General features: G+C 54.9%; 107 protein-coding genes and 2 pseudogenes (1 of these 109 running past the window's edge). 39 read left to right on the top strand and 70 right to left on the bottom strand.

Annotated features, from left to right (window positions below):
- A protein-coding gene (locus tag HH216_RS23925; protein ID WP_169553150.1) for a S41 family peptidase crosses the window boundary here: on the top strand, window positions 1-281 show its 3' end. It extends 1,474 nt beyond the left edge of the window; the window shows 281 of its 1,755 coding nt (coding positions 1,475-1,755); its start codon lies beyond the left edge, outside the window; it ends in the stop codon at window positions 279-281.
- 1 nt (window position 282) lies between these two features.
- Here HH216_RS23925 and HH216_RS23920 read toward each other — a convergent pair whose 3' ends face one another.
- The 5 genes from HH216_RS23920 to HH216_RS23900 all read right to left on the bottom strand — a co-directional run bounded on the left by HH216_RS23920 (window position 283) and on the right by HH216_RS23900 (window position 6,138).
- Window positions 283-1,830, bottom strand: coding sequence for a serine hydrolase domain-containing protein (locus HH216_RS23920; RefSeq protein WP_169553149.1), 1,548 nt, complete (start codon window positions 1,828-1,830; stop codon window positions 283-285).
- Window positions 1,831-1,898: 68 nt separating this feature from the next.
- Window positions 1,899-2,420 carry a hypothetical protein gene (locus tag HH216_RS23915; RefSeq protein WP_169553148.1) on the bottom strand — a complete coding sequence of 174 codons (522 nt, stop codon included), beginning with the start codon at window positions 2,418-2,420 and terminating at the stop codon, window positions 1,899-1,901.
- A 92-nt stretch (window positions 2,421-2,512) separates the two neighbouring features.
- The gene (locus HH216_RS23910) at window positions 2,513-3,763 is read right to left on the bottom strand and encodes an MFS transporter (protein ID WP_169553147.1); all 1,251 of its coding nucleotides are present in this window, start codon (window positions 3,761-3,763) and stop codon (window positions 2,513-2,515) included.
- A 65-nt stretch (window positions 3,764-3,828) separates the two neighbouring features.
- Window positions 3,829-4,320 carry a GNAT family N-acetyltransferase gene (locus HH216_RS23905; RefSeq protein WP_169553146.1) on the bottom strand — a complete coding sequence of 164 codons (492 nt, stop codon included), beginning with the start codon at window positions 4,318-4,320 and terminating at the stop codon, window positions 3,829-3,831.
- Window positions 4,321-4,365: 45 nt separating this feature from the next.
- Window positions 4,366-6,138, bottom strand: a complete 1,773-nt coding sequence (locus HH216_RS23900) for a family 43 glycosylhydrolase (RefSeq protein ID WP_169553145.1) — start codon at window positions 6,136-6,138, stop codon at window positions 4,366-4,368.
- Window positions 6,139-6,264: 126 nt separating this feature from the next.
- Here HH216_RS23900 and HH216_RS26350 point away from each other — a divergent pair, with 126 nt between their 5' ends.
- Together HH216_RS26350 and HH216_RS23895 are read left to right on the top strand one after the other, a co-directional pair.
- The gene (locus HH216_RS26350; protein ID WP_254448600.1) at window positions 6,265-6,900 is read left to right on the top strand and encodes a gluzincin family metallopeptidase; all 636 of its coding nucleotides are present in this window, start codon (window positions 6,265-6,267) and stop codon (window positions 6,898-6,900) included.
- Window positions 6,816-8,132: a M1 family aminopeptidase gene (locus tag HH216_RS23895; protein ID WP_254448599.1), complete on the top strand. Its 1,317-nt coding sequence runs from the start codon at window positions 6,816-6,818 to the stop codon at window positions 8,130-8,132. Before HH216_RS26350 ends, HH216_RS23895 begins: the two co-directional genes overlap by 85 nt.
- 99 nt (window positions 8,133-8,231) lie before the next feature.
- Here HH216_RS23895 and HH216_RS23890 read toward each other — a convergent pair whose 3' ends face one another.
- From HH216_RS23890 to HH216_RS26340, 3 genes are all read right to left on the bottom strand, one after another.
- Entirely contained in the window at window positions 8,232-8,918 is a 687-nt protein-coding gene (locus HH216_RS23890; protein ID WP_169553144.1) for a pirin family protein, read from the bottom strand.
- Window positions 8,918-9,079: a hypothetical protein gene (locus HH216_RS26345; RefSeq protein WP_254448596.1), complete on the bottom strand. Its 162-nt coding sequence runs from the start codon at window positions 9,077-9,079 to the stop codon at window positions 8,918-8,920. Before HH216_RS26345 ends, HH216_RS23890 begins: the two co-directional genes overlap by 1 nt.
- Window positions 9,080-9,157: 78 nt before the next feature.
- The gene (locus HH216_RS26340) at window positions 9,158-9,448 is read right to left on the bottom strand and encodes a hypothetical protein (protein WP_254448594.1); all 291 of its coding nucleotides are present in this window, start codon (window positions 9,446-9,448) and stop codon (window positions 9,158-9,160) included.
- A 332-nt stretch (window positions 9,449-9,780) separates the two neighbouring features.
- Between HH216_RS26340 and tal the strand changes: the two genes are divergently transcribed.
- Complete coding sequence (gene tal, locus HH216_RS23880; protein WP_169553143.1) at window positions 9,781-10,887, top strand: transaldolase; 1,107 nt, start codon at window positions 9,781-9,783, stop codon at window positions 10,885-10,887.
- Window positions 10,888-11,041: 154 nt separating this feature from the next.
- Window positions 11,042-11,239, top strand: coding sequence for a hypothetical protein (locus tag HH216_RS23875; protein ID WP_169553142.1), 198 nt, complete (start codon window positions 11,042-11,044; stop codon window positions 11,237-11,239).
- Window positions 11,240-11,257: 18 nt separating this feature from the next.
- Here the strand turns inward: HH216_RS23875 and HH216_RS23870 are convergent, their stop codons facing one another.
- The 4 genes from HH216_RS23870 to aspS form a co-directional block, all read right to left on the bottom strand.
- Entirely contained in the window at window positions 11,258-13,642 is a 2,385-nt protein-coding gene (locus HH216_RS23870) for a sialate O-acetylesterase (protein WP_254448593.1), read from the bottom strand.
- Window positions 13,643-14,482: 840 nt separating this feature from the next.
- The gene (locus HH216_RS23865) at window positions 14,483-14,905 is read right to left on the bottom strand and encodes a putative toxin-antitoxin system toxin component, PIN family (RefSeq protein WP_169553141.1); all 423 of its coding nucleotides are present in this window, start codon (window positions 14,903-14,905) and stop codon (window positions 14,483-14,485) included.
- Window positions 14,898-15,101 (bottom strand): hypothetical protein, encoded by a 204-nt coding sequence (locus HH216_RS23860; RefSeq protein WP_169553140.1) that lies wholly within the window; start codon window positions 15,099-15,101, stop codon window positions 14,898-14,900. The genes HH216_RS23865 and HH216_RS23860 overlap by 8 nt, the downstream gene beginning before the upstream one ends.
- Window positions 15,102-15,144: 43 nt before the next feature.
- The gene (aspS, locus tag HH216_RS23855) at window positions 15,145-16,920 is read right to left on the bottom strand and encodes an aspartate--tRNA ligase (RefSeq protein WP_169553139.1); all 1,776 of its coding nucleotides are present in this window, start codon (window positions 16,918-16,920) and stop codon (window positions 15,145-15,147) included.
- A gap of 275 nt (window positions 16,921-17,195) precedes the next feature.
- Between aspS and HH216_RS23850 the strand changes: the two genes are divergently transcribed.
- On the top strand, window positions 17,196-18,107 hold the full coding sequence (locus HH216_RS23850) for a zeta toxin family protein (protein WP_169553138.1): 912 nt from the start codon (window positions 17,196-17,198) through the stop codon (window positions 18,105-18,107).
- Window positions 18,108-18,387: 280 nt separating this feature from the next.
- Here HH216_RS23850 and HH216_RS23845 read toward each other — a convergent pair whose 3' ends face one another.
- From HH216_RS23845 to HH216_RS23835, 3 genes are all read right to left on the bottom strand, one after another.
- Window positions 18,388-19,860 carry an amidohydrolase gene (locus HH216_RS23845; protein ID WP_169553137.1) on the bottom strand — a complete coding sequence of 491 codons (1,473 nt, stop codon included), beginning with the start codon at window positions 19,858-19,860 and terminating at the stop codon, window positions 18,388-18,390.
- A gap of 273 nt (window positions 19,861-20,133) precedes the next feature.
- The gene (locus HH216_RS23840) at window positions 20,134-21,078 is read right to left on the bottom strand and encodes a glycoside hydrolase family 43 protein (RefSeq protein ID WP_254448592.1); all 945 of its coding nucleotides are present in this window, start codon (window positions 21,076-21,078) and stop codon (window positions 20,134-20,136) included.
- Between the two features lie 283 nt (window positions 21,079-21,361).
- On the bottom strand, window positions 21,362-21,610 hold the full coding sequence (locus HH216_RS23835; protein WP_169553136.1) for a hypothetical protein: 249 nt from the start codon (window positions 21,608-21,610) through the stop codon (window positions 21,362-21,364).
- 159 nt (window positions 21,611-21,769) lie between these two features.
- Between HH216_RS23835 and HH216_RS23830 the strand changes: the two genes are divergently transcribed.
- A complete protein-coding gene (locus HH216_RS23830; RefSeq protein WP_254448591.1) occupies window positions 21,770-22,741 on the top strand; it encodes an HNH endonuclease in 972 nt (323 codons plus the stop codon).
- Between the two features lie 49 nt (window positions 22,742-22,790).
- Here HH216_RS23830 and HH216_RS23825 read toward each other — a convergent pair whose 3' ends face one another.
- Both HH216_RS23825 and HH216_RS23820 read right to left on the bottom strand, forming a co-directional pair.
- Entirely contained in the window at window positions 22,791-23,054 is a 264-nt protein-coding gene (locus tag HH216_RS23825) for a DUF2442 domain-containing protein (protein WP_169553134.1), read from the bottom strand.
- Window positions 23,051-23,353, bottom strand: a complete 303-nt coding sequence (locus HH216_RS23820) for a DUF4160 domain-containing protein (protein WP_169553133.1) — start codon at window positions 23,351-23,353, stop codon at window positions 23,051-23,053. Before HH216_RS23820 ends, HH216_RS23825 begins: the two co-directional genes overlap by 4 nt.
- A gap of 264 nt (window positions 23,354-23,617) precedes the next feature.
- Here HH216_RS23820 and HH216_RS23815 point away from each other — a divergent pair, with 264 nt between their 5' ends.
- Both HH216_RS23815 and HH216_RS23810 read left to right on the top strand, forming a co-directional pair.
- A complete protein-coding gene (locus tag HH216_RS23815; protein ID WP_169553132.1) occupies window positions 23,618-24,811 on the top strand; it encodes a DUF1624 domain-containing protein in 1,194 nt (397 codons plus the stop codon).
- Between the two features lie 93 nt (window positions 24,812-24,904).
- Window positions 24,905-25,183: a hypothetical protein gene (locus HH216_RS23810; protein ID WP_169553131.1), complete on the top strand. Its 279-nt coding sequence runs from the start codon at window positions 24,905-24,907 to the stop codon at window positions 25,181-25,183.
- A gap of 28 nt (window positions 25,184-25,211) precedes the next feature.
- On the opposite strand, the gene HH216_RS23805 is transcribed toward HH216_RS23810, so the two are convergent.
- Window positions 25,212-25,814 (bottom strand): isochorismatase family protein, encoded by a 603-nt coding sequence (locus HH216_RS23805; RefSeq protein ID WP_169553130.1) that lies wholly within the window; start codon window positions 25,812-25,814, stop codon window positions 25,212-25,214.
- A 132-nt stretch (window positions 25,815-25,946) separates the two neighbouring features.
- On the opposite strand from HH216_RS23805, the gene HH216_RS23800 reads away from it, so the two are divergent.
- The gene (locus HH216_RS23800; protein WP_254448590.1) at window positions 25,947-27,401 is read left to right on the top strand and encodes an MFS transporter; all 1,455 of its coding nucleotides are present in this window, start codon (window positions 25,947-25,949) and stop codon (window positions 27,399-27,401) included.
- Between the two features lie 329 nt (window positions 27,402-27,730).
- On the opposite strand, the gene HH216_RS23795 is transcribed toward HH216_RS23800, so the two are convergent.
- A complete protein-coding gene (locus HH216_RS23795) occupies window positions 27,731-30,229 on the bottom strand; it encodes a S9 family peptidase (protein WP_169553129.1) in 2,499 nt (832 codons plus the stop codon).
- 259 nt (window positions 30,230-30,488) lie between these two features.
- On the opposite strand from HH216_RS23795, the gene HH216_RS23790 reads away from it, so the two are divergent.
- The 3 genes from HH216_RS23790 to HH216_RS23780 all read left to right on the top strand — a co-directional run bounded on the left by HH216_RS23790 (window position 30,489) and on the right by HH216_RS23780 (window position 32,623).
- Complete coding sequence (locus tag HH216_RS23790) at window positions 30,489-31,643, top strand: DEAD/DEAH box helicase (protein WP_169553128.1); 1,155 nt, start codon at window positions 30,489-30,491, stop codon at window positions 31,641-31,643.
- A 13-nt stretch (window positions 31,644-31,656) separates the two neighbouring features.
- Window positions 31,657-32,166, top strand: a complete 510-nt coding sequence (locus tag HH216_RS23785; RefSeq protein ID WP_169553127.1) for a thioredoxin family protein — start codon at window positions 31,657-31,659, stop codon at window positions 32,164-32,166.
- A gap of 64 nt (window positions 32,167-32,230) precedes the next feature.
- Window positions 32,231-32,623, top strand: coding sequence for a hypothetical protein (locus HH216_RS23780; protein WP_169553126.1), 393 nt, complete (start codon window positions 32,231-32,233; stop codon window positions 32,621-32,623).
- A 117-nt stretch (window positions 32,624-32,740) separates the two neighbouring features.
- Here HH216_RS23780 and HH216_RS23775 read toward each other — a convergent pair whose 3' ends face one another.
- Entirely contained in the window at window positions 32,741-34,432 is a 1,692-nt protein-coding gene (locus HH216_RS23775; RefSeq protein WP_169553125.1) for a VRR-NUC domain-containing protein, read from the bottom strand.
- 108 nt (window positions 34,433-34,540) lie between these two features.
- Between HH216_RS23775 and HH216_RS23770 the strand changes: the two genes are divergently transcribed.
- The 5 genes from HH216_RS23770 to HH216_RS23750 all read left to right on the top strand — a co-directional run bounded on the left by HH216_RS23770 (window position 34,541) and on the right by HH216_RS23750 (window position 39,408).
- Window positions 34,541-35,542 carry a DUF2157 domain-containing protein gene (locus tag HH216_RS23770; protein WP_169553124.1) on the top strand — a complete coding sequence of 334 codons (1,002 nt, stop codon included), beginning with the start codon at window positions 34,541-34,543 and terminating at the stop codon, window positions 35,540-35,542.
- Between the two features lie 278 nt (window positions 35,543-35,820).
- Window positions 35,821-36,297: a Panacea domain-containing protein gene (locus HH216_RS23765; protein WP_169553123.1), complete on the top strand. Its 477-nt coding sequence runs from the start codon at window positions 35,821-35,823 to the stop codon at window positions 36,295-36,297.
- An 18-nt stretch (window positions 36,298-36,315) separates the two neighbouring features.
- Window positions 36,316-36,687 carry a hypothetical protein gene (locus tag HH216_RS23760; RefSeq protein WP_169553122.1) on the top strand — a complete coding sequence of 124 codons (372 nt, stop codon included), beginning with the start codon at window positions 36,316-36,318 and terminating at the stop codon, window positions 36,685-36,687.
- Window positions 36,684-37,874 (top strand): hypothetical protein, encoded by a 1,191-nt coding sequence (locus HH216_RS23755; RefSeq protein WP_169553121.1) that lies wholly within the window; start codon window positions 36,684-36,686, stop codon window positions 37,872-37,874. The genes HH216_RS23760 and HH216_RS23755 overlap by 4 nt, the downstream gene beginning before the upstream one ends.
- A gap of 277 nt (window positions 37,875-38,151) precedes the next feature.
- The gene (locus HH216_RS23750; protein ID WP_254448588.1) at window positions 38,152-39,408 is read left to right on the top strand and encodes a hypothetical protein; all 1,257 of its coding nucleotides are present in this window, start codon (window positions 38,152-38,154) and stop codon (window positions 39,406-39,408) included.
- Between the two features lie 246 nt (window positions 39,409-39,654).
- On the opposite strand, the gene HH216_RS23745 is transcribed toward HH216_RS23750, so the two are convergent.
- Window positions 39,655-40,383, bottom strand: coding sequence for an esterase family protein (locus HH216_RS23745; RefSeq protein WP_169553120.1), 729 nt, complete (start codon window positions 40,381-40,383; stop codon window positions 39,655-39,657).
- 81 nt (window positions 40,384-40,464) lie between these two features.
- Entirely contained in the window at window positions 40,465-41,058 is a 594-nt protein-coding gene (locus HH216_RS23740) for a GDSL-type esterase/lipase family protein (RefSeq protein ID WP_169553119.1), read from the bottom strand.
- 224 nt (window positions 41,059-41,282) lie between these two features.
- Between HH216_RS23740 and HH216_RS23735 the strand changes: the two genes are divergently transcribed.
- Together HH216_RS23735 and HH216_RS23730 are read left to right on the top strand one after the other, a co-directional pair.
- Complete coding sequence (locus tag HH216_RS23735; RefSeq protein ID WP_169553118.1) at window positions 41,283-42,473, top strand: phosphoglycerate kinase; 1,191 nt, start codon at window positions 41,283-41,285, stop codon at window positions 42,471-42,473.
- Window positions 42,474-42,580: 107 nt separating this feature from the next.
- Window positions 42,581-43,132, top strand: coding sequence for a hypothetical protein (locus HH216_RS23730; protein WP_169553117.1), 552 nt, complete (start codon window positions 42,581-42,583; stop codon window positions 43,130-43,132).
- A 411-nt stretch (window positions 43,133-43,543) separates the two neighbouring features.
- On the opposite strand, the gene HH216_RS23725 is transcribed toward HH216_RS23730, so the two are convergent.
- The 4 genes from HH216_RS23725 to HH216_RS23710 form a co-directional block, all read right to left on the bottom strand.
- A complete protein-coding gene (locus tag HH216_RS23725; protein ID WP_169553116.1) occupies window positions 43,544-45,019 on the bottom strand; it encodes a tetratricopeptide repeat protein in 1,476 nt (491 codons plus the stop codon).
- A gap of 71 nt (window positions 45,020-45,090) precedes the next feature.
- Complete coding sequence (locus HH216_RS23720; protein ID WP_169553115.1) at window positions 45,091-45,846, bottom strand: zinc ribbon domain-containing protein; 756 nt, start codon at window positions 45,844-45,846, stop codon at window positions 45,091-45,093.
- A gap of 38 nt (window positions 45,847-45,884) precedes the next feature.
- A complete protein-coding gene (locus HH216_RS23715; RefSeq protein WP_169553114.1) occupies window positions 45,885-46,985 on the bottom strand; it encodes a Nif3-like dinuclear metal center hexameric protein in 1,101 nt (366 codons plus the stop codon).
- Window positions 46,986-47,032: 47 nt separating this feature from the next.
- On the bottom strand, window positions 47,033-47,851 hold the full coding sequence (locus HH216_RS23710) for a fumarylacetoacetate hydrolase family protein (protein ID WP_169553113.1): 819 nt from the start codon (window positions 47,849-47,851) through the stop codon (window positions 47,033-47,035).
- Between the two features lie 148 nt (window positions 47,852-47,999).
- Between HH216_RS23710 and HH216_RS23705 the strand changes: the two genes are divergently transcribed.
- From HH216_RS23705 to HH216_RS23695, 3 genes are all read left to right on the top strand, one after another.
- Window positions 48,000-48,368: an arsenate reductase ArsC gene (locus tag HH216_RS23705; protein WP_254448586.1), complete on the top strand. Its 369-nt coding sequence runs from the start codon at window positions 48,000-48,002 to the stop codon at window positions 48,366-48,368.
- Between the two features lie 167 nt (window positions 48,369-48,535).
- Window positions 48,536-49,228: a DNA repair protein RecO gene (gene recO / locus HH216_RS23700; RefSeq protein ID WP_169553112.1), complete on the top strand. Its 693-nt coding sequence runs from the start codon at window positions 48,536-48,538 to the stop codon at window positions 49,226-49,228.
- A 113-nt stretch (window positions 49,229-49,341) separates the two neighbouring features.
- Window positions 49,342-49,518 carry a hypothetical protein gene (locus tag HH216_RS23695; RefSeq protein WP_169553111.1) on the top strand — a complete coding sequence of 59 codons (177 nt, stop codon included), beginning with the start codon at window positions 49,342-49,344 and terminating at the stop codon, window positions 49,516-49,518.
- A 48-nt stretch (window positions 49,519-49,566) separates the two neighbouring features.
- Here HH216_RS23695 and lptB read toward each other — a convergent pair whose 3' ends face one another.
- Complete coding sequence (lptB, locus tag HH216_RS23690) at window positions 49,567-50,298, bottom strand: LPS export ABC transporter ATP-binding protein (protein WP_169553110.1); 732 nt, start codon at window positions 50,296-50,298, stop codon at window positions 49,567-49,569.
- A gap of 138 nt (window positions 50,299-50,436) precedes the next feature.
- On the opposite strand from lptB, the gene HH216_RS23685 reads away from it, so the two are divergent.
- Window positions 50,437-51,672 (top strand): DUF2252 domain-containing protein, encoded by a 1,236-nt coding sequence (locus HH216_RS23685; protein WP_169553109.1) that lies wholly within the window; start codon window positions 50,437-50,439, stop codon window positions 51,670-51,672.
- On the opposite strand, the gene recJ is transcribed toward HH216_RS23685, so the two are convergent.
- Window positions 51,669-53,420, bottom strand: a complete 1,752-nt coding sequence (gene recJ, locus HH216_RS23680; RefSeq protein ID WP_169553108.1) for a single-stranded-DNA-specific exonuclease RecJ — start codon at window positions 53,418-53,420, stop codon at window positions 51,669-51,671. The genes HH216_RS23685 and recJ overlap by 4 nt on opposite strands.
- Window positions 53,421-53,461: 41 nt before the next feature.
- Between recJ and HH216_RS23675 the strand changes: the two genes are divergently transcribed.
- On the top strand, window positions 53,462-53,884 hold the full coding sequence (locus tag HH216_RS23675; RefSeq protein ID WP_169553107.1) for a DUF2141 domain-containing protein: 423 nt from the start codon (window positions 53,462-53,464) through the stop codon (window positions 53,882-53,884).
- Between the two features lie 63 nt (window positions 53,885-53,947).
- Here HH216_RS23675 and HH216_RS23670 read toward each other — a convergent pair whose 3' ends face one another.
- The 5 genes from HH216_RS23670 to HH216_RS23650 all read right to left on the bottom strand — a co-directional run bounded on the left by HH216_RS23670 (window position 53,948) and on the right by HH216_RS23650 (window position 62,191).
- Window positions 53,948-56,023, bottom strand: a complete 2,076-nt coding sequence (locus tag HH216_RS23670) for a BatA domain-containing protein (protein WP_169553106.1) — start codon at window positions 56,021-56,023, stop codon at window positions 53,948-53,950.
- Between the two features lie 71 nt (window positions 56,024-56,094).
- Window positions 56,095-56,757 (bottom strand): metallophosphoesterase, encoded by a 663-nt coding sequence (locus tag HH216_RS23665; protein ID WP_254448585.1) that lies wholly within the window; start codon window positions 56,755-56,757, stop codon window positions 56,095-56,097.
- Between the two features lie 206 nt (window positions 56,758-56,963).
- On the bottom strand, window positions 56,964-60,230 hold the full coding sequence (gene infB / locus HH216_RS23660) for a translation initiation factor IF-2 (protein ID WP_169553104.1): 3,267 nt from the start codon (window positions 60,228-60,230) through the stop codon (window positions 56,964-56,966).
- Window positions 60,231-60,382: 152 nt separating this feature from the next.
- Window positions 60,383-61,627 (bottom strand): transcription termination factor NusA, encoded by a 1,245-nt coding sequence (nusA, locus tag HH216_RS23655; RefSeq protein WP_169553103.1) that lies wholly within the window; start codon window positions 61,625-61,627, stop codon window positions 60,383-60,385.
- Between the two features lie 54 nt (window positions 61,628-61,681).
- Window positions 61,682-62,191, bottom strand: coding sequence for a ribosome maturation factor RimP (locus HH216_RS23650; protein WP_169553102.1), 510 nt, complete (start codon window positions 62,189-62,191; stop codon window positions 61,682-61,684).
- A 193-nt stretch (window positions 62,192-62,384) separates the two neighbouring features.
- Here HH216_RS23650 and HH216_RS23645 point away from each other — a divergent pair, with 193 nt between their 5' ends.
- Window positions 62,385-63,506 carry an endonuclease/exonuclease/phosphatase family protein gene (locus HH216_RS23645; protein WP_169553101.1) on the top strand — a complete coding sequence of 374 codons (1,122 nt, stop codon included), beginning with the start codon at window positions 62,385-62,387 and terminating at the stop codon, window positions 63,504-63,506.
- A 10-nt stretch (window positions 63,507-63,516) separates the two neighbouring features.
- On the opposite strand, the gene HH216_RS23640 is transcribed toward HH216_RS23645, so the two are convergent.
- The 5 genes from HH216_RS23640 to HH216_RS23620 all read right to left on the bottom strand — a co-directional run bounded on the left by HH216_RS23640 (window position 63,517) and on the right by HH216_RS23620 (window position 66,482).
- Window positions 63,517-63,927, bottom strand: a complete 411-nt coding sequence (locus tag HH216_RS23640; protein ID WP_169553100.1) for a molybdenum cofactor biosynthesis protein MoaE — start codon at window positions 63,925-63,927, stop codon at window positions 63,517-63,519.
- 41 nt (window positions 63,928-63,968) lie between these two features.
- Complete coding sequence (locus tag HH216_RS23635) at window positions 63,969-64,217, bottom strand: MoaD/ThiS family protein (protein WP_169553099.1); 249 nt, start codon at window positions 64,215-64,217, stop codon at window positions 63,969-63,971.
- Between the two features lie 126 nt (window positions 64,218-64,343).
- The gene (locus HH216_RS23630) at window positions 64,344-64,691 is read right to left on the bottom strand and encodes a hypothetical protein (RefSeq protein WP_169553098.1); all 348 of its coding nucleotides are present in this window, start codon (window positions 64,689-64,691) and stop codon (window positions 64,344-64,346) included.
- 68 nt (window positions 64,692-64,759) lie between these two features.
- Entirely contained in the window at window positions 64,760-65,773 is a 1,014-nt protein-coding gene (locus tag HH216_RS23625) for a S1C family serine protease (protein WP_169553097.1), read from the bottom strand.
- Window positions 65,774-65,915: 142 nt separating this feature from the next.
- Window positions 65,916-66,482, bottom strand: a complete 567-nt coding sequence (locus tag HH216_RS23620) for an RNA polymerase sigma factor (RefSeq protein WP_169553096.1) — start codon at window positions 66,480-66,482, stop codon at window positions 65,916-65,918.
- A 142-nt stretch (window positions 66,483-66,624) separates the two neighbouring features.
- Between HH216_RS23620 and HH216_RS25510 the strand changes: the two genes are divergently transcribed.
- Window positions 66,625-66,840: a hypothetical protein gene (locus HH216_RS25510; protein ID WP_174842729.1), complete on the top strand. Its 216-nt coding sequence runs from the start codon at window positions 66,625-66,627 to the stop codon at window positions 66,838-66,840.
- Window positions 66,841-66,967: 127 nt separating this feature from the next.
- On the opposite strand, the gene HH216_RS23610 is transcribed toward HH216_RS25510, so the two are convergent.
- From HH216_RS23610 to HH216_RS23600, 3 genes are all read right to left on the bottom strand, one after another.
- Window positions 66,968-67,150: a hypothetical protein gene (locus HH216_RS23610; RefSeq protein ID WP_169553095.1), complete on the bottom strand. Its 183-nt coding sequence runs from the start codon at window positions 67,148-67,150 to the stop codon at window positions 66,968-66,970.
- A 119-nt stretch (window positions 67,151-67,269) separates the two neighbouring features.
- Window positions 67,270-69,009: a RagB/SusD family nutrient uptake outer membrane protein gene (locus tag HH216_RS23605; protein WP_169553094.1), complete on the bottom strand. Its 1,740-nt coding sequence runs from the start codon at window positions 69,007-69,009 to the stop codon at window positions 67,270-67,272.
- Between the two features lie 70 nt (window positions 69,010-69,079).
- Entirely contained in the window at window positions 69,080-72,379 is a 3,300-nt protein-coding gene (locus HH216_RS23600; RefSeq protein WP_169553093.1) for a SusC/RagA family TonB-linked outer membrane protein, read from the bottom strand.
- A gap of 497 nt (window positions 72,380-72,876) precedes the next feature.
- On the opposite strand from HH216_RS23600, the gene HH216_RS23595 reads away from it, so the two are divergent.
- Window positions 72,877-74,520, top strand: a complete 1,644-nt coding sequence (locus tag HH216_RS23595) for an NFACT RNA binding domain-containing protein (protein ID WP_169553092.1) — start codon at window positions 72,877-72,879, stop codon at window positions 74,518-74,520.
- A 71-nt stretch (window positions 74,521-74,591) separates the two neighbouring features.
- Here the strand turns inward: HH216_RS23595 and HH216_RS23590 are convergent, their stop codons facing one another.
- From HH216_RS23590 to HH216_RS23535, 12 genes and pseudogenes are all read right to left on the bottom strand, one after another.
- Window positions 74,592-75,785: a glycosyltransferase family 1 protein gene (locus HH216_RS23590; protein ID WP_169553091.1), complete on the bottom strand. Its 1,194-nt coding sequence runs from the start codon at window positions 75,783-75,785 to the stop codon at window positions 74,592-74,594.
- 151 nt (window positions 75,786-75,936) lie between these two features.
- Window positions 75,937-77,538 (bottom strand): sensor histidine kinase, encoded by a 1,602-nt coding sequence (locus HH216_RS23585; RefSeq protein ID WP_169553090.1) that lies wholly within the window; start codon window positions 77,536-77,538, stop codon window positions 75,937-75,939.
- A 145-nt stretch (window positions 77,539-77,683) separates the two neighbouring features.
- Entirely contained in the window at window positions 77,684-78,130 is a 447-nt protein-coding gene (locus tag HH216_RS23580) for a VOC family protein (RefSeq protein ID WP_169553089.1), read from the bottom strand.
- A 14-nt stretch (window positions 78,131-78,144) separates the two neighbouring features.
- Entirely contained in the window at window positions 78,145-80,172 is a 2,028-nt protein-coding gene (locus HH216_RS23575) for a M1 family aminopeptidase (RefSeq protein WP_169553088.1), read from the bottom strand.
- A gap of 25 nt (window positions 80,173-80,197) precedes the next feature.
- Window positions 80,198-80,875, bottom strand: coding sequence for a DUF4230 domain-containing protein (locus HH216_RS23570; protein ID WP_169553087.1), 678 nt, complete (start codon window positions 80,873-80,875; stop codon window positions 80,198-80,200).
- A gap of 101 nt (window positions 80,876-80,976) precedes the next feature.
- Window positions 80,977-82,587 (bottom strand): ribonuclease Y, encoded by a 1,611-nt coding sequence (rny, locus tag HH216_RS23565; protein WP_169553086.1) that lies wholly within the window; start codon window positions 82,585-82,587, stop codon window positions 80,977-80,979.
- Between the two features lie 212 nt (window positions 82,588-82,799).
- Complete coding sequence (locus tag HH216_RS23560) at window positions 82,800-83,093, bottom strand: cell division protein ZapA (protein WP_169553085.1); 294 nt, start codon at window positions 83,091-83,093, stop codon at window positions 82,800-82,802.
- A gap of 29 nt (window positions 83,094-83,122) precedes the next feature.
- Window positions 83,123-83,473, bottom strand: a complete 351-nt coding sequence (locus HH216_RS23555; RefSeq protein WP_169553084.1) for a hypothetical protein — start codon at window positions 83,471-83,473, stop codon at window positions 83,123-83,125.
- Window positions 83,474-83,533: 60 nt separating this feature from the next.
- A pseudogene (pheT, locus tag HH216_RS23550) lies at window positions 83,534-85,977 on the bottom strand (phenylalanine--tRNA ligase subunit beta).
- A gap of 87 nt (window positions 85,978-86,064) precedes the next feature.
- Window positions 86,065-86,625 (bottom strand): SprB repeat-containing protein, encoded by a 561-nt coding sequence (locus HH216_RS23545; RefSeq protein ID WP_169553083.1) that lies wholly within the window; start codon window positions 86,623-86,625, stop codon window positions 86,065-86,067.
- Window positions 86,626-86,672: 47 nt separating this feature from the next.
- Window positions 86,673-88,601, bottom strand: coding sequence for an IgGFc-binding protein (locus tag HH216_RS23540; RefSeq protein WP_169553082.1), 1,929 nt, complete (start codon window positions 88,599-88,601; stop codon window positions 86,673-86,675).
- 118 nt (window positions 88,602-88,719) lie between these two features.
- On the bottom strand, window positions 88,720-89,310 hold the full coding sequence (locus HH216_RS23535) for a DUF1684 domain-containing protein (protein WP_332871437.1): 591 nt from the start codon (window positions 89,308-89,310) through the stop codon (window positions 88,720-88,722).
- 213 nt (window positions 89,311-89,523) lie between these two features.
- Between HH216_RS23535 and HH216_RS23530 the strand changes: the two genes are divergently transcribed.
- The 3 genes from HH216_RS23530 (at window position 89,524) to HH216_RS23520 (ending at window position 92,333) form a co-directional block, all read left to right on the top strand.
- Complete coding sequence (locus HH216_RS23530) at window positions 89,524-89,931, top strand: sugar 3,4-ketoisomerase (RefSeq protein ID WP_169553081.1); 408 nt, start codon at window positions 89,524-89,526, stop codon at window positions 89,929-89,931.
- Window positions 89,928-91,016: a DegT/DnrJ/EryC1/StrS family aminotransferase gene (locus HH216_RS23525; protein WP_169553080.1), complete on the top strand. Its 1,089-nt coding sequence runs from the start codon at window positions 89,928-89,930 to the stop codon at window positions 91,014-91,016. Before HH216_RS23530 ends, HH216_RS23525 begins: the two co-directional genes overlap by 4 nt.
- Window positions 91,017-91,151: 135 nt before the next feature.
- Window positions 91,152-92,333, top strand: a complete 1,182-nt coding sequence (locus tag HH216_RS23520; RefSeq protein ID WP_254448583.1) for an alpha/beta hydrolase — start codon at window positions 91,152-91,154, stop codon at window positions 92,331-92,333.
- A gap of 108 nt (window positions 92,334-92,441) precedes the next feature.
- On the opposite strand, the gene HH216_RS23515 is transcribed toward HH216_RS23520, so the two are convergent.
- A complete protein-coding gene (locus HH216_RS23515; protein ID WP_408641755.1) occupies window positions 92,442-94,853 on the bottom strand; it encodes an alpha/beta fold hydrolase in 2,412 nt (803 codons plus the stop codon).
- A gap of 197 nt (window positions 94,854-95,050) precedes the next feature.
- Between HH216_RS23515 and HH216_RS23510 the strand changes: the two genes are divergently transcribed.
- The 8 genes from HH216_RS23510 to HH216_RS23475 all read left to right on the top strand — a co-directional run bounded on the left by HH216_RS23510 (window position 95,051) and on the right by HH216_RS23475 (window position 101,375).
- Window positions 95,051-95,338 carry a YciI family protein gene (locus HH216_RS23510; RefSeq protein ID WP_169553079.1) on the top strand — a complete coding sequence of 96 codons (288 nt, stop codon included), beginning with the start codon at window positions 95,051-95,053 and terminating at the stop codon, window positions 95,336-95,338.
- A gap of 109 nt (window positions 95,339-95,447) precedes the next feature.
- Window positions 95,448-96,113: an HAD-IA family hydrolase gene (locus HH216_RS23505; protein WP_254448582.1), complete on the top strand. Its 666-nt coding sequence runs from the start codon at window positions 95,448-95,450 to the stop codon at window positions 96,111-96,113.
- Between the two features lie 24 nt (window positions 96,114-96,137).
- Window positions 96,138-96,938 carry a PhzF family phenazine biosynthesis protein gene (locus HH216_RS23500; protein ID WP_169553077.1) on the top strand — a complete coding sequence of 267 codons (801 nt, stop codon included), beginning with the start codon at window positions 96,138-96,140 and terminating at the stop codon, window positions 96,936-96,938.
- 234 nt (window positions 96,939-97,172) lie between these two features.
- On the top strand, window positions 97,173-97,328 hold the full coding sequence (locus HH216_RS23495) for a hypothetical protein (RefSeq protein ID WP_169553076.1): 156 nt from the start codon (window positions 97,173-97,175) through the stop codon (window positions 97,326-97,328).
- A 49-nt stretch (window positions 97,329-97,377) separates the two neighbouring features.
- A complete protein-coding gene (locus tag HH216_RS23490; RefSeq protein ID WP_169553075.1) occupies window positions 97,378-97,827 on the top strand; it encodes a GNAT family N-acetyltransferase in 450 nt (149 codons plus the stop codon).
- A 42-nt stretch (window positions 97,828-97,869) separates the two neighbouring features.
- Window positions 97,870-98,994 (top strand): radical SAM family heme chaperone HemW, encoded by a 1,125-nt coding sequence (gene hemW, locus HH216_RS23485; RefSeq protein ID WP_169553074.1) that lies wholly within the window; start codon window positions 97,870-97,872, stop codon window positions 98,992-98,994.
- A gap of 68 nt (window positions 98,995-99,062) precedes the next feature.
- Entirely contained in the window at window positions 99,063-99,863 is an 801-nt protein-coding gene (gene mtgA / locus HH216_RS23480) for a monofunctional biosynthetic peptidoglycan transglycosylase (RefSeq protein ID WP_174842728.1), read from the top strand.
- A 90-nt stretch (window positions 99,864-99,953) separates the two neighbouring features.
- The gene (locus tag HH216_RS23475; protein WP_169553073.1) at window positions 99,954-101,375 is read left to right on the top strand and encodes a glycoside hydrolase family 125 protein; all 1,422 of its coding nucleotides are present in this window, start codon (window positions 99,954-99,956) and stop codon (window positions 101,373-101,375) included.
- Window positions 101,376-101,497: 122 nt separating this feature from the next.
- Here HH216_RS23475 and HH216_RS23470 read toward each other — a convergent pair whose 3' ends face one another.
- From HH216_RS23470 to HH216_RS23400, 16 genes and pseudogenes are all read right to left on the bottom strand, one after another.
- Window positions 101,498-101,830: an MGMT family protein gene (locus HH216_RS23470; RefSeq protein ID WP_169553072.1), complete on the bottom strand. Its 333-nt coding sequence runs from the start codon at window positions 101,828-101,830 to the stop codon at window positions 101,498-101,500.
- A gap of 204 nt (window positions 101,831-102,034) precedes the next feature.
- Window positions 102,035-103,483, bottom strand: a complete 1,449-nt coding sequence (locus HH216_RS23465) for a TolC family protein (protein WP_169553071.1) — start codon at window positions 103,481-103,483, stop codon at window positions 102,035-102,037.
- Window positions 103,480-105,731 (bottom strand): annotated as a pseudogene (locus HH216_RS23460) (peptidase domain-containing ABC transporter). The gene HH216_RS23465 and the pseudogene HH216_RS23460 overlap by 4 nt, the downstream one beginning before the upstream one ends.
- A 96-nt stretch (window positions 105,732-105,827) precedes the next feature.
- Window positions 105,828-106,994: an HlyD family secretion protein gene (locus HH216_RS23455; RefSeq protein WP_169553070.1), complete on the bottom strand. Its 1,167-nt coding sequence runs from the start codon at window positions 106,992-106,994 to the stop codon at window positions 105,828-105,830.
- A gap of 644 nt (window positions 106,995-107,638) precedes the next feature.
- Window positions 107,639-107,797 (bottom strand): hypothetical protein, encoded by a 159-nt coding sequence (locus tag HH216_RS23450; protein ID WP_169553069.1) that lies wholly within the window; start codon window positions 107,795-107,797, stop codon window positions 107,639-107,641.
- Window positions 107,798-108,006: 209 nt separating this feature from the next.
- Window positions 108,007-108,150, bottom strand: coding sequence for a hypothetical protein (locus tag HH216_RS23445; RefSeq protein ID WP_169553068.1), 144 nt, complete (start codon window positions 108,148-108,150; stop codon window positions 108,007-108,009).
- 267 nt (window positions 108,151-108,417) lie between these two features.
- Window positions 108,418-108,555 (bottom strand): hypothetical protein, encoded by a 138-nt coding sequence (locus tag HH216_RS23440; protein ID WP_169553067.1) that lies wholly within the window; start codon window positions 108,553-108,555, stop codon window positions 108,418-108,420.
- 34 nt (window positions 108,556-108,589) lie between these two features.
- Complete coding sequence (locus HH216_RS23435; protein ID WP_169553066.1) at window positions 108,590-108,751, bottom strand: hypothetical protein; 162 nt, start codon at window positions 108,749-108,751, stop codon at window positions 108,590-108,592.
- Between the two features lie 30 nt (window positions 108,752-108,781).
- Entirely contained in the window at window positions 108,782-109,015 is a 234-nt protein-coding gene (locus HH216_RS23430; RefSeq protein WP_169553065.1) for a hypothetical protein, read from the bottom strand.
- A 290-nt stretch (window positions 109,016-109,305) separates the two neighbouring features.
- Complete coding sequence (locus tag HH216_RS23425; RefSeq protein ID WP_169553064.1) at window positions 109,306-109,521, bottom strand: hypothetical protein; 216 nt, start codon at window positions 109,519-109,521, stop codon at window positions 109,306-109,308.
- A 324-nt stretch (window positions 109,522-109,845) separates the two neighbouring features.
- The gene (locus HH216_RS23420) at window positions 109,846-110,055 is read right to left on the bottom strand and encodes a hypothetical protein (protein WP_169553063.1); all 210 of its coding nucleotides are present in this window, start codon (window positions 110,053-110,055) and stop codon (window positions 109,846-109,848) included.
- 308 nt (window positions 110,056-110,363) lie between these two features.
- The gene (locus tag HH216_RS26335) at window positions 110,364-112,265 is read right to left on the bottom strand and encodes a lantibiotic dehydratase (RefSeq protein WP_254448861.1); all 1,902 of its coding nucleotides are present in this window, start codon (window positions 112,263-112,265) and stop codon (window positions 110,364-110,366) included.
- A gap of 71 nt (window positions 112,266-112,336) precedes the next feature.
- On the bottom strand, window positions 112,337-113,482 hold the full coding sequence (locus HH216_RS26330; protein ID WP_254448580.1) for a lantibiotic dehydratase family protein: 1,146 nt from the start codon (window positions 113,480-113,482) through the stop codon (window positions 112,337-112,339).
- A gap of 154 nt (window positions 113,483-113,636) precedes the next feature.
- Window positions 113,637-113,996: a hypothetical protein gene (locus HH216_RS23410; protein WP_169553062.1), complete on the bottom strand. Its 360-nt coding sequence runs from the start codon at window positions 113,994-113,996 to the stop codon at window positions 113,637-113,639.
- A gap of 7 nt (window positions 113,997-114,003) precedes the next feature.
- Window positions 114,004-114,141: a hypothetical protein gene (locus HH216_RS23405; RefSeq protein WP_169553061.1), complete on the bottom strand. Its 138-nt coding sequence runs from the start codon at window positions 114,139-114,141 to the stop codon at window positions 114,004-114,006.
- Between the two features lie 146 nt (window positions 114,142-114,287).
- Window positions 114,288-114,878 carry a sensor histidine kinase gene (locus HH216_RS23400; RefSeq protein ID WP_169553060.1) on the bottom strand — a complete coding sequence of 197 codons (591 nt, stop codon included), beginning with the start codon at window positions 114,876-114,878 and terminating at the stop codon, window positions 114,288-114,290.
- Window positions 114,879-115,343 lie beyond the last annotated feature (465 nt).

The raw sequence follows: 115,343 nt of genomic DNA, 5'->3' as shown, positions 1-115,343 counted from the left end.
CCATGAAACGGGGAACGATTATCGGCGAACCAACGGGCGGTAGCACCGGGCAACCGCTGGCGTTTGCCTTGCCCGGCGGGGTGATGGCCCGCGTCTGTACCAAGCGGGACATGTATCCCGATGGGACAGAGTGGAACGCCAAGGGTATTCAACCCCAACTGTTAGTTCGGCCTACAGTTGCTGATGTCCAGTTGGGGCGCGATACGGTATTGGAAGCAGCCTTAACCCAGCTCGGCGTCGGGGCTACTGCGGTAAAAGGTAAGGCCAAGAAAGCCCGGTAAGCTACGGCTTCACCTCGTTCAGGTCGAGCTGCTGAATTAGGGCGGGGGTTTCGGGGGTGAGCGTGAAAAAGACGTTGATAGCCCCGCGTTCGCCGGTCAGGCGAAAGGTGCCGCGTAGCTGGTTTTCGGGCTTCAGCTCACCCACGCTGGTAATCTTGCCAACCTTGTTAAACAAGGCCTGCGCTTCCTGCCGGCGCAGTTCGACCGAGTGGTCGGGGAAGAAGTTTTCGGCGAAGATGCCGCTGCGTTCGGCGTTGGTCCAGTCGGGGAGGAGTTTGACGAGTTCGGCTTTGCGCTGCGCCAGAACCGGCGAAACGGGCAGCTGACGCGGTGTCAAGCCCGCCGAGCGAATCAGTGTGTCGAGTACTGCCCAGTTGACCGACCCCATGCTGGCGTAGGTCAGGTTGCCATACGCCACGACGCCGATGCCATACTCGGGCATGATCCACCACTGACTGCCGAAGCCGGGTAGGCCACCGGTATGACCTACGTAGACGCGATCACCGCAGTCGTGGCTCCAGCGCAGACCGTAGGCATAGCTGCTGGTCATGGGGCAGGCGCGGCCGTCGGGATAGCGGAAGGCTCCGTTGAGGGAGCTGAATGTCCACGGTTGTTGCATCTCCCGTACCGACGACCGCCGAACCGGACCCGTTTCGCTACCCGAACGTGGGGGAGATGCCTGCTGATGCACGGCCATGTACTTGCTAAAATCGTTGATCGAGGTAATCAGGCCACCCATCGCGCCGTGCGACCCGTCATGCAGCAGTTCTTCCTCGAGCCATTCGTTCCCCTGCCAGCGGTAGCCGTGCGCCAGCTTGTCGGCCGGTACCTGCGTGTACTCCCAGCGCGTATCGTTCATCCCCAGCGGCTTCAGAATCGACTCCGTGATATATTGTTGATACGGTTTGCCGGTCACGTTGGTCAGGATACGGCCCAGCAGCACGAAGCCCAGATTGCTGTATTCGTAGGCCACACCCGGCACGTTGGACAGCGACACCCCACCATCGAGGAAGCGCGTCAGTTCGGCTTCGGAGTCGCCCAGTTGGCGGTCGCCGTAGGGGTTGTCTTCGGGAAAACCGGCCGAGTGTGTGAGCAGGTTGCGGACGGTGATGCGGGGCGAATCGGTGGTCAAATAGCGCAGTTTCTTCAACTGCGGCACGTACAGCTCGGCAGGATCGTCGAGCCGGATTTTGCCTTCGTCGCGCAGTTTCAGAATGGCCATCGCGGTCAGGCTTTTGGTCATCGACGCAATGCGGAACAGCGACGCGGGCGTGGCTGCGGTTTTGGTCGCCAGATCGGTATAGCCCGTAGCACCCGCTTTCAGCAGCTTTCCGTCGACCACCAGTCCAAAGGCCATACCCGGAAAGTGCTGCTTCTGCGCGTAGTCCTGATACAGCTTTTCGATGACCGGCCAGGCGGCTTCGATCTTCCTGACCCGGTCGGGGTCAGTAAAGGCGGGCGGCTGATACGTAGAAACGGTTGGAACGGTCGACTGGGCCAGCGCGAGACTGCCCGACAGCAGCGACAGCAGCAGCGTAGATTTGAGCATAGGAAACAGCAGGTTGCGAAAAGCGAACATACTGTTTTTTGCCTGATTACCCGCTTCGGCCGGGTTGATTATTGGGCCCAGGTGGGGGCCGGCGTGGCGGGGTTGACTAATTCATCCAGGTAATACGTTCGCCGGGGGCGTTTATCACACTCATCATCGATGGGGTAGCGGCAGGTTGCGTAGACACCCATATCGTCGGGATTCATCAGGCTGACGTAAGCCCCTTTGGGAAACCGGTCGGTGCGGTGCTGCCGGTTGAGCAGGCAGTGACCCAGTTCGTGAAAAATCAGCCCTTCTCTCTCATTAGTACTGGCCTGCTGCCAGCAGTAATCATTCATGTTTAGGACAATGCGCGGTGCTTTGCCTGCTTCCAGGATACACCGACCGCACACATCTTCGCCCTGTGCATCGCCAAATTCAACCACCAGATTGTCGATGGAAACGGCGTGATTGCGGCTCTGCGCTTCCATCTGAAACGACCGAATGTATGGTTCCACGCTGGCTGGAACGCTGTACTGCTTCGCTTCCGGGATAGATGCAGGCTGACAGCTTAGGAGGAGCAGTAGGCTTATAATCAGTGCGTTGTGCATGGCTGGTGAATAAATCGGCAATAGCCAAAAGCAAACCGGCAAGGTAGCTTACTCACCGTGCTATCCCTGCATCGACCATTCAGACCAGCCTGTCAATCCGTCTGCTGATCGGGCTGTAACCCCGCCGAAAAATCAGCGATTTCGTCGCGCTGCCAGGCCAGGTAAGCAACGACCGCCAGGCAAAGTGCGAACCACGCAAACGGCAGGCGCAGGTCGATCAGCGAGAGCAGGCCGAAAATCAGGGTTGTTACGATGCTCGCCAGCCCCTGTAATGCCTGATTGATACCGAAGATTTCGCCCCGGTCGACGTCGGTGGTGCGCTGCGCCATCAGCCCCTCGATCAGTCCCTGAATGAGCGACAGTGTCAGGCAGTCAATCGTGACGAGTACGTACAGCCAGACTGTCGACGTGCCGATTAGTCCGTAGCCTGCCAGTACCGGTACGCCCAGCGCGGCCAGCCAGACAATGGCCCGCTGCTGATTGATACGGTCGGCGAGGTAGGTGTAAAACACGTAGCTGATGACCACGCTCAACGCGCCGAAGTACATGAAAAAATAGGAGATGCCCTTGGCGTCGAAATGGAGCGCGCCGAAGCTGACGAACGTAACGAAGTAGTTGTAATAACCGATGCTAAATGTCAGAGCCAGTTGCATCAGCACCAGCGTTTTCAGCCCTCCGTGCTGTTTGTCTTTCGCACGCAGCCGCCCCCAGAGATTGGCCACGTTAAGCGCCTGCACGAGTTCGGTTTTGAGCGCGGCTATCGTCACGCCGGGTGGGTTGGGGTGCGTTTCGCGCAGTGTCCAGCTCAGCAGTACGTTGACCGACGACAGCAGCACACCCATGATGACGACGACCCGCGCCTGATCGCCTTCGACCACATCAAACGCCGTCAGCAGCAGCCCCGACACCCCCGGCCCGATCACAAATCCCAGCGACAGAATCGCCCCTTCGATACCAAGGTTGCGAAACAGATCTTCTTTGGGTGAAATGTCGGTAATGGCCGAACGGACGGTGGCGTACATCCCGTTGGTCAGGCCGTCGCTGAACCGGTTGGCCAGTAACGCCCCCAGCCGAACGGGAAGCAGAAACGTGTTCGCGATAAATGTTCCTACCGATGACACAATGAAAATAGGTCGGCGGCCGTAGCCGTCGGAGAGTTTGCCGAGCAGCGGGGCCGAGAACAACTGCATGCCGAGAAACAGCGCCGTGCCGAGGGCCAGCCACACCTGCGGCCGCTCCATCGACTTGACGAAGGCGGGCAGAATCGGCCCAATCGCCGAACCGACAACGATGTCGATGAAAATAATGGCGTAAATGTGCAGCAGTCGGCGGTCAGAGAACATACCTGCAAGGTACGACCTTGTTTCGGCCCGCGGGCTATGCAGCCTTGTTCTTCACGGCTGCGAATTCAGAACGGCATCACGTAATACTGGCACGTGAAGGTTTGTCCGAATTCGTGTATGGTGCGCTGATAAGTAGGTGTAAAGCCGTTCCGTTCGTAGAAACGCATCAGGGCGGGGCGGTTGGCGTCGGTTTCCAGTTGCAGTTCGCCGATTCCACGCTCCCGGCAACGTTGCTGGCAGAAATCGAGTACGGCGGCAAACAGGTTTTGCCCGGCGAACAGCCGCCGAATAGCTAGCTTGTGAATAAAGCCCGCCGTATTGTCGGGAACGTCGGGGAAGTAAAGCGAAGATTTCCACTGCAAAATAAACGCTGCCGCCGGTAGCCCATCGGCATACATTACGTAGCAGTTGCCGCGCGTATCGTCGTTGATCAGATTCGCAGCCGTCAGCGTATCGGGTGCCCACAATTCCTGCTGACTATCGACCAGCCAATGGGCGACTTCGCGGAGAATAGCCAAAAATTCGTCGGGCTGGTCGTTTCGGAAGGTGAAGGTCATTGGTTGTTGGTATTGGCGGTACGTACGGCCAGGTACAAAGTACGGTTAGTTTGTTGCCGATACGACCGGACTTAAGGCTGATACGCCGGTTTCGTTGAACGACTCGACGGCAAAATAATACGGGACGCCGATGTTTAGAGCGCGCAACTCAAACTGACTGGGCTGGTCGTGCCAGAACTGGTACGTCTGATACAGCTTGTCGGGGGCAATGCCCCAGCGGATGTTGTAGCCCATAGCTCCCGGTACTTTTGTCCAGGTCAGGTTGGTATTGCGCTGGTCTTTCTGGCGTTTGGCGGTCATCGTCGGAACGGCCGGGGCTTTGCCCGTACTATTGCCAAACACCCGAAACGCGTTGATGCTCAGGTGCTGCCCCGCCGTGTAGACGTGTTCGTAGCGAACGTACCGCGCTCGCTGCGGCTTGGCCAGTTCGACATAGGCGCAGGCTCGGTCGCGTTTGGGTTCGCGGGTGAGGTCGGCGGCAACGGTCCAGGTTTTGTTGTCGGGCGAGGTCAGGATTTTGAATTGGGTATACACCGTCGAATCGGAGTCGAAGATGGCGAGTTTGTAATCGAAATAATCGACCTGCACGGCTTTGACGTCGCAGAGGGCACCCAGATCCGTCGTCAGTGTTTCGCCGGGTCGGTTCTGCGCGGCTACCCAGAATGCGCGCGGGTTTTCGTCGGTTACGAACCCCGCCCGGATAGAGTCGGGAGCAGTGGGTGTCAGTGTTGAGGAGGCTACGACGGGCTTTTTGTAGTTGAGCAGCATCCAGCCCGTAAAGAGGTCTTCCCGGTCAGTCCATTTTTTCGTGGGCAGGCGGTGGGGCCAGTCGCCGAAGCGGGTCGTGGCGAAGAGTTGATCGTCTTTATCAAAGCCGGCGGGGTGCATCATGATCCGCCGTTCCATCCCCCAGTTGACACCAATCCAGGTGGTGCCGGTGTTCCAGTAGTTGCCAAAATTATCCTGAAAGGTGTTGCCGTGTCCCGTACCTGTCGCGAAGCCACCCGGCTTGTAGGCGATGGGGTTGTAGGGCGCGTACTCGAACGGGCCGAGCGGGTCTTTACCGACGTAAGTACCGTTGCCGTAAACGTTGTATTCGGTACCCGGCGCGCCGTATTGCAGGTAGTACTTGCCGTTGTGCTTGGTCATCCACGCGCCTTCGACAAACGGTTTGATCGGGTCGGAATGATTAGGACCGAAGCGTTCCCAGCCGTGCTGATAGGGGTCGAGCCAGAACATCGCTTTGTAGGCCTGTGCCGGATTGTTGCCCGCATACGTGAGGTTGCGGCTTTTGTCGAGTTCGGCCCCGAAAATCGGGTACACGTTTGAGGAGCCCCAGTACATATACCACTTGTCGGTATCGTCGTCGTGAAACAGCGCCGGGTCCCAGGGGCCGATGTCTTTGGGCAGGCGTGGGAGCCATCGGTTGTAGAATGTCAGCTTACCCTGTTCGGGCTGCGTCGAGATGAAGATGGGTCGCTGCTCGAAGGTGCTCTGAAACAGGTACAACGTGTCGCGGACGGACAGTGCCGCCGGGGCGCACATATCCTCCATCGGCCATTTATCGGGCACGATGTACTGCCAGTTGGCGAGGTCTTTCGAGTGCCACCAGCCGCCCTGAATCGTGACGAACAGGTAGTATTCTCCCTTATGATTAATAATGACCGGGTCGGCCCCGGAGCGGTACGAAATCCGCTCGTTCAACTGCTCGAAATTGTACCGATAGCTGATGTCCATCGGGTTACAGTAGGTCGTCTGGGCCCACGATTGCGTCAGGCCGACGAGTAAGAGGCTGATAAGCAGGCACAGGCGGTTCATAGGCAGGATAGATTCGGGCGATAGCCGTTGGTCACAAAATTGAGCGTGTCGCTTTTTGCTTTACGGTATTTTTGCCGGATCGGTTTACGCCACCGTACACCGAAAACAGAATACCGCAAACCGTATATGAAACTCACTTCAGCAGCAATCCTACTTTTCGGCCTGACAGCCGCGCAGGCGCAGACGCTGTATATGCCCCGCAATGTAAAGCAGGCGTACCAGAAAGGCACCCGCGCGATGGACGGTAAACCCGGCCCGCGTTACTGGCAAAACCGGGCGCATTACACCATCAACATCACGGCCACGCCACCCAGCCGCACGATCAACGGCACCGAGCAGATCACCTACGTCAACAATAGCCCCGATACGCTGAAAACGCTGGCGTTCAAACTGTTTATGAACATCCACCGGCCGGAAGCTGGTCGGCAGGGGGCCGTCAGCGAAGACTACCTGACGTCGGGCGTGACTATCGACAAATACACCGAAAATCAGGCAGAGAAGAAGTGGTCGGCCAGCAAAGACGTCAATCAACGGATGGTGCTGAGCAAACCGCTGCTGCCCCACGACTCGGTGAAGCTGGGCTTCGACTGGCACTATGATCTCTCGAAGGAAAGCGGGCGCGAAGGGGTGCTTGACTCGACTACGTTCTTCCTAGCGTACTTCTACCCCGTGTGGCGGTGTACGACGATTACTACGGCTGGGACCGGATGCCCTTTACCGACGCGCAGGAGTTTTACAGCGATTTCAACGACTACGACCTGACCGTCAGCGTTCCGAAAAATTACATCGTCTGGTCGACGGGTGATCTGCGAAACGCGAATGAGGTGCTACAACCGACCTACGCGCAACGACTGGCGCAGTCGATGAAAAGCGATTCGCTGGTACACGTCGCGACGGCGGCTGACCTGACAATGGGGAACATCACCGCGAACCAGGCTACGAATACCTGGCGGTGGCTGGCGACGAACGTACCCGACATGGCGCTGGCGATCAGCAACCACTACGTCTGGGATGCGGGCAGTGTGGTGGTCGACAAAAAGACGGGTCGGCGGGCTAGTGTGCAGGCGGCTTTTCTGGATAACGCAGCTGATTTTCACCAGATGGTTGGCTTTGGGCAACACGCACTCGACTGGTTTTCCAACAACTGGCCCGGTGTGCCGTACCCGTATGCGAAGACAACCGTCGTGCAGGGCTTTGCCGATATGGAATACCCGATGATGGTCAACGATGGTACGACTAAGGACCTGGATTTTTCGCGCTTTGTGGCCGAGCATGAGATTGCCCACACCTGGTTTCCGTTTTACATGGGCATCAACGAAACACGCTACGGCTTCATGGATGAAGGCTGGGCCACGACGCTCGAACACCTGATCGGGCAGGCAGACTTAGGCAAAGACAAGGCGGTGCAACTGTTTCAGGGCTTCCGGGTCAATGGCTGGATTCGCGACCCGTCGGCGGAAGAGGATTTGCCGATCATCACCCCGACCAACGTGCTGAGCGGTGCTGCGATGGGTAATAACGAATACGGCAAGGCCGCGCTGGGCTATCTGGCCCTGAAAGATATGCTCGGCGATGACCTGTTCCGTAAGGGGCTACACACGTTTATGGATCGCTGGAACGGCAAGCACCCCACGCCCTGGGATATGTTTTTCAGCTTTAACGCCGGTTCCGGCCGCGACCTCAACTGGTTCTGGAACAACTGGTATTTCTCCAATAACTACATCGATTTCGCCCTGAAACCCGTCGCGACGACGGCGAAACAAGCGACCCTGACCATCGACAACGTTGGCGGTTACGTGGCCCCGGTCGACGTCGTGCTGACCTTCGCCGATGGTACCACCGAAACGGTTCACCAGACCCCGGCGATCTGGCAGGCCAACCAGAAACAGGCGGTGGTGAAACTGCCGATCAGTAAACAGCTGCAATCGGTGAAACTAACCGGCGGCATCTTCATGGACGCCACCCCCGCCGACAACGTCTGGACGGCGAAGTAGTGATTTAAACACAGAGGCACAGAGTAAAAACCACGGAGGAAACGGAGAACAAGTAAGCTATCTCTGTTTTCTCTATGCTACCACTCTGTGCCTCTGTGTTTAAATCACAATCAGCAACAAAATGGCATCGTTGGAAAGGGCTTCGAACTCGACGGTGTTGCCCTGAATCGCCAACAGCGACAGGCCGTCACGTTCGTGGAGTAGCCGGTTTTGCACCTCAAAGACGCCCTGCACGACGAACACAAACACACCCTGCTCCGGTGTAACAGAGAGCGTATCTTCCGCCCGGCCATCGTAGCGGCCGATAAATGCGCGGCTGTCGGCGGACATCGGCAGGCAGGGGAGAAGCGTGTTCTTCTGCGACAGGTCGAACGTCGTATCGGCGAAGCCAACCGATACTGATTCATCGGGTCTGCGCAGCCAGATTTGCAGCAGGTCGATGGTTTCGACCTCGTAGGGATTGCTGACCGTGTAACTCATGCCCGGCCGCAGCGACAACCGCCCCGACTGACCGGGTTCGAGAAAGCCCGATCCCGCATCGCTGCGGTACTCCAGTCCGCCGTTGATGGGCAGCAGTAGCACGTCGGTAGGTTGCTCGACAGTTAGCGACAGCGTTGCCCCGGCCAGCAGACTATCGTCGTTGAGGAGTTGTAACGCGCCGAAGGGGGCACGGCTGTCAGCCTGATACGAACCGAAGTTGAACGTGTGAAAACTGCGGAGTGTCGGCGTCTGCGAATGCCCCCGCTGATCGGCGAGGTAAATCTGCGCCTGTGTGGTTGTGTCCATTACGAGTTGATAGCGGGAAGAATGGGTTGGTACGACCAGATCGACAGCTCCGGTTGCAGCGGAATCAGGTCAGTGCTGATGGCCTGCCCCTGCCGGATAGCCGCCTGCTGATCGCCGTACGCAACCAGCAACTGATTCCCGACCGTGTCGAGCCAGGTCAATGGTTCGCTGAAGAAGAAAATGGCGATGCGAAACGTCTCTTTCTGCTCGACCTGCGCGGCCAGAATCTCGAATTTGAACTAGTTGAACGGCAGACTAAGCTGATCCTGCGCATTGGTGATGTCGGGGATGCGGTCGTTCAACTGGCGCAGGTAGCCCATCACAGCCCGGCTGGTCAGGTGGTGCAGCTTGTCGGCGTTGGGGACGTTGGCGAGTAGCTCCCAGAAATATTGGTACTGCCCACTCTGATTGAACGACTGGGCCTGCATGTAAAACTCCTGCCAGGTATCGTCGAATACCAGCCGGTCCCATGGGTGCTGCGCCGTCGCGTCGATTACTTTCCGGTAACTCAGCCGGATAATTCCTTTCATTGGTGGGTGGATTCAGGTTTAACGGTTAAGGTTGATTTTGGGTAATATTTTTGTCATCCCGACGCCAGGAGGGATCTTCGTGAACAGAGTGTTTTGTTCGCTTTACCCGAAGATCTCTCCTGGCGTCGGGATGACAAAAACACTTCGAGTTGACTTCTGCGGTTGCGGATTATATCGTTGAACGCTGGCAGTCGGTTGGGGCGTTCGGAATAGCGGTCAATGTATGAAACTATGCGGTTAATGGTGGTCATCACCGCAGGCTGATCATTCGTTCAAAATCAGAACAAGACGGGGTATTAGCGGTTAGTAACAGTAACTAACTCAGCTATTTTATGGCAACGAATCGCATCAAACAGGTTCACGAATTTGGACAAAGTATCTGGCTGGACTTTATCGACCGACCGATTATGAAGTCGGGTAAATTACAGCAGATGATCGACGAAGACGGCCTGCGGGGTATCACGTCGAATCCGGCCATTTTCGAGAAATCCATCAGCGGGAGTGCCGACTATGACGACGACATTCGGGCACTGGCCGGGCAAAATAAATCGAACGAAGACATCTTCTACGGCCTGGCGGTAAAAGACATTCAGCAGGCGTCGGACCTGTTCGCGCCCGTTTACGACGATAAAGTCGACGGTGCCGATGGCTTCGTCAGCCTGGAAGTGTCGCCCCGACTTGCCCGCGATACCGAGGGCACGCTAAGTCAGGCGCGGGCACTATGGAAAGAAGTTGGTCGGCCCAATGTGATGATTAAGATTCCCGGCACCGCCGAGGGGCTACCCGCCATCCGGCAGGCCCTGGCCGATGGAATCAATATCAACGTAACACTGCTGTTTAGTCTGGAGCGTTACGAAGCCGTGGCAGACGCGTATATCAGCGGGCTGGAAGACCGCGTAGCCGCCGGGCAACCCATCGATCAGATCGCGTCGGTAGCCAGTTTCTTCCTGAGTCGCATCGATACACTGATCGACCCGATGCTGGCCGACAAAGGGCTTGACGATTTGAAAGGCGAAGTAGCGATTGCGTCGGCCAAAAAAGCGTATGAGATCTATAACCGCGTATTTAGCAGCGACCGCTTTGCCAAACTGAAAGAAAAAGGAGCAACACCACAGCGGCTGCTTTGGGCGAGTACCGGCACGAAAGACCCGGCGTTTTCGGATGTTAAATACGTCGATGCGCTGATCGGTAAAGACACCGTCGATACCGTGCCGATGGAAACGCTCGATGCGTACCGCGACCACGGCAACCCCGCCGACCGGCTGGAAGATGATCTGGATAAGGCTACCGAGACGCTTGAGCGTATCAAGCAGGCCGGGCTGGACCTGCCCGCACTGATGCAGCAACTCGAAGACGAAGGTATCGAGAAGTTCAACAAACCCTACGACAAGCTGTTGCAGGCCATCGACAAGCAGGTGCAGCAACTGACCGAAGCATAGGCAGGTTAATGTATAGGGTGAAAAAGCGTCCCCGCTCATGGTTGTTATACCGTGAGCGGGGACGCTTTTTGTTGGAGCAAGCCGTTCGTAAACAGAACGGTGCATTTGTGGTTCTAGGTAGATATACTACATCCACCAGTCATAACTACTACCTATGAAACGTTTCCTTGCCGGACTTATCACCGGCTTCGTTACCAGCCTGCTGATCGTTCCCGGACCGGGCAAAACGAACCGGGCGAACCTGAAAGCTGACGTCGAGAAGGGCGGAAGCCAGCTAAAAGCAGAACTGAACAAGATCGCGTCAGACTTCGGACGCCTGATCGACGCGGCCCGGAACCAGTTTCCGCGCTAACTCCGTCCCCGGATCGTATCATTTTATTCGAATTGTCAGACTGGCCGTGTCGTCTTCACCGTTGATGTAGCCGTTGCCGGGCGTACTGTCCGGGTCGGCGATAGACGAACTGCTGATCTGAGCCTGCACGGTACCGGCATTACCGACGCGCAGGCTGAACTTTACGGTTGTCGAATCAGCTGATGGAACGCCAACAATCGTGCCGGATACGACCTGCCCCGACTGGCTCAGGCTGCTGCCGCTCAGCAATTGCCAGCCGCTGGGAAGCAGGACCTGTACGCCTACAAGCTGGGCTAATGCGCCCCCCCGATTGCTGACCGTCAGGCTCATATCAAGCGTGCCGCTTTGGGATACGGTCAATTGCTTTGTGACTAGTGCCAGACTCAGATCGGCGGAGTTGCTGCTCGGAGTCGGCTGATTGGACTGAGTCGCTGGCAGTGGTGTCTGGTTTGGATTTGGCGATACATACAGCGTATCCTGACCGGGCGCAGTTCGTAAATCAACCGTAGCAGCATCGTCCTGCCCATCGCCCGTGCCCGAATTCGGCTGACTGTCTGGATCGGGCGTCTGACTGGCGGTAATCTGAGCCGCTACGGCGTAGGTGCCTGTCTGGCTAGCCCGCAACCGGTACGCATACCCAACCCGACTACCTGCGGGTACGGTACCTGCATTGACGGTAACAATTCCGTTCGCCGATGCGACTGTGCTGGCCGTCGCATCGACAAATGTCAGGCCAGACGGTAGTCGACTTTGTACCTGTACGCCACTGGCCGGACCCGGACCGCTGTTGCTGACCAGTATCGTGTATGAAACGGGTGTGTTCAGCGGGACGATACGATTACCGACCTGCATGGCTATCGACAGATCGGCCAGATTCACGGCGTTATTGCAGACAGTAAAGGAGTCGCCCGGCGTACTGGCCACGACGGGGCTACTGGCCACCACCCGAATCCGGCGAACGGAACCCGCGCTGACCGAGGTGGGCAGCGTGACCGAGATTGGGCTACTCGTACCGCTACCGATGGCAGTCGGCGAATTAAACGAGCCGCTGCTGTCGGAGAGTTGTATGGTAAACTGGTTATTGGCGTTGACGGAACTCTCGGTCTGGGTAAAACTCACTGTAAACGCGTCGCCCGGACAAACGGTCGGGACCTGGCTGGTTATGGTCAGCACGGGTGGGAGCGAAGCCACGGGCTCTGCGCCCTGATACAGCGTTGTGCGGCCGGATAGAAACGTCGTTTCGAACCAGATGCCATCGCCGGTGCTGCCTTGTTTTCGTACCGACAACCGATACCGCCCCGGCTCGACACCCCCCACAGCTAATGCGACGGGCGGGTAATTGCGGACGTAGTTGAAATCAGCAAATTCGGTGTAGTCAGGGGCCTGACTGACGGGCGCAGCTATCTGCCAGTTGGTGTCGGAAAACGGACCGCCGTCGAGCCGCTGCATCCGCGTTTCGACGGTCGTATTGGCCTGAATCATCGCAAAAAAACCGTGACTGTCAGCTTCGTAGCGATACCCGATCCGAATGATGCTGGTGTCTGCCGTACCACCCTGTACGATAGCGGGGGTAGGGGCGTCGTAGGTAGTGACCGGCGCGGCTGAACTGACCGTAAACGACTCGCTGAGCGTGCCTGTGAGGGCGGGGCTGGTAGCCAGTGTGCGGAGTCGGTAACTGCCGCTTAGCCCGGTCGGTAGGGTGAGCGACAATGGGTTGCTCAGCCCACGGGCCGATTCCGAAACGACTGTGTTGTTGGCTCCGACCACCTGCACGTAATATTGGTTGCCCGACTCAACAGGCGCGGTACGAAACGACGGCACCTGTACTACGCTGCCCGGCTGGCTCACGAGGGGCAGGGGGTAGCCGGTCGTCAGCAGCGACGATGCATCGGTGGGCGTGTAGGGCGTTGAGCGGCTGAAAAAGTCAGCACTCAGGCTCTGATCCCATCGGTCGATGAAGCGAACGAGGCCGTTTCCACCCAGGTGGACGTTGTCGGTCAGCCGGTTGTCTGATCCGATTAGGTCGTCGGTGGCGGGCCCGTTGAACACGTCGCTGACTTCATTGGCCAGCCGGTTCTGCGCCATTAGTACGCCGGGGTTTGTGGATCCCTGCGTATATGACACCCGCGACACCAGCCAGGCCAACTGTCCGAAACCCGTCTGCTCCCGGGTTTTGCCGATAATGTATTTGAGGTTTGAAAAGTACGCCGTTTCCGACCCGTCGATGTCGCCTTCGCCCTGATGCCACAGCACGGCCCGCATACCGGTGCGGGCCACGTAGCTGCGCAGAACGCTCCCCAGCCGCTGATAGGGCAGAAGCGTTCCCGACGTACCGGCGGCTGATTGTTGCCACTGGGTGCTTGACGTGGCGGGCTGTGCTGCCCCCAGAAAGAGTACCGGCACGTTAAGTCGACTGACGAGTTTATCGCCCAGCCGCGCCCAGATGTGCGGGGCTGGCTGGGGCCGATGTTGCTGCCCGAACTGGCATGGCCGAACTGTAAAGGGTAGAGCTGCTCTTCAATGCGGTTGATCTGCCGAATATCGACGCACGACACCCGGTCGTCGGCAGCACCGGGTTCGCGCTCAAACCCGCCTACCGCGTTGGACTGCCCCGCCACGACGAAAACTTCACCCACACCCACCCGGTTGACCGACGTTTGTGTTAGCTGCGTAATGCCCCCATTAGCCCGAACATCGAGCCGGTACCAACCCCCCGACACCACAACAAATCCGCGAAACACGCGCGATCCCGATAAGAAAGGTATTGTTGTCCAGGTCGTAACAGAACCCTGTCCCGCGACCAGCGGCACGAAACGGGCTTCAATACTAGTAGCATTGGCCGGGGCCGTACCCGTAATGAGTACGCTGGCCTGATTAGCCTGATTACGCTGAAAGACCATGCGTGGAACCGGGCTACTGATCGTCAGCTGAGCCTCGGCGCATAGGGAGCAGAAGGCCATCAGTATCAATGTCAGCCATGTAAAGCGTAGAATCATGCAGCTAGCGGATAATGCAGTATACTGCCGTCAGGTGTTTATTAAACGGTGGATAAAGGTAGGTGCAAAAAGACAAACCCCGTAGACATCAGCTTATTAAGTGGCTGATATTTACGGGGTTTTCTGAAAACTACCTGCCTGAAATAGGCTTACTTAGCTGGTACAGTCGTCGCGATTTTCAGCTCGTCAAGCTGTTTGTCGGAAATTTCCGAGGGTGAATCGATCATCACGTCGCGGCCCGAGTTGTTTACAGCGGTTTAAGCAACTCGGTGAACGCTTCGATGCGAATCAAATTCAGCTTCGGGAAATCGTAGTCCTTCAAAACATTAAAATGCCGGTCGTTGGTGACGATATACTGCACATTGGCGGAGAAAGCACAGTCTACAAATTTGTTGTCGTCTTTATCCGCTTCGATTAGTCCCAAGTTGAAATAAATCTCCGTTTTACGAATGTTGGGCAATAAAAGCAAACCACCAATGATGTCTTCTGCTACGGATGAATCGAAAAACTCAGTGATCTTTTCGGCATACTCCAGCAGGACATCCGTTGATACAAACGCATCATAACTGCCATCGAACAGCGCATCCAAAACAAGTTTATATGGTGAACGGCTTGGAATAGCCGCCAGAACAGCATTCGTGTCCAGAACGACGCTTAACCGATCAGGCATCTTCACTAAGTAGCTGATTCATCAAACCATTATCATAGCCTTTATCCTGCCAGATAACGTCAGCGCGTTGCCGGGATTTCTGGAGCAGAAATTTGGCCATGACCTGCCGTAGCTCCATCAAATCCTCGTCAGGGATTTGGCGGGAAAATACCTTGAGCAGTTCTGCCTGGACATTAGTTAATGGCGGATGCATCATGGCCCTACCGTTTAAGAGTTAGATTTCCTGTTGTTACGTGCGATCACTTAGCCGGTACAGTGGTCGCGATTTTCAGCTCGTCAAGCTGTTTGTCGGAAATTTCCGAGGGTGAATCGATCATCACGTCGCGGCCCGAGTTATTTTTCGGGAAGGCGATAAAGTCACGGATGGAATCAGAACCGCCGAACAGCGAGCAGAGTCGGTCGAAACCGAAGGCCAGTCCGCCGTGTGGGGGCGCACCGTATTCGAAGGCGTCCATCAGGAAGCCGAATTGCGATTTTGCTTCCTCATCGGAGAAGCCGAGAATGCTGAACATCCGGGCCTGCAAGTCGCGGTTGAAAATCCGAATCGAGCCCCCGCCGACTTCCGTACCGTTGATGACGAGGTCGTAGGCGTTGGCACGAACGGCACCCAGATCCGATTCGAGCAGCGGAATGTCTTCGGGCTTGGGCGACGTGAAGGGGTGGTGCATCGCAAACCAGCGGGCTTCCTCTTCGCCGTATTCGAGCAGCGGGAAGTCGAGCACCCACAACGTGCTGAACACGTTCGGGTCGCGCAGCCCGAGCCGATTACCCATTTCCAGCCGCAGTTCGTTCAACTGCTTGCGGGCTTTGTTGGAATCACCCGAGATGATGAGCATCAGGTCGCCGGGTTTAGCGCCGAACTGTACCGCCCATTTTTGCAGGTCTTCTTCCGAGTAAAACTTGTCGACCGACGATTTGAGCGTTCCGTCTTCGTTGTAGCGAACGTAAATCAACCCCTTTGCACCGATTTGCGGGCGTTTCACCCAATCGGTCAGTTCGTCCATCTGCTTGCGGGTGTAGTGCGCGCAACCGGGCGCGTTGATACCAACGACCAGCTCGGCCGAATCGAACACGCCGAAGCCTTTCCCCGATGTCAGGTCGACGGTGTCGAACGTGCCCTTTAGCTCGACAAACTTCATGTCGAAGCGGGTGTCGGGCTTGTCGGAGCCGTAAAGTTTCATGGCGTCGGCGTAGGTCATGCGCGGCACCTCGGCCAGGTCGATGCCTTTCACGCTTTTGAACAGGTGGCGCACCAGCCCTTCAAACATGTTCAGCACGTCTTCCTGCTCAACAAACGACATCTCACAGTCGATCTGCGTGAACTCCGGCTGCCGGTCGGCGCGCAGGTCTTCATCGCGGAAACACTTCACGATCTGGTAGTACCGGTCGAAGCCCGAAACCATCAGTAACTGCTTGAACGTCTGGGGCGACTGCGGCAGGGCGTAGAATTCGCCAGGATTCATGCGGCTGGGAACCACAAAGTCACGCGCGCCTTCGGGTGTCGATTTGATCAGCACCGGCGTTTCGACTTCGATAAAACCCTGTCCGTCCATGTAAATCCGGGTTTGCTGCGCCATGCGGTGCCGCAGTTCGAGATTCCGGCGAACGGGGTTCCGGCGCAGGTCGAGGTAGCGGTATTTCATCCGCAGATCGTCGCCCCCATCGGTATCGTCGTCAATGAGAAAAGGCGGCAATTTGGCGGGGTTCAGCACGGTGAGCGCCGTTACTTTCAGCTCGATCTCGCCGGTCGGAATATTCGGGTTTTTCGACTTCCGCTCGATCACCGTACCGGTTGCCTGCACCACAAATTCGCGGCCTAGTGACCGGGCTGTGGTAAACAGTTCAGGGGCTGTCTGCCCATCTTCGAGCAGCAGTTGGGTGATACCGTAGCGGTCGCGCAGGTCGATCCAGAGTACCCCGCCCTTGTCGCGGGTGGTCTGTACCCACCCGGCCAGGGTAACGGTGGTGTTAGCGTCGGAAAGGCGGAGTTCTCCGCAGGTTTTGGAACGAAGCATGAGTGTCGAATGAGTGACTGAGTGAGTGATAGAATGATTGAATAAAAATCTCTCGGACTGGCTTATTCACTCATTCTATCGCTCACTCAGTCAAAATTGATTTCCGCAAAGGTAAGAGTTTGCAGAAAAGGCATGTGTATATGACTGGCAGAAGGTGACAGGAGAATGTAGCGGATTTTAATGCATCTGTGCTATGTGCTAAAATACGTATACTTGTACAATCATTATGTGTCACAGCAGTACACATTTTTTCCCGCCATTGTAAACTTCGATAGATGAGCCACCAATACGAAAGACTTTTAGTGAGTGCTGGCCAAGTAAATGACTTTTTAACCCGTACCCTAGACTATGACTGCTCAGCTGAGCAGCAATATGTAGCAAAGATTGCAGAGTGTGAGCTTTCTCTAAGTAGTTATCCACTTAATCATCCCACTATTAGCAGCACGGAGTATAGAGACAGTAATTATTCATCTGAACCAAGACGTATTATTCTGAGGGAGCAGATAGTGAACGAATTGTTAACGCTTGAGCGCTTAGAATCAGATGAATTAATTAAATTGCAGGCAGGAGGTGCCCTACCTCACAGTTTAGTGGTACGAGATAAAAACGCGTACATAATAATTGGTCTTCCAGCTTCCGGTAAGTCAGGAATAGCAAACCGGATTGCAGATGAGCATGGGGCTATTATTATAGATTCGGACTATGCCAAACGAAAGCTTCCTGAATTCGCGTTATATGGCTTTGGAGCTACTTTGGTTCATAAGGAGTCTTCGGCTCTTGTTCTTAGTGCCTCGTCCAGCAGCAGTATTGGGGTTTCATCTCTTATAATGAGATGTATTGGTGAGGGTTACAACATTGTCGTACCTACCGTAGGAGATGATGATAAAGACGTACTCACTTTTGCCCTATCTCTTCGGAGTCAGGGGTACAGAGTTCATTTAGTACTTGTTAACTTGGACAGACAGCTGGCAACCATTCGGGCATTCCAACGGTTTAAAGAGACGGGGCGCTATGTTCCTCTGAGCATGATTTTTGATAGATATGGAAACGGACCAATACAATCCTATCTGACGTTGAAAAATGATTACAAGAGCTCCTTCGCCAGTTTTGGCCAAATAAAAACTAGTGGTTCAAAGCCGGTCTTTCATGAAGGGACGGCCAAGAGTCCTGCAAAATTATTTAAATAAAAATCCACATGAAAACAAGAGCTAATTCCGCCAACAAGTCTAGCAATGCTGTAAAATTGAAAAGCGTTATAACAAGGTTCTCGAACAACTCGAATGAAAAAAGGCTATCAGATACAGAAAGGGCCGTTAATCGAGTTAAAAGATATATATATGAAAGTGAAAGGTCTGAGTTGCAGGAGTTTACGAAATACAAGAAGTGAGAATACTTGCGCTTCTAGCTGACGTAAAGAAAATGACAGCGAAGAGTTACCATGAGGACGGTAACTCTTCGCTTTTTTACTTACTTCCTATAGTCCAGTGCGGGCTTACGATCACCTAGTAGCGCTTCATACTTGAAATCCTTGCCGCGTTTCTGCTCCCATTCGGCGCGGGCTTTTTCGATCAGGGCGGGGCTGTTGAACAGGTCGTAAGCCGTCAGAGCGAGGGTTTTGGCCGCTACCAGCATTCCCTTCTGACCGATACCCATGCCACTTGCCGCCGTCGACTGCCAGCTATGCGCCGACGAGCCCGGTACCCAGGTCGCTGTTGACAAACCCACCGTTGGGACCGTCCAGCTTACGTCGCCCACGTCGGTTGAGCCGCCACTTGTCGCACTTTCCGACGCGTCGCGGAAGTCTTTTACGGTGGCCGCTTCCTCGATAGGCACTTTCTTGTCGAACGTCGTGCTGATCTGTTTGGCGAAGGCGGTTTCCTCGGCGTTGTATTGCACGCCACCCACCGTTTTCAGGTTTTGGTGCATCACTTCAGCCATCGTTACGTTTGGCAGCAGGTTGTAGACCCCGCCCAATACTTCCCACTCGACTTTCGTGCCGGTACCTTTAGCCGCGCCTTCGGCTGCGTTTTCGATCCGCTTCCAGACACTTTGCAGAATGTCGCGGTCTTTGTGGCGGGCGTAGTAATAAACCTCGGCGAAGGCCGGGACCACGTTGGGTGCTTCCCCACCTTTGGTGATGACGTAGTGAACGCGGGTGTCCTGCGGGATGTGTTCGCGCATCAGGTTGACCATGTAATCCATCGCTTCGACGCCGTCGAGGGCCGACCGGCCACGTTCGGGTGAAGCCGCTGCGTGGGCCGCAATACCCCGAAACCGGAACTTGGCGTTCTTGTTGGCCAGCGACGTACCCGCGTCGGCCGCGTTTTTGTCGCCGGGGTGCCAATGCAGTACCGCATCGACGTCGTTGAACAATCCTTCGCGCACCATGTAGACTTTCCCCGCGCCACCTTCTTCCGCCGGACAACCGTAAATTTTGATCGTCCCGCTGTGGCCCGATTTCTTAAGCCAGTCTTTTATCTCCGTCGCTGCCGCCACCGACGCCGTGCCGAACAGGTTGTGCCCACAGCCATGCCCGCCTTTCTGCCCGGCGATGGGCGTAAAATCGGGTTTAGCTTCCGTGGCCAGACCGGGCAGCGCGTCATATTCGCCCAGAATCCCAATCACTGGCTTGCCCGACCCATAGGTCGCAACGAAGGCCGTGGGAATACCGGCTACGCCCGTTTTTACGTCGAAGCCTTCTTTGCGTAGCTGTTCTGCCAACAGGGCCGAACTTTTCTCTTCCTGATAGCCCAGTTCGGCAAAGTCCCAGATCTGTTTGGAGATGCCCGCGTACTCTGGAAACCGCTTGTCGAGGTCGGTTACGATGGCCTGTTTATCGCCACTTAGTGCACCGGTCGACGCGGTTTTGGCCGATTTTTTGGATTGGGCAAACGTTAAAGCCGGGAGTAGTATGGCCGCGAGGAGAAGCTGTTTTTTCATAGAGTAATTGGTTGTATTGGTTGGGTGACTTCTAAAAATAGGAAAAATGTAGCCGTCTGCTACCGGACCACAAGTTCGCTGACGCCAAAAAGCCCGTTGCGGTACGTCAGACGCACCGCAACGGGCTTTTCTATTCGCTGCAATGAGCGATACGGTTGTCTCAGACAGCTTCTAGCTGTCGAAGCCGTAGGCTAAGTGCATCAGCCTGATTAGCCGCTAGCGCGGCTTCGACAGCTGGAAGCTGTCTGAGACAACGAACTTAACCAGTTCGTGTTAGCGCGTGTTGCCCTTCTCCATGACGCCCGAAGGCAGTTTCTGGGGTGAGGTGGTTGGCCCGTCGATGGTGATGCGCCCGTCTTTCACCCGCATCCGGTCGATGAAAACGACCCGCTCATCGCCGGTTTTGGCGGTCCGGCCGTGGTAGACGCAGAACATCTCTTTGCCGTCGGGCGAATAGGTTACGCTGTTGTGCCCTGTGCCTGTTACCGAGCCGCCTTTGTCGCTGTTCTTTTCCAGAATCGGGTTGTTGGCCGCTTTGCGGAACGGACCCAGCGGAGAGGTCGACGTGGCGTAGCCGATGGCGTAATACTGCCCCCCGAAGTGGTTGGCCGAGTACATGATGTAGTACAGATTGTCTTTCTTGAACGTCGTAGAGCCTTCCGTCCAGCGCCGGTTCACCTCACGGGCCGTCACCGACCGGCTTTCCCAGTCGGCCTGTTTGTCGCTCAGCTTGACGGGCGGACGAAGCACCAACACCGGCTCGCCGATCACGCCCGAAAAATCAGGCTTCAACTCGACGCCGTAAACCCAGCTTTCTTCGATCTCCTTGTACCACCCTTTCTGCCGGGCCATGTCCGCAATTTCACTCTCGACGGGGTGTTTGTAGCAGCAGCGCGAGTAGTAGAGGTACGCTTTGCCATTGCTGTCCATGAACACGTTGGCGTCGATAACGGGGTAACCGGGGTCGAAGAGGGGTTTGTCGGTCAGGTCAACGAACGGGCCGGTGGGCTTGTCGGCGACGGCCACCCCGATGCGGAAGTTTTCGACTTCGTTAGTCGGATTCTGCCGCCATTGAGCACTGTAGAACAGGTAATATTTTCCCTTCACCTCATATACTTCAGGTGCCCAGTAGGCCCCGTCCCATTTGGCTTTCGGGTCGCTCCAGCCGTTTTTGTTGTCGTGAAAATAGACCTGCCCTTCCGGCTTCCAGTGGACCATGTCTTTGGACGAATAAGCCGCAAAGCCCTGTTGGGCCCCGCCCCCGTGCCGTACATGTAGTAGGTGCCCTGCGAGAACAGGACGTAGGGGTCGCCAAATTCGACGGGTAGCGGATTGGTGTATGTGGTCTTTTGTGCGGCAACAGCCCTTGGAGAGTTCTGCGCCACAACAGGCGACAGCGTCATTGTGGTCAGGAGAAGCCCCAACCCCCATAATTTATTCATACGTATGAGTGAGTTTAGGAAAGCAAAGGTAGGTATATGTCGAATCCGCAGGCGATTGACTAGTTCGCCGGGCGCAACAAACGCAGCAAAAGCGTGGGGTTCGACGTCAGCGCACCGGGAGCGTTGAGGTCGTCGGGGAATAGGCCGAGCATCGTTAGCAGGCGAGTCTGCCGGTCGAGTTGCTGCTGCTGTTCGGCCGCGTATTTACGTAGCGTCAGTAATTCATGGTCGCGCTGGTGGGCACTGATCTGAAGTTGCTGAATGTGCAGTCTAAGTACATCCAGTTCGTGCTTATCTTTTTCGGTCATCGGTTAAGTGGTGGGGTGTGAATCAACAAGATATGAATTTTGTGTTCAGAAGGTTGCCTCGTCGCTTCTACCACGCCGTACATTGTGGTACTTTATTACCCCTTTTGTGACAATTCTCCTGCTTTCTACACGCCAGGATCTTTGCCGATGATCGAGAAAATGCTTCCCTTTTTTATTCATGCCTTTACGAATCTCAACACCGGAGGAGGGCGAATAAAAGAAGCGGCTCCGCATAAGCCAATTGTACTGCTTTCCGTAATTCAGGCATTTGACAGCGGATTGCTGACAGATAATCGGGTTGCCATTTCGCCCGAACTTATCAGCATCTTCAAATCAAACTGGAATGCGCTCGTGACGACGGGACATACGCTGGGATTTGCCATGCCATTCTTTCGGCTGAAAAATGAACCAGGCTCGTGGTGGCAATTGGTCGCTAACCCCGGTTGTGAATTATGGGTACAAACGGGCGATCTGTCGAGTTTTTCCAGCCTAAGTAACGCCGTAGCCTACGCCGAACTGGATACCGGTCTGACGGAATTACTGCTCCATGCGCCTACGCGTGCTGCTTTGCGGGATGTGCTATTGAGTCGCTATTTTCCGGGAATAATTATCCGTTCTGCAACAGATACGCACCTGGAAATAGATGCGATTCGTCGGGAACAGCTTGAACAGTCACCTGCTGACCAAAGGAGTGTGTTAACCGGGATGAAAAAGCGGCTCAACGGAGAAACCTACGAGATTGAATTGTACACCCGTGAAGCCGTTTTTCGACGGGAGGTTGTGCGACTTTATAACGATACGTGTTGTGTTACGGGACTTCGTGTGTCGGCTCCGTACTCGTTTTCGATGGTCGATGCATGCCACATTGTTCCCTTCTACAGGACGTTCAATAACCACCCAACCAACGGCATCGCGCTGTGTCCGAACCTGCACCGCGCGTTCGACAAGGGAGCTATTTCGGTTGATGACAACTATCGCGTGGTGGTATCGACAACGTTCGCCGAAAACGAACAGAGCGATTATAGGCTGAACGCATTGGCCGGTAAATCCACCAGTCTACCCACTGACGCGCAATACCTGCCCGATTTGGCCGCTTTTGCGTGGCACCGTGAGCACATATTTAAAAGCTAAGGCTCACTAAAAGGTATCAGTGCTCTCGACCGGGCACTGACCGAAGGGGTTAATAAACTGCCGGTGCTATGTATCCCTGATGGAGTTGTGATATGGGGAAAATTAGGTCCCAGTCTTTGCCCCAAACGATATTGCCCCGCTCCAGGTGAAACCGTTTGAAGTTGGCAACGCGCCGATATTTGTCGTGTTGAGGATGGGGGTGATTTGACAGAAAGGGGCCGAAATCAACAGTTTGCGTAGTTCCGTCGGAGAAAAAAAGGCGTACCCTATATCCATCAACGTACTCGGCATTGGTAATGCTCAGCGTTCTCATAGTCTCTTTGTGATCTTACGAATTTGAGGCTTTTTCTTCAAGACGAAGAAATCAAGCCACTTCTGCACAATTTCGTCTGCGTAAGTCTCCACTACTTTCATAGCTTCCTTCTGATCCTTCTGCGGCAACATTTCGATGCCATCGGCCTTCCTAGTATGAATGTCTGTCAGCTTGCCATCCTCGAAAAACAGCTCGAAAATAGTTTCGTATTCAGCATGGCTTACATGCACATGAACCGGTAGATACTCATTGCTGTAGAAGTAGAAAATCAATCCAAAGTATTCGATCAGTTTGGGCATTTCAGGTAGTAGATAGAATTGAATAACAGTCAAATGTAAACAATATCTACCCCACCAACGCCCTGAGTTCTTCTACGACAGATAAAGCATGATCTGATATAGATTCAAAAGATGGGAGTTGAACATTAACCAAGTAAATTTTCAGCTGAGGTTAAAATTTACTTGGTTAATCGTGGTGAGCGTACTTTCTACCAACGTAGGATGTGGGAGAGGTCAACCGAACAGGGTATGGGTAGTTGTTAGAGTGTAGCAGCTTATCGGTCAATGCATTCACAATCAGCACCGACGGGTAAGGCTAGGGAACGCATTTGGGCAATCGATACGGTACGGGGGCTGGTCATGGTGATTATGGCGCTCGACCACGTCCGGGATCTGCTGCACCTGCCCGCGCTGACGCAGGACCCGGCCGACCTGAACACGACGACGCCCCCGATCTTCCTGACGCGCTGGATCACGCACCTGTGTGCACCGACCTTCGTGTTTTTGTCGGGTACGTCGGCCTATTTGTCGCTGCAAAGACGGCGCACGATGGGCGGGTCGCTGGCGGCAACGCGGGGGTTTCTGTTCAGGCGGGGACTGGTGCTGATCGCGCTGGAAATCACGGTAATCAATTTTGCTTTCTGGACCGACGTGCAGTTTCGGACGTTGCTCCTTCAGGTGATCTACGCCATCGGCGGGGGACTGATCGTGCTCTCGCTGCTGTCGCGGTTGCCGGTTCGGTGGGTGGGTGCGCTGGGCATCCTGATCGTTGGCACGCATGATCTGCTGCTGCTTGTGCCGCCGATTACCAATTCGGTTGGGCAACTGATCTGGGCGCTGCTGTTCAGGGTTCAGTTGCTTCCCAGCCCGTCGTTTACAGTGCTGATTGCCTATCCGCTGACACCGTGGCTGGGGATCATGCTGGTCGGGTACGCCAGCGGAACGTTGTTTGAACAGCCACTCACCAGTCGGCGTAAGCGGCTGCTGCTGGGCGGATTGGCTAGTTTGGGCCTGTTTGTTGTACTGCGATTTGTCAATCAATACGGCGATGCGGCTCCATGGTCGGTGCAGCGTACGAGCCTGTTCACAACGCTGTCGTTTCTGAACGTTAGCAAGTACCCGCCGTCGCTGCTGTACACGCTGCTGATGCTGGGTATCATGGCTCTGCTGTTGGCCTGGGCTGACGGTGTCGATACCAAATTGACGCAGGTGCTGCGGGTTTACGGTACGGTGCCGATGTTCTATTACCTGTTGCACTGGTACCTGGTCAAGCTAACGATGATTGGCATGGTGTACGGGCAGGGCTATTCGCTTGTGATCGGTACACTGAGTTTCGGTCGCCCGCCGGGTGCCGGGGTGTCGCTGCCAATGGTGTACGTTGTCTGGCTGGGTATTGTCGCGTTGCTGTATCCCCTGTGCCGCTGGTACGGGCGGTACAAAATCGCGCATCCCGAACAGAGTTGGCTGCGGTACTTGTAGGGGTTTATTCATCAGGTATTTGCGTTGCCTGCTGGCGTAGTTAATGCGGCTAATTGCCTTTCCACCCAACACGCTTACCAAAAAACAGAACCGATGAAAACGATCTCGCTCACCATCGATCTCAAATCCTTCTGTCTCGGTGCACTGACGGTAGCGGCCGTCCTGCTGATGGCCAACAAACCAACCGGTGAACCTGCACAGCAAAATCAGCCTGGCTGGCCAACGCAACGGTATCAGGCGGTTGTCAATAAAGACACGCGCACCATCATCATCGACACGCAGACGGGCCGGTTTCTGATTGAGCGTCCGGCTGCGGTAGGGTTGCCGGGCTGGGCTCCGGTCGATTTTGAGGAGCAGTACAAGAAACGGTAAGCCAACGCGCAGCCGGGTTGTGTCGGCCTTAAGACCGCTCAGTCAGTTTGGCGATGATTTCGTCGGTGGTGCCCAGTTCGCCGATGCGGGGGAAGATGTATTTCAGACTGTAGTTATGCGCGTCGAGTGCATTATCGGTCATGGCGTCGGTAGCGAAGCTGATATTGTAGCCACGTTCGTTCGCCGAACGGGCCGTGCCTTCCACGCCAACGCTGGTCGAGATGCCGCACAAAACGATGCCGGTGATGCCTCGCTGCTGCAATTCATCGTGCAGGGGAGTGTTGAAAAACGCGTTCCAGGTTTCTTTAGTGATCGTCAGGTCGCCGGGTTGGGGAGTCAGCGGGTCGACGATATCGAAGAAGTGACTGGCCTGCATCTGGTCGAGCATCTGCTGCTGTCCGGCTTTGTCTTTCGGAAACTGGTTTCGCTCCGACCGCACCACCGACGCTGGGCTGCCAATTGGCTCGACGTGAACGATTACTACGGGTAAACCGGCCTGCCGGAACGCCGTCTGCAATCTGGCAATATTGTCGATGATGGCCTGCGTCGGGTGGGCTTTGTCACCACTGACAATGCCGCGCTGCATGTCGATTTGAACGAGGGCGGTCTTACTATCGAGGGCTGTGATCATGGTTGTCTCTGGTTTGTCATAAACAACTGACTTGTCGGTGGTAAAGTTGGCCGTTCACTCCCGAAAACGGGGTATTGAAACAACGCGGTCTGTCGGTAGGTTACCGAATCAGTGCCCAATCGTTCCTACCCCGTGGTAACAAATCCCCCAACAATAGCAGCGCCCAACAAATGGCTCGTACTGGCGACGCTGGCCTTCGGTACGTTCATGTCGACGCTCGACAGTAGTATCGTCAACATTGCGTTGCCGACTATCCGGCGGGAGTTGAACGCGGGCGACAGCGTCGAATGGGTTGTGCTGAGTTATCTGCTGACGACCACGAGTACGCTGCTCATCATGGGCAAACTCTCCGACTGGCTGGGTCGGCGACCCATGTACATTGCCGGGTTTGTGATCTTCGTTTGCGGATCGTTGCTATGTGGGCTGTCAGATACCGTCGAGTTTCTGGTCATATCCAGAATTGTGCAGGGGCTGGGCGCGTCGATGCTGTTTGCCATCAGTCCAGCCATTATTTCGGATACGTTTGCCCCCAGCGAACGCGGGCAGGCGTTGGGGCTGATGGGTGCTATCGTGGCGGCAGGGGCTAGTGCCGGTCCGGTAATCGGCGGGTTGTTGCTGGGTCGGTTTGGCTGGTCGAGTATTTTCTTCGTTAACGTACCCGTCGGGCTGATCGCCATCTGGCGGGCGTGGGCCGTGCTACCCGTTAGTGCGACGGAGGAACGCAAGCCGTTCGATCTGGTCGGGGCGGGGCTGTTTCTGGTCGGCGTAACAACGTTGCTGATTGGGCTGGACTTCGGTCCCGAACCCGACTACGGCTGGAACGACCCCCGCGTGATTGGGTTGCTGGGTACCGGCGCGGTACTGCTGACGGGCTTTTTTTTCTGGGAATCGCGTACGCCCTTACCCATGCTGCAACTCGATCTGTTTCGCATCAAACCCTACACGTCGGCAATCGCGGCTGCGTGGCTGGGCTTTGTCGCGTCGGGGGCGAACCTGTTTATCATCCCGTTTTTTCTGCAACAGCTGCTGCATTTTACGCCCCAGAAAGCGGGCCTGACCCTACTGGCTGGTCCGCTGACGCTCAGCGTCGTTGCGCCGGTCGGGGGCTATCTGTCGAGCCGCGTACCGACGCGATGGCTGTCGAGTGCGGGTTTGCTGGTTACGGCGGTCGGCTACTTCACGTTTTCGTTTTTGCGACCCGACTGGGTGTGGCAGGATGTCGTATGGCGGAGTTCACTCGTCAGCTTTGGCTTCGCGCTGTTCCAGTCGCCGAATAGCAGTAGTGCGCTCAACGCGGCTCCATTGGCCCAGCGCGGAGTGGCCAGCAGCATCATCGCGTTTGTACGGAACATGGGGCTAGTCGTCGGTATCGCCATGAGCGCGGCTGTCTGGTACAGTGTTCGCAACCGATATGCACTGACGAATCATACTGGCCCATTGGACACGATCGCCCAGCTACGGGGGATGCGCGCCGTCTACTGGGCCGCAACGGGTTTAATTCTTACCGCCGTTGCCATTTCGCTGACCCGCAGCAGTACCGCACAAACTGCACAACCCAGCGTTTCGGGCGAAGGAGCGACTGCGTAGCTTGTTCAAGTGTAGCCAGGACGTCCAGGTCCAAGTGTCCGTCAGAGGTTGTTTTGGAGAAACGTTTCTGTCATCCCGACGACAGGAGGGATCTTCGCTAATAGCAAACAAGGCCGTCTATGAACGGAGATCCCTCCTGTCGTCGGGATGACAAAAAAGGCGGTTTGGATACGAATAATACTTCCCTAATAGCTACTCAAGGCGGCCGCTTTTTGGTCGCTATCGCGCCCACCCGGACCTGGAGGTCCAGGCTACAAGTATCTACACAAAAAAAGCCCCTCTTCCAGAAGGAAAGAGGGGCCGGTCGAAGGGTTAGGGGTTGTTTTTTCTTAGTTGCCACCACCCATTTTCGCGGGTTGACCGCCGGTTTTGGTAGCCGTCGTTGTGGGGTTTTTGACGTATTTGTCGAGCCAGCCGTTCATTTCCGACAGCATATGCAGCAGCGATTCTTTCGCCGTATAGCCGTGGCTTTCGTAGGGCAACAGCACCAGCCGGGTCGAGACGCCGAAGCTCTTCAACGCGTTGTAGTACCGCTCCGACTGAATCGGGAACGTACCCGTGTTGTTGTCCGCTTCGCCGTGTACCAGCAGAATCGGCGTCTTTACCTTATCGGCGTTCTGGAAGGGCGACATCGTGTTGTAGACGTCGGGAGCCTGCCAGTAGGTGCGCTGCTCGTTCTGGAAGCCAAACGGCGTCAGCGTCCGGTTATAGGCACCGCTGCGCGCGATACCGGCTTTGAATAGCTTGCTGTGGGTCAGCAGGTTGGCCGTCATAAACGCACCGTAGGAGTGACCGCCGACACCCACCCGGCTCGAATCGACCGCGCCCAGCCGGACGCCTTCGTCGATGGCCGCTTTGGCACTCGATACCAGTTGTTGCACATACGTATCGTTCGGCTCTTTGTCGCCTTCGCCCACGATGGGGATGCTGGCGTTGTCGAGAATGGCGTAGCCCATCGTCACGAAGGCTGCGGCACCCCAATAGCTGATGCGGTTAAACTGGTAGGGTGAGCCCGACACCTGACTAGCAGCATCTTTGCTTTTGAACTCAGCTGGATACGCCCATAGGAACGTTGGCAGTGGCCCCTGCTCTTTCTTGTACCCAGCAGGTAGATAGAGCGTTGCCGTCAGCTCGACACCGTCGGCACGTTTGTAGCGAAGCTGCTGCTTCTGAATGCCTTTGAGCTGTGGGTAGGGGTGGGGGAAGAACGTCACCTGCATCGGGGCTGCGGCTTTCTTTCCTTTCGTCAGCAGGTTGGTTACGTAATAGTTCGGGCTTTCGTCGGGCGTTTCGCGGGTGACGAGTATCGACCGTTTGGCCGCGTCGAGTACCGCAACGGGCCGCTCGAAGAAAGGGGCCTGCGACCGCCACAGTTCCGTTGTTTTCTTGGTTTTCAGGTTCAACAGACTCACGAATGGCCGGTCACCGTCGGGCGATGAGCCTTGTCCGTTCAGCATTAGAATCTCGTTATTGGGCAGCAGATTCAGCACCTCATACCCGTACTGATTGTGGCGCGTGTCGGGCTGACCGGGATTACTGTACCGATCTTCGTACGACCGGTCGAACAGCACGGCCGTTTGCCAGTTGGTCGGGTCGACGGTTTTGACCAGACTTTTGCGGCTCTGCCACCAGCGTTCGCTGGCCAGCGCCATCGTGGCGTTACCCCAGTCGAAGCCACCGAACCGGTACTGAGCCGCGTAAATTTCTTTGGGCTGACCGCTGAACGGCGCATCGACCATGAATACTTTGTCGCGAATGTCGGCTTTCACTTTCGGGTCGCCTTTGTCCTGCGCTTCGGTGTAGTAAACCGATGCCGGAGCATCGGCCCGCCAGTTGTAGTTGCGGGGGCCGGTGGGCGCACCGTCGGCGCTATAGGGCACGCTTTCCTGCAACGGACCGTCGTTTAGCAGTTTAACGAGTGAGCCGCCCACGGCAAAGACGTCCGTGCGCAGCGGAAACCGGCTGACGGGCACGAGGTATGAAAACGGCGTATGCACCGTCTCGATCATCACGTACTTACCATCCGGCGACGGGTCGGCCGACGCGATGATACCAGCGGGGCCGATGTTGGTTGTCTGCCCGTCGAGGCCCATACGAACCACCTGCGCGGTGGTATAGAAGGCAAACTGCTTTTCATCAGACGGACTTTTGAGCAGATCCTGATAGGTTGGTGCCTGTCCGCGCTTGCCGCCTACGTTCTCCTGCGTCGTTGGGCCGACCGGTACCCGGCTGACCTCCGGTGCCGCCCCGCGCCCTGTCGGTACGATCCGGGCGATCAGCCCTTTGCTATCCGACAGCCAATGGTAAGGCGTGCCAAGGGTAGCGTTCAGGTAAGCCGTTCCCACACGTTGCGCCTTGCCCGTCGCGACATCGGCTACGTAAAGCTCGATGTGCTCGTCGGTCGAATGCGCGAAGGCGATCTTGCTGTAATCGGGCGACCACTGTATGTAGCTGATGAGCGGCTTGGCGGGCAGACCTGTGAGTGCCTGTTCCTCTTTCGCACCCGATACTTTTTTCAGCTTCAGGCCCGTGATGTAGCGCATCCGGCTGGGGCCGTTGTTGGCGGGGTTGAGCCGTAGACCGGCCAGCTTGAGTTCGGGCTGGGCCAGTTCCGCAATGTCGGGCGCGCCAGCCTGTTCCATAATCAGCATGACGTCGCCTTTGTCCGATACGCTGATGGTCGGCGTGGGCGGCACGGTGACCAGATCGGCCAGCGCTTTGGGGGGCGTCTGGTAGGTGGGTGCGTCCTGAGCCACCAGGGCCGGGGCCGTTAGCAGGGCCGGAAACAGCCACACCCAGAGTTTAAGTGGTAAGTGTCTACGTCTCATCGTTGAATCCGTGTTATTCAGGTGATTGCAGTATAAAAATACGGTTAATGACGGCTAAGCCAGAAAAAAGAACCTGCGAACGCCCGATTTATATGGCTGAATGACGGTAGTATTGATGCGACGTTTTTCGAATTGACTGCTCGAAAACGCACCTTTTAATCATATATCCGTTGTAAGCCCTACAAGCCTCCCGCGATTTTCTGACACTCCCAAGATGGGGGAATGACAGGAATTCGTCCGGAATAAACCGTTAGTTTACTTGACAGCTACTTCATCATTTGCCGCCCTGGGCCTTTCGCAAACACTGGTCGACGCCGTTGCCGAACAGGGGTACACACAACCGTATCCGATCCAGCAGCAGGCCATCCCGGCCGTACTGACCGGCCGCGACATACTCGGTATTGCCAAAACCGGCTCCGGAAAAACGGCCAGTTTTGTGCTGCCGATTCTGCAACGATTTGCGGGTCGGAAAGGGGCTGGCCGACGCAGTATGCGGGTGCTCGTGCTGGTGCCGACCCGCGAATTGGCCGTGCAGGTGGCTGAGGTGTTTCAAACGTTCGCGGAATACCTGAAAACGCCCTTGCAGACGACGGCAGTGTTTGGTGGCGTGTCGATTAACCCGCAGATGATTGCTCTGCGGAATGCCGAAATCGTTGTCGCGACGCCGGGCCGGTTGCTCGATCTGATTTCCCAAAACGCGGCTGACCTCTCGACCCTCGACACGCTGGTACTCGATGAAGCCGACAAAATGCTCGAGCTGGGTTTTGCCGAAGAAATGAATCAGGTGCTGGCGCAGGTACCTCAGCAGCGGCAGACACTGCTATTCTCCGCTACCCTCGGCGATGCGATACAGGACATCCGCGACAACCTGCTCCGCGATCCTCTCCTGATTGACATCGCCGAGCCGGAACAGTCGATAGATCAGATTCATCAACTGGCGTACCGCGTCGATCTGGAGCGGAAAGGGCCGCTGCTGCGCTACCTGATAAAGCACAACGCCATGCAGCAGGTGCTGGTCTTTGTTTCATCGACCCGCACAGCCGATAATCTGGTGGTGAAACTGACCAAAAACGGGATTCAGGCGGCCGCCATTCACGGCGACAAAAGTCAGGGTGCGCGCACCGACGCGCTGACTCGGTTTAAGGCTGGTAAGCTCACCGTACTAGTCGCTACCGATCTGATCGCTAGGGGGATTGACATTCAGCAGTTGCCCCACGTTGTCAATTTTGAGCTGCCCCGTTCACCCAAAGATTACGTCCACCGTATTGGCCGGACGGGTCGCGCTGATGCAATGGGTGAAGCTATCTCGCTGATCACACCCGACGATGAGCACCATTTCAAAATCATCCAGAAAAAGATGGGTAAGCGCGTCGAGATTCTGCCGTCCGACGATATTAACTTGCAGGGATACTGATCCTCATACAACCATGAAACGACTACTGCTGATTGCGGGCCTATTGACGGCATCGATGACAACCATTCGGGCGCAGGACACCGCCAAGCCGGCTCCGCACATCTACAATCCGCAGGCCGATGCGCAGCAGGACATCAAAAGCGCGGTTGCCAAAGCCCGTAAGGAAAACAAGCATGTGCTGCTGCAACTCGGCGGAAACTGGTGTATCTGGTGCATTCGCTTCAACACCCTGACCACGACAGATTCCACACTAAATCAGTTGCTGCGCCAGAATTACGAAGTCGTACACGTTAACTACAGCCCCGAAAATAAGAACGAAGCAACCCTGGCTCAGCTGGGGTATCCGCAGCGGTTCGGCTTTCCGGTCTTTGTGGTGCTCGACGAAAAAGGCAACCGCATTCACACGCAGAATTCGGCGTATCTGGAAGAAGGTAAAGGGCACAGTCCGAAGCTGGTAGCCGAGTTTCTGCAACAGTGGGCACCAGCCGCCACCAACCCGAAAACATACGCCGGGAAGCACTGACCATAAACCATTTGCAACGAGAGCGGTTGGATTTTAAGATCTCTTTAATCCAACTACTCACGATATGAATCGCTTCCTGCTTCTGCTGGGTGTCTTGCTGACCAGCACCGCGTACGCCCAGACGAAACCGGCGGCTCACACAGCACCGCCCGCCATCGTCAAGCTGATCGAAGGCATTACAAGCAACCAATTTACGCCCGACACGACCGTCGCGGGATTGACCGACGACGCTATTACTGTCGTGACGAAAGAGCCGATTGCCAACTGGAGTTTGCCCCAGTCGCCCAGCCCACAACTGTCGTATCAGAACCTGATTGTTGGTAAACAGTCGTACCGGCTGGTGATCGTGAAGAACCCACAAGCATCGCTACCCACGGCTACGCTGCTTCACTATACCACCGCCGAAGCAAAACCCGAAATCATGGCGCGGGGTACCCTGCAACCTAAAAAAGAGTAGCCTGGACCTCTAGGTCCGGGTGGGCGCATTAGCGACCAAAAAGCATCCGCCTGCGAAAGTTGCCCTAACGGGCACCCGGACGTGGACCACACCGGCGGACCGGTCCAGGCTACAATACTAAAGTGCTTCCCAAATCACGCGGTTGACTTTGCCGTAGACGCCGATGGTCTGGAAAAACTCCAGCCAGTGCAGTTGTTGCGGCCCCAGATGGTCGGTGGGGGATTTGACTTCAACGAACGAATACTGACCGTTTTCCTGCCAGATCAGCAGGTCGGGGAAGCCGCGCGTATGTTCCCTAACGTTACGTGCCATTTCGAGCAGAATCAGCCGCAGTTGTTCGATGTCGAGCAGGTCGATGATGCGGAGTACCAACGCCATCAACTCGTCCGACCAGTCGACCAGTACGTTGGTGATGCCGTACTTGGCGTTGAACGTACGGCCCGTATGCCGTCGCCAGTCGTCTTTCGTGGTCAGTTCAGCCAATCGTTTTTTGAGCAGGTCTTCGCGTTTGCGGTAAAATTCGGGCAGGTAAAAATCCGATGGGGCGCGTTGTAGCGGGTGGTGAATGGCCGACACATTGGCGTCGTAGATGATGTCCCAGAAGACCAGCCCGAACAGCCCCCGCCACGGGTAATTCTCCGTAAAAGCCGCGTCGTGGCCCCGTTCAAGGTAGTAGTTCATCACCCCCGCTTCAACGTGGTGCCGGTAAGCCCCTGGAATCGACACGCTTTCGGCGTCGGACAGAAACCGCGTTGTGGCTTTGCGGGTACGTTTCTTCTCGCTCAGGCCCAGAATCCGCTCCCGAAAGTCGGTGGCGAAGTAGCGTTCGTCGGCGTTGAGCGGGGCTACGGCAATCTCGTCGCAGAGGGCGAGGGCTTCCTCAACAGACCCGTTCTTGTACAGCAGCCGCACCCGCCGTTCGCGGGCCGGTACGCGGTCGGAAAGCTCATAAACGGCCAATGCCTGTTCGGGCAGCTTCTGCCGTTCGAGGTACGCGCCAACCCGGCATACCAGCTTCTGATACCCCAGAATGGCAATGTCGCTCAGTTCGGGCCGGGTTTCGTTCCAGTTCAGAAACCAGTTGTAAATGACCTCGGCGGACAGTTCGGCTTCTTTCTGCTCGTAAAACGATTCGCTCGTCAGCGAGATCAGCAGCTTGTCTTCCACCTCCTTGCGCGTGCGGAAACGAGCCGTCATCTGACTCTCGTCGTAGCTTTCGAAATTAATCATGCCGAGATCGCGCACGACGAACTCGGTCATGTTGCCACCCCGGTTGCCAAAAAACAGGTATTTCACCATCATGTCTTCGGCTTCGAAGTTGAGCTTGATCACCGACTCGCGGGTCGACAGGGCCGTGACGATCTCGCCAAAATCCAGTTCATTCAGGGCGTAGCGCGTCACACCCTCCTTTTTCTCCTTGCCTAGCTGCCGTAGTTCCTCCGGTTCGAATGGCAGCAGTTCCAGCAGTTCGGGTTTGGTAAAAACGCCCAGGGCCGCTTCGCCCATCGCTTCGTGGTGCACCGACAGCCGGTCGACAAAGCCCGCGTCCCGCAATGCATCGACGGCACCCGGCAAGTCGATAATTTCAGTATAGTTTAGTTTATTGGGTCGAAAAAAGAGTCCTTTGCGGTTGCTGAACCGGACATACAGGCTCTGCGCGTCGAGGTCCAGTGCCTCGAACCGACGGATAAATTCCCACTCCGCGTCATTCAGCAAATTGCCGTATAGCCGCTTCACAAAGTCCAGCACGTAGCGGAAATTGTCGAGGTAATAGCGAGGGGTCAGGATAACTTTCTGGCGTCCAACCATGCAGGCAGCAGTTTCGGATGCTCACATCCGGCGTTGAGTAAGACGGATAAAATACAGCCCAAATCGTGAGCCATTGGGGCTGTATTACTAACAAAAAAATGCCCTGATATGTCCCCCGAAGATGTATTGAGTGAACTGAGTAAGCAGGGTATTTTGTCGCACGAGCAGCAGACGATACTTGCTGACTATGAGCAGAAAAAGCCGGTGTCAGTATACTGGGAACTGCGCTCGATGCTGTACGTCGGTATAACGGCCCTGAGCGCGGGACTTGGCTACCTGATCTACGACAACTTCGATCAGATCGGGCACGGGTCGTTGCTGCTGGCGATGGCCGCCGGGTGCGTAGCCTGCCTGGTCTACGCGTGGCTGAACCGCCCGGTCTGGTCGACGGGGATCGTAACCGAACGGGCTGCTTTTACGGACTACGCGCTGCTGCTGTTCTGCTTGCTGTTTCTGACGCTGGAGGGCTATGCGCAGTACCAGTACACGCTGTTCGGCACCCGTTATGGGCTGGCGACGCTGCTGCCCGCGCTACTCTTTCTGCCATTGGCCTACCGCTTCGACCACCGGGGGGTATTGGGTATCGCGCTGACGGCCCTGATCTCGTGGGTGGGCGTAACCGTCAGGCCGCTCAATCTGTACCTGAAAACCAATTTCTTCGACCAGCCAACGGTGCTGTCGGCAATCGGCCTGTCCCTGCTGTTGATTGGTGCGGCCCTGACGCTCGAACGCCGGTCGATCAAACCCCACTTTACGTACACCTACCTGACCATCGCGGGGAATCTGCTGCTGATCGCGATTCTGGGTGGGCTGTTCAACTTTCGCGAACAACGGGCGCTCTACGCATTGGCGCTGGCCGTCGTCTGTGTCGCGTTCGACCTGTACGCCCGCCATGAACGGCGCACCCATCCAGACCGGGCGGCTGGGTCGTTTCTGTTTTTGCTGATGGCCACCGTGTACGGCTACATTGGTCTGACGTTTCTATTTTTCACGTACTTACACCCGACCAACTGGGGCGAAGGCTGGTACTACTGGTACTTTATCCTGACCGGTATCGCGCTGATTGCCTATCTGATCCGGCAGCTGACGGGTATTCGAACGACAGCGTAACCGCAGAGCTGTTAAGTTTACCCCCCGCCCCCTGAAGGGGGGGAGGTTCATTTGCGGAATGCTCCCCCTTCAGGGGGCGGGGGGTAGAGGCCAGCACTCAACAACCCTGCCCGTAAACGGCTGACAATGAAAACTAAGCTGGGGCGGAGGTCGTTTTTATTGTGAAGCAAAGGCGGTAACTTGCCAACGCTGACTGGCCGGTGGTACAGTGCGCACCAAACCGGGCTACCAATCGTTGTCGTACGGGGTTCTGGCTCCACCAATCTGCTCGTTTGACCATGTTTGACGCCATTTATATAGCCAATTATTTTATCAACCTGGGCATCCTCAACGACGCGCCATTGTCGCCGATGAAGTTGCAGAAGGTGCTGTACTTCGCCAACGGCATGAACCTGGCGTTGACGGGTAAGCCACTCATCCGGGAGGATGTGGAAGCGTGGCAATACGGTCCCGTCGTTGAATCCGTGTACCATAAATTCAAAGAGTGGGGGAGTCGGCCAATTACCAAGCCCCAGCCATCGGGCAATATCGAACCCGACAAGATGACGCTTGATCTGCTAAGTGCGGTCTGGAACATTACCAAAAACATCGATCCGATCAAGCTATCGAACTGGACACATCTGAAAGATTCGCCCTGGGATCAGGCGTTTAAAACGGCTGGCTGCAAAACAAACTGTAATGCGCCAATCAGTAACGAATTAATGAAGCGCTATTTCAGCGAAACGTTTTTACCAAAGCCCAACGCTGCCCAGTAACCGGCCTGCTTACGCTCGATGGAAGAATCTATACCGTCAGGATTTACACAACAGGCCGCGCGGGTTTTTAGTCAGCAGCTAGCCAATCCAGATCCCAAAACGGCCGCCAGTCTGACGCAGGAAATGGAACAGGCCCGGCTGGAAAGTTATCGGCAGGATACGCACGAACGCCGGACGTTTGCCCGTTACATTTTCTGGATGGTCGCGCTGTGGCTGCTCGGCATTTTCGCCGTGGTCGTATGCCGGGGCGTCAAAGCACTCAACTTCGAACTGTCGGACACGGTTATGGTCGCGCTCATCACCACGACGACCATCAATGTTGCCGCCTTCTTTCTAGCCGTTACGAAGTATCTTTTTCCCAGTAAGCCGGAGCCGGCCAACGGCGTATGAGTAAAGCCTACAACCAGACATGGATTCGCAACCAGGACGTTGTGCAGCAGGCCGACCGCTGGCATCGGCAGGGTTTGCTGACCGATGAGCAGCAGGCAACGATTCAGGCCACCTACCCGGTTGGTTTTCTGCAAACCAACAGCTTTCTCGAGATCGGCCTGTTTCTGTTTACGACCGTCGTTATTCTGGCGGTATACCTGCTGATCCTGCCGTTTGCGTCGGCGATTGAAAACGACCGGCTGGTATACGGTCTTGTCAATGCCGGGTTTGGGCTGGCCGTGGCCGTCGTAGGGGCTGTGCTGGTCAACCAGCGGAAGCTGTACCGCAACGGGGTCGACAATGCCTTCGTCGTGATCGCAACGGGCTTCATCGCGTTTGGGCTGAATCAGTTTATCCCGGAAGGTGTATCACTCAGCACCCATTGCCTGCTGACGTTACCGCTGCTGCTCCTCGTTTTCTGGTACTACGGCGATACGCTCATTGCTTTCCTGGCGCTGCTGACGTTTTACACGCTGATCTACAACACGACGCTTCACACCGACGCCGGACGGACGCTGCTGCCCTACACAATGATGCTGGCGTCAGTAGCCTTGTACGCTGTGTCGACCTGGCTGTTGCGGCTCGAAAAAACGACGTATTACCTCGACGGACTACACCTCGGGCAATGGTTTGGTTTGTCGATGCTGCTCATCAGTAGCAACTATTATGTCGTACGCGAACTCAACGGCGTACTGGCCGACTCGGTACGACAACTCGATGATCTACAGGACCAACCCCTGCGCGCACCCGGCACACTCGCTCTGCCTGCCTTGTTCTGGCTACTGACGTTTGGATTGCCGCTGCTGTATCTGTGGCTCGGTACGGCCCGGCGCGACCGCATGCTGCTCATCCTTGGTTTGGCGGGACTGACTGGTGCCTTCGCGACGGTTCATGCCTATTGGTACCTCGTACCTACCAATGCCACACTGACCATTGGCGGGCTCGTGCTGATCGGGCTGGCGGTGTTGGGTATCCGGCACTTACGCACGCCCGCCAATGGCTTCACCGACGCGCCCGACGACAGAACCGACGAAACTGGCCTGAATCCGGCGGTGCTTGCGGCCGTGCAGGCCAGCCAAAACGCGGGCGACACACCCCGGCCGGGCAATGGAAAATTCGGCGGTAGCGGAGCTGGCGAATCATATTGACTGTCTTCGCAAAAAACACAGTCTGAACCGGTGAACGATTGCTGATTCGCCGATGTTATTTTTTTGTAAAACGCCCCCTGAAACGCTGTAAAACGCGAAAGTTGCCGTATTTTCAGGGAAGTTTTGTAGCCAGCTCTCTCGGGTCGGTTTCCCCCGGCTCATGTCACTAACTGTACTGTTTTTGCAATACCCCCGTAGCATACGGCTGTGGGACGTTATAACCTTATTTTCACAAACCCGATCAATGCCGGACAGCGCATTCACCATTTGTCTAACTATGGCCCAGCAGTTGAGCATGGGCGTCTTAAATCCACTTGGAACCGACCAGATTCTGCCTGTTTTCAGCCCGGTAGTCGATCAGCGGGTGTGTACGCAGGAGCAGGCCGAAGCCGCGAATCTGGCGTTCGACAATGCCGTCAGACAATACCTGCTCGACTGGATAGCGCAGGGAACCGTGCCGGGTAGCGACCGCAGCCCGGATGCGCTGACAGACTCCGAAGAATTTGTTGAGCAGGGCGCACTACGGCAATTCTTCAAGCACCACCACGACGACGCACTGGAGTTGCTGCTTCAGAACAACGCTATTGCCCGGCACCTGATGCGCCCGGCCAGCGAGGTGTGCTTCAGCGACGATCACTACGAGCCGCTGCTGGCCCGTTTCGAACGGCGTATCTACAATCTGGCCGCCCACCGCGAACACCTCGAAGTGCCGTTCCGCTACAGTCCCGCCAGTCGGCAGGGCGATTACGGCGACTCAATCGGCCTGGCCGATCTGCCCCCCGGTGAAGGGCGCGAAGACATTGGTTATTATTTCGGTACCCGCCGGTCCGACCCGACAGCCCTCGCGCTGCTGGGCCAGAAACTCAGCGCGCGCTCATTGGCCGCTGCATCGACGCTGCCGGTGCATATCATCACGAAGGCGTATATGACCGAAGCAATGGAACTGGTGAAAACCCAGACCACGCTGCTACAGGCCAACGGCGACGATCAGTTACACGCATTTATCATTCAGACGCGCCACGCGGCCGACGACCGGCATCTTGGCGCGGCCCTGCTGCTGATGGACCCGGCGCAGCCCGGCACTCCGCAGCGGATTCTGTTCTGCGATACGCTCAACCCCGGTGGTACGCCCCCGTGGTGGCATTCGTTTGGCCATAAAGTCGATGCGGTATTTCCGCAGGCCGAGGGCGAAACGCCCGTTTCGGCGCGGCTGGAAGATGCAGGGGTTAAACTGCAACGGCTGCACGATGGTGTTCCCGTCCGGCATCAGGATATCGACTGCGCGTTTTACACCTACGCCATCGCCGACGCACTGATTCAGCTGGCGGCTGAAACGCCGGAACTGCTGGTTGAAGGCACGACAGCCGATATCGTCAGCCGCATGACCGAGCGCATGACCGACTACTACGTACAGGCCGACATTGCCCGCTCGCCCGAAACCGTCCGCGAAGCCAACGTGCTGCACCGATGGAACTCCGGCCGCGACGCGCTGCTTGCTATCAGCCGGGGTACTCCCGCTGTATCGGTAGCCTAGACTCGTAGGGCAAAGATTATATAAAGACACCGGACTGATGTTCGACGCACTGGTGACCAGGATCACTCGCGCCGAATTTCAGTCCGGTGTCTACGTTTACGGCAACGCTACTCTGTTTGTTTCTGTCATCCCGACGTAGGAGGGATCTTCGGTAAGAGCAAATGGTTTTATGCTGTTACCGAAGATCCCTCCTACGTCGGGATGACAGAAACCGGCATAAGACACCAGCCGTGATTTACCTCAAACTCACAGATACAATTGCACCATTTTCTGCCAGTCGGTAGCCTGATGGGCGCGGCCCTGCCAGTAGTGCAATTCGTGGTTTACCTGCTTGGTTTGCAGCGCCTGACTCAGCGATTTGTTGCTTTCCAGAAACGGATCTTCCTCCCCGACGGTCAGTACGAGCTGCATCCGGCGGAGTGCCCCAAGTAAGGCTTCTTCGTGGATGTTGGGCAGAAAATGATTGGGCGTATTGAAATAAACGTGCTCGTCGTAATAGCCGTCGAACAGGTCGCGAAACTCGGCAACCGGCACCGACAGATCGTAACGGCCGCTCAGGGCCACTACTTTACTGAACTGATGCGGGTGCCGCAGGGCGATGTTGACCGCGTGATAAGCCCCAAAACTGCACCCGTGTACCATACGGAACGGTTGCGGATTCCGGTTATTCATCAGCGGCAGCACTTCGTCGAGGATGTAACGCTCATACCGCTCATGGCGGTGTACACGCTCCTGCGGGGAAATTCGGCGGCTGTACAGCCCGTCGGCGTCGATACTGTCGACACAGAATAGTTGCAGCCAGCCGTTCTCGATTTTGTCGCCCAGTGCCTCGACCAGGCCCCAATCCTCATAGTCATAAAACCGGCCCCGCCGTGCCGGAAACACCAGCACGGGCGTACCACCATGTCCGAAAATCAGCATTTCCATGTCCCGCTGCAAATGGGGACTGAACCACTTTTGATAATCGCGAAGCATACTCGACTTAAAGAGTTAAGGCGAAGTTCCGCATTTTTTCGGCTCGGCAGATTACGGTTTTATGAAATAATCAGGGCTTTTTTAGTGCGTCAGATCCGGTACACGGGCGGTCAGTTCGCGACGCCAGATCGCGTAGCCCTCGGCGTTCATGTGGAGGCCGTCAGCCTGGTACAATTCCCGGCGCGGCTTGCCGTCGGGCGTCAGCATCACGGGCGTCAGATCGACAAACGAAAACCGGGGTAACCGCTTGATTTCGTTTTCGATGTACCGATTTGCCGATCGAATCTGCTCGACGATATGCCAGCGTGCCGGGCTGGGTTTGATCGATATAAACGTTACGTCGGTGTCGGGAAGATCGCGCTGAATTTTGGCCGCCAGCGCGCAAAACGACAGATATACTTCTTCGGGATGCCGGTTGTCGCCGAGGTCGTTATCACCAGCGTATAGGACCAGCGTACGGGGCTTTGCAGGCCCGATCAGTCGCTCGAAAAACCAGGCGCAGGCTGCCAGTGTTGAGCCGCCGAAACCGGCATTGATAGGGGCTACATCGGGGAAATCCTGAGCCAGACCAGCCCAAAGCCGAACGGTAGAGCTACCGTAAAAAATTACACTATCGGGAGGGCTGTTGCGGAGTTTGTTTTCAAGCGGCCCCACCTCGTCTTCGTACCAATTCATGCGTAAAAATACACCACAACAAGGATTTTATGGCCAAAAATGCCGGTTTAACCCGATTTCTTTGAACGAACGGTCCGGCTGGCCGGCTAGTCACAGCAACGTATAAGCGGAGGGAATCCGCCACAATCCGCGTTATCCGCGTGCCATCCATTGCTGAAATCCTGTAATCCTGTCCATAAAACCGCTAAGTTTGGCCCGCAAACCAACATGACGATTTCCCTCGCATGAAAACCGTAGATTCCTACAATTTCGCGGGCAAAAAAGCCCTGGTTCGGGTCGATTTCAACGTCCCCCTCGACAAAGCCTTCAACGTCACCGACGATACGCGCATCAAAGCCACCATCCCGACGATCATGAAGATCGTTAACGACGGCGGGTCGGCTATCCTGATGTCGCACCTGGGTCGGCCGAAGGGTGGTCCGGAAGAAAAATATTCGCTCAAACACATCCTGCCCGAGCTGGAGAAAGCCTTCGGTCGGCCCGTAAAGTTTGCCGACGATGCTATTGGTCAATCGGCTATCGATCAGGCGGCTGCGCTGCAACCCGGCGAAATCCTGCTGCTCGAAAACCTGCGGTTCTACAAGGAAGAAGAAAAAGGCGACACGGCCTTTGCTGAAAAGCTGTCGAAGCTGGGCGACGTATGGGTAAACGACGCGTTCGGAACGGCACACCGCGCCCACGCGAGCACGGCCGTTATGGGTCAGTTCTTCACCGATAAGGTGGCTGGTTACGTGATGCAGGCCGAACTCGACAACGCGAAGAAGATTCTGGACAACGCCGAGCGTCCGTTTACAGCGATCATGGGCGGAGCCAAAATCTCCGACAAAATCCTGATCATCGAAAAGCTGCTCGACAAAGTCGACAACCTCATCATCGGTGGCGGTATGACCTATACGTTCACCAAAGCACAAGGCGGTAAAATCGGTAAATCGCTGCTCGAAGCCGACAAGCAGGACCTCGCCCTCGAACTGCTGGAGAAAGCGAAGACAAAAGGCGTGACGATCTACATGCCCGTCGACAACCTTTGTGCTGACGACTTCTCGAACGACGCCAACCGGCAGATCGTAGCCACCGGCGAAATCCCCGACGGCTGGGAAGGTCTCGACATCGGCCCCGATACGATCAAGCTGTTTGCCGACGTCGTGCTGAAATCGAAGACGATCCTCTGGAACGGACCGATGGGCGTATTCGAGTTCGAGAACTTCGCCAAAGGCACCAACGCCATTGCAGAAGCCGTCGTGAAAGCCACGGAAGAAAACGGTGCGTTCTCGCTCATCGGCGGTGGCGACTCAGCCTCGGCCGTCAATCAGGCGGGCTACGGCGACCGCGTCAGCTACGTCTCGACGGGTGGCGGTGCACTGCTCGAATACATGGAAGGCAAAACCCTCCCCGGCGTAGCCGCGCTGGAAGCGTAAAGTAAGTAGATAAACATTAGTTCGCATTTCATGTAACCTATGTACAGTAGAGGCATGAAATGCGAATTATTTCTAAATTATGTATGGATTTTCTATAAGCGTTTTATATGCCTCTATATAACCTAATTGACGATCAGACAATTGACTTCGATAATCATTCTCGTGGAGACAAAAAGCCTGTAGTTTTTGGTGATGGATTGCATATGCATAAACGAATCAATGCGGGCAGACATAAGGGTGTAGATGTTATATTTCCGGTTGATAAGCCTGGAGAGTATATTTTCAAAGGAAAAAATATAAAAGAGAAAGAACGAAATGGTATAATCTCTGAGATAAATAGGGTATTCAAGAAAGATAAAAACAAGGTAGCAAACCTGACCGATACTGTAGTAAGGGAAATAATGAGGTACTCAGGAAACGTTCCTCAAGTTCAGAGTATCGAAAATATACGTAGTGGCGCAAAGAACCTAGCTGAAGCTATGGGACTAAAGCCTAAAATAATTGACGAGATAAAGTCAATGACGGAATTGAAAATAGAAAACTTTATTTCTTCTCATGAGAGTGAAGATGGTAAGCAATACTTTGTAAAGCAAGATTTTAAGCGTAGAAAAATCAAGATGAGTGATAACATAGAGAAACTGTTCTATGCAAATAACTAATATGCTGAATTGAAATCGATGTTGATGGGATACAGATCAGGATGCTGACCGCAGAAAATAAAGAAATAACTACGTTTATCTTGCTATTGTAATCGCCACTCGCACATCCACACTGGAATAAGAATTGATTTTGGTTGTATGGAAATGAAAGTTCAAGTATCCTTTAGGCAATTACTGACGCTCGTCAGGACATTGACGCCTGTTCAGAAGGCTCGGCTTAGGAAAGAACTAGCTGATGAAGCGGAAACCGTCGCTAAACGGTCACGTCTGACCGAATTACTTCTCAATGGACCAGTTTCAACGGACGATGAGATCAGCACCATTGAGGAAACACGTGAATCAATCAACCAATGGCGGACAAAACTCTTATGATTGATACGCTGTTGTGGATTACTTATTTCCGTAGATAAATTACAAACCACTCAGCCCCGCCCGCGCTTTGTTATCGATGCTGTTTTTGTATTCGTGGTGCTTTTGGGCGAGGGCTTTTTGGAAAAACGACCGGGCTTTGGTACGGTCGTTTTTTTGTTTGTAGATGTAGCCCAGTTGCAGGGCCGACGACGCGCCGAACGACAACGGAGCTTCGTCGTAGGCGTCGCTCAGGGCCATTGCCCGGATGAAGTAGGGGATGGCTGCGTCGGGTTGGGTGCGTCGTTGCAGAATACGGCCCATGCGGTAGTTAAACTCGGCTTTTTCGGGTAAGCCTACAAATCGGGCTTCCGTGTAGGGGCGGAGGTAGGCGAGGGCACTGTCCAGAAAGCCGCCGTCGCTGGCGAGTCGAGCGCGCATCAGCACCGGCTGATTGGGCGTAGCACCGTGTTTCAGGTATGTTTCCGCAAACCGCTGGGCCGCCTTGTCCGATTCCACCGTGGTACGTCCGCTGCTGAGTACCCGTTCCAGAAAGGGGCGGCTCTGACTGTCGGGGTAGCCCGCCAGCCAATGGCAGAGAAAGCGTTTGTACTGCGAATCTTTGCGGAAGTTCTGCCCCTGATAGCTGGTCAGGAAGCGGGCGAAATGGACGTCGGCGGTGGCGTATTGGCCCTTTTGCAGGTAGATGTCGCCCAAGATATTATCGACGATTGGTAGGGGCAGGTACGCGAGTCCAGTAGGGCGGCTGGTCAGGTAGGCCAGTGCCTGTTCGCTGTGACCGCTTTTCTGCTCAATGGTGGCCCCAAAAAAATGCAGCAGCAGATTGTCGGGGTGCCGGGCAACAAGCTGACGCAGGGCTTGCTCGTCGGCTGGGGAGATGGTCAGGACGTAGGCGCGCACCATCAGGTCGATGAGTTGCGCTTCCAGGCCAAATACGGGATCCTGCCGGGCGCGGATCAGCATCTGTTGGCCTTGTGTAACGCCACCGGTCAGGCCCAGCAGTCGCGCCACCCACGCGTACGACTCCGGCACCGATCCGATCATCACGTACAGCGTACCGAGTGATTTGTAGGTCGGCAGAAAATCGGGGTATTGTTTCTGGTTGTCGCTGAGAAGTCGGTACGCTTTGATAACGTCCCAGCTGGCACTGACTTCCTTACCGAATTTGAGCTTGCAGAACGCCCAGTGCAGCCGTATTTCGGCCTGCATTACCCGCTGCCAGGGCGACGAATCGGGCAGTTTTTTCAGCGCGTCGAGCCGCTCGTCTTCGCGCTTGCTGAGATCGGCAAACAGCGCGTCGTTGTCCGAGGTCGTCAGCGTCAGCATATCGGCGTAGTCGTCCAGAAACAGCCGGATGCCGGGCGACTGCGTAGCTGGTTCGCGGGCAATGGTTTGCCGGGCGGGCTGCACCTGTAGCTGCTGCATCTGCCCGAACGCACGTTGCAGGCCGGGTGTCCAGGCAAAGTCCTGCGCCTGAGCGAAGGGGACTATCAACAGTAACAAAAAGACCAGCCGCATGAGTTGGAAAAAGAGAAGGTCGCCACAGGGCGACCTTCCACTAGCACTAATTAATACTTGTTGCGATAAAATTACCGGCCACGACCCGTCGTAGCGGGTTCGGGGACGCCTTCTACGTCGGCAAAGATCCGGCCGCAGTGTTCGCAGACGATGATCTTCTTCTTGTCTTTGATGTCGGCCTGCCGCTGGGGCGGAACGACGTTAAAGCAGCCTCCGCAGGCACCGCGCTTTACCATCACGACGGCCAGACCGTTGAGGGCGTTACCACGGATTTTGCGGTACGAGTTCAGCAGACGCGGCTCGATGGTCGTAGCCTGCTCTTCACTCTGCCGGATAATTTCTTTCTCTTCGTCCTGGCTTTCCGAGGTGATCTGATCCAGCTCCTGTTTCTTGGCTTTCAAATCTTCCTTACGCTCGTTGAGCAGGTTCTGCGTGTTCTTGATTTCTTCTTCTTTGCCACGGGCGCGGAACTGCGCTTCGTTGGTACGTTTTTCCGCCAGCTCAATCTCCAGCGATTGCAGTTCGACTTCCTTCGAGATCGCGTCGAACTCGCGGTTGTTACGCACGTTCATCTGCTGCTCTTTGTACTTGGCAATCAGTTTCTCGGCGTCTTTCTTGGCGGCCCGGTTGCGTTCGATTTCTTCCTCCAGCGTTTTGATTTCGCTTTGAAATTTACCGATCCGGGTTTCAAAACCAGCGATGTCATCTTCGAGGTCACGTACCTCCTCGGGCAGGCCACCGCGGATTTTTATGAGTTCATCGAGTTGGGAGTCAAGGGATTGCAGATGCAGCAGAGCGTCCAGTTTTTGCGCAATCGTAAGTTCCATTCGGAGCGTGTGTTAAAGTATATACTGCCTGACCGGGGTCAGACGTAGTACCGTACGGGATTGGTATCCGTTTCGGAAAAAATTACCGCAAAAGTAACGAATTTTTTTGCTAAATGCCGGACCAGTAAGTCTTTCGTGAAGACTTCGCTCTCATAGTGGCCGATGTCGCAGATGATTGTCCGGCCGTCGGCGTCGAAAAATTCGTGGTATTTGTAATCGGCCGTAACAAACACCTCGGCCCCCGCCCGAACGGCGTCGTTGAGCAGAAAGCCGCCCGCGCCCCCGCACACTGCCACTCGCTGCACCGGGCGCCCCAGTAAGGACGTATGCCGAATCAGTGGCAGGTTCATCTTTTCTTTCAAATAAGCCAGCCAAGTCTGTTCCGACATTGATTCTGGCAACTCGCCTACTACGCCCGAACCGACGGTCTGATCGGCGTTTTCCAGCGCGTACAAATCATACGCGATCTCCTCGTACGGGTGTTCTCTGCGTAGCGCATCTAGTACCGACCGCTGTTGGTGTCTAGGGAAAATAACCTCGATGCGGTGTTCAGGTTCGCGGTGGTATTCGCCAATCTCACCCAGCACCGGGTTGGCCGCTTCGCCCGCCTGATACGCGCCCGTCCCTTCGACCCGGAAGCTGGCGCGGCTGTAGTTGCCGATATTACCCGCCCCGGCCTCGTGCAGCGCGTCGAGCACTCGCTGCGTGTCGGCCAGGGGTACGAAGGTCGCCAGCTTCATCAGCGTCTGGGTTTTGGGGGCCAGAATCCGCACGTTTTGCAGCCCCAGCTTTTCGGCAATCATAAAATTGACGCCCCCCGTCACGCTGTCGAGGTTGGTGTGGGTCGCGTAGATGGCTACGTCATTTTTTATCGCCCTGATGATCGTGCGCTCTACGTAATTGCTGCCGTTCAGCTTTTTCAAGCCTTTAAACACAATCGGGTGGTGCGCCACAATCAGATTGCACCCTTTCGCAACGGCCTCATCAACAACGCTTTCAACGCAGTCGAGCGTAACGAGGATGCCCGTTACGGCCGTATCGGGGTCGCCCACGAGTAGCCCGGCATTGTCGTACGATTCCTGATAGGCGAGGGGAGCAAGGGTTTCGAGAAAAGTAGTGACGTGGCGAATAGTTTGCATAGAAAGCGGTGCTGTTGAAACGCAAAAATGCACATTCCCCGCTGTTATTACCCCACCGGATTCGTCAGGGTACCGATACCGTCGATGCTGATGTTGATCACGTCGCCGGATTGCAGCGTAAACGAATCCGGCGGTACCAGCCCCGTGCCGGTCATCAGGAAACAGCCGTTCGGGAACGAGCATTCGCGGTACAGAAACGATACGAGTTCGGTATGCTGCCGCTTCATCTGACTGATTGTGAGGTCGCCTAAGAACACCGTTTCCCCAGCCCGGTCGATTTGCAGGTGCATCATCGTGTCGGGCGAAATGGGCTGCTCCGGCACGTACAGGCAGGGGCCGAGAGCCGCGCTGCCGTCGTAGGTTTTTGCCTGCGGCAGATATAGCGGATTTTCGCCTTCAATGCTCCGCGAACTCATGTCGTTGCCGCAGGTATAGCCCACGATTTTGCCCGACGAGGTAATAAACAGTGTCAGTTCGGGTTCGGGTACGTTCCAGGTCGAGTCGCGCCGGATACGAACGGTGCCACCGGGACCAACGACCCGTTCGGCGGTCGATTTAAAGAACAGTTCGGGCCGTTCGGCGTCGTAAACCCGGTCGTAAAAGTTATCGGCTCCGGCCTTTTTCGATTCCTCCATCCGGGCGTCGCGGCTACGCAGGTACGTTACGCCCGCTGCCCAGACTTCCTGCCGACCAATAGGGGCCAACGGCTGCGTTGGTTCGGTTGTGGGCGATGCCGTCGTTGCGAGTTGCGTCAGGTGTGCGTGTAGATCGTCGCGGTTGACGAGCGAATCCCAGTCGGCGTCAATGGCGAAATACTGATTGTCTGATTCGAGAATAGCCCCGGTGGGTAGTTTGTATAGCTTCATGACTAAATTTCCAGTTGTTGACAAAAGAAGTAAAAGCCGTTTTATTACTCCGGTGCGTTGCACTACGGGTGTAAACGGCGATTTTTGCGCCATGCAGGAAAAGCAACGAATACTGGTTTTGTGTACGGGCAATTCGACCCGGAGTCAAATGGCGCACGGCTATCTGCAACAGTTTGCGGGCGACCGCGCCGAGGTGCTGAGTGCGGGCGTCGAGACGCACGGGCTGAACCCGAAAGCGGTACAGGTGATGGCAGAAGACGGCGTCGACATCAGCCACCACACGTCGGATCTGGTCGACGGTTACGCGCACCTGCCCATCGACCACGTCATCACCGTGTGCGACAGTGCAAGCGAGCGATGCCCGGTCTGGATTGGCCGGACGCACCGGCTGCACCACAACTTTGAAGACCCATCGAAGGGCAGCGGATCGCCCGACGAGGTAATGGCTAACTACCGCCGTATCCGCGATCAGATCCGCGAATTCAGCCGCGATTTCGTCGAAAAACACGTATCTTAGAGTATTGACAGGATTACAGCCGGGCCGACGCTCGGATTGACAGGATTTGACTGCACGCGGGTGTCACAGATTGTGGCGGATGATCGCGGATTTCATTTATAAAAACGTCATCCGCGAGCTATGCCACCAAATCCTGTTAATCCCGTAATCCTGTCGAAAGAAAATCAATGCTGCAAAAGACCCGGGGAATCGCCCTCAGTTATATCCGTTACCGCGAAACGTCGATTATCTCCCGCGTTTATACCGAAGAATTTGGGTTGCAGAGTTACATCGTCAATGGCGTGCGCTCGGCCAAAAGCAAAAACAACCGCATCGCTCTGTTTCAGCCGCTGACGTTGCTCGACATGGTCGTGTACTATAAGAACGACCGCGATCTGCACCGGCTGTCGGAGGTAAAGACCAGCTACCCGTTTCAGAGCCTGCCGTTTGAAGTCACGAAGTCGACGATCGCGCTGTTTGTGACGGAGATGCTGAACAAGGTGCTGAAAGAAGAAGCGGGTAGCCCGGTGCTGTTTAAATTTCTGATCGACTCGGTGCTATTTCTGGAGCAGGCCCAAACGAACTACGAGAACTTTCACCTGGCGTTTCTGCTCAAGCTGTCATTTTATCTGGGCTTTGGCCCCGAATCAGCGCGGGAATTTGAAAATCAGCTGCGCGAGCACTCGGTCGCTTTCCTACCCGACGATGCGATGGAAAAAGCCCTTAACATCCTGCTGCGAATGCCCATCGGTACACCCATCGACCTGAGCCGCGCGGCCCGCAACGAACTGCTCGACGCACTGGTGGCCTACTATCATGTGCACATCGATTCGCTGGGCGAGGTGAAGTCGCTACCCGTTTTGCGGGAAGTGCTGGGCTGAGTTTAAGACCCGGTTTATACCCGTTAAACTGCCGTTAAATAAACAAATTGGGTTAAACGCGGGCGGATAAATCGGTTCAAAGCATCGTAAACGGGTTAAAACAACCTACGACGATGAACACAATCAAGCATTTCATAAGCCATTTTCTGCTGTTCGCTCTGGTAGTAGTAACGATGGCGTCCTGCTCAGTCAACTACGGTTACCGCCGGCCTTACCACCGCCCTCATTACGGCTACGGCCGACCGGTTCTGCCGCCACCCGCCCGGCCCGGCTGGTACGGTCGCTGGTAACAGCTTGTCAGCACAACGGTCCCGGCTAGGTAGCCGGGACCGTTGCGTTTAAATCTTGCGTTTCAACTCGAAGTTCTGGCCCAGATACAGCCGCCGGACCTGCTCGTCGCTGGCCAATTCTTCGGCGGTGCCCTGCTTCAGAATTTTACCTTCAAACAGCAGATACGCCCGGTCGGTGATCGACAGCGTTTCGTTTACGTTGTGGTCGGTAATCAGGATGCCGATGTTGCGGTGCTTGAGTTTGGCGACGATACCCTGAATGTCTTCCACCGCAATTGGGTCGACACCGGCAAACGGTTCGTCGAGCAGAATGAATTTGGGGTCGACGGCCAAAGCGCGGGCAATCTCGGTCCGGCGACGCTCGCCCCCCGACAGTACTTTGCCTTTGTTTTTGCGGACGTGCGTCAGGCTGAACTCGTTGAGCAGTTCCTCGACTTTGTCTTTCTGTTCGCGCTTGGGCAGGTCGGTCATCTGCAATACGGCCAGTACGTTTTCTTCGACGGTTAAATCGCGAAAGACGGAAGCCTCCTGCGCCAGATAGCCCAACCCCAGCCGCGCCCGTTTGTACATGGGCAAATCGGTAACGTCGATATTGTCGATGAATACGTGGCCGCTGTTGGGTTTTACCAGCCCTACGGCCATGTAGAACGACGTTGTCTTACCCGCCCCGTTTGGCCCCAGCAGACCAACGATCTCGCCCTGCGCGACCTGATAAGACACATCGTTATTGACGAGTCGGGAGCCGTATTTTTTTATGAGATGTTCAGTTCTGAGAATCATTTGATTAGTGCTACGCTGTCGACATGATTGGTTCTGTCGATAGCCAACTTGCTACAGACAAAGTTGTGACTTATCAACAGGGTTTGCCAGCTATTTTAGCCGATGGCAGTCTCCGACCGCTGTTTATTAACAAATATTATGAGCCCACTATCAGTTCCCGACCGTATCCGTTCGTACAACGAAGATCGAAACCCCCGGTTTTTGGCGTACAAATATGCCGCCATGCGAGAAAGTAAGTTTCGCTTTTTTCGCGGAACCTGCCACCTGTTTAACAACGACATTCCCACCGATTCGTTTGTCTGGCAGGCCCCGCTGACGTGGAACGTGGGCGACCTGCACATCGAAAATTTCGGTTCATTCAAAGCTGATAACCGCGTCGCGTATTTCGATTTGAACGACTTTGACGAGAGTATACTGGCCCCAAATCTGGCGGATTTGGCTCGCGTGACGTGTAGTTTGTTTGTGTCGGCCAGCGCGTTGCAGCTAAACGAAGCGGAGGTGATGCAACTGGTGAAAACGCTGACCGAAGCCTATGCGCTGACGCTGTCGAGGGGATATATTCGGTCGCTGGAGCAGGAGTCGGCCAGGGGAATCGTCGGGCAGTTTTTACGAACGGTCGAGTGTCGGAAACGGCGGGCGTTCCTGAAAAGCCGCCTGCGTTACAAAAAGCATACAGTTCGGTTCCGCCGTCGGTCACCGCGCACCAGCCCGGTCGATGCTGAAACCCGGCAGCGGATCGAGACGGCCGTGCGCGTGTGGGCGCAAACGCAGCCCGACCCGGCTTTCTTCGACGTGCTGGACATAGCCCACCGCCTGGCCGGAACGGGTAGTCTGGGTATCGACCGGTATATCCTCATTGTCAGGGGATACGGCAAACGGGGGAAGGAATACCTGCTCGATCTGAAGCAGGCTGTACCCTCGTCGCTACAGAACCGCCTGACCGACGCTCAGCCGATCTGGATAAGCGAGGCCCAGCGCATTGTCGAAGTGCAGAAACGCGTACAGGCAGCGTCGCCGGCGTTGCTGCATCCAATTAGTTTCCCCGGTGGGGCGTCGTACGTATTGCGCGAATTGCAGCCTGTCGAAGACCGAATTTCACTGAACGAACTGATTGGTAAGCCGCGTAAACTGCTCAGCCTGGTTGCCACAATGGGGCGGCTGTGCGGATGGGGGCACCTGCGGGCCAGTGGTCGGCAGGGGTCAGCCATTGCCGATGCGCTAATCAGTTTCGGGCAGGACCGTAGCCGCTGGGAGCAGCCGCTGATTGAATACGCCTACGCTTATGCTCAGCAGGTCGGTGCCGACTACGAAACGTACTGCGACGCTTACGATCAGGGGTTCTTCCACACCGTAGCAACGGACCTAGTACTCTAGGCGCACCGGATATCTTTCAGCATCAGCTGGAGCGATACCGTGCCGTTGAACACATTCTGCTCGACCTGATAGCAGATAGAAAACGGTTTGCGGGGCTGCAACTGCTGAGCGTACTGGGCCATACCGAACCCAACCGCCGTAAGCTGATGCCCGGTCCGGTTTTGCTGGAGTTGCAGTTTCAGGTGCTTGTCTTTCATGATCACCGGTTCGGCGGCCAGGTACACGTCTTCGGTTACGAATACCGGCTGCGCATTGTGCGGCCCGAACGGTCCCATCTGCTTGACGATGCGGTACAGTTTGTCGGTGATTTCGCTGAAATCGAGGGGCAGGTCGATGTCGATGAGTGGCGTCAGATGCTCGGCCTGAATACGCGCTGCCACAACGGACTCGAACTTCCTGCGAAACGCATCGATGTTATCAACGGGCAGCGTCATACCAGCCGCGAACGTGTGGCCGCCAAACTGTTCGAGCAGATCGGCGCACTCTTCGATGGCTTCGTACACATCGAAACCAGGCACCGACCGCGCCGACCCGGCGGCTTTGTCGTTCGACTGGGTCAGGATAATCGTGGGGCGGTGGAAGTGTTCGATACAGCGCGACGCTACGATACCGATTACACCTTTGTGCCAGGTAGCGTCGAACAACACTGTCGATTTGGCTTGTAACAGCGCTTCATCCTGCCGGATCATGGCCAGCGCTTCGTCGGTCATTTTGCTGTCATACACCCGCCGGTCGCTATTGTGCTTATTGATGGCAAACGCAAAGTCGTCGGCTTCCTCGTCTGATTCGGCTAGTAACAGCTGAACAGCGGCTTTCGCGTGTTTGATACGCCCGGCGGCATTGATACGTGGCCCCAGCCCGAAAACAAGGTTGGTCAGGTCGAGCGTGTTGCCGTTTCGGAAGCCTGCTACTTTGATCAGCGCTTTCAGGCCGATGCGTGGCTGACTGTTGATAACTTTAAGGCCATAATGCGCCATTACCCGGTTTTCACCCGTCAGCGGTACAATGTCCGACGCGATGCTGACCGCTACCAGATCGAGGCTGGGGTACAGCGTTTTCAGGTCGATACCCTGATCCAGACAGAACGCCTGCAACAGCTTAAAACCGACGCCACAGCCGCTTAACTCCTTGTACGGGTACAGGCAGTCGTTACGTTTGGGGTCGAGCACGGCGGCTGCGTCGGGCAGTTCATCGCCCGGGCGGTGGTGATCGCAAATAATGAAGTCGACGCCCAGTGCTTTGGCTTCGGCAACCCGATCAACGGACTTGATACCACAGTCGAGGGCGATAATGAGCGTGAAGCCGTTCTCGGCTGCCCATTCGATACCCTGCCGCGAAATGCCGTAGCCTTCCTTGTAACGGTCCGGAATATAAAAATCGAGCTGATCGTGGTGGGTGCGCAGAAAACTGTACACCAGGGCTACCGACGTCGTTCCGTCGACATCATAATCGCCGTATATCAGGATCTTTTCCGGCTGTGGAGCATAGAGTGCCTTTTTCAACCGCTCAACGGCCCGGTCCATGTCGCGCATGGCAAATGGGTCGTGCAGGTGCGTGAACTCCGGCCGGAAAAACAGACGGGCTTCCTCAAACGTTTTAATACCACGCTGCACCAGTAAGCCCGCCAGAAATGGGCTTACCCCCAACGACGCCGTCAACGATTCGATGGCTGCACGCTCATCGGATGAGTCGGGAACTGGTCTGACAAGCCATCGTTTGGTGGGTGGTGGAGGAAGCTGTACTATCATAAACGCAAGATAAATCCGTTTTCTATAAAAACCCGGTGCCCATGATCCATTTACTGCTTTCGTTTTCGTGGCTATTCGCTACTACGCTGCCGCCTGTTGCCGCGCCCAAATCCAGTTTGAAAATCACTGTTCAGAACGTTCAGGAGCAACAGGGAAACCTCTTCGTTGCCATTTTCAAACCCGGAGCGTCTTTTCCGCAGGGGAAGCCATTCGAAGGTAAAAAAGTGGGTATCAGCGGTGAAAGCACCACGATTACGTTTCCCGTCGAGCCGGGCGACTATGCAGTTGCGATCTACCACGATGTAAATGGCAACGGGAAAATGGACAAAAACATGCTGGGCATACCGAAAGAGCCGTACGGGTTCAGCACTAATTTTAAACCGAAGATGTCTGCTCCCAAGTTCACCGATTGCCAGGTTACGGTTGGTGAAACAACGAAAGCAATCAGCATCAAATTGATTTAAAGAGCAGAACGAGAAAATCGGTAAGAAGAAAGCCTATCCTTCTTACCGATTTTCTCGTTTTTGTCACCCCCGCATGAAGCGTACCAGCCCGATTTCGAGCAGCAGGAAGCCAAGCGCGCCGATCAGGAAGTACTTCCACAGACTCTGCCCCAGGTTTTCGCGCTCCAGCACCTGAACAAAGTCGCCATCCTGAATACTGTCGAATACCTCGACATTAGGCTGTTTGGCGAATGCCTGCCGCAGTTCGGCGGCTGAATAAAAGTTCATCTGCGACTCCTGCCGACCCGGGTTGAAAGCCAGCAGGCGCTCCGTCCGCCCTTTGCTGTCCTGTAGCTGATAGTAGCCACCCTCGATAGTTTGACCTTCCGCCAGCTCGTTGCTCTTGGGCAGTTCCAGCTGTAACTGGTTGCCTGTGAGTCGCTGCGTCGGGATAATGTCGAGTTTGTCGTGCTTCAACTTGTACACAGCGCGCTCCGACGAATTTTTGACGGGCACCGTGATTAGCCCTTCGTCAAACGAATACGCCGTACGTTGCGCCCGCACGCTGAGGGCCGCCATTTTGTACATAACCGGCACGAATAACGCGTGCTCGGCAAGGTTGCCATACGCCGACGACAGGGGGGAAGCCAGTACGTAAACCGTTCCGGCACCCGCCCGCGACTGCGTCAGCATGGGGCTACCATCGCGTAGCGCGAGTAATCGGGCACCTGCGCTCCACCGCCACACAGGAGCCGCCGAAGGCATATTGAGTGGCTCCGACTGATAACTCTGCTGAAAGACATCCTGAAAAAAAGGAACCCGGCGGTCGGGCTCAGCCATGGGGACGGTGGTCGCGGGTGTACCCAGTGGAGTGCCAGTTGCCTGCACCCCACCGACGCCAAGCGTGCTTAAAAATGGGCCGTAGACAGCCGCGTCGGGCTGATCCGGTGGAATAATGGTAAGGCTACCGCCTTGCTGCACGAAGCGTTCAAGTTCGGTGCGCAACGTTCCCGATACCTGTTCAACGCCCTCAAGCACAACCAGATCCGTTTCCTTTAACTGCCCAACGTCAAAATTTTGCGCGTTGTAATTGCGCCGGACAAACAGACTGTCGTTGGCGTAAACGGCATTCACATAATCCCGTCCGGTCGTCGCACCCGACAGGTGCAATACTCGCACGGGGGGCGATGCTTCGATCACGAAAAAATACTGATTATCGAACGTGATAGGGTAGTCGTCGAATACGATGCGCCCCCGGTGATACCCTTTCGTGGTGACGTTGAAGTTCAGCGATACCGTTGCCGACCCGCCGGGGGGAATCGTCGCCGACGCGGTCGACGTCTGCGTATCGTCCAGATAGAGCCGGACGGGCAGGTTTTTCACGGCTTCACGGCCGCCATTTTTCATCGTTACGTTCAGGCTGTTGTTCTGCAACTCGCGAATGAACGGCGTCGACAGCCAGACGGAATCGACAAATATATTTTTTGTTGCCTGCGCGTCGAGTGGGACAATGAACAGCCGATCCGTCGTGTCAATCGTCAGTTTAGTCAGGTCGCCCGTGGTGCTTTTCTGGAAATCGGAGAACCAGAACAGCTGATTACGGGCAGTAGCGTTGATACTGCTCAGCAGATTGCGCTGACGCCGGTAGACCGCTTCGAGCGACCGGGGCGTGTGGGCAAACCGAATCGACGTAACCCGGTCGCGTACCGATTCCGCCGTTGCTGCCTGCTGTTCGGCCGCCGAAAAATCGTTGGTAATCAATTGCAGCGAAGTCGCATTCCGGAAAACGGTGAGCAGTTCGTCGAGTTTGCCGATGGCAATGTCGAGGTACCGCTTTTCGCTGCGCTCGTTCTGCATACTATACGAATTATCGACGTACAGGCTCGTTACGCCCTGCTGCGACAGCCCCAGCCGGTTTTTGCTTGGAATAAACGGCTGTGCGAAAGCTAGTACCAAACACGCCAGAAACAGACAGCGACAGGCCAGTATCAGCCAGTGTTTGAGCCGCCGAAACGACTTGGTTTCAGTCTGTACTGTCCGTAGCAGATCGATATTGGAAAAATAGATCCGGCGCGTTCGGCGAAAATTGAACAGATGAATGGCAATGGGCAGTGCCACGGCCGATAAACCGATCAGGAAGGAAGGATACAGGAAATTCATTCAGATTGGTTGCAGCAGACGTATGCCTTCTTAACGAACCGGGGCAAACGTTTGGTTTTCCGACTGGTAAATTACACCGGAATTGTCAGCCGGAAAAAATCTGTTTTCGTTCCCAGCACATCCGTATACGTAATCGATGCATTTACATCACCAACGGTTTCGAAATTCAGAACGGGTGTATGGCCCACAACCTGATGAAAACCCGCCAGCAAATCGACTGACGTTTCGGAGCGGTCGGCCCAGACGGGGCCACCGAACGGAGCGTGCCCACCCCGGGCCGGGCCTACGCTGAAGAGGTAATTGCGCGTGCCCTTGTTCCGATACACGTCGTTGAGAAAGCCAGCCAGATCGTCGGCGGGGGTAAACAGCAGGTCGGCCTGTCCGGTCTTGCTCAGCAGCCGGGCCAGCCACCTTGCCGACACGCCAGCGTGCGTAAACAGTACCGGCCCCTGTTGGTAAGCTATCTGAAATAGCGATCTATTCTCGTCGAACAACCGGGTAAGTCTGGGTTGAACAGAATAGCTGAAGCCTGAGCAGGGGTAGAGTGGGTAATGAATATACTGAGCGTCGTGGTTGCCGATCAGCAGCGTTACGCGGTCGGAATGCTTCTTCTTGTAGCGGATAATGGCTTCCAGATTGGAAACAATCTCATCGTCGTCGTATACATAGCTATCGACGTAATCGCCCGTAAAGACAACATGGTCGACCTCGTTCAATGGTGCGTCGCGCCACATATGTCGGCCATGAATATCACTAATGCTGAGAATGTTCACTAGGCTTACTTTTCTGAACTGTGATTTTTCTGATTTATTGATTTCGCTGATTCGTCAATGCGTTAGCCAAGATCAAATAAAAAGGCCGTTGATTACTCAACGGCCTTTTTAAAATCAGTGAAATCCGAGAATCAGAAAAATCACAGTTCAGGACATCACCGTTCAGATTACAGCGTGCGCTTCACTTCTTTCAGCTCGAAGCTTTCGATCACGTCGCCAACCTCGATGTCGTTGAAGTTACGAATGCTCAGACCACACTCGTAGCCCGACCGTACTTCGCTGACGTCGTCTTTGAAGCGTTTCAGCGCGCTGATTTCACCGGTGTGTACCACGATGAAGTCGCGGATGATCCGGATCTTGTTATTACGCTTGATCAAGCCATCGGTTACGTAGCAACCGGCTACCGTACCAACTTTGCTGATCTTGAATACGTCGCGTACTTCAACGTTACCCACGATTACTTCTTCAACGGTCGGCGCCAACAGACCTTCCATGGCGTCCTTCACTTCGTTGATCGCGTCGTAGATGATTGAGTACATCCGAATTTCGATCTGTTCCTGCTCCGCCAGCTTCCGGGCACTTGCCGAAGGGCGAACCTGGAAACCAACGATTACCGCGTCCGATGCCGATGCCAGCAGCACGTCTGACTCCGAAATCTGACCAACAGCTTTGTGGATGATGTTGACCTGTACCTCTTCAGTCGACAGTTGCAGCAGCGAGTCAGAAAGAGCTTCGACCGAACCGTCTACGTCACCCTTCACAATCACGTTCAACTCTTTGAAGGTACCAATCGCTTTCCGGCGACCGATCTCTTCGAGCGTGATGTGCTTACGGGTACGTAGCGTCTGTTCGCGCAGCAGTTGCTCACGTTTGTTCGCGATTTCGCGGGCTTCGCGCTCCGTCTCCATCACGTTAAACTTATCGCCAGCCTGCGGTGCACCCGGCAGACCCAGAATCTGAACCGGCTGGGCTGGTCCGGCTTCTTTGATACGCTCGCCCCGGTCGTTTGTCATAGCCCGGATGCGGCCGTAGTGGGCCCCAACGAGCATGACGTCACCCTGGCGCAGCGTACCGTTTTCAACCAGTACTGTTGATACGTAACCCCGGCCTTTGTCGAGCGAGGCTTCGATAACGGTACCCAATGCCCGGCGATCGGGGTTAGCCTGCAATTCGAGCAGTTCGGCTTCGAGCAGTACTTTCTCCAGCAGATCGTCGACGCCCATACCCGACTTCGATGAAATCTCCTGTGCCTGGTATTTACCACCCCACTCTTCAACGAGCAGGTTCATAGATGCCAGCTCGTTACGAATCTTCTCTGTATCGGCACCCGGCTTGTCGACCTTCGAGAAGGCAAACACGATGGGTACACCGGCTACCTGCGCGTGGTTAATAGCCTCGCGGGTTTGTGGCATGACGCTGTCGTCAGCCGCAATCACGATGATAACCACGTCGGTTACTTTCGCACCACGGGCACGCATGGCCGTAAAGGCTTCGTGACCCGGTGTGTCAAGGAACGTAATCGAACGGTCATCATCGGTTTTCACGCTGTAGGCACCGATGTGCTGCGTAATACCGCCCGCTTCACCAGCGGCTACCTTCGCCCGGCGGATATAGTCGAGCAGCGAGGTTTTACCGTGGTCGACGTGACCCATGATCGTAACGATCGGGGCACGGTGCGAGAGGTCTTCCGGTGCGTCGGCTTCAACGTCGACACCCGCTTCGGTTTCGTCTTCTGCCGATACAAATTGTACGTCGAACCCAAACTCGTCGGCAATAACGGTGATTGCTTCAGCGTCGAGCCGTTGGTTGATCGACACAAACATGCCGAGGTTCAGACAGACCGAAATAACTTCGTTGATCGAGACATCCATCAGCGAAGCAAGGTCGTTGGCCGATACGAACTCGGTTACCTTCAGGATTTTTGCTTCCAGCTCCTCCTGTTCGTTCAACAGACGACGATCTTCCTCCCGCTGATTCCGACGATCTCGACGACGGTCGGCACCCCGGTTGGGCTGATTGCCCTGCATACGGGCGTTGGTCTGCTGAATCGACTTACGGACGTCGGCTTGCGAAGGCGCTTCCCGGCGGTTGTTGTTATTGTTGCGGTTGTTACCGCTTCCACCACCGCTCCGGTTTCCACCCCGGTTTGCGTTGTTGTTATTAGTATTGTTTTGGTTCTGACCGCCCCGGTTTGCATTAGCATTGTTGCCCGAGGTCTGGCCGTTCTGCCCGTTGGCGGGAGTTGCCTGACCCGGAGCCCGGTTGCCATCGCGTGGTGGGCGATCGTTGCCCTGCCCATCACGTGGAGCACGGTCGTTGCGTACGTTAGCGTTACCCTGACCCTGCGGCTGACCAGCGCCGGTGCCGGGTGCGGCCGAACCGCCAACAACACCATCGCGGCCACGGATACGTTTCCGCTTTTTCTTATCGGCGTTGCTGCCACCACCCCCGCCCTGACGCGGGTTGTTGACTGGTAACTCGATCTTACCAAGAATTTTCAGACCGCCCAGCTGGTGACTACCCGCTGCCCGAATCGTTTCGGTTGGCTGAGTGGTTTCGCTTTCCGGAGCCGTATTTGCCGCTGGTGCAGGCGTTACGTCGGCTTTCGGGGCTGGCGCAGACTCCTTAGCAACGGCCGGAGCAGGCGTCGGTGCTTGTGCTAGAGTAGGCGTTGGGTCAGCTTTGATCGGCTGGGGTGCAGGCGTTGCGGCCTGTGGAGCTGGCGTGGTTACCTGTGCCGCCGGTGTTTCTACTGGCTTTGGCTTGGGTTGCTCAGCCACTACTGGAGCTGGCTCTGCTACCACTGGCTTGGGCTCCGTTTTGGCTACCGGAGCGGCCTCAGCGGGAGCCGGCGCAGGCGCTGGCTTGGGTGCTTCAGCTACAGGAGCCACCGGAGCGGGCGTCGGCTGGGCCGGCTTGGGTGCCTCAACAACTGGTTGAACTGGTTCTGGAGTTTTTTGGACCTCCTCTACCGGTGCTTTTGCTGCCGGAGCAGGCTGGGCAGAAGGCCGGTTGTCGCCAGGCCGGGCATTCAGGTCAATCTTGCCGATAACCGTCAGGCCGGGCAGACCCGTAGGGGCTGACTCGGTAGCTGGCTTTTGTGGCTGTGGAGCCGCTGCAACTGCTGGCGTTGCTGGCTTTGCTTCAGAATCGGAACGGCGCGCGTCATCACGACGGTACATAACGACATCTTCCTCCTGACGACGCGGTGCCTCAGCAACCGCAGCAGGGGCTTCGGTTCTACGAGTTCCGTTCAGGAGTTCCGTTGACTTATACTCTTTCGCTAACACCTCCAACTGCTCCATGTTGATTTTGGTGTTAGGATTAATTTCCACCTTAAACCCTTTGGCAGACAGACTATTCGCAACAGAGGAAAGCCCTTTGTTGAGAATTTTTGCCACTTGGCTCAGGCGCATTGACTTATCTTCTGCCATATTATCGGACTATAGTCGGCAAATTTAATGGTTACTGTTATGGTATGAACACGAGATCACACAATATAAATCCCGTTTTGTCAAGAATGAACCGGAATGGTATGCAAAGCCAATTAAAGTATGTGGGTCGGCATACCAGTCCGGTTTTTGTCTTATTCAAACTCCTGTTTCAGGATATTCAGAATCTCAACGACGGTATCTTCTTCCAGATCGGTCCGGCGAATAAGCTCTTCCGGGCTTAGCGCCAGTACGCTCTTCGCTGTGTCGAGACCCACTTTCCGTAGTTCTTCAATCATCCAGCTGTCGATCTCGTCGGAGAATTCCATCAGGTCGACGTCTTCGTCGTCTTCCTGGCCTTCGTTATCGCGGAACACGTCGATTTCCATATCCACCAGCCGACCCGCCAGTTTGATGTTCTGTCCACCCTTACCGATGGCCAGGGATACCTGATCGGGCTTCAGGAAAACAGATACCCGTTTGGCTTCGCGGTCGATGGTCATCGAACTTACCTTCGCCGGGCTGAGCGCACGGCTGATAAGCAGTTCGAGGTTTTCGGTGTAATTGATAACGTCGATGTTCTCGTTGCCAAGCTCCCGAACGATACCGTGAATACGTGACCCTTTCATACCGACGCAGGCACCCACCGGATCAATGCGGTCGTCGTATGATTCGACAGCGACTTTGGCCCGCTCGCCCGGCTCCCGAACGATCTTGCGAATCGAAATCAGGCCGTCATAAATCTCAGGTACTTCAATCTCGAACAGCCGCTCCAGAAATACCGGCGACGTACGCGACAGGATAATCTTGGGCGTACCATTGTTCATATCGACCCGGCTGATAACAGCCTTCACAGCGTCGCCTTTGCGATACCGGTCTTTAGAAATCTGCTCGGTGCGGGGCAGGCTCAGTTCGTTGCCTTCCGGATCGGTCAGGATGATCTCGTGCTTGAGCATCTGATACACTTCCGCACCAACCAGATCGCCGACCTGATCTTTGTATTTCTGGTACAGGAGTTCTTTCTCCATGTCCTTAATCCGCTGAATAAGCGTCTGCCGGGCCGTTTGCACCACCCGCCGACCGAAATCGTCCAGCTTCACTTCTTCGGCAACCTGTTCGCCGATTTCGAAGTCGTCCTGAATTTTGCGGGCTTCAGCGAGGGGGATTTTATCGTAGTCCCAGATGTCCTCAGAATCGTCGTCCACGATTTCGCGCGTACGCCACATTTCAAGGTCACCACTTTCAGCATTGATGATAACGTCGAAGTTTTCGTCGGTCCCGTATTTTTTACGGATCATCGTCCGGAAGACTTCTTCCAGAATGGCGATCATAGTGGGCCGGTCAATATTTTTCGACCGGGCGAAATCGGCAAACGATTCGATTAATAGTCCACTGGTCATGGTTGTCGTGTGTAGTTTATAAGTGGCAGGCTGCCCGGTGAAGGGTGTGTCTGCCTAGTTGAATACAATTTCTACCGTTGCTTTTTTTATCTGCTCGTAAGGCAGCGACGTAGGGCCGCTCAGCCTGACGATACCTGCTTCCTGCTCCTTCTTCTGCTTTGTCTTCGACCGGACTTCGGGAATAATGTCGACCACGATCCCCGTATCGTCGGCGGAAACAAGCGTTCCCCGGTGCTGCTCGTTATCGGTCAGTACAATCAGCAACTGACGGCCGATGTTGCGCTTGTACTGGCGCGCAAATGTTAACGGAAAATCAACTCCCGGTGACGATACTTCGAGCGTAAAAGGCGCATCATCAAATAGATGCTGCTCTTCCATATCGTTCCCCAGTTTACGGCTGATCGTAGCGCATTCGTCAATACTGATTCCCGAGTCGCTGTCGAGCAGAATCGTTACTTTTATCCGACCACCCCGGCGTCCAGCTACCTGAATATCAACGACATAAAATTGGTCGTCGTTAAGGTAGGGGGTAAGTAGCGCTGAAATTTGTTCGTTGTCGTTCATAAAGTAAGGCTAACAAAAAAGGGAGTCCCGACTCCCTTTTTTGTTGCATTGCCATACGGTATTTGCGTGGCAAAGGTAACGCACTTTTCCGCGATTTGCAAACGGTGCGGCCCGTCGGAAAGCGGTCGTGTAGCTGGTAAACCCTATTTTTGGCGTTCATACGAAACGGCACGCTGATTGTCGTGCTTATTTTATGTCATTACGTACGCAGGCTGGACAGCTCATCTCGTTTTTCTTTCGATCCATATTCTGGTCCATCACTATTGTGCTGGCACTCTATACATTACTGGCGTACTGGTTGCTGTATACGCTCAGTATTGAGCATTGGCTGGCCGGGATGCTTATGATTTCGATTCCGGTGGTCTGGCTGATGAACCTGATCGTAGGTATAGTCTGGGCCTTCACACGCCCCTGGCGAACCTGGCTACCGGTGGTCGTCGTGCTGCTGGGGGTGGTATTGTTCGGCCGACGTACGTTCTCCTGGCATTCGGCAGAGCCGGCTTCGGCTTCATCGGTAACGTTATTTAGTTACAACGTTCAGTCGTTTTTTGTCAACAATCAGGTGGATCGGACCAGATTGATTCCGGAAGTCAAGGCCGCTGTCGATTACGTTGTGGGGTATGATGCGCCGATCAAATGCTTCCAGGAATTTACCAACGCCAAACCTATACCGGCCTACAACGTGTATCAGCGAATGCAGGATGCGGGTTATAAGTACTCCGTCGTGCTGAATCCCGGCGAGCTGGATAAGGACTATGGCAACCCGGCGATGGCTATTTTTTCCAAGTACCCCATCATTCATTCCGACCGCGAAGCGTTTGGTACGAACAACGGGATTCTCTGGGCCAACATCAAGATCGGCAACGACACGATCCGGGTTATCAATGTACACCTGCACTCAATGGGAATTCGGGTGGGTAAAGTGCTGAAGCAGCAGGAGATGACCGGCGTGAAACACGAAACGCATGGCGTGTTGAGTGCCCTGCGCATGGGTTTTATTGAGCGACAGTGGCAGGTGCGGCACGTTGAGCGGCATATTCGGGAAAGTGAATTTCCGGTGCTCGTCGCGGGTGATTTCAACGATACGCCGTACAGCGTCGTTTACGAACGAATGCGCCGGACGCTAGCCAGTAGTTTTGAAGATGCAGGCCACGGGTTTGGGTTCAGTTACAACCGACTGCCGGGCTACATCCGCATCGACAATCAGTTTCATGACCCCCGGCTACCCGCGCTGAATTTGCAGACGATCAATACCGTCCGGTACTCCGACCACTATCCATTAGCAGGAACATACGCGCTCGGCGCAGGCAAATGACCGGCTAGCGTCAGGGGTGGGCGTTGACCCACGATTCCCCGTCGGTAAACACTTCTTTTTTCCAGATAGGTACTGTCTGCTTGATGGTGTCGATGATGTAGCGGCAGGCATCGAATGCGTCGGCACGGTGGGGAGTCGATACGCCAATCAGGACGGCAATTTCGCCCACACGTAGCAGCCCCTTACGGTGAACAACGACGCACTCCAGAATTGTCCAGCGCTCGTGTGCCTGATCGACGATCTTCTGCATTTCGCTGATTGCCATGCGGTCGTAGGCTTCGTATTCGAGGTGGTCAACGGGGCGCTGTTGGGTGTTGTCGCGCACCAGACCCAGGAAGAAATCGACGGCACCGGCCTGATCGGATTGCAATAGGGTGAGAGCCGACGAAATATCGATGGGGTCGCTGGTAATACTAATCATAATGGAAAGGGAATGGCATTGATAGATGGGCTGTCTGACGACTAACCGCCACTAACTGGTGGGATGAGTGCTACCTCATCGGTTACCGACAACACCTGATTTGGCTCCGCGTATTCACCATTGACCGCTACCATCAACGACCGTATCCGCCCCAGATCGGGGAATTGGTCAGTCAGTACCTGTAGCAGATCACTGACCTGAGCGCCTTCAGCCAAAGGTAAAGACAGGGAAGACTGCCCGGTCAGGTCGCGGGTGATGCCAAATAGAAGAACAGAAATTGGGAAGTTCATTAGCCAAAAGTACTGAGTATTGGTGAGGGAGTCCAGCCGCAAACTGGTTTTTACGGGAAGGCCCGATACGAAAAGAAGCCACCGTCCGGAGAGGGTGGCTTCCATTTACCTGCGCATCGCTGTCTACTATCGCGAGTTGTCGAGTTTGCGCTCAGCCTTCTTCATGCTACGATCAGCTTTGTTGAGGGCTTTATTTGTACCGTCTTTTACGTCTTCCTTCGTGTTCGACGCAGCGTTAGACATTTTATTGCCAACACTCTTCGCACCGCGTTTAGCGGCTTTTGCCGATTCTTTGGCTTCGTCTGCTACGGCACGACCGGCTTTCTTCGTTTCCCGGCCCGCTTTGTCCATGGCAGCATCGGCCGTACGACCAGCTTGCTTAGCCGTTTCTTTCGCGTTCTGTTTGGTGTCCTGTGCCGAAGTTGCGGCTACCGTGAGCGCCAGCGAAAACGCCAGCATCATTATTTTTTTCATCTCGTTGTCAGTTCAATGGTAGTACTGTTAAAACCACCGGACAACGGAATTGTTTGCTAGCGTGTGGCCTAGCGGTGCTTGAATACACTGACCTGATACACGCAGGCCATCATTCGTTTGATCTGCTGCTTGCGGGTCAGCGTCGTCAGTGCATTCTTGCGATTCAACCGTAGCGGCTGGCCTTTAAGCGAATCGCCGGGGATGCTGTTGATGGTCTGAAGCAGGTAGTCAGTTTTTACGGCGAAGCTGACGCCTTCCGCGGTTGTTTGCTTGCCGCTAATGATGCCGATCAGGTTACCTTTTTCATTGAGCAGCGGCCCGCCCGAGTTACCGGGGTTAACACCGATCGCTACCTGATACGCTGTTGAATCGCCCTGGTAGCCAGTCGATGAACTTAGATATCCTTCTCCGTACACGATCTCATCGCGCGGGTAGCCGAGCGTAAATACGCGTTCGCCCAGATCTGATGGGTGCGAATCGATACCGTAGGGAATAACCGCAGTCGAAGGCCGGAATGATGAATCATCGCACAGTTGCAGGATTGCCAGGTCGTGGGGCTGATCGTTGTAAACCACTCGCGCTTTGTATACCGACCCCTGTTGACTCTGCACGTAAACCGAGTCGGCATCGCGCACCGTGTGGTTGCTGGTTACGAGGTAGCCGTCGGGCGTAAGCATGAACCCGGTACCCGCCACCTGCGCCGACGCGACAGCTGCATTCAGCGCCTGACCCCGCCCGTCGAGATCATTCAGGATTCGTCGCTGCGACGATTTTACCGCCTGAATTTCTTTGCTCAACTGACTATACTGCTGCTGTTGCTGCTGATGGCTGTTCTGATAAGAACGATAGATGAAAATAGACGTAAACGTGGTGATAACAGCCACCGAAGCCGCCACTGCCAATGTGGTACGGTAGGTCTGCCACAGCGAACGAAAGGGCGTCGACTCCTCACGGAAGGTTTCGGCCTGCTGACGCATCTCATCCATATCAATCGAAGCATGTACAGTCGCCAATTTACGGCGTAGCCTGACCCGATCGCCGTAGGCGCGGAGGGCGTTTTCTAGTTCCTGCTCTTCGTTCATAGTCGTACGTTGTTAAACGGAATGGTTGTGGTCTTAAAGTTGGATAGTTATAAAGTTGAATAGTTGTAGAGTTGCTGGCGCGTTCTGGCTGACACCGGATGGCAACTATTCAACTCTGTAACTCTACGACTTTACAACTTCTTTACTGTTTGTACTCGGCAAAAAACAATCGCTTCAGGCGCATCAGGCACTTATACTTCTGCGTCTTGGCATTGTCGGCATTGGTATAGCCAAACTTTTCGGTGATGGCCTGCATACTCATATGCCGTATGTAAAAATCTTCGAGCAGCGTTCGGCAGGGTTCACCCAGTCGGTCGAGTGATTCGCCCATCAGTTCAAACTGCCGGTCGCGCTCTTCATGATCGGTCATGTCGTCGTCAATCGGCACTGGCTGATCGGTGTCTCTGACCACGTAGCGTCCGCGCTGCGCGAGCTGCTTCAGCCATAGCCGCCGACCTACTGAGTAGAGGTACGTCTTCAACTGACACTGCAAATCAAGCGACCCGGTTCTTACCTTCTCGTACATGACAATCAGCGCTTCCTGATAAATATCCTTGGCGTCGTCTTCGCTGCCGCTATTGCTGGTGACGAAGTGAAGCACCATCGGGAAGTACTGCCGATAAAGCTGTTGCAGGGCTGAGTCCGATCCGTTGGACAGCCCCATCAGCAACTCCGCGTCAGTCAGGTTCGTGCGTCTACTTTCCTTCATTACGTTGCTCATTGATTAATACCGGGGCGCTAAAAACGTAACCCAAAAAAAAGATGAAAAATTGTGGGTTACCTTTCAGGCTTGCGGGTATTAACAGCGACATTGATTTTTCTTTCACCTAAAAAAATACTCCGCTAAAACTATGAAAGCAATCACGAAATCTGCCTTCTTTTTCATGGCCATGATCGCCCTTGCCACCTCGTGCAGCTCGAAAAAGACCGAATCGACCGAAACTACCACCACGGGCGAAACCTCGACGATGTCGAGCGATTCTGCTTCGACCATGATGGGCGACTCGGCTTCGACGATGGCTACGGATTCGGCTTCGACGATGATGTCGGCTGATAGCGCTAAGTAATCGTACTAAGGCACAACTGCCGGTATTTTTACCGACAACGCTATAAACGTTTAAAAGGCTCACTGACGCGTCAGTGAGCCTTTTCATTTTGTGCAAAAATTACTGCACCTATACGGCCGGTGCCTGTTTACTCGTCTTCTTTTTCGACCGAACCCGTTGCGTCGTGCTCGTCTTCGGTGCTTTGCTTGCTCTTATGCTTGCCGCGCGATGTCTTTCCTTGCTTCTCGTCGGGCAGATTGGTGTTCAGTTCGTATTTTTTGGTTTCGTCGGCTGTGTCGCGGACGGTTGGCTGTGGGGCTCCCTTACTCATGACGCTACTTGATTTAGTTGATGGTAAAACGAGCGGTCGCGTCGATTGTTCGTAAAATAAATCGCCCCGGCGCAGTCATGCACCGGGGCGATTTATTTTATACAGCGCTAGAAGTCGGCTTAGTAACCGGGGTTCTGCTTAAGCACGCTGGTACCCTGATAGTCGATCTGCTGTTGCGGAATCGGCATGTACTCATCTTTACCCGACGTGAATTTACCACCTGCATAGGCAATTGGTAGCTTCAGACTTTCGTAGGCCAGGAAGTTATTCAGCGTTGTAGCGGCTACGCCCCAACGGACGAGGTCGAAGAAACGGTGTCCTTCGCCCGACAGTTCCAGCTTCCGCTCGAAGCGCACAGCCGTGCGGGCTGCATCTTTGCTGGCAAACGCCGTCGAATACGTGTTGATTACGTAGTTGGCTGCGTTGCCACCCGAGTATGCTTTTACCCAGTAAGTTGCGTTAGCTGCGCGCGACCGGACCATGTTGATGTATGTCTGAGCGGTTGCCAAGCTACCTACTTCGATTTCGGCCTCAGCTGCCATCAGCAGTACGTCGGCGTAACGAATGATCTGGTAATTGATAGCCGAGTAACCATCCGTCCACGAGCTACCGTCGGTGAGCGTTTTGTCCTGCGATTTGTAGAAGACAAACTTTTTAGGCGAATAAGGGCCAGCAAAGCTTTGATCACGAATCCAGTCGAGACCGGGGTGGTTCTGCCAATCGAGGTAGGGGATACCCCGGCGGCCAATTGACCAGTCAAGACGAGGATCAACTGGTCCGGCATCTGGAGTGAAGCTTGCACTCGATGCAATACCCTGATCTGTTTTCAGCTGATTAGAACCGGAGTTGTACGAACCATCCAGCAAAGGCAGGCCATTGGCAGTACGGAACGAGTTACCCAATTCGAAGCTGGGCGCGAAGAAACCGCAGCAACCGGCCGGACCGTTCGATCCCGTGTTGTATGGAAAGTTCAGTACCAAATCCGGGTTCGCGTTGTCGGAGCTCCCCGTGTTTGCAGCCGCCTGAATGGCAAATACCGACTCCGAGTTTGTTTCTGCCGCAGCGTTGAAGATATCCGTGTAGTTAGCTACCAGCGCATACTTCGTTCCACCGCTCGTCGTACCGCTGGCAATAATCAGGTCGAACAGCGTTTTTGCGTTCGAATATTTTGCCTGATACATATATGTCTTTGCCAGATATGAGGCAGCTGCCCACTTATTCGCCCGACCCACTGCCGACTGTGTGGCCGGTAGATTGTCGTAGGCATACTGAAAATCGGCTTCGATCTTTGGCCAGATGTCTACGTTATTCGCTACTTTATCGATACCTGTACCATAATCAACTGTTTCATCAACATAGGGGACCATGTTAAACGCCCGCTTCAATTCGAAGTAGTAGTGAGCGCGCAGAAACCGAGCTTCGCCCGAGATGCGTTTCTTGTCCGAGTCCGTCACATCTGAGCCTGCGGTGGCTAGCGTCCGCAGCGTGGCGTTTGCACGGGAGATACCTTCATACATGGCGTTCCATTTTCCGCCCGCTTCACTACTGGTTGGCAGTACCTGATACGTTTCGTAAGGCGTAATGGCACTGAAGTCTCCCGAGTTTGATCCTTTATTTGCATCACCCCCAGAGATACTACCCCGCATCCAGTTGTAAGAACTGGCGGTCTGTGTGTAACCCCGGCCGTTAAGCTGCGCGTAAGCTGCAATGAGCACGCCTTCAACACCGGCTTTTGAGGTTAGCTGGGTATTAGACAGCTGACCTGTAGCCGGGACGCTCAGAAACTTGTCGTTACAGGCAAAGGTAACGCTCAGCAGCATGGCTGTGGCTACCGAGCCTTTCACAAATGAATAGTTCATAAGTCTGTTATACTAGATAAGTTAAACCAAAAAGTGGGCGGAGTACGATGTCAATACTCCGCCTGACAGTTTACAGGCCCAAGCTCACACCTACGTTATAGGCCCGAGTGATGGGATAGTTACCTACGTCGACGCCAAAGCTGGTATCAGCCGTACCGCCAACGCCGGGATCCAGGCCTGAGTATTTGGTGATTGTGAACAGGTTGGTAGCCGATACGTATACGCGCAGGCGGTTGAGGTTAACTTTGTTCAGAACCAGCGATGGGAAGGTGTAACCCAGCGTCAGGTATTGCAGACGGGCATACGATCCACTCTCAACATAGTACGAGTTCGCCTGTGTGTTTGTGCTGAAATTCGACGCACTTTCGTAGATAGGCACGCTCGTGTTGGTATTCGATGGCAGCCACGAATCTTTTACGCGGGCCGATACCGCAGCACCCGTGAACGACGGATAGAAATTCGTATACCATCTCGAGTAGTTAAAAATCTGACTGCCCAGTGAGGTGTACAGGTTCGTGTTCAGATCGAAGCCTTTATATTTCAGCGACAGTGTGATACTACCGGTGAATTTAGGGATTGGGCTGCCCAGATAGGTCCGGTCATTATCGTCGATTTTACCATCGCCGTTCGTATCAGCATAACGGAAACGGCCCGGGGCTCCGCTATTATCTGGCGTTGTCGGCGCATTAGCTACCTCTTCTTTGCTATTATACAAGCCAATTACTTTGTAGCCGTAGAACGACGACAATGGATGACCCGGCTCGTTGCGAATAACAGGCGTGCTCAAACGCTGTGAACTGTTACCTACGGCTGTAAAGTAAGGGACACCGGGGGCCAGGGATGTGATCTGGTTTTGAAGGAAGCCGCCTGTCAGTGTCACTTCGTAGCCAAGATCACCAGCGATGTTACCACGGTTAGTAACCAGCAGGTCGATACCCTGGTTGCGCATACTGGCAATGTTCGAGTACGGAGCAGATGCACGGGTACCAACTACGCCTGGCAGGCTGAGCTGGAACAGCAGGTCGCGAGTATCTTTGCGCCAGAAGTCGAGCACAACTTCCAGTTTGTTGTTGAAGAACGACCCGTCGAGACCGATGTTCGACGTGATGCTGCTCTCCCACTTAGCATCGGGGTTACCAATCTGACTCCGGTAGAAGCCTGCGTTGACCGCGTTGTTGGTACCGCTGATGTCGTAACCGTTACCAGCGTTAGACGCATACAGGTTGTACTGGTTCGTTGCGCTCAGATAGTTGGAGTTACCCATGATACCGTAACCACCCCGAATTTTCAGGTCTGACACCCATGGAATATTTTTCATAAACTCCTCCGACGACAGGCGCCACGCGGCCGATACGGCCGGGAATACCCCGTAGCGGTTGCTGGGAGCAAACTGCGACGAACCATCACGACGGACAACGCCGGTCAGGATATACTTCTCGTTGTAGATGTACCGAGCCTGACCGAAGATTGAGAAGAACTTATTGCCCAACCCGTTGCCACTGTATGTTTGGCGGGTCGCGCCCGGCGTGGTTGTCGAGATCGTTACATAGTTGGGGTCGGTGGTGAACGGATTGATACCCGACCCGCCAACGAACCGGCCAAGCCCCGTGTTCAGTGATTCGATACCCGCAAGTACCGACAGGTCACTCTTGCCAAAGGTTTGCTTGTAGTTAGCCGTGTTGGTAAACGTCCAGGACAAACCATAGCTTGACCCTTCGTTGTACGTATAGGTCGTGTTGTTCTCCGAGTTTTCGTACTGTACCCGGCCATAGCTATTAGAGTAGCCCGAGTAGTAGTTACCGCCGATGCTGCTACGCAGCGTCAGGTTGGGAATAACGTCGTATTCGATGTACGCATTGCCAAACCCGTAGATGTTGAAGTTACCGTTGTTGGCCAGTGCCTGCCGGTTCGCTACAGGGTTGTTCGGGTTGTTGAAGCCCGGAGCCGCTGTACCTGCGTAGCCACCAAACGAGTTATATACCGGAATGATGGGAGCAACACGAAAGGCAGTCAATACGTCGTTCTCGTCCGTAGCTGTGCTTGAGTTATTGTTCGTACCATTACCCAATTGGCTACCTACGCTACCCAGCACACCTACGTTGCGGATATAGGCAACCTGGAAGTTTTCGCCGATGCGAATTTTCTTGCTCAGGTCAAACTCGGTATTTGCCCGTATCGTGTATCGCGAGTAGTTGTTGTTCAGAACGATACCCTGCTGATTCTGCATACCCAGGCTGATATAGAAACGGCTGTATTCTGTACCACCCGAAAAACCCAGTGTATGACGCGTCAGTGGAGCTACCCGTGTGATAGCTTTGTACCAGTCGGTTCCCTGCTTGTTAGCCGGAATGACGTTGTAGATCGCGCCGTTGGTCGAGTTGATGTTGTACTTGCTCGCTTCGGTAGATAGATCTACCTGCGATGCTGACAGCCCCGAGCGGGTACCGACCAGCAGATAATCGGGTAGAACCGGGGTTGAGCCTGTACCGTACTGCCCGTTTGCGATGCCATTGAAGTCGTTAGTTGGGTAGGTACCTTGGTAGATGTCGTTCTTACGAGCCTGCCAAGCCCAGTCAGCCTGCTCCTGTGGATTCAGGAACTTTGGGCCGTGACCTGGGTCGGTTACGCCGTACAAGCCGTCGTAGCTAACGCTCAGTTTCTGCGCCCGGCGCTGACCCCGCTTGGTGGTAATGACAATAACCCCCGACGCAGCCCGCGCTCCGTAGATAGATGCCGAAGCCGCATCTTTCAGTACCGTTGTGCTTTCAATATCATCGGGAGGAATGAAGCTGATGTTCTGAGTAGGTACTCCATCAACAACATACAGTGGCTGGTTACCACCGAACGAACCAAAGCCCCGCACACGTACCTGGCTCGACGTGCCCGGCTGACCGTTGGTGATAACGGTTACACCGGCAACGCGGCCCTGTAACTGCTGCTCAACGTTGGTCGATGGAACAACTCGCAGCTGAGCTGGTGCTACCGTAGCTACGGCTCCTGTTACGTCCCGGCGGTTTTCCGTGGTGTAACCTGTAACGACAACTTCACTGAGGGCCGTTGCATCTTCAGCAAGCAGAAGGTCTGCCGTCGTGCGATTGCCTACCGGTAATTCCTGAGTTTTAAAACCAATGGCAGAAATAACGATAACCGGGCTAGTACCCCGGATTGGTAGTGAGTAATTACCCTCTGCATCGGTCGACGTACCCGTCTGGGTACCTTTCAGGACGACGTTGGCGCCCGGAACGGGACCATCGGGACCAGTAATTTTACCCGTCAGTCGACGGTCCTGCGCAGAGACATGAAGACTCCACAACAGCATAACCGCAGCCACGAATGTGGTTTGCAGCAACCTGTAGAACGATGTTCTCATAAAGGTTGTAGGAAAGGATTAAAGATGGTTAACGAGTAATACCAATAGTATTATTCGTACAAATATTATAGCTGTTTTGGCATAATACAAGATGAGCACTCAATTATTATTTAACTATTTGAACCTGGTTTTATAAAAAACGGTCATAAGGCACACTTACAAGGGGTTAATTGTCTGATAATAAGCACTTTAAGCTGTATTAGTGTGCGCGTTCTATTAATTGCTACTTAATCTTTATTTTGTTCAGTTGGTATTCGTTTTAGACGCGTCCTGCTACTATATGTCCATCAATAATTCAATCGCAGCTGCAGGAGTATGTGCCGTTGGTTTTCTCACCTTGAGTGACTAGTTATATTTACTTTATAAAAAAAATTAAGAACTGTGTAAAAAGCCCGATATAACGGACTCCATTTCTACGTTTGGAAAAAGGCGACGCTGACGAGGAAGCGTCAATAGATTGAGAAGCCCACGCGAACGGTCGTTACCTTTGTCGTTCCATGCATACGAACTATTACTTCCTGCGGAAACTCGCACCTGCTCTGGTCAAACCACTGGTCGGATTACGATTTATGGACTGCTTCAGCCAGGATCGTGATGAAGTAGTACTGGTGTTTGCGGAAGCAAAAGGGCCGCTTAGTTATTACCGGCCCTTCTACATCAAGGCCACACTACGACCCGACTTTTCCGGCTTGTTTTTCCCCGAATCAGTGCGCAGGGCCCGCCAGAATAGTGTAGATCTGTTTGAGAAGCTAACCGAGGCCGACGTACCAGATGATGCTGATCTGGAAACGGTAGCTGCGAACCGGCCCGGCCGGGTTGTGACAGCTGTGTACTCATTCCTGAATGAGCGTTGCCTGGCTATTGAACTGGAGAACGAGTACACACTGGTCTTTAAATTCTTCGGCAATCGTCCCAATCTGCTGGCCTTTCATGGCGACACCGTCATTGACCTCCTCAATCATAAGCTGGCAACCGATTATGAGTTGCAACTCTCGCAACTGAACCGGGTGCTCGACCAATCCTACGAAGCATACGTGCGCAACGGATTCGACCACCGGCCGCTGTTCCCCACGTTTGGCAAGGTTGTGAATGAATGGTTGATGACTCAGAACGGTGGGCCATTACAGGGCATCGATCGGTGGTCACTGATTCAGGAGACGTTAACTCGGCTTGATGAAGGTCGGTTCTACCTGACGGCCTGGCATCATCAGCCAACATTGAGTCTGCTACCGGTAGGGGAGATACAGCGGGAAACGACTGACCCTATTGAAGCGGCTAACCAGTTCTTTACTCAGTTCAACGGGCAGAACACAATAGAGCAGGAGCGCGGAGCCTGGCTACGACTGCTGGATAAGCGGCAAAAGCGGGCCAATGCGCTGATCGATGCAGCGATGCAGCGATTGATGAGCCGTGATGAAGGGCTGAGCCATGAGCAGATGGGGCATATTCTGATGGCCAATTTGCACGACATCGAGGTGCCGCCCGGTATGCGATCGCCGGAACGGGTATCGCTATACGATTTTTACCACGATCAGCCGGTGACGTTGAAGCTAAAGCCTGACTTCTCTCCGCAACGAAACGCGGAGAATTTCTATCGAAAGGCGAAAAACGAGAAAATCGAAGAAGAACACCTAACCGCGCAGGCTACGGCGCAGGAAGCAGAACTGGTGAAAATTGATGAGCAGCGACAGGCGCTTGCTGGCATCACCAGCCTGAAAGAGCTGCGTCGGTATGTGAAGCAGCAGGGGCTTACGGGCGAAACCGGAACGAATGATCTATCCGTCGATCAACTGTTCAAGGAAGTTAATCTGGATGGGTTTCGTATTCTGATTGGTCGCAACGCACGTAACAACGATCTGCTGACGCAGCGCTATGCGTATAAAGAAGACCTGTGGCTACATGCCCGCGACGTGCCCGGTTCGCACGTGCTGATCAAGTATCAGGCGGGTAAATCGTTTCCGCGTAATGTGATCGAGCGGGCGGCTGAACTGGCAGCCTGGTATTCGCGACGCCGTACGGATAGTCTTTGTCCGGTTACGGTTACGCCCCGCAAATTTGTGCGCAAGCCGAAAGGGCTGGCGGAAGGGCAAGTGCTGATCGAGAAAGAAAGCGTCGTAATGGTCGTGCCGAAAGGTGAGTAAAAAATATGTCCGGCAATCGGCAAGTCATGCGACCTGTCAATTACCGGACACGTTTCTTGATCAGATCGAGACTACTGCTCGACGTTCATTTTCAGGTTAGCCAGGATCAGCCGGTTCATTTCCTGCCACGTATGATCCCACGAATTTTCGGTCAGAAACTTGTCGATCTGCGTCCAGTTTTCGGGATGCCGCCCTGCCAGAGCCCGTTCGATGGCTTTGCCAAACGCTTCGGCGGTATCCGCAATCTGCACAAAATCTTCGTTGCCGTAGGTTCTGACCACGTCCCGAATCGGGGTTGACACCACCGGCAGACCAGCCGCGAGGTATTCGGGCGTCTTGGTCGGGCTGATAAACCGGGTCGAATCGTTAAGGGCGAACGGCAGAATCGCGACGTCCCAGTTGCTGAAGTAAGCAGGCAGGTCTTTGTAGTTCTTCATGCCCGGATAATGCACGTTAGGCGCGTTGGGCAGTAGCTTCCGATCGATTTTGACAATGGGGCCAATCAGCACAAATTGCCAGTCGGGGCGCTGCTCCGCCAGTTTGGTCACCAGTGCGTAGTCAAACCGTTCGTCGATTACGCCACTGAAGCCAATGCGCGGCCGGGCGATAGAAGCCTGGTCGGCGGGATCAGGCAACGACTGCCGGGCCGTGGAGAAGTGGTTGAAGTCAATACTGCTCGGAAAAGCCATTACCTGCGGGTGCCGGTTTTGCTTGGCCTCAAACAGACTAATGCCGCCCGTGAAAACAATGGCCGACCGGTCGATCAGGCGCTGCTCCTGCTGCAATAACTGCGGGGGAGCGCCCCAGAACGCCGACAGTTCGTCCATGCAGTCGTAAATGGTCAGGCGGGGTTTGATATGATCACTGAACAGCAGCGCCATAGGGGTGTAATACCAGGCGACAAAGTTGTTCAGGTTGTTTGTATTGATGAATTCGTCCAGCAATTGCCGCTGTAAACGGATGGCTTCGTCGGCGGGTGTGTGGTGGGGAATGTTTGGCGTAAGCACCGTGACCCCATCAACGGGCTGGTACTGATTCAAACGGGTTGTGTCGGACCAGACGGGTTCCTCCAGAAACCAGACCCGGTAATTGGCCGTAGCCCGGCTTAACAGATGTTGCGGTCGCTGATAAACGAAATTCCAGCGAAGGTGCGAAAAGCAAAGAAGATCTGTTACGGGTTTAACCGATGATGTACCGGACTTTACCGGCGACTTAGCAATAGGTTTTCCTTCAACGGAAGGTGACGTTGAGCCAGTTGTGTTCATGCGTTAAGCGGAGAGAAAGACACCCGGCAGGCTAGATGATTGCCCACCAATAGGTTCATCTGCGTACCTGAATTGCAAACCGCATGTAACGGCAAAAAGTTGAAACTATCGCTGAATATCTAGCAGGCAGGCTATATATATTAGGCAATGGCTATGCTATAGGCAGGTATATATGAAACGTTGTTCCTTTGCCTTCGGCACTATTGGCCGTTATACACCCTCCGTGGATATCAACTACTTTCCTGCAAATGGCGAGCCCCATACCGGTACCGGTATAGTGTGAACGTCCGTGAAGTCGTTGAAAAATAGTAAAAATCTGCCCCAGGTATTTTTCGTTAAAACCGATGCCATTGTCAGTAACCGTAATCCAGACGTAGGACTGGGGCGGGGTATTTACTTCCTGTGAACTGTTGGGTACCGACTCCGCCGACGTAAGCCGGCTGCTGATCTGTATGGTCGGGGCGGGGGCCTCCGGTGAGTCAGGCTGAAACTTCAGGGCATTGGCTACCAAGTTCTGGAATAACTGATGCAATAACACGGCGTCGCCATGTACGGTGGGCAGCGGCTCGATCTGAATCTGCGCCCGCTGATCGTGGATGCTGAACTCAAGATCATCCATTACCTGCGCCAGTATGTGGTTCAGGTTGACAGCCCGGAAGGCCGTGCGGGTTCCCGACAAACGGGCGTAGTTCAACAGGTCACTCACCAGGTCGCGCATCCGACCGGCCGACAGCTGCATCCGGCGAACGAGGTCGGCGGCAGCGTCGTTCATCTCGTCCGAAAACTGCGTTTTCAGTACGTCGCTGAACGAAACGATTTTGCGGAGGGGTTCCTGCAAGTCATGGCTGGCGATGTACGCAAACTGCTCCAGACTCTGGTTCGACTGGTGCAGGCTATGAACCGTCTGCTCCAGTTGTCGGCGCATGTGCCGGTCTTCACTGATGTCCTGTACTGTCGCCACGAAACCGTCATTCAGTGTCGTCAGCGATATGGATAACCAGCGGGCGTACTGCTGAACATACCGATCGATGACCAGGCTTCCCCCGGTTCTGACCAGTTCGCACAACCGATCAAACTGGTCGGGCTTCAGCGGATACAGGACAGACAGCAACTGACCCAACAACTGGCTGTCGGGTTGCTGAGCCAACTGAGCAACCTGCCGATTGGTCATTGTTACCTGAAAATCCGTGATGGCCTGATTCACGTCGCGGATGGCGTCGAATACCAGTATAGCGTTGGGCGATGAGTTCAGAACACCATTGAGCAGAATAGTCTGATGGGCCAGTCTGCGGGTAAGCTGTTGCAAATCACTGGGTTCGGTATAGGACAGTAGCAAACCGTCGGATCCGAACGGCGATACCGATTGCGTAACCTGAATGTCGCGCTTGCCGATCTGGTAATGCTGCTCGACACGGCGTGGCTGCCCCGTTACCAGCACATCCAGGTATGTTTTCCAGAGTGTTGTCTGGCGAATCGACGGGAAATAGTCGCTCAAGTGCGCGCCGATGATCGGCTCTTTCGAGTCGGGTTGCTGGTCGCGCGTGTCGCGCCGGGCTACCTCGTTCAAAAACTGGTAGCGAAAGTCAGTGATCGGCGCGTCGGCTTCTTCACCCTGCCGTACTGCCACCAGTCCGACAAGGCCGCCGGTGCTGTGCGTAAGTAGTTGATTCCAGAGCGTGTCGAACGGTGCCGGGATCGACAGGTTTGACAACGGTTCGGGTTCAGCGGTGGAAGTTGGAATAAAGGACGACATACAAAACTCAATTGATACGGCTGCGCATACAGGTGTATATAACCCGCAAAATTGAGTTTCGATTAAAAAAGGGTTATATGAACTGAAGCAATCAGGAGCGAGCTGTCTGATTAACAGCAGAATAATGCGTCCGTAATCAGGGTGCTCAGGGTGCTTTATCGCTTGCCGGTGGAGACTGGTTCAATTCAAACAGGTACCCGTCGGGGTCGGAGAAGTAAAGTTGTACCACCCCGTCGAAGCGCACCTGTCGATGATACGGAATCTGTTTCGCCTTCAGGTACGCTTCCGATTTGGCGATATCTTCCACATACAGCGCGTAATGACTGCCGTTGCGGTCGTGGTTGACTTGCGCGGTACGGCCGTTGAGGAGGTGAATCATCTGACCGTTGCCCAGATCAAACCAGGCGCGGGTTGCTTTCAGATTGTCGGGAACGGGGGCTGGTTTCAAGCCCATCACGTCGCGGTAAAATGCCGCACTCGTCGGAATATCTTTGACGTGAATGCCGAGGTGATTATGACGGACGATGCCTAGCTTATCCTGCCCGATGGCGAGTGCTGGTAGCAATAACAGGGCGTAGAAAAGGTGTTTCATGAGGCCAAAAGCGGTCATCGAACCAAAACTACCTCACTCTGCCGCCCCGATGCCGTTTCGAGCGTCAGTACGTACTGCCCCGCTGCCAGACCCTTTACCGAAAGCTGACGGGTGTGTTCGCCGGGGGGCAGCGCGGCTTCTGACAGGCGAGGGCCGGATTGCCCGGTAAGGCTTGTCAGGCCAATCGAAAATGGTCCCGTACTGATCGTTGAGAACCGAATCGACAGGTTTTCCGAAACGGGGTTGGGGTATACAGAAAACTGCGTACCCACAGGCTCGTCGATGGCGGTGATGACATTTCCGGACTCCGTTGCTTTCAGAATCCAGTTGCCCGGATCGATCACGATACCCGTAACCGCTCCTTTGGCGGGCAGCGTAAACGTCTGACTCGCTGTGTTGTTCTGCACGGTAACGACCGTGTCGCCCGCTGCCGACTGTACCCGAAGCTGGACTGGCATGGTAAACGAACCGGGGTTGGTCGAAACGGAGTTGCGCTGATCGAGCTGTACTGTTACGGTTCGGGCGGTTGGCATTCCGTTAATCGTGTAACGGTAGGTTGGGTAGCCTTCGCCGTAGATCCACTGCTTGAAAAAGTAATCAAGTTTCCGGCCAGATACCTGTTCCGCAACGGCCTGAAAATCTTCTGTAACTGCGGTTTGGTAAGCCAGCGACAGGGTACTAGTGTAGGTGCGCAGAATCTGAAAAAAGGTGTCGTCGCCAACGATGCCCCGAAGCATGTGGAGAACGGCCGCTCCCTTGGCGTAACTGCGGGCACCGTTGAATATGTTACCGAAGTTGCTGATGTCCTGCACGTAGATACTGCCGGTAGCCGTTCGGGCGCGGGCCATAAAGCTGGCCATCGTACTCATATAGCCCGATTGCCCGCTCACCGACTCGGCATAAACGGCTTCGGCGTAGGAGGCAAAGCCTTCATTGAGCCAGATATTCTGCCAGTCGCGACAGGTAATTTTGTCGCCAAACCACTGATGGGCCAACTCGTGAGCAATGACGGCGGGAATAAGTGCACCGGCTTCCATCGAACTGATCGTTTGGTGCTCCATACCACCGTTACCCTGGGTAAACTGAGCGTGTCCGTACTTTTCCCGCAGGAAAGGATAGGGTCCAAACCGGGTTGTAAACAGTTGCAGCATAGTGGGCGTCAGGTCCAGATTAGCCTTGACTGACGACAGGATTTCGGGATAGATGTAGTGCGTAACAGGCATAGTCTGCCCGTTGTAGGTGAAGGGCGTGTCGTAGCGGGTGTAGTTCGACATCGCAATCGAGATCAGGTACTGCGCGATGGGGTGACGGTTTCGCCAGGCATAAGTCGTTGTACCGTTGTTGTTTACCGTCGTACTGACGAGCGTACCGTTCGAGACGGACACGAACATAGAGGGAGCCGTGATACGCACGTCCGATGAGTCCGCTTTATCAGCGGGGGTATCCTTGCACGGAAACCAGTCGGGGGCACCGTAGGGCTCGCTCAGGCTCCAGATCACCGGGTCGCTTGTCCGTTCGTGCGTGCTGAACGAAAAACTGTTTTGCGCCTGCCCATTCGGCACACCCTGATAGTACACCGTAACGCTGTAAATCTGGCTGTTTGTCAGGGGCTGAGCGGGCGTGATGGTCAGCCGACTCTGGGTAAACTGGTACAACAGCTTTTGCCCATTGGCTTTCACCGAATCGACGCGTAGCCCCTGACCGGCAGAACCCGTTGTTGAATTAAGATCGAGGAAAAAAGAGGACAACGAAGCGGCTGTGCACTTGAGTTTAACCGTCACCGCCCCGCGCAGGTACTTGGGGCTGTACGTTAGGTTCAGATCCAGTCCGTAGTAGTTAACGTCGATATTGTTGTCGCCGGGATACGCCAGCCGGGCTTTGGGGTTGCTGGCCTGCCGGGTCATCGCGCGGACTTTCCCGTCCCGGCAGAAGCTTCCCCCGTCGGTATCGGCGTTTAGCTGCGCCAGCGAAACAAAACTGAGCAGACACAGAACACCAGTCAGGATTCGCGCAAACGAAAGCTGGATCGTAGTAGATAGCATGTTATGAAGAGGAAGGCGTATGTTATTATGACTGGGAACTGGCCGGATCGTTACCTGATGGGAGTATAGCCTTGAGCGGTTGATCGCTGCGTTCAGCCTCCGCCCGCAGGGCATCTAGCCGACGCTGATCTGCCTCGGGTAGCTGCAACTGCCAGCCCATCGACGATGCCAGCTGAAACATCATATATTGAATCTGATTGTTGGCGATCTTGGGCAGATCGCTTTGCATGGCCCGTTCATTCATCACCTGCTTGGCCTCACTCAGAATCTGGGTGTAGTCGGCCCCGTTGAAATGATTCAGAATTCCCGCCTGAATATCGTAGAACCGATAATCGGTATCGATCGATAACACTTCCGGTTCCGGAAACGATTCGATGACCAGCATCCGGTCGTTGGGGTCGGGTGCCTGAAAACGTACTTTGGCAAAGTCGAACCCAACCAGCACCTTCGATTTGGCAATGACCATCGCTTTTTTCGGGTCATTGAGCAGGTACAGGATTTTCTTCTGATCCTGGTAGTTGTAAATCTCCGAGAAATAGCCTTCCGCCATCACCACTTTGAATACCTTTTCGATACGCTCCAGCAGCAGCGTCGATTCATGCCGGACGTCAGTTACGCCGGTGCGTTTACGCAGCATATTGGCGGCTGCAACGCCCCCGCCAGCTCCAGCGATCAGCAACAAAAAAGTGGTCAAAAAATCCATAGGTGACGATAAAAGTAGGCGAATTCGACAAATGAAAAAAGTGTACTACATAACAGCTAATCAACTGTTTTGCAGTACACTTTGTCTATTGGTAAGTGCAGTTACTTAGCGTAAGCTACTGCGCGCATTTCCCGGATAACGGTAACTTTTATTTGCCCCGGATACTGCATTTCTTTCTCAATTTTCTGCGAAATTTCGTACGAAAGCGCACCGGCCCGGTCATCGGAAATGTGGTCGGCATCGACCATGATCCGCAGTTCGCGCCCGGCCTGGATAGCGTAGCATTTCGTAACGCCGGGGAAACCGCCCGCCAGTGCTTCGAGGTCTTTCAGCCGCTTGATATACGACTCCATCATCTCCCGCCGTGCGCCCGGACGTGAGCCCGATACGGCGTCACAGACCTGTACGATGGGCGAGATCATGCTCGTCATCTCGATCTCGTCGTGGTGGGCGCCGATAGCGTTGATGACCTCTGGATTCTCTTTGTATTTCTTCGCCAGTTCCATCCCCAGAATCGCGTGGGGCAGTTCGGCTTCTTCGGGCCATACTTTACCAATGTCGTGCAGCAGGCCCGCCCGCTTGGCAAGCTTGGCATTCAGCCCCAGTTCAGCGGCCATCGTAGCGCAAAGCTTTGCCACTTCGCGCGAGTGCTGAAGCAGGTTCTGCCCGTAGCTGGAGCGGAAGCGCATCCGCCCAACCATCTTAATCAGTTCGGGGTGTAGCCCGTGGATACCGAGGTCGATAACCGTCCGCTCGCCGATTTCGACAATCTCGTCTTCGATGTTCTTGCGGGTCTTGGCCACAATCTCTTCGATACGGGCCGGGTGTATCCGGCCATCCTGTACGAGCCGGTGCAGCGACAGCCGCGCAATCTCGCGCCGGACCGGGTCGAAACCCGAAATAATGATGGCTTCGGGGGTATCGTCGACAATGATTTCAACACCAGTGGCGGCTTCCAGCGCCCGGATGTTGCGCCCTTCGCGCCCGATCACTTTGCCCTTCACATCGTCCGACTCAATATTGAACACCGACACGCAGTTTTCGATCGCGTGTTCGGTAGCCGTACGTTGAATGGTTTCGATGACCACCTTTTTGGCTTCCTTGGTGGCCGTCAGCTTGGCTTCTTCGATAATGTTTTTGACGTACGACGAAGCCCGTGTTTCGGCTTCGGCTTTCAGCGTATCGATGAGTTGTTCGCGCGCCTGATCGGCCGATAAACCGGCAATGCGCTCCAGCTGCGCCACCTGTTCGGCCAGCATGGTGTCGGCTTCCTGCTGCCGCCGATCAACGTCTTCACGTCGTTTCGCCAGCGCGTCGTTCTGCTGATTGAGGGTGTTCCGTTGCTGATTGATCTCGTTGCGCTGCTGATTCAGCTCCTGGTCACGAGTGCGCTGCTGATCGGCCTGCTGCGCCAGTTGTTGCTCGCGCTGCTTGAGTTTATTTTCGTTCTGCTGAAGCAGATTCCGCTTTTGGCTCGTCGTTTCTTCAAACTCTGCTTTCAGGCGGATGTATTTATCTTTGGCTTCGAGCATCCGTTCTTTCTTGATGGTCTCGGCCTGCTGTTCGGCATTTTTCAGGATAGCGGCCGCTTTCTCTTCGGCTTCCTGCTCACGTTTTGCGTGGGTATCGGCCATTGTTCGCCGGCCGATCACGAGCCCCAGTCCGCCACCAGCCAGTAAGGCCAGTATAGCAATCCAAACTGGAATATCCATTGGAAGTATATCGTTAAGGTTGAAAAAAAATTAGCAACCTGCTGCGATACGACTACCGATTACAGTTAAATCATCAATAAAAAAACGAAGTGTGGCGAAGGAAAAAAGACGGATTCTGCTAGATAAATAATCGTCTCTGATCGGTTGATTTTTTTCGTTAGTTCAGTGATGAATTATAGCGACGTGTAAAATGAATCGGGCTACAAGACAAACTACGCCGATGTGACGACGTTGTCGAGTTGCACAATTCGTTTGTATAACATTTGTTGTAATTGCTGCCCTTGCTGGTCACTTCTGAATTTGTTGACTAACCCGTCGAAGGCAATGCGCATCATTGCTTCGCCGGGGTTATCGATACCCTCCTCCTTTAATTCATCCAGTAGTTGCTGCATCCGTTCAGCGGCATTTCTAACGAATACCTCTGTCTCCGGCTCAACCAGTATTTTGTAGCTGATGCCGGCAATTTTAACGTTTACAGGTCTTTCTTCTATGGCTGAGGTCGGCATGGTAGACATTAGCCAGGGGCAGTTAATAGTTATGACAAATTACTCCAGTGCGTTATACATCGGTCTAAAGTCCGAATATATTCGTCGAGTTGCTGCTTTAGTTCGGCATTCGGATCTGTCGCAGACAGATTGTTACCTACAATTTTACCAAATTCTTTCGACTTTGGTAGTTTTTTCTTCGAGTCAGCCAGTTTTTTCTCCAGCTTCTTTAGTTCCCGCTCTTTCAATGCCAGGTCCTTCCGAACCTCCTGTCGGTCGCGTTGTAGCTTCTCAATTGTACGCTGCGACGTCTTGGCTTCCTCCTTCAGCTGAACTATGTTGCTCTGCAACTGATCGATCAGCGACCACAATTGAAATTCATTAATTCCATTTGGATTCATTGGGATGGAGGGCATGGCCGGTAATCTGCCGGCTCCGGCAGATTACCGATAAAAAAGCACTTATTTACGAATCAGAGCACCCAGCTCGCGCTCAAAAGCGCCCATCAGCCGCTGCATTGTTTTGTCGATGGTGGCGTCGGTGAGCGTCTGTTGCGGGTCCTGCAACATAAAGCTGACGGAGTAGGCCTTGCGGTCGGTACCCAGCGAATCGTCTTCAAACACGTCGAATACGTTGACGGTCTGCAACAACTTACGCTCGGTCTGGTGCGCCAGCCGGTCGATCTGCTCAAAGCCCACGCTCTTGTCGAGTACCAGCGACAGATCGCGTCGGACGCTGGGGAAACGGGACACTTCCTGATAACGTACCTTCGGGCTACCCAGTTTCATCAGGTAATCCCAGTCGAAGTCGGCGTAGAACACCGGTTGCTTCAGATCGACCAGTTTGGTCAGGCGGGGCTGTACCAGTCCCAGGCTTACAACCGGTTTTTTATTGACCAGGTACGTAAGTCCGTATTGAAACAGGGTCGGGTCGGCGGGTTGCGATTCAGTCCGGCGGTCCTGATCGGGGCCAATCCGGAACAGGTTCAGCACACGCTGCACGGCAGCTACCAGGTCGGTATAGGCTACCGGCTGACTTTTCTGCTGCCAGCTTTCGGCCCGTTGGTTGCCCATCATGGCCAGACTTAGCCGCATCCGCTCGGTGTACTTCGTCGCTCCGTCGTCGGTAGTGGTCTGGAAATACACCTTGCCGAACTCGAACAGGCTCAAATCCCGCTGCCGCCGGTTGAGGTTATAAGTCAGCGTTTCGAGGGCTGAAAATAGCATACTCTGCCGCATCACTGATAGCTCATCGCTGAGTGGATTGAGCAACGTCACATCGGTACCGGGCAGGCTGGCCCGGATAGCGTCGTGATAGGCGGGGCGCGTGAGCGAGAGCGTCAGGATTTCATAGAAGCCAACCGCCGTCAGCACCTGCCCAACCCGGCTCTGCCACTGATTGACGTCGTTTTTGGGGAACTCGGTCAGTGATTCAGCCGACAGGCTGCTCGACAGCGGAATGTTATCCAGCCCGTAGATGCGCAGGATTTCTTCGATCACGTCGGCTTCGCGCGTCACGTCGACGCGGTAGGGGGGAACGATGGCCGTAAACCCGTCCGTTGTTCCGTCGGCCTGCTCGATGTCGAGCGCCGACAGAATACGTTTGATCTCGTCGTGGGCTATCTGGATCCCGATCAGCCGGTCGATATTACGGTACTGGACCGGTACGCGGAACGGCTCGACGGGAGCAGGGTATAGGTCGGTAATGTCGGACGTGATCTGCCCCCCGGCTACTTCCTGCATCAGGAGAGCGGCCCGTTTCAGTGCAAAAACGGGCATGTTGGGGTCGGTGCCCCGCTCGAACCGGAACGACGCATCGGTTTTGAGCCGGTGGTGCTGCGCCGTTTTCCGCACCGACTGGGCCGAAAAGTACGCCGACTCCAGGAAGATGCGCGTTGTCTGCTCCGTAACACCCGATTCTTTGCCGCCGAATACGCCCGCGATGCACATCGGCCCGTCGGCGTTGCAAATCATCAGGTCGGTATCGGTCAGGCTACGCTCGATACCGTCGAGGGTAACAAAAGGAGTACCGGTGGGCAGCGTTTTTACGATGACCTGATTACCCGCGATCTTATCCGCGTCGAATGCGTGGAGCGGCTGACCCAGATCGTGGCAGACAAAATTGGTGATGTCGACGACGTTGTTGATTGGGTTGATGCCGATCGTCCGGAGTCGCTGCTTGAGCCAGTCGGGCGATTCGCCGACGGTCAGGTTGCTGATTGTCAGACCTGTGTAGCGCGGGCAGGCGGCAACGTCCTCAACGCGTACGTCCAGCGTAAGGGATGTATTGTCGACGGTGAAGCGGCTTACGTCGGGCAGGCGCAGCGGCTGGTTCAGTACGGCGTGGAGGTCGCGGGCGGTACCGAGGTGCGAGGCTGCGTCGATGCGGTTGGGCGTCAGACCGATGATAATCTGGTAGTCGGCTTCGAGGTTGAAATAGCGCGCGGCCGGAGTGCCGTTGGGCAGGTCGGTCGACAGAACCATGATGCCCGCGTGCGACTGCCCGAGCCCGATTTCGTCTTCGGCACAGAGCATTCCTTCCGAAGCGGCTCCCCGGATTTTTGCTTTTTTGATCGTAAACGGTTCACCACCGGCGGGGTAGAGCGTAGCGCCCACTTTTGCCACTATAACCTTCTGACCGGCAGCGACATTAGGTGCACCGCAGACAATCGACAGGGGGCCGAATCGCCCGCGTCGACAGTGGTCAGGCTAAGTGAATCGGCATCGGGGTGTTTGGTACAGGTCAATACTTCGCCCACGACCAACCCCTCGAGGCCACCCGGCACAGCGTCGAACCGCTCAATACCTTCGACTTCAAGACCCGTTCCGGTCAGGCGTTTGCCTACTTCTTCGGGCGACTCGGGTAAATCAATGAACGTTTGTAACCATTTATAGGAAATCTCCATACGGCGGCATTGCGATAAAAATGCAAAGGTAAGGAGAAGGGCAACCCGGTAAAAGGAAGAACGTAGAAAGCGTAGCGGTTGCGCAGGTCAAAGTCGCCTGAGAATTACTTTCGGGCAGAGTATAGGATAAGGGTCTGCCAGCCGTACAGTGGTGGTTGACGGGCAGCCCGACGTGACGGTAACGGTGTATTTGTCCGCTATTACGTTGGTAAGGTCTTTCGTCGTTGCACCAGTTGACCAGGCATACGTAAAGGGCGGATTGCCACCGCTGGCCGTCAGCGTGATGCGCCCGTCGCTGGCCCCGAAGCACGTGGGAGGCACGGCCGCTGTCGACAGCGTAGGGGCGGAGTAGGCCGTGACGGTCAGACTGGTGACGGCCGTACAGCCGTTGGCACTGGTGACCGATACGCGCAGCGTGCCCAACGTGGCTGTCCAGTTTACCAGTGCGGTCGTACTGGTAGGCGTTCCCCCGCTGGCGATGGTGCCGCCCGTGACCGTCCAGCTGTAAGTGCCCGACGTGCTGCTGACGCTGTATGGTGACGACGAGCCGATGCAGGCTGTTGCTGAACTGCCAACGAAACCAATGGCTGGCGTATCGCCCGTAACGACGACTGAGGTTGTGTCCTGACAACCGGCGGCATCGGTCACGGTAAGCCTGAACCGCCCTGTGCTGGTTGTCGAGATAACCGCCGTCGTTAGCAGCTGCTGATCGGCTGTGATCCACTGATACGTGTAGGGGCCACCTGTGCTGTTGGCGGATGCCGTGAGCGAGGTTGCCCCCGTGGGGCGGCAAACAGCAGGGTTTCGGGGGTAATCGTCGGCTGTATCGTGTTCGATGAATTGACGAATTCAAGGCAGACCGAGCCGGTTTGTCCCAGTTCGTTGACGACCGTTACCCGGATGGTATCCCGCCCGCAGTTAGGGGCATTACTGCGCATCGTGTACAGCAGGCAGGTGTTGTTTGATGGGTCGATACTGACGGAGCCGGTCAGGGTGCCACCGACGACGTTCTGGATGAAGTTGGTGCTACCACAGCTGTTCAGCCGAAGGCAGTGCTGTCTCCGCTGACCGGGCGTAACCTGGGCTGCGCGGTAGAAACTGGTCGGCTGGTTAGACGTGGGGTCCAGCACGTCGACCGGCGCATCGTAGTTTGAGTAGTAGCCAAAATTGCCTGTAGCACTTGACCCGCTGATGACGCCGACGTGAAACCGCTGACTGGCGGTCAGTACGTTGGCCTGGCTAAAGGGCGAAGCGGTATTGGCGGTAAAACTGACGACGGAATAGGCCGTGCCATTTACGCGCACACTGTCTCTGACCGACCCCCTGGCCGTGTACGACTGATTGTTGAACAGCAGACTCGGCAGGGCTGAGGTGGGAATGACGACGAGGGCCTGCTCGATTGTGCTGCCCACGTTGCGGAAGAAATCTGTACGTATACTACCCGTGCAATTCGTGATGGCTGGCAGAATCGCCATGCCATACTCGTTGGCAGCTACCGACGAAACCTGGTAGGCGTAGAATTTTTTGTTACCCGTAAACTGAAACGCCCGGCTAAAGGCCGAGTTGGTCAGGTTGTAGGTGTATACCTGCCCGGCGTCGAGCGTGATGGTGGTCAGGGATGTGGGTGGCCCGTTTGCCGTAGCCGGACCCGTAATGGTAAGGCTGGTCGCTTTTTCAATCGCGACGACAAAGACGTAGTCAGACGCATTGGCGTTGTTCTGGCCATGAACGGCTATGTATTGCTGACCGGTTATCCGGGCCGGAACAAGCTGATCGAAGCCTGCGTCGCGGTTACCGCTGTAGGGGTTGTAGGTATGTTGCGAGCCGGAGTTGACGGCCACCGGTTTGTCGGAAGTTACCAGCAGCCCCGCAACAGACGAGTTGCTGGATGTCGTGGTCGTTAGCGTAGTCGAGGTAACCATGTAGGTTTCCCCCGCATTAAGCGAGATGGTAAAATTCGATGGATTTGTAACACCCAGTAAGGGCGTTGGGCTGCGAATCCGGATGGTGGTGTTGGCTTCGGTGGCCATCACGCTGACGAAGTGCCGCTGATCGACGGCGTTCTGCGTTGTCGACAATCGGGTCTGACTACCGGCGTAAAAGGCATAACCCAACCCAGCTTTGCCTTTCAGCGAAATAATGTCCTGATTGTTAAGGGGTGTCAGCCGGTAGGTAGCCTGAATCGGCTGGTCCGACTGAAGAATCAATCCCTTGTTTCTTTCCTTCGTATTAGGGTTGGGCGACATCACCACCGACAGGGGGAGGGCGATGCTGGTCGAAGTCGCCGACGTTAGCACCACCTGCTGACTAAACGAGCCGTCGGGCGTTCTGATGGTGACGATGGCGTTGGCTGATCGGGTCGACAGAATCAGATCCTGCGTTCCGTATTGGGTGTTGCCAACCGACGGATTACCGTAGATGGTAGGCAGGTAGTAAATGTTAGGCTGGGCGCACGTGACGGCTTGTGCGCACTCGGGGCAGTCGGGGTCCTGGCAGTCGATCAGGTTGTCGCCGTCGTCGTCGATTCCGTTGTTGCATATCTCGGCCGTCTGGGCGAACGCCACCGTGCTGGATATACTCAGGAATGAGATGCTAACGAATAAGACGAGAAGAACTGATTTCACTTGGTCGAGAGAGGAATATAAAGTCTATAGGGGCAATAGTTATGCCGCAACCTGCTTTATCTCTCTCAAAACTCACTTTTCTAGTCGTGTGGCGTATACCGTTCCCCGGCACGTACCGCTACCGATAGTTTGTTTTCGGCGGGGGAAGCGGGCAGGCATAGCCCGGATTGTAGGCGCAATACGGATTATAAGCTGCGTTGAAATCGAGAACAACCTGCGTGTCGCTCATCTGTTTCGAGTCGAGTTCGAGGTAGCGCCCGCCCCCGTAGGTTTCTTTCCCGGACGTAGCATCCTGGAACAGAACCGTGTACTCACCATCGGCTTTTACAATCAGCAGACGACTCGTTTCGCCCTGTAACTGAAAAACAGCGTGGGCAAATTTCTCGTACACTTCCTCGCTGCCGTCGCTCATGCGAACAACCAGTTTCTGGGTTTTGTCGGCAAACGGTTCGAGCCGGGCTGTAACGCGGTAAGCCGGATCGGGGGCGAAATAAGTTAGGCCCGAAAATTGAGCTTTATTGGTAATGGGTGAATCAGAACCGGTGCGGAAGTTCTGATCTTTCTTCGCTCGTTCGTCCATCAGTTCCTGCTTGTAGCGGACCGGATCGATCGGGGTGTCGATCCCCGACTGTCCATCAACGAGTGTAACATAAAGCAGGGCGATAATTCCCAGGCCAAGAACGATCAGCAGGATGGTTCGGGTCGTCATAGGGGTAGTCGATTGTGGGGCGAAATAACGTGATTCCGGCGAACCTACCTCATTAGTAGGTTAATCGATGTAGGAAATCGGGTCCGCTGTGTAAGGTTCACATGTGTGTAGCAACATCATACGCATTAATCAATATATTTGGAGTGATTCTAAACACACTATAACGTACAACAGCCCAGCATCCTATCTAAGAAGCAGACTTTATCTCCCTGAATGGCGAAACTCTACCAGTTAAAAACGTACTCGTCGGAATCCGGTCATCTGACCGTTTTCGACAACATACTATTCGGTGGGATTAAACGCGTCTTTTACATCTACGGCGCCGGAGCCCAGCCGCGCGCCGGACACCGGCACGTACAGTCGGTGAATGCGCTGATCTGTCTGAACGGTAGCTGTCGTGTGTACAATCACGACGGGACGCAGGAAACGACGTACCAGCTCACCGATCCCCAGCAGTGTCTGGTGCTGGAGCCCGAAGACTGGCACATTATGGACGAGTTTACCAACGATGCGGTATTGTTGGTTGTGTCGAACCACCCTTACGATCCCGACGATTACATCTACGAACCGTATCCCGGTAGCCGTCGACTGGTCGAATCTGACCTGAAAACTACCAAATGATTCCGTTTCTTGATCTGGAGCGGGTAAACACGCCACACCTGCCGCGTATACAGGCAGCGGTTAGCCGGGTTACCGCATCGGGCTGGTACGTGCTGGGGCCGGAGGTTCAGGCGTTTGAAGCAGCCTTCGCGCAGTTGGTTGGTACGCGGCATTGTGTTGGGGTCGCCAATGGCCTCGATGCGCTGACACTGGTGCTGATGGCCTGGGATTTTCCGTCCGGCAGCGAAGTCATCGTACCCGCCAACACGTATATCGCGTCGATATTGAGCGTCAGTCAGGCCGGGCTTATTCCGGTGCTGGTCGAGCCGGATCCGCGCACAATGCTGCTCGACCCGCTGCGTATCGAAGCAGCCATCACCCCCCGTACGAAAGCCATTTTGCCAGTACACCTGTATGGGCGTTGCTGCGAGATGGACGCTATTCGGCTGATTGCTACCAACCATAACCTGCGGATTCTGGAAGATGCCGCGCAGGCGCACGGCGCGCAATACGGCACCCGGCGGGCCGGGCAACTGGGCGATGCCGCTGGCTGGAGTTTTTATCCCAGCAAAAACCTGGGGGCGCTGGGGGATGCGGGCGCGATTACCACCGACGACGATGCCCTGGCCGACCGGTTGCGGGCGCTTCGCAACTACGGATCGACGCAGCGGTATGTCAATACGTATGTCGGGCGTAACAGTCGGCTCGATGAGATGCAGGCAGCCGTGCTGCTGGAAAAATTACCGTTTCTCGAATCCGAAAACGATTACCGCCGAGCCATTGCCCGGCAGTACCTCACCCAGATCAAACACCCCGACGTGCTGCTGCCCCCGGCCGATCAGATCGGGCAGGACGCGTGGCATTTGTTTGTCATTCGGCACCCCCGTCGCGACGACCTGCGTAACTGGCTGGATCAGCACGGTATCGGAACCGACATGCATTACCCCGTACCCCCGCATCAGCAGCAAGCCTACAGCGAATTAAATGCGCTATCGTTTCCGGTGTCCGAGCAGATCCACCGGGAGGTGCTTAGTTTGCCATTGAACCCGGCGGTGACAATAGCCGAGGCTGACTTAATCTGTCAGGTGATTAACGCTTTTATGTGACGACTTCGGAATTGTTGACGTCAACAGATAACGCTTGCGTTGCCACGAATCAGGGTAACCCTGGCGTATTCCGGAATAATACCTAAACCGCTCCTCCGTAACTATCAATTTACTCACTGCCCTTGGGGGCTGTTTATGAATCGTTTCGTTTACCTGATTAGTACGTTCTCTTTGTTTATGCTGGCCGCCTGTCAGCCGGGCGACGTTAAACCTGACCCCGTCCTGATTCATCAATCACTCGTTACGACCTACACCAACAAGGTGCTGCACTCGCTCGAGTCGCCCAATGATTCGCTCGTATATACCCCCGGTTCGTTCAGCCTGAGTATCCAGCGACTGACGTACCAAACAACGCTGGAAGATGGTACGCCCATTACGGCGTCGGGGATTGTGTATCTGCCGGTATCATCGGGTGGTGCCCAGCTATTTCCGATACTGGGTTACCAACATCCGACGGCCTTTTCAAACGCGGAGGTGCCATCGGGTTACGATTATACACAGCCTGACTTTTCATATCCGCTCTACTTCGCTACCCACGGCTACATCGTGGCCTGCCCCGATTATGTGGGTTATGGCGATGCCAGTAGTGTTGCACACCCGTACGAAAACCGGGCGTCGCTCGCCCATGCTACCGCCGATATGCTGCGCGCCACCAACGAATGGCTTCAGCAACAGGCTACTCCCAGCTGGAACGGGCAGGTATTTTTGGCGGGTTTTTCGGAGGGGGGCTACGCAACGCTGTCGGCGCAACAGCTTATCGAGCAGCAGTACGCCGACCAACTGCCGCTGACCGGTACCAGCTGCGGATCGGGGCCGTATGCTATGGCGTCTTTTTTCGACTACATCACCCACCAGACAACCAGCAGTCCCGGCGTGGTCAACTACCTGTATGTCTGGCAAACGGTGGTTTATAACAAGCTGTACAACGGCAGCAAGCCGCTTAGCTACTACTTCAAATCGCCTTATGCCGAGCAGCTTGCCGTTTCGCTCGATAACGCCCGGTCATTTACCGTCAGCTTCGACAAGATTTGCACCGATCAGTTCCGCGCCGATGTGCGTAATCCGGCCTCCACGTTTGGAAAAGCGTTACTCGACAATGACCTGACCAGCCGGGCTGTCCGCAGTCGCACGTATCTGATTCATGGTGATCAGGATGAAGTGATACCGTACTTTATCTCGCAGCAAACCTGCTCACTCATGCAGCAGCAGGGGGCCAGCCAGATCAGTCTGGTAACGCTGAAGAATCAGAAGCACGTGCCGTCTGAAGTGCTGTTTATGCGTCGGTCGCTGGAATTATTCGAGGCATTGAAGAAGTGAGTGTGTAGCCTGGACGTCCACGTCCGGGTGGACGCGAAGCGGCCTAAAAGTTGCCGCCTATGCAGGTTGCCCTGACGGCCACCCGGACGTGGACGTCCAGGCTACACCTTACAGCCGCTCCTCGAACAGCTTCAGGATGCGCTTGTATTCATCCATCCAGCTCGTAGGCTCTATGAAGCCGTGATCTTCGACGGGGTAGGGGGCTAGTTCCCAATTCTCTTTTTTCAGTTCGATTAACCGCTGCGACAGCCGGACGGCATCCTGAAAATGAACGTTGACGTCGACCATCCCGTGGCAGATGAGCAGGTTGCCTTTTAACCCTTCCGCAAAATTGATCGGCGACGACCGGCGATAGGCCAGCGAATCGTTCTGCGGTTCGTTCAGGATATTGGCCGTGTAGGGGTGGTTATAAGCCGCCCAGTCGGTAACGGGGCGAAGGGCAGCCCCCGCTTTGAACACATCGGGCGTGGTGAACATTGCCATCAGCGTGATGAAGCCACCGTACGACCCGCCGTAGACCCCCACTTTACCTGCATCGACCCCCTGCGTTTTAGCCAGCCATTGTACCGCATCGACGTGGTCGGTTAGGTCTTTGCCGCCCATGTGCCGGTAGATACCCGTCCGCCAGTCGCGGCCGTAGCCCGCGCTGCCCCGGTAGTCGATGTCGAGCACGGTATACCCCTTGTCGACCAGCAGATTATGGAACATGTATTCGCGGAAATACTGACTCCACCACTTGTGCGCGTTTTGCAGATACCCCGCGCCATGGACGAATACGACCGCCTTGCCAGTCGGCTGAGCAGGCTTGTAGAGCCGGGCGTAGATCGGCTGGTTGTCGCGGGCCGGAATGGTTACGTACGTCGGTTCACGCCAGGCGTAGCTTTTGAACACGTCGGTTTGTGACTCCGTCAGCCGAGCGGGGGCAGCGGTGGTTTTCGCGGCTGTGACCAGCGGACTCAGGTACAGTTCCCACGGTTGCGTGGCCGACGAATTCCGAATTACAGCGTACCGTTCGTCGGGCGAAATGGTCAGGTCGTTAGCCCCCGGCAGGGTGGTCAGGCGGGTGCGCGTACCACCTGTTGCGGCCATTTTGTACCAGTGCTGTTCGCCGGGGTGGACCTCATTGGTTTGCAGGAAAAACGATTGCTTATCAGCCGACAACTGAGCCTGCTGCACCTCGAATTTCCCTGATGTCAATTGCTTTTTCGTGCCTGGGGCCAGCGCGTCGACTGTGTACAGGTGCGAATAGCCATCGGCTTCCGACTGAAACCAGAGCGTGTGGTTGTCGGCCAGAAAGCCCATACTACCCGGCGAAAACGACCCGCCGATGCCCGGCCCGCCAATCCACGCGTCGTCGTGCTGCCGGTCCAGTACGGTCATTGTCAGCGTAGCGGGGTCGAGTCGGGTGATCCAGCGATCTTTGTTATCGCCCGACCGGACAACAACCACGGCTACTTTGCCATCTTCCGACCAGACGACGTTGCTGAACGTGACGGCCCGCATTTTCTTCGACGTATCAGCTTTGGCTTTGCCCGTCGTTGCTTCGGCCAGATAAGCAGGTCGGTTGGTAATGCCGGGCAGCGATTTTACGCTAATCGTCCGAACGGTGTCTTTCTGCACGTCGTACACGAAAAACTCCTGCGTCGACTGGGGGGCTCCGACTTTGGTGCGGGCCGGAATATCTTCGGTGAAGCCCGACTCTGTGACGTAGTTGGGCACCTGAGCCGTTTTGGCCCCCGACGCGCTCTTTACGGACCGGTACGTTACAAACAGACCGTCGGGACTTATCTGTTGACCCACCAGTTGCTTATCGTCCAGGTAAATTTCCTTTGGCCGTTTGGGGCGGTCGAGTTTGCTCAGCCGCTCCGCTTCGTCTTTGCGTTCTTTTCGCTCCGTCACGACGGACGACAATCGTAACTGCTCGGCTTTCAGAAATTTCTCTTCGTCGTTTGGCTTCGAATCACTCTTTTTCGCACCGGGCCGGAAGTCGGTTAGCTGCGCCAATTCGCCGGTGGTCAGGTCAATACTGAACAGATTGGACCCGCTGCGCCGGAACGTAACCCGCTTTTCATCGCCACTGAAGCGGGGGTCGGTTTCGGAATCGACGGTATTGGTCAGTTGACGCACCCGCCCGGTCTTTGTGTCGACCCAGAACAGATCGCCCTGCGATTCGTAGACGCGCTGCGTGCGGGCACGGTTATAGATCGGGCTTTGATCGATACGCAGCGCACGTCGTTCGGCGGGACTAACCTTCTGCGGTTTCGACGGCGTCAGCGTTTTGCCGTTCGTCAGCGTAACCTTATACAGCGAATCGTTTTTGGCCCGGTCGGGATTCCAGCTAAAATAAATTGTGCGCGAATCGTCGGACCAGAACGGGTTGGAAGGCGAGGTGCCAACGCTGAGTTTGGGGTCCTGCATAATCGACTCAACAGTCAGGGTAGGGCGTTGACGCGCGGGCTGTGGCTGGGCACAAACGGCGAAAGGAAGCAGCGGTAATAAGCTGCAAAGCAGTCGATTCATTGGCTGAAGAAGTGGAAACAGGTTGTCGAAGCCGGAAAATACGCACAAAAGGCCGATTTACACGATTGACAGCCCTTGCCCGGGTAGGCAGGAAGACGCGCTTATGGAAAAAGCTGGTTTGCCGATTCGCCAAATCAGACGGCTTATTGACATACGGCCCAACTTCTGGTATCTTGCCTGTATTAAACCCAGTTAATATGCAGTACGTTGTTTACGCCTACGACCATACCGACGCCGACGCATTGGCGCGACGGATGGCGGCCCGGGCGGCCCATTTCGATTACATCAGGAAGTTTAACGCACTGGGTAAGTTTGTAATTGGGGGGGCGCTCCTCGACTCGACGGGTCGTATGGTCGGGTCGATGCTGGTACTGAATCTCGATTCGGAAGCGGAGCTAAACACGTACCTGGCCGGCGACCCATACGTTGTGCAGCGGGTCTGGGACAAAATCGATACCCGCCCGTTCATGCAGGCAAATTTGTAATAGGGTTTAGGACTTGAGATTTAACGGTCAACGTTGCGCCGGAATCGAACCTTAAACCTTGACCATCAAACGTTAAACGGAAATTTTGATACACGCTGCTTTATTTGATATGGACGGTCTGCTGGTGGATTCTGAACCCCACTGGCGGGCGGCCGAACGCGCTGTTTTCGATACGGTCGGCTTATTTCTGACCGACGATCAGTGCAAACAAACGACGGGGATGCCGATTCCGGCGGTGGTCAACTACTGGTACCTGCGGCATCCGTGGGCGGAAGGTCCCGGAGCGACGCTGGGTGAAATCGCTGACCGCATCACGGAGGGCGCTCACGAGCGCATCGGTGCCCTGGCTCAGCCGATGCCGGGTGCTATCGACGCGCTGAATTTCTTCAACGAACGCGACATACCGGTCGCCATTGCGTCGGCATCGCCCATGAGCCTGATCGAAGTGGTAATCGACCGGCTGGCTATTCGCGATCGACTAACGCTCTGGCACTCAGCCACGCTCGAAGCAAACAACAAGCCGGCTCCCGACGTATATTGGGGAGCGGCAAGACGACTGGGCGTTAACGCTGCTAACTGCATTGCGTTTGAAGATTCGGGTAGCGGTGTGCTGTCGGCGCACTCGGCCGGTACGATTACGGTAGCCGTCCCCGCCGATTTTGAGCGCGATGACCCGAAGTTTGCCATTGCCGACATGAAACTCAACGCCCTGACCGACTGGTCGCCCGACTTATTTGCTGCCCTGATAAAACTGAAGCCTACTCCTATTGACTAAACCTTTCTTGTAACGACTAAACTCATGCGTCTCTACCAACTTGATGCGTTTACCGATCAACTGTTCTGTGGTAATCCGGCGGCCGTTGTGCCCCTGACCGACTGGATTTCCGACGAGCAGATGCAGAAGATTGCCGCTGAGAACAACCTGGCGGAAACCGCTTTTTACGTTAAAACGGAGGGAGATAACAACTTCCATATTCGCTGGTTTACGCCCACGGTTGAAGTCGATCTGTGCGGTCACGCGACGCTGGCAACGGGTTACGTCGTATTCTTTCTGGAAAACCAGTCGACTGCCGATACAATCTGTTTTGAGTCGCGCAGTGGTCAACTAAAAGTCAGCCGTACTGATGATAACTGGCTGACGCTCGACTTCCCCGCCGACCCGGTGCAGAAAGCCAATGTGCAGCCGCCTGCCCTGATGGCAAGCCTGGGTACACGCCCCATTGAAGTACTAAAAGGGCGTTCTGATTATATGCTTGTCTACGATTCGGAAGCCACGGTGCGGGCGCTAAATCCTGATTTCAGGGAGATGAGCAGCATCCCGGCGCGGGGTATCATCGTAACGGCGCCCGCTGGCCCCGACTCGAACGTTGATTTCGTGTCGCGCTTCTTCGGCCCCCAGTCGGGTATCGATGAAGACCCCGTCACCGGCTCGGCACACACAACGCTGATTCCGTACTGGGCTGAAAAACTGGGCCGGAACAATCTGACTGCCCGGCAAATCTCACCCCGTGGCGGCTATCTCCGCTGCCAGCTCGACGGCGACCGCGTCTGCATCAGCGGTCAGGTGCAGCTATACATGACAGGGGAGATAAATAGCTGATAATCAGGTCATGTAGAGACGCGATCCTTCGCGTCTCAGCACCCGGATGGTCTTCGTACCGGATGGTCTGGCTGACGCGTGCTGAGACGCGAAGGATCGCGTCTCTACACATATATCCGGCAGGTTTCGCGGTCCCCGGATGAGCGACGGCTTGTACGATCGTATCTCGAAGCAATTTTAATTTTTACTTGTTCTAAATAAGTATACCTTTGCTCTCGCAACGAGCAAGAGCGAATGAATACGGAAGTAGTGCAGATTGACGAATACACGCTGAGCACCCCAACCCAGCAACCCGCAAAGTCGAACCCGTTTCTGAATACGGAGTGCGTATTGAAATCGTGCTGTAAGAAGTACAAGAAAGGGAAGCGCTGTAAGAAGTGCCCGGACTGATCGGGACGTTTGCTTGTCTAGTTTTCATATGTAGTTTCGCGCTGTGACTATGCAGTACGAAATCTTCGCTACGGTGCCGCCGGAACCCCGCCTGACGGGGACGATTAATCTGCTGGCAACCGTATTCACCAACCGCACGTCCGACGACTTTCGCGACGATCTGTTGGTTACCGCCAAGTACCCTTCCTTTCTCACACAACTAGCTATTTCCGACGATGTCGTCGTCGGTTGTAAGTTTGGCTACGAGCGCGAACCCGGCCTGTTTTACAGTTGGCTCGGCTGCGTTGATCCGGCGTTTCGCGGGCAGGGCGTCGCGGCTGAATTGATGCGGCAGCAACACGACTGGTGCCGGTCGCAGGGCTATCGAACCATTCGCACCCAGACGTACAATCAGTGGCGGAGTATGCTGCTACTAAACATTAGGTCGGGCTTTGACATTGTCGGTACCGAACCGGGGCGGTACGGGCTAAAAATCGTGCTGGAAAAGTCGCTGAGGTGAGTATCTGAACCGATTTTGCCGGGCTATTGTCATACCGGTACAATGCATCTGTACGTCCATATTCCCTTCTGCAAGCAAGCCTGCCACTACTGCGACTTTCATTTCAGTACTAACCTGAGTCGTAAGGCCGAACTGGTTGATGCCATCTGTGCCGAAATCAACCTGCAACGGGAATACCTGCCCAGCCAGACGCTTGAAACGATCTATCTCGGCGGGGGCACGCCATCGCTGCTAACGGAGGCTGAACTTGGCAGATTGTTCGAGACTATTCACGGCCAATATACCGTTGCCCCCGACGCCGAAATCACGCTCGAAGCCAACCCCGACGATCTGGCCGATCCTGCTAAGCTGACGATGCTGCGCCGGTACGTCAACCGGTTGAGCATCGGTATTCAGACCTTCGATGAAACAAGTCTGCGGTGGATGAATCGGGCACACAATGCCGCCGAAGCCTTCGCCAGCGTCGACCGGGCGCGACAGGCTGGCTTTGCTAATCTCAGCGTCGACCTGATCTATGGCATACCCAACCGTGCAGAATCTGTCTGGGAAACAGATCTGGCTACGATGCTGTCACTCGATGTACCGCACCTCTCGGCCTATGCGCTGACCATTGAACCCGACACGGCCTTCGGGCGGTGGGAGCGGAGCGGCAAACTACCCCCCGCCGATGAACAACTGGCCGCGACGCAGTTTGAGCAACTGACAACCGCGCTGACCGGGGCGGGTTACGAGCATTACGAGATTTCCAACTTTGCCAAACCCGGCCACTACGCCCGTCACAATACGGCCTACTGGCAACGTCGGCCGTATCTGGGTGTTGGGCCAAGCGCGCATTCCTACAACGGCACAAGTCGGCAGTACAACGTGGCCAACAACGCGTGCTACATCGCTGATATTCGGCAGGGTGTATTGCCCGCGACGGTTGAAGAACTGACCGTGGCCGATCAGGTCAACGAGTACCTGCTGACGGGCCTGCGCACACAGTGGGGCTGTTCGCTAGCGGAACTCGACGCGCTGCTGGGGGCTGATTTTACCCAAAAGCAGCGTCGCGAACTGGCCGAACTCGACAAAACCGGCTGGCTCCTGCGCGACGGTGACCTGTTGCGCCTGACACCCGCCGGGAAGCTTTTTGCCGACCGGGTTGCCGCTACGCTGTTTGTTGAATAACTGAAAATTGCCCATTTTCGCAGTTCAGCCCGCAGTACATGAGCCCCCGCTTACCCAACGACCATCCGATGAAACCAACGCAGTCCCCCCGCCCCAAGGCGGACAAGCGGAGTTCGTCGGCGAAGCGCAGTACCGGGCGGCTGTCGGCACTCCGGCAGTTTATGCGGGAGCGACCGGTGCTGGAACAGGTCTACTGGTTTCTGGTCCGGGCGGTGTTGTTTCTCTTCGTTACTTCATTTGGGGCTGTGGTCGTACTCAAGTACGTACCAATCTGGGTGACGCCCCTGATTGTGTCGCGGTGGTTCGATACGTTCGGCACCGACGAAAGCAGCCATGTCTATAAGAAATGGCGTTCCTACGATAACATCAGCAAGGAAGCTGCATTGGCCGTTGTGTCGTCGGAGGATCAGGATTTTCCGCGTCACTGGGGCTTCGACTTCGACGAAATTCAGGACGCTATTCGCGAAAATCAACACCGTAAACGCCCGCGTGGGGCGAGTACCATCTCACAGCAGGTCGCCAAAAACGTGTTTCTCTGGAACGGCCGCAGCTATATCCGCAAAGGGCTGGAAGTGTATTTTACTACGCTAATCGAACTGATCTGGGGCAAGCGACGCATCCTGGAAGTGTACCTGAACGTTGCCGAAACCGGGCCGATGACGTTCGGTGTCGAAGCGGCTTCCGAGCGGTTTTATCATCATTCGGCGGCAGAGCTATCGCGCAACGAAGCGGCCCGTATTGCGGCCGTCCTGCCCAATCCCATTCTGCTTTCCATCCGTAATCCGTCGAACTACGTGCAGCGTCGCACCCGGCAAATCGCCCGGCAGATGCGTTACCTCGGCGGGCAGAAGTATATCAGAAACCTGTAGTGGGTTCAACGTTTAAGGTCTGATGTTTAAGGTTGGCTCCCGCCAGCAACCAACATTAAACCTTGAACCGCGAACCTTAAACCAACCTTCATGGACCGTCGTCATTTCATACAACAAAGTTCGCTGGCAGCTGCCGGTGTGTTGGCGCAACCCGCCTTTAGCTTCGCCCGGACCGGGGCCGATTTTCCCGTAGTACGCGTGGCCGAAAAAGACCGCAACTTCACCAGTCCGGCGGTGGAGAAAGCGATTCAGACCGTCAGCCAAAGCAAGGTAAATCCCGAACTGGCGTGGTTGTTTGGCAACTGTTTTCCCAACACGCTCGACACGACTGTCGACTTTTCAACGGCCAACGGTAAGCCCGATACCTACGTCATCACCGGCGACATCGACGCGATGTGGCTGCGCGATTCAACGGCGCAGGTGACGCCCTATCTGTCGCTCATCAAAACCGACGACAAGCTGCGGCAACTGATCGCGGGCGTTATCAACCGGCAGGTGCAGTGCATTCGAAAAGACCCGTACGCCAACGCGTTCTACAAAGACGCCAGCAAGGTCAGTGAGTGGAAAGACGACGTGACCGATATGCAGCCCGGCCTGCACGAACGCAAGTGGGAAATCGACAGCCTGTGCTACCCCGTTCGGCTGGCGTATCAGTACTGGAAACGCACCGGTGATACCACGCCCTTCGATCAGGACTGGCGCGAATCGGTGGCCCTGACGGTGAAAACATTCCGGGAGCAGCAGCGCAAAAACGGCAATGGTCCGTACAAATTCGAACGGCGCACGACCTGGGCAACGGATGGCGTACCGCTGGGTGGCTACGGTTATCCAGCCAAGCCCAACGGCCTGATCTGCTCGATGTTCCGCCCCAGCGACGACGCGACGATCTACCCGTATCTGATTCCGTCGAACTTCTTTGCGGTGGTGTCGCTGCGGCAGGCGGCCGAGATGCTCCAGGCCATTCACAAAGACAAAGCCGCTGCCGACGCCTGCACGTCGCTGGCCAACGAAGTCGACGCAGCCCTAAAAGCCCACGCCGTTGTGACGCACCCGCAGTTTGGGAAAATTTACGCCTATGAAGTAAACGGCTTCGGTAGCTACAACCTGATGGACGACGCCAATGTGCCGAGTCTGCTGGCGATGCCGTATCTGGGTTCAGTACCGGTTAGTGACCCGATTTACCAGAACACGCGCCGATATGTGCTGAGTACGGAAAACCCGTTTTTCTTCAAAGGCACAGCGGGCGAAGGCATCGGCGGGCCACACGCGGGCATGGACATGATCTGGCCGATGAGCATCATTCTGCGCGCACTGACGAGCACGAACGACAGCGAAATCAAGACCTGCCTGAACATGCTTCAGCGCTGCCACGCCAACACCGGTTTCATGCACGAGTCGTTCCACAAAAACGACCCGACGAAATTCACCCGCAAGTGGTTTGCCTGGGCTAATACGCTGTTCGGCGAACTGATCTGGAAGCTCTACAACGAGAAGAAGGGGTTACTGGCGTAGGCGTTTTGTTAGGTTCTCTGTCATCCCGAGCTTGCGAGGGATCTTCGGTAGAAGTAGGAAAAACCGCCTATTACCGAAGATCCCTCGCAAGCTCGGGATGACAGAGATTGTACAAAAATTGACTACATCGCCAACTCTTCCGACGGGTCCCAGAGTTTGGTTTTGAAATCGACAACGCGGTCGTCGGTGACCTGAACACCCTCATCTTCGAGTAGCTGCTGCATAATCGTTGGGCCGCCGAAGAAGTGCTTGCCCGACAAGATGCCCTGGCTGTTGACGACCCGATGGGCGGGTACGTTGTGGCCGTGCGAGCTGTTCATCGCCCAGCCGACCATCCGCGCACCGGCCCGCAGACTCAGATACCGGGCAATGGCCCCGTAGGTCGTCACACGTCCGCTCGGCACCTGCCGGACGACCTGATACACATCCTCAAAATAATCGCGCTGCTCCGCCATAATGGGGCTAAAGTTAACGCGATAATTTTTTCAACACAGAGGCACAGAGAACACAAAGTTTGTATTCAGTTTTCCGACTCTTCTGTCATTCAGAGCCTGCGAAGAATCTTCGGTAACCGGTAGTATTTCCTGTTCTTGATGTAGATTTTTCGCAGGCTCTGAATGACAAAATCTTTGTGCTCTCTGTGACTCTGTGTTGAAAAATCACAACGTACCGCTCTGGTAGAAGTGTACGATTTTGTCGCGGAGGATGGTCTCGTAGCGCACTTGAATCAGGTTGATCGTGGCTTTGTCGAGGTTACTCTTTGCCAGGTTATAGTCGACGGCGGGGAGTAAGCCAGCGTTGTAACGAGCTTCTGCCGCGTGAAACGACTGCGTCAACGTGGCGACCTGCTCCGATAGGGCTGTGTAGCGTTCGTAGGCGTTCTGCTGCTGCGCGACTGCCTGATCGATAGCTTGCCGCAAGTTCCGCCGTGTGCTTTCAGCCTGCGATTCTGACAACTGCTGTTGCAACCGGGCGTTGGTTGTGCGGTAGCGAACCTGAAAGCCGTTCAGGATCGGAACGCGGATGCTGAGCGTCAGACTTTTGTACTGGTTGTTACCCAGTTGCTGAAAATACGTAATGCCTTCCGTGCCGGTTACGGGCGTCAGCACACGCACCGGATACGATTGCCCCGATACGTCGACAAAGCCAGTCGTGGTTTGCTCGACCATGTCGCCAGTCATCACACTGCGCCGGGCCGCGCTGGAATAAGACGTTCCCCAGTTGGCGTTCAGCGTAACGGTTGGGTACGCTAGTCCCTTCGCCAGTTTGAGGCCCAGCTGACTTGCTTTGGTACGCAAGTCGGCAGCTAGCACGTCGGGCATAAACGTTCGGGCCTGGGTGTAGACCTGATAGGCGTTGGCTATCGATGCCGGGGCAACGGTGCCGGTATCGCTGACGCGGACGAGAGATAGATGCGTCGTGGCGGGTAGGTTCAGCACCTGAAGCAGCGTTAGCACGGCCGTTTTCAGGTTGGTCTGCGTCTGTACGCGCTGAATCTGATCACTTGCCAGTTGGCTCCGGGCGTCGTAGCCGTTGTACGGGGCTGTCGTGCCCGCTTTCACCAGCTTTTCCGTCCGCTCGACCAGTGACTGCGACACGGCTACCTGCATCTCACTGGCCCGGTCGAGGTCCTGCGCGGTCAGCACTTGTAGGTACGCCAGCAGCGCATTGAACGTCACCGCGTTTTTGGCGGCTGCCAGATCGTATTGGCTGGCCTGCGCGGTCAGGCTTTGCTGCACAATCGTGTTTTTCAGTTGAAAACCGTTGAATACCGTCCAGTTGGCACCCAGCCCCATTGTGTTGGTGGCGATCTGCGAGTTGACAATCGAGTTGGTATATGGATCGACGTTTCGCCCAAAATTTTGCCCCTGATTCGTGAACGACGATACGACGGGCAACTGGCTTTTCCGCGTCTGTTCAACGGTATTGTCAGCGATTTGCTGCTGAAGCTGAGCCTGCCGGATCGACGGCTGATTGTCGATAGCCAGCGCAATGCATTGATCCAGCGTCATGGTAACGGCTGCGGGCGTCGTGGCGTCGGCCGGTGCCTGGGCGTAGGCTGCGCCGAGCCAGCCCGTCAGGAGGAGGGAGTAGACGACGAATTTCATGCGACTAGGCTGGTTGGGGTGATCGATGGTTCAGGTTGATCGCCGTTGGCACTGATTTGCATCAGGTTGAGCGCGGTCGGTTGGAGCGACGGAAAACTCAGCGGCATCTGCGACGCCCAGAGTTTGTAGTAGGCATTTTCCCGCAGTAGTAGTTCCGTGTGGGTACCTTCTTCGATGAGTTTGCCCTGCTCGATCACCACGATTTTGTCGGCGTGCATGACCGTACTGAGCCGGTGCGCAATCAGAATCACGGTCTTGTTGTGTTCGCGCAGATGCCGGATGGTTTCCTGTACGCACTGCTCCGAAATCGAATCGAGCGACGACGTGGCTTCGTCCAGAATCAGCACGTCGGGGTTCTGGTAGAGGGCGCGGGCGATGGCGATGCGCTGCTTTTGCCCCCCGACAGGCTGGCCCCGTTTTCGCCGAGGTAAGTATGGAACCCGTTGGGCAGTTTCTCGATGAAATCGGTGATGCCGAGCCGCTGGCAGATCGCGACAATGCGCTGCATATCAGGCTGGTATTCGCCCACGGCGACGTTGTCGATCACGTTGCCGGCGAATAGATCGATCTTCTGCGGCACTACGCTTACCCGCCGACGGATGCTGTCGTTGCTGATGTGTTTGATGTCGTAGTCGCCGATGTGAATGCTGCCGCTTTGCAGGGGGTAGATATTTTGCAGCAGCGACAGCATGGTCGATTTACCCGATCCGCTTTCGCCCACGACCGCCGTAATCTTGCCCTGCGGCACGGTCAGGCTCAGCTTGTCGAACACCTGCGTGCGGGTGCCGTACCGGAACGACACCTCCGTGAAGCGAATGTCGCCCAGCATCTCCGGTTGCAGCTCGATTTTGTTTTCGGTGGCCTCGCGCTCCAAGTCCATGATCTCGAACAGGCGGTCGGCAGCAATCAGCGCGTCCTGCACGGTGCGGTTAGCTCCGATCAACTGACTGGCCGGGCCGGTGAAGTAGCCGATGAGCGCGTAGAACGACAATAGTTCGCCGGGCGTGATCTGATTGTCGATGACGAAACCCGCGCCCACCCACAGCAGGATGATCGTGAACAGCCGCGATACGATTTCCGTCGCGTTGCCCGACCATACCGAGTTACGGGCCGAGGTGAAAATGGTTTTCAACAGCTTGACGAAGCGCGTTTCGGTTTTGATGTTGGCGAACGATTCCAGCCCAAACCGCTTGATCGTGCCCATCGCGTTCAGCGACTCCACCAGTTGCGATTCCAGTTCGGCTGCGTCTTCCATCAGCGTTCGCTGGTACTTCTTGTTCAGCCGGTTGACGACGACATAGATACCCGCGTAAAACGGGATGACGGCCAGCATAATCAGGGCCAGTTTCCAGTCGTAGGTAAACATCATACCGAACGAAAACAGCACGATAAAGACATTGACAACCAGACTCGTAGCGGCATCGTTGATGAACGCCCGGATCTTCACTGCGTCGTTGATGCGCGAGATGATTTCGCCGACGCGCATGGTGTCGAAGAACTGCTGCGGCAGTTTCATTAGGTGCTTGTAGTACCCCAAAATCAGCCGCGCGTCGATTTGCTGACCGGTTTTCAGGGCGAACATACTCTTGAGCGTACCGATGAACAGTTGCAGCGCCAGAATCAGAATCATGACGACGCTGAGCAGGTTGAGCAGATTCCGGTTGCCTGCCACGATGACGTTGTCGACAATTTTCTGCACGTAAATCGACGTCGACAGCCCAAGTACGGTGTAGATCAGCGCGCCGAACAGGGCCTGCACCATCACACTGCGGTGCGGCCGGACCAGTTGCCAGAACCGCTGCATGGCCGATACTTTTTCGTTGCCGGTTTCGAACTGCTCGTCGGGCAGAAGCAGGATCAGTACGCCCGTCCAGAGTTCTTTGAACTCCTCGTGCGTGTGTTTGATGAACTTGCCCGGGCCGGGGTCCATTACGACGACGTGCTTGTCGGTGACCTCGTAAATGACCACGAAATGGTGCAGTACTTCCTTGACGACAACGTGGGCGATAGCCGGTTTAGGAATTTTACTCAGGCTTTCGAACGTGCCGCGGACGCCCTTCGCCTGAAAACCCAGCCGGGTAGCTGCTTCGATCATACCGAGTACGTTGGTGCCTTTCTGATCGGTCGATGCCATCTGCCGGATGCGGGCAATGGGCATCATCAGGTTATAGTGAGCCGCTATCGACGCCAGGCAGGCCGCCCCGCAGTCGGTAATATCGTGCTGTTTGATGATTGTCTGTTTAGCCATGGTAAGTGAGGACAGGTTTAATGTTTAAGGTCTGATGTTTAAGGTTAATCGTCTATGTGATAGTGTTTTATGGGCGAAAATATTAAACATTGGACGTTAAACCTTAGACGTCTTTGGATTCAGCCAGTCGTCGGCGTTGTCGTAGAGGAGGTCGAACAGGCTGCGCTCGGTGACGACGAACCGCGCCCGCAACGTCATGCCCTTTTTGAGGTAGCCTTTGTAGCCTTCTTTCAGCGTCAGGTAGTTCTGCGACAGCTGGCAGCGGACTTTGAAAACGGGCTGCTCGTTCATCACCACGACGTCGTTGGAGACTTCGGCGACTTTGGCCTGCACCAACCCCCATTGGTTATAATCGAAGGCGTCGACCTGCATCCGGGCCACCATGCCGGGGCGCAGCAGACCGATATCTTTGGGCGACACGTAGCATTCGACTAGCAGATTAGAGTCGGGCGAGATCACGCCTAGTACTTCGCCCGGCTGTACGTAGCTGCCTGGATACCGCCCCGCCAGTTGACTCACCGTTCCGTCGACGGGGGCTTTGATCGTGTGCAGGTCGCGTTCGTTCAGGAGTTGGCGTTCCTGCGCCCGTAGTTCATCAAGGGCGAGTTGATGCTGCGTCAGGCTGGCCTGCCATTCGCTCACCTGCCGCTCGACCTGCGCGGCATACTGCGCCACGGCCGTTTTGTGGGCAAATTCCTTGTCTTCAAACTCCTGCTTTGCCAACACTTTGTCCTGGTAAAGCTGCTGCGTAACGTCGAGTTCGTGCTTACGCTTTTCTTGGGTTTGTACGTTCTCGGTTAGCAGAAACCGGAATTGCTCATACTGCTGCCGGATCAGGGGCGATTGCAAACCCGACACGCTGAGCAGGTCGTGGCGCGTGGCCCGCACGAGCCGGTCGAGGTCGTGGATGTTGAGCAGTTTCTCGGCCTGCTGCGAGTGATTGAGCCGGAGTTTGGTGTCGAGCACCTCGGTTTGCAGCCGGATCATGGGCTGCCCCCGGCGCACCGGCTGGTTATCGTGAACGAGCACCTGCGCGACCGTACCAGCTACCAGTGGGCGGAGGTCATTGCGCTCAGCGACTGGACGGATGATCCCCGCGCTCTGTACTGACACTTCGGTACGGATAAAGGGGAGGGCGACGAGAGCCGCGACAATGGCGAGCGCGACGGAGCAGTAGATGAGCTGCCCCCGGACCGTTACCTGGGGCAGGTAAGCCTCCGTCGTGTGCTCGATGACGGCAGGCGGGTGAAGTTGTTTTTGCATCGTTTCTGGCGTTTGGGATACTGTGTTCCGGCGTACCGGTTTTGTATACCAAAGGTCAGTAGAGGCTATACGGGGCTCAATAACAGTGTGTTGTACTCTATAACCCGCCGGAATAGCTTATGCAGCCAATAAAAAAGGTCGCCCGTTAGGAGCGACCTGAGTATAGGATAAGTGTGTCGTTTTTGTGCATCAGCCTGCGTTGACAGGGTTAATATCGATTCGTCGGAAACAACGATTAGGTCCAAAGCTGTACCTTCGTTATGGAGACAGTTAGGGCTACTATCGTATATGTGATGCTCTACAAAATAGTCAACAGTCTCAAAATGTTAACTATTGCGGCTGTCAAGAAGGCAATTTCAAGTATTGTCCGCCCTAAATTGAATTTAACAGCAGAATTCGTTTCATTTTCGACAATCCTCTTTTTCAAGAAGAAATTTGCGTATAACAGTGTAGGTACTACTATCGACAATATATCTTTCAAGATACCCTTCTCATTAATCTGAAAGGTGACAAATAGCAAAATGACAGCTATTAGGCTAGCAAAGCGATTGTAGGCTAAGACAGTTGTTAATTTCATGATCGAGTAATTTATATGGTAAGCAGACTACCTGAGTAGGTAGTCTGCTTATTCCTTTGTTTTGCAGTTACAAGAAAGCTATGATAGTAGCAGCTATTTGTACCAAGGCTCCTACTGCGCGCCCTGCCTCGTAGGGGGTCATACCACCTTCAATCAATGTCATCTCATCGAAGGTCATTTCGTCGAGATCAACTACTGAATAGTTAAAAGCAAGAGTTTGATTCATGATAGTTTTTGTTTGTATTGAAAAAATTAATTTTTAGACTATTAAGAATAACCAAATGCATCCATGAATCCGCGGAAAAATTCACCGATTGCCCGTCCTGCGCTATACGTGGCTTCGCTTCCGCCGTTGATATTTTCTAGTTCTGTGTTGCTTAACGTAATCATTGGTTTGTTATTTATTAAATGAAAAATAGATTTGAAACGTCTTGATTATTTGCTGGGGTGGCTAAAACCATCCCCAATACCACTAAAGAAATCTTTTACGTCTTGCCAGAAACTGCCGCCTTCTACTTCGTGCATATCTACTGCGTTCAGTTCTACTACTTCGGCTTGATCGAGATTAAAATTAGACATGGTGATTGATTTTTAGATAGTTATAAAATTGGTTAAACTATTTGCCTGTTACGCTCTGGACTTAGCCCGGGTGCCAGATCGTAGCAAACGGTACGCGCATTATGTATGGGCAGTTTCTTTTTGCTTGCTACTAATAGAGTCAGCTAACTGACGGATGTGCGTCGAATCGTGTCGATACGCAACTAAACCAATACCAGTTATCTTCCGCTGACGGTGTTAGTTAGCAAACAATTAGTTACTGCGTAATCTGGTTGTGAAAGCTGGTTTTTACACGTTCGGCCCTGCGAGTCGGTGAAGCGCTTCAGCTGCTGCTGCGATGGCTGCGTCAACTAGTTCACCTAATAGAGATCCGCCTGCAATTTCTTTTGCTTCTACGGCCGTGATTTCCTGATAGTCTACTTGCATAGTTTTTAAATTTAGAACTGGAAAGTATTATTTACTATTCGTATTGCTGATAGGGTCTATTAGATCCGTTTGTCTGGAGGTCGTCACTCAGGTCACAAAGCGTATCAACGACACGGGCTACAAATTGGACGAGCCAGTTTCCTCCCGTAATTTCTACCGCTTCCTCTTTCGTGATCTCCTGATAGTATAGTTGCATAGATTCAAAAGTGAACAAGTAAACTTTGAATTAATTAAGCGCTGGGTAAGCTTCGTAAGGCTTCTCCGGTGTAAGGTCTTTCACTTTAGCCGGTTTGCCTTTTGGCGTGTCAACCACGTCGTCGTCAAGAACATCGCCTTGCAGTTTTGGGGCGGGTGTTTCTTTTTGAACAGTTGGCGACGTCGGGACGATCACCTTATTTTCTTTGCAGGCGGTGGCCAGGAACAACAGTCCAGCGGCAACCAAAATATTTTTCTTATTCATCGTTATTGATTTTTTGCCTGTTTGTGTGATACAAAAGTCTGTTTGCCTATCTCGATTTTCAACAACCTGCCGTTGTACTTTATTCGGTCAGGTTATAAGTGGATGAGGGTAGTTTTTTTAAGAATTCCCCCACTGACTGGAGCGGGGGAATTACCCGGTTTATCCCACTTACCTACAGTTTTTTTGTCAAATCACTTTCCTGGGCGGTGTCTGTGTGTATCCGCCCGGTGCTCATTCGCGATGCCTATTTGTATGCCTACGTCTATAGATTCTTATCTATTCAGTCTGTTCTAGTAATCCATTACCGGGTCGTACGGCAGCGGCATCGGTACGGGTATTTTGATGGGCGGTAGCTTGATCGGTCCACTAATCGGCCAAATAGGGAATGGAAACGTGATTGGTATTTTGGCGAGTGACACATTGTCGATGCCACCGTTGGTTTGTTGTTGGCTAAGTGCGGATAATTCATCGCAGCTTGCCGGGGTGATTTGGTCGAGCGTTTTCATGATAGATCTGATTGTTGAAAATTAGATTAGTTAGCAGAGCCAGAAGCCATCGCCCGTCTCCGGGTCAACATACCAAATGGGTATCTTATGTACAGGCATGTCAATTACAGGTTGTCCTCCCGGCCGGCCGCCATTGATTTGCGCAAGCTCGTCCTGGCTCAGCATTTGGCTCGTAGCCAGCTCAGTTGTCGTTTCGTGCATGTTTTTATGAAGTTTTAAGGATATTGTTTTCTGATTGATGATGCAAAGTTTCAGTATATATCGTTGATTATCAATAACTTGAAATTTTACTTTAGTCGCTTTGGTTATATGCTATGCTGCGTGTCAGGCGGCTTCATTATAGTATTGCTGTGGGTCGTCTGTGGGCAGTTCCATATCACCGAACAGGTCACCGGCGGAGATGATCCAGTTGGTGTCGAACGAACTGATGTCATCGTCAAGAAGATCGTCCTGGTCGTTGGTCCAGGTATCGAACGAGAAAGTAGCAGGGTGGCGGTTTACGCCGGTGCCGGGTTGGCTGTTTAGTGTTTTCATGCGTTTGGTTAGTTTGGGAGAACGAATTGTTGGTCAATACGGAAGGCCGGTGATGGTCGGCGTTTTGTTGAATCAAAGGTGGCCGGTGTAGCGGGCGTTTTCAATAACGGGGCGTTGTAGTGTACAGCTTTCGGCTATAGCTTAGTCAGGTGGGTTATAATTGATTAGACGAAAAAAAAGACCGGTTGTGGCCGGTCTGTCAGTGCCCATGAGGGCGGGTCCTATACTGGTGCGACATACCCCTGCCCTTCAGGAGATGTAGGGGTACACGGCGCTTTATCGTGAGAATTCAATTGGGCTTGTTACGCTCAACACACCACTTGTCGGGCCTGTACGGAGTCGTAATGGCGGGCGAGGCAGTGGTAAAGCACCAGTTCATAGGCCCGTTGTTTGGAAGGAAATAACCGATTGACGATCATGTGAATCAGGCCGGTGATGATGCTGAATAGCTCGTTGGTGTCAGCGAACGTATCGGCAAGCTGACGCAGTAGACTGGTCTGCATGCAGCTCCAGTCGCCAAGGCTCGATGCCGCCGGAAAATCAGCGCTGAACGCCTGGTTCATTAATGGACGATACGTGCGGAATTTCTCATTGAGCTGATGCCGCAGGGCCGAGTTGCCACCAAACTCCTGAAAAAAACTTTCTTTCATGGCGTCGAGAATAGTGCGGCAGTGAGCGGCTGACAAGCCTGTGCCGGTCAGCAGGTGATCGATTTTGCGGATGGCGAAGGCGAAGCGCAGATTTTCGTTGAACTCGTCGCCGGTGCGCGCCAGAAATTCCAGCGTCGACAGGCTGTCGCAGTGAAACAGCGTCTCGCACAGGCTGATATGTTCCATACCGTACCGCTCGAACTCCCGCTGGTAGGTATCGACCTGTACCCGGTGCACTACCCCGGCCTCGACTGACTCGTGCAGGGCTTTTTCCATCGCCCGCACCACATGGTGGTAAAATTCCAGGTGCGGATTACCGCGAAACCGGAGCCGCAGGTGTGGGTCGGTGTCTTTGTAGCGGACGAAGAAGAACTCCTGAATGGTCTGGGTTTTCAGCAACTGCTGCACCACCGGATAGATGGTTTGCAGCAACAACGCGTCCGACGTTTTTTCGCCGGTGTACACTTTTAGGTAGAACCATTCGCTACCCACCGAAAATTTACGCTGCGGCAACTGGTTGATTGTCTGCTGCAAACCCGGCAACGGTCGGGCACGGTTGCTGGTGAATGGTAGAATCAGTTCGTGCGTGTATACGTCCCGCCGGTTAGCCAACGGACACTGATCAGGCTGGTGCAAAAACTCAACAAGCCGGAGGGTGACTGATTCGCTGCCCTGCGTCGACAGACTCCTAAGCCGGTGAATTTCGGCCGAGAGTAACGCCAGTGATTCGGGGATGTGCAGGTGAATAAGAAGTTCGTTGTCGCCCTGCGCCAGCATAAACTGGTCGGGCAGGCCAGCGGCTGTCAGCTGTGCCACGAGCCGCAGCGGGTTGTCGGGTGTCAGTTGCCGGGGCTGGAGCTGCCACGTCGCCCGGCTGACAATCACGCTCTGGTAGCGCACACGGGGCAGGTACGCCTGTGTGCGCAACACGCCCCAGTTCCAGACCACGTTGAGGTGAGCGTCCTGCGCCTGAAGGTCGCACAGGAAGCGGTAGATCGGCAGGCCGTGGGCGAAATTATGGGCGGTTGTCTGCCGGGGAATAACCCGCTGATTAAGCCGCTTCGACCGCAGTACGACCTGCCCGTTCCGCACCGACACTAGCAGATCCGACAGGGCAATCTGATGGTCGGCGTCGGCGGAGGAGTGACCCATGTACGGAATTTCGTAGGGGTGAATCGTGGGGCGGGTCAGGATGTTGCCGACGCGGTTTTCGGGCAGATGGACCACTTCGGCAATGATGACGTTGGCTTGTCGGGCTTCTTCTTCGGCTGCGCAGGCCCGAATTCGTTGCGCCAGCACCGGGTCGCCCTCGCCGAACCGGCTCAGCAGATTGACGGCCGATGGCCCCCGATAAGCGAGCAGATTGAAGCGGAAATGCCCTTCATCCAGCGCTCTGGCCGACGATGCCAGCAGCGAGCCAAACGCGTACAGCGTGTCGGGCATGACACTCGTCAGCGGGCGTTGCGTTGCGATATACGCCAGATCATCGTCGGTCAGGGCAATTTCGTCGATGTCGCTGGTGGCGCGTCGGTTTCGTAACACAGCCGCGTATTTGTCCATCACGAACGTCTGCCACCAGTCCCAGTTGGTGGTTTGCGGAGCGTTGTTACTGGTAAACGACAGGTCATCGATCAGGGGGCATAGCCGACGCCGAGGGTCGACCCGGAGCCGTAGCCGATGCCAAACTCTTGGTCGAGTGCCAGTGTCAGCGGAATTCCCTCGTCTTCGTACCGATTATAGAATCGTCGTTTAAACTCGTCCAGATCGGGGCAAACGGCGGGTTGATTGAGTAACAGCAGCTTTTCGAGGTCGCGTTGAAGGTGCTGTATGGCCCGTTCGCCGAGTTGCAGCGTCGGGTTGTCGAAAAACGAATCGACCTGCATCAGATCAGAAGTGGGCGGGCTAATCTGCCGGTCGAGCAGCCACTGTCGGATGTGGCTATACGTCTGCCGCCGGTCGCCTTGTTGCAGGCCGTTCATCAGCGTCTGTAGGGCCGTAACTTCCGGCCCGGTATCGGCTAGCGACGCGATGCGTTCGGTGAGCCAGTCGAGGTAGGGGCGACCCGTTACAGTTGGCTCTGTCTCGAACACCAGCAGTTGGCTGTCGATTAGTTGTTCAATAAAATCGGCGGCTTCGTCGGCGTCGGTTTGCAGGTCGGTGAGCAGGGTGGCGAGTTCGCCAATGGTGGAGCCCGTCCGGGCTGCCGTCAGAACGGTTGTCAGGTACTGATCGGCTTCGACGGCACTGATGAAATAATTGCGATGGTCCGTTTCCCATTGCTGTTCGACGTACCGCAGCGATGCCCCCGCCGAATACAGCGATGTGTTGGGGTACAGCTTGAGCTGCGCCCGGAGGTGGGGCAGGCTGGTCAGCCACCGCCCGATAGCCAGCAGACAATCCATGTCGATGCGGCTGTGGGTACGGAGCGTAGCCGATGTGCCCGCCCGATAAACCGACTGATCGCCGAATCGGCCCATCGTACAGCCGGCAAAAAGCCCGTAAGGCGTGGCCCGGCTGCACATCCGAATCAGGTACTTGTGCAGAGTCAGTAGCAGTTTGGTTTGTTCGGGAAGTACCTCCCCGGCGAGCCATCGCTGAAATCGCTCGTACAGGGTGGGCGACGCGGTAAAGATGGCTTCCTGCGCCAGCGGGTTCTGGTAGTGCTGACGGAGCAGATCATCAAACGAATGCGTAGCCAGTTGGTCGTAAAAGCGGGTTAATGTACTGATCGGGAAAGCAGGTTGCCGGAGTACAAAGAAGTCATGGCGTTGGATCATGAAATATGGTAGACTAGTAGAGTAGGGAGACTACTAATTTACCGTCCACTCAACATGTGACCAACGAAATGATCATTTTTTCGACCAATGCCACCAATAAATTATTGTTAACTGTTTTTCAGTTAGTTGGATGGTGTACCCGTACCGATTGAGATTACCCGTACATAGCGGTGTAACGAGCTATACACTGGGCAAATCGCTCGAATGAATAGGGTTCCGTCAGGAAATCGAACGGATGCAGGTGCAGATGACCAAACAGATGCTGCGGGTAGGGCGACGTAATGATGAGGGCCGGATAATCGCGCAGGTAGTTCAGAAAAGGGGCCGGAATTGTTGCATCGGGTGATACCAGCCGGAGGAAGACAGGCGCATCATCAGCCGATCGTAAGCTGACCAGCATTTCCTCCGAGAACGCCCCGGTCTGACCCAGCGTGAGCCAGCCGGAACGTTGGAGGTAATGGGCGAGTTGGTGCCGACTCGCCGTTGAATAGTTCAGGATGAAGTAGGAAGGCAAAGGGAGATTAAAAAATTGGGGGAATAATTGTGGTAAGCGTGAATGCTTTCCCACCGTTCTGAACAGAGTTCGTGGCTGTGAGATTGATGATACGCTCTTTCTTCAGCGTCAGACGGGGCGTGGAGGTAGCAGTCGTGTTTTTCATGGTAGAGGTTGATTAAGTTGTTTTTGAGGAGAGGGAGTGTAACCTGTGCCGGTTGACGATTCAAAAGTAGCAGGTTGCCCTAGCGCACTTCAACTACTTTAGACCAACCGCGGGAGAATTTTCGACCAATAGACGAATTAGTTCGACTAATGTGACTGGTTCAAATTGATAGTCAGCGTAACAGTATACGTTGTTTCGTCCGCCTGTGTAATTAAGGAGTAGTGTCCCGCATACAGGGCCTCAAGCCGACGCCGGACGTTGGCAAGTCCCACGCCCCCTGACCGGCCTGCTCCGAGTGCTACTGGCTGGCGGCTGGGTAAGCTGTTTTCAACAGCAAAGATGAACTGCCCCGCTGTATCAACCTCGGCTCTGACCTGCACATAAGCGGGCTGAGTAGCCCCTTTGACCCCATGTTTGAAGGCGTTCTCCACGAAGGCAATCAGCAGCAGGGGGGCAATCTGGTAGTGAGCTGGCTCTCCACTCTGCTCGTAGTCGATCAGCACGTCCTGGCCGCTGAGTCGGTTGCGTTCTAGGTCGAGATAGTTCTGGATGTAAGCCAGTTCTTTGTCGAGGCCGATGCGGGGCTGGTCGGTCTCGTAGAGGTTGTAGCGCATTAACTCGGAGAGGTGCAGCACCAAATCGGCAGCTTGTTGATCGGCCTCGAAGATGCGGGCGTAGACGCTGTTAAGGGTATTGAGCAGAAAGTGGGGATTAACCTGGGCTTTGAGAAAGCTCAATTCTAAATTTAGGTTATCGCGTTCGAGCCGAAGCTTTTCGCCTTCAAGTCGGAATTTATCGCCTTTGAGCCGCAGCGACCGTGAGAGAATAACAACTAGGTCTTTGGCTACTTTGGGGACTAGATATATGAATGATACATTACTAGTCAATATCACGTCTTGAATAGCTATTCTTACGCTGGTAAAACAGCCAAATAGACCACCTGCCTTAAAAAGAAACCAATAGCGGTTGATAAAATTATTAGTGACTGGATTATAGGTATGCAAGTAATATAACAGAGCATAGGTGCAAATGTGAACAAAGAGAAATAACAGGGCTAGACTGATAAGCAGCTTAACAGGTCGAAGTACATACAGATAGTGAGGGAAAATGATGTAGCCTGATACGTAAAAGAAGGTCAGTGTAAGTAGAGAAATACCGGGTGTGAGCCAGCTTCTAACGAAAATGTCGTCTGGAGTTAGGAT

The organism is Spirosoma rhododendri, assembly GCF_012849055.1.
GTDB classification, from domain to species: Bacteria; Bacteroidota; Bacteroidia; order Cytophagales; family Spirosomataceae; genus Spirosoma; species Spirosoma rhododendri.
This window is presented reverse-complemented; position numbering and strand designations above follow the sequence as displayed.

Coding starts and splice junctions, on each gene's coding strand:
- HH216_RS23920 (WP_169553149.1), bottom strand. CDS start 1,830: ATGCTCAAATCTACGCTGCTGCTGTCGCTGCTGTCGGGCAGTCTCGCG.
- HH216_RS23915 (WP_169553148.1), bottom strand. CDS start 2,420: ATGCACAACGCACTGATTATAAGCCTACTGCTCCTCCTAAGCTGTCAG.
- HH216_RS23910 (WP_169553147.1), bottom strand. CDS start 3,763: ATGTTCTCTGACCGCCGACTGCTGCACATTTACGCCATTATTTTCATC.
- HH216_RS23905 (WP_169553146.1), bottom strand. CDS start 4,320: ATGACCTTCACCTTCCGAAACGACCAGCCCGACGAATTTTTGGCTATT.
- HH216_RS23900 (WP_169553145.1), bottom strand. CDS start 6,138: ATGAACCGCCTGTGCCTGCTTATCAGCCTCTTACTCGTCGGCCTGACG.
- HH216_RS26350 (WP_254448600.1), top strand. CDS start 6,265: ATGAAACTCACTTCAGCAGCAATCCTACTTTTCGGCCTGACAGCCGCG.
- HH216_RS23890 (WP_169553144.1), bottom strand. CDS start 8,918: ATGGACACAACCACACAGGCGCAGATTTACCTCGCCGATCAGCGGGGG.
- HH216_RS26340 (WP_254448594.1), bottom strand. CDS start 9,448: ATGAAAGGAATTATCCGGCTGAGTTACCGGAAAGTAATCGACGCGACG.
- tal (WP_169553143.1), top strand. CDS start 9,781: ATGGCAACGAATCGCATCAAACAGGTTCACGAATTTGGACAAAGTATC.
- HH216_RS23875 (WP_169553142.1), top strand. CDS start 11,042: ATGAAACGTTTCCTTGCCGGACTTATCACCGGCTTCGTTACCAGCCTG.
- HH216_RS23865 (WP_169553141.1), bottom strand. CDS start 14,905: ATGCCTGATCGGTTAAGCGTCGTTCTGGACACGAATGCTGTTCTGGCG.
- HH216_RS23860 (WP_169553140.1), bottom strand. CDS start 15,101: ATGATGCATCCGCCATTAACTAATGTCCAGGCAGAACTGCTCAAGGTA.
- aspS (WP_169553139.1), bottom strand. CDS start 16,920: ATGCTTCGTTCCAAAACCTGCGGAGAACTCCGCCTTTCCGACGCTAAC.
- HH216_RS23850 (WP_169553138.1), top strand. CDS start 17,196: ATGAGCCACCAATACGAAAGACTTTTAGTGAGTGCTGGCCAAGTAAAT.
- HH216_RS23845 (WP_169553137.1), bottom strand. CDS start 19,860: ATGAAAAAACAGCTTCTCCTCGCGGCCATACTACTCCCGGCTTTAACG.
- HH216_RS23840 (WP_254448592.1), bottom strand. CDS start 21,078: ATGGTCCACTGGAAGCCGGAAGGGCAGGTCTATTTTCACGACAACAAA.
- HH216_RS23835 (WP_169553136.1), bottom strand. CDS start 21,610: ATGACCGAAAAAGATAAGCACGAACTGGATGTACTTAGACTGCACATT.
- HH216_RS23830 (WP_254448591.1), top strand. CDS start 21,770: ATGCTTCCCTTTTTTATTCATGCCTTTACGAATCTCAACACCGGAGGA.
- HH216_RS23825 (WP_169553134.1), bottom strand. CDS start 23,054: ATGAGAACGCTGAGCATTACCAATGCCGAGTACGTTGATGGATATAGG.
- HH216_RS23820 (WP_169553133.1), bottom strand. CDS start 23,353: ATGCCCAAACTGATCGAATACTTTGGATTGATTTTCTACTTCTACAGC.
- HH216_RS23815 (WP_169553132.1), top strand. CDS start 23,618: ATGCATTCACAATCAGCACCGACGGGTAAGGCTAGGGAACGCATTTGG.
- HH216_RS23810 (WP_169553131.1), top strand. CDS start 24,905: ATGAAAACGATCTCGCTCACCATCGATCTCAAATCCTTCTGTCTCGGT.
- HH216_RS23805 (WP_169553130.1), bottom strand. CDS start 25,814: ATGATCACAGCCCTCGATAGTAAGACCGCCCTCGTTCAAATCGACATG.
- HH216_RS23795 (WP_169553129.1), bottom strand. CDS start 30,229: ATGAGACGTAGACACTTACCACTTAAACTCTGGGTGTGGCTGTTTCCG.
- HH216_RS23785 (WP_169553127.1), top strand. CDS start 31,657: ATGAAACGACTACTGCTGATTGCGGGCCTATTGACGGCATCGATGACA.
- HH216_RS23780 (WP_169553126.1), top strand. CDS start 32,231: ATGAATCGCTTCCTGCTTCTGCTGGGTGTCTTGCTGACCAGCACCGCG.
- HH216_RS23775 (WP_169553125.1), bottom strand. CDS start 34,432: ATGGTTGGACGCCAGAAAGTTATCCTGACCCCTCGCTATTACCTCGAC.
- HH216_RS23770 (WP_169553124.1), top strand. CDS start 34,541: ATGTCCCCCGAAGATGTATTGAGTGAACTGAGTAAGCAGGGTATTTTG.
- HH216_RS23765 (WP_169553123.1), top strand. CDS start 35,821: ATGTTTGACGCCATTTATATAGCCAATTATTTTATCAACCTGGGCATC.
- HH216_RS23760 (WP_169553122.1), top strand. CDS start 36,316: ATGGAAGAATCTATACCGTCAGGATTTACACAACAGGCCGCGCGGGTT.
- HH216_RS23755 (WP_169553121.1), top strand. CDS start 36,684: ATGAGTAAAGCCTACAACCAGACATGGATTCGCAACCAGGACGTTGTG.
- HH216_RS23750 (WP_254448588.1), top strand. CDS start 38,152: ATGGCCCAGCAGTTGAGCATGGGCGTCTTAAATCCACTTGGAACCGAC.
- HH216_RS23745 (WP_169553120.1), bottom strand. CDS start 40,383: ATGCTTCGCGATTATCAAAAGTGGTTCAGTCCCCATTTGCAGCGGGAC.
- HH216_RS23740 (WP_169553119.1), bottom strand. CDS start 41,058: ATGAATTGGTACGAAGACGAGGTGGGGCCGCTTGAAAACAAACTCCGC.
- HH216_RS23735 (WP_169553118.1), top strand. CDS start 41,283: ATGAAAACCGTAGATTCCTACAATTTCGCGGGCAAAAAAGCCCTGGTT.
- HH216_RS23730 (WP_169553117.1), top strand. CDS start 42,581: ATGCCTCTATATAACCTAATTGACGATCAGACAATTGACTTCGATAAT.
- HH216_RS23725 (WP_169553116.1), bottom strand. CDS start 45,019: ATGCGGCTGGTCTTTTTGTTACTGTTGATAGTCCCCTTCGCTCAGGCG.
- HH216_RS23720 (WP_169553115.1), bottom strand. CDS start 45,846: ATGGAACTTACGATTGCGCAAAAACTGGACGCTCTGCTGCATCTGCAA.
- HH216_RS23715 (WP_169553114.1), bottom strand. CDS start 46,985: ATGCAAACTATTCGCCACGTCACTACTTTTCTCGAAACCCTTGCTCCC.
- HH216_RS23710 (WP_169553113.1), bottom strand. CDS start 47,851: ATGAAGCTATACAAACTACCCACCGGGGCTATTCTCGAATCAGACAAT.
- HH216_RS23705 (WP_254448586.1), top strand. CDS start 48,000: ATGGCGCACGGCTATCTGCAACAGTTTGCGGGCGACCGCGCCGAGGTG.
- recO (WP_169553112.1), top strand. CDS start 48,536: ATGCTGCAAAAGACCCGGGGAATCGCCCTCAGTTATATCCGTTACCGC.
- HH216_RS23695 (WP_169553111.1), top strand. CDS start 49,342: ATGAACACAATCAAGCATTTCATAAGCCATTTTCTGCTGTTCGCTCTG.
- lptB (WP_169553110.1), bottom strand. CDS start 50,298: ATGATTCTCAGAACTGAACATCTCATAAAAAAATACGGCTCCCGACTC.
- HH216_RS23685 (WP_169553109.1), top strand. CDS start 50,437: ATGAGCCCACTATCAGTTCCCGACCGTATCCGTTCGTACAACGAAGAT.
- recJ (WP_169553108.1), bottom strand. CDS start 53,420: ATGATAGTACAGCTTCCTCCACCACCCACCAAACGATGGCTTGTCAGA.
- HH216_RS23675 (WP_169553107.1), top strand. CDS start 53,462: ATGATCCATTTACTGCTTTCGTTTTCGTGGCTATTCGCTACTACGCTG.
- HH216_RS23670 (WP_169553106.1), bottom strand. CDS start 56,023: ATGAATTTCCTGTATCCTTCCTTCCTGATCGGTTTATCGGCCGTGGCA.
- HH216_RS23665 (WP_254448585.1), bottom strand. CDS start 56,757: ATGTGGCGCGACGCACCATTGAACGAGGTCGACCATGTTGTCTTTACG.
- infB (WP_169553104.1), bottom strand. CDS start 60,230: ATGGCAGAAGATAAGTCAATGCGCCTGAGCCAAGTGGCAAAAATTCTC.
- nusA (WP_169553103.1), bottom strand. CDS start 61,627: ATGACCAGTGGACTATTAATCGAATCGTTTGCCGATTTCGCCCGGTCG.
- HH216_RS23650 (WP_169553102.1), bottom strand. CDS start 62,191: ATGAACGACAACGAACAAATTTCAGCGCTACTTACCCCCTACCTTAAC.
- HH216_RS23645 (WP_169553101.1), top strand. CDS start 62,385: ATGTCATTACGTACGCAGGCTGGACAGCTCATCTCGTTTTTCTTTCGA.
- HH216_RS23640 (WP_169553100.1), bottom strand. CDS start 63,927: ATGATTAGTATTACCAGCGACCCCATCGATATTTCGTCGGCTCTCACC.
- HH216_RS23635 (WP_169553099.1), bottom strand. CDS start 64,217: ATGAACTTCCCAATTTCTGTTCTTCTATTTGGCATCACCCGCGACCTG.
- HH216_RS23630 (WP_169553098.1), bottom strand. CDS start 64,691: ATGAAAAAAATAATGATGCTGGCGTTTTCGCTGGCGCTCACGGTAGCC.
- HH216_RS23625 (WP_169553097.1), bottom strand. CDS start 65,773: ATGAACGAAGAGCAGGAACTAGAAAACGCCCTCCGCGCCTACGGCGAT.
- HH216_RS23620 (WP_169553096.1), bottom strand. CDS start 66,482: ATGAAGGAAAGTAGACGCACGAACCTGACTGACGCGGAGTTGCTGATG.
- HH216_RS25510 (WP_174842729.1), top strand. CDS start 66,625: ATGAAAGCAATCACGAAATCTGCCTTCTTTTTCATGGCCATGATCGCC.
- HH216_RS23610 (WP_169553095.1), bottom strand. CDS start 67,150: ATGAGTAAGGGAGCCCCACAGCCAACCGTCCGCGACACAGCCGACGAA.
- HH216_RS23605 (WP_169553094.1), bottom strand. CDS start 69,009: ATGAACTATTCATTTGTGAAAGGCTCGGTAGCCACAGCCATGCTGCTG.
- HH216_RS23600 (WP_169553093.1), bottom strand. CDS start 72,379: ATGAGAACATCGTTCTACAGGTTGCTGCAAACCACATTCGTGGCTGCG.
- HH216_RS23595 (WP_169553092.1), top strand. CDS start 72,877: ATGCATACGAACTATTACTTCCTGCGGAAACTCGCACCTGCTCTGGTC.
- HH216_RS23590 (WP_169553091.1), bottom strand. CDS start 75,785: ATGAACACAACTGGCTCAACGTCACCTTCCGTTGAAGGAAAACCTATT.
- HH216_RS23585 (WP_169553090.1), bottom strand. CDS start 77,538: ATGTCGTCCTTTATTCCAACTTCCACCGCTGAACCCGAACCGTTGTCA.
- HH216_RS23580 (WP_169553089.1), bottom strand. CDS start 78,130: ATGAAACACCTTTTCTACGCCCTGTTATTGCTACCAGCACTCGCCATC.
- HH216_RS23575 (WP_169553088.1), bottom strand. CDS start 80,172: ATGCTATCTACTACGATCCAGCTTTCGTTTGCGCGAATCCTGACTGGT.
- HH216_RS23570 (WP_169553087.1), bottom strand. CDS start 80,875: ATGGATTTTTTGACCACTTTTTTGTTGCTGATCGCTGGAGCTGGCGGG.
- rny (WP_169553086.1), bottom strand. CDS start 82,587: ATGGATATTCCAGTTTGGATTGCTATACTGGCCTTACTGGCTGGTGGC.
- HH216_RS23560 (WP_169553085.1), bottom strand. CDS start 83,093: ATGCCGACCTCAGCCATAGAAGAAAGACCTGTAAACGTTAAAATTGCC.
- HH216_RS23555 (WP_169553084.1), bottom strand. CDS start 83,473: ATGAATCCAAATGGAATTAATGAATTTCAATTGTGGTCGCTGATCGAT.
- HH216_RS23535 (WP_332871437.1), bottom strand. CDS start 89,310: ATGACGACCCGAACCATCCTGCTGATCGTTCTTGGCCTGGGAATTATC.
- HH216_RS23530 (WP_169553081.1), top strand. CDS start 89,524: ATGGCGAAACTCTACCAGTTAAAAACGTACTCGTCGGAATCCGGTCAT.
- HH216_RS23525 (WP_169553080.1), top strand. CDS start 89,928: ATGATTCCGTTTCTTGATCTGGAGCGGGTAAACACGCCACACCTGCCG.
- HH216_RS23520 (WP_254448583.1), top strand. CDS start 91,152: ATGAATCGTTTCGTTTACCTGATTAGTACGTTCTCTTTGTTTATGCTG.
- HH216_RS23515 (WP_408641755.1), bottom strand. CDS start 94,853: ATGAATCGACTGCTTTGCAGCTTATTACCGCTGCTTCCTTTCGCCGTT.
- HH216_RS23510 (WP_169553079.1), top strand. CDS start 95,051: ATGCAGTACGTTGTTTACGCCTACGACCATACCGACGCCGACGCATTG.
- HH216_RS23505 (WP_254448582.1), top strand. CDS start 95,448: ATGGACGGTCTGCTGGTGGATTCTGAACCCCACTGGCGGGCGGCCGAA.
- HH216_RS23500 (WP_169553077.1), top strand. CDS start 96,138: ATGCGTCTCTACCAACTTGATGCGTTTACCGATCAACTGTTCTGTGGT.
- HH216_RS23495 (WP_169553076.1), top strand. CDS start 97,173: ATGAATACGGAAGTAGTGCAGATTGACGAATACACGCTGAGCACCCCA.
- HH216_RS23490 (WP_169553075.1), top strand. CDS start 97,378: ATGCAGTACGAAATCTTCGCTACGGTGCCGCCGGAACCCCGCCTGACG.
- hemW (WP_169553074.1), top strand. CDS start 97,870: ATGCATCTGTACGTCCATATTCCCTTCTGCAAGCAAGCCTGCCACTAC.
- mtgA (WP_174842728.1), top strand. CDS start 99,063: ATGAAACCAACGCAGTCCCCCCGCCCCAAGGCGGACAAGCGGAGTTCG.
- HH216_RS23475 (WP_169553073.1), top strand. CDS start 99,954: ATGGACCGTCGTCATTTCATACAACAAAGTTCGCTGGCAGCTGCCGGT.
- HH216_RS23470 (WP_169553072.1), bottom strand. CDS start 101,830: ATGGCGGAGCAGCGCGATTATTTTGAGGATGTGTATCAGGTCGTCCGG.
- HH216_RS23465 (WP_169553071.1), bottom strand. CDS start 103,483: ATGAAATTCGTCGTCTACTCCCTCCTCCTGACGGGCTGGCTCGGCGCA.
- HH216_RS23455 (WP_169553070.1), bottom strand. CDS start 106,994: ATGCAAAAACAACTTCACCCGCCTGCCGTCATCGAGCACACGACGGAG.
- HH216_RS23450 (WP_169553069.1), bottom strand. CDS start 107,797: ATGAATCAAACTCTTGCTTTTAACTATTCAGTAGTTGATCTCGACGAA.
- HH216_RS23445 (WP_169553068.1), bottom strand. CDS start 108,150: ATGTCTAATTTTAATCTCGATCAAGCCGAAGTAGTAGAACTGAACGCA.
- HH216_RS23440 (WP_169553067.1), bottom strand. CDS start 108,555: ATGCAAGTAGACTATCAGGAAATCACGGCCGTAGAAGCAAAAGAAATT.
- HH216_RS23435 (WP_169553066.1), bottom strand. CDS start 108,751: ATGCAACTATACTATCAGGAGATCACGAAAGAGGAAGCGGTAGAAATT.
- HH216_RS23430 (WP_169553065.1), bottom strand. CDS start 109,015: ATGAATAAGAAAAATATTTTGGTTGCCGCTGGACTGTTGTTCCTGGCC.
- HH216_RS23425 (WP_169553064.1), bottom strand. CDS start 109,521: ATGAAAACGCTCGACCAAATCACCCCGGCAAGCTGCGATGAATTATCC.
- HH216_RS23420 (WP_169553063.1), bottom strand. CDS start 110,055: ATGAAAACACTAAACAGCCAACCCGGCACCGGCGTAAACCGCCACCCT.
- HH216_RS26335 (WP_254448861.1), bottom strand. CDS start 112,265: ATGGACAAATACGCGGCTGTGTTACGAAACCGACGCGCCACCAGCGAC.
- HH216_RS26330 (WP_254448580.1), bottom strand. CDS start 113,482: ATGATCCAACGCCATGACTTCTTTGTACTCCGGCAACCTGCTTTCCCG.
- HH216_RS23405 (WP_169553061.1), bottom strand. CDS start 114,141: ATGAAAAACACGACTGCTACCTCCACGCCCCGTCTGACGCTGAAGAAA.